Origin of the sequence: Allobosea sp. AAP35 (assembly GCF_001295925.1) — a bacterium.
In the GTDB taxonomy this organism is placed as follows: domain Bacteria; phylum Pseudomonadota; class Alphaproteobacteria; order Rhizobiales; family Beijerinckiaceae; genus Allobosea.
On record NZ_LJHQ01000020.1, the window covers coordinates 1 to 114,805 of the forward strand.

The window sequence follows — 114,805 nt, forward strand, 5'->3', positions numbered from 1 at the left end:
ACGGCGATATCAGCCACCATTCGACCATTGCTGCCACCTTTTCGCTCCGCCGCGCGTTACCGCGAAACGAGCTCCCCTGAAAACGTCGCTCTGTGGAAGAAGGACCGTCGCACCAGCGGCAGCGGGCTGGGTCTCTCGATCGTCGACGCCATCATGAAGCGTCTCGGCGTGTCACGTGACCGGGCGACCTCGACCATCAGCGGCACCAGGATACGCCGCTCCATCTCCGGCAGCCCTTCGCGCCAGGCCTCCATGAAGGCCTGGACGACGGGACAGGTGTCAGTCGCCGGATCTGTGAGCCTCACATCATCGATCTGACCGAACGCGGTATCCGCCTTCGCGGAGCTCGCGCCGCGGGCGGTCCGCGTCACGCCCGGCCGATGGCCGCGCAGATCGTTGGTGCTGGTTCCTGTCGGCATCGTCATCCATTCCCTTATGATGAGGCGGGACGATTGAACCCTCAGCTTGCACAAACCTGACAGCAGACGGGCGGAGAGAAAGTCGCCTGACCGCCTAACTCCGGCGCATCAGGATCATCTTCTCCTGCGTCATGTCGCGCATGGTGAACGGGATGCCGCCGGTGCCGTATCCTGACTCGCGCCGGCCGGCGAAGGGCATCCAGTCCGTCCGAAAGGTCGTCGGATCGTTGATCATCACGGCGGAGGCATCGAGCCGGTTGGCGGCGCGCATGGCGATGTCGATGTCCTGCGCGAAGACGCTGGCCTGGAAGGCGACCGGCAGCGCGTTCGCCTGCGTGATGGCGTCGTCGAGCTTCGCATAGGGGTAGACGCAGACCACGGGCCCGAAGATCTCGAGTTGCGACACCTTGGCCTCAGTGGGCGGCGCCAGGAGAACCGTCGGCTCCAGCGTCGTCTCCGACAGGCGCCCGCCGCCGGTCGCCAAGCCCGCGCCCGCCTGCACGGCCTCATCCACCCAGGCCGCAATGCGGTCGGCCTCCTTTGGCAGGATCAGCGGGCCAACCTCGGTGTCCTTCAAAACGGGATCGCCGACGCGCAGCGCCTGCACCTGCGTCACGAGACGCTGCGTGAACTCGTCGGCGATGTCCTGATGGACATAGATGCGCTGCGTCGACACGCAGACCTGGCCGGCATGATAATAGCCGCCCTTGACGATCGGGCCGATAATCGCGTCGAGATCGGCGCTGCGTTCGACGATCGCGGGCGCGGCTCCGCCATGTTCGAGCGCCGAGCGCGCGCCATGCGCCAGTTTTGAATGCAGCGACCAGCCGACCTTGGCCGAGCCGATGAAGCTCAGGAAGGCAATGCGCGCATCGGTGGCCAGCTTCTCGGCAAGTTCGGTCGTCTCGGGGATGAAGCTCTGGCACCAGGCTTCCGGCAGCCCAGCCTCATGGACGAGCGCGACGAAGTCGAGGCAGGAGAGCGGAGTCGTGCCGGCTGGCTTGACGATGACGGGACAGCCGACAGCGATCGCCGGCGCGACCTGATGCACGATCAGGTTCAGCGGATGATTGAAGGCCGAGATCGCCGCGACGATGCCGATCGGCTCCCGGGTGGTGAAGGCCCAGCGATCGATCGCGGCCGGCGACAGCCCCATCGGAATCTCGCGGCCGGAAAGGTTGCGCAATTCGTCTGCGGCGTTGTGGATGCCGTCGATCGCGCGCGTCACTTCGACGATGGCGTCGGGCAGCGGCTTGCCGCCCTCGCGTGCGATCTGCATGGCGAGATGGTCGCGCTTGCTCTCCACCAGGCCGGCGAGCCGGCGCAGGATCGCCATGCGCTCATGCGGCTTGAGCCAGCCATCGCGGTCGCGGAAGGCTCGCTGCGCGGCGGCGAGCTTGGCTTCGAGGGCGGCCGCGTCATCGGTCGCGATCTCGGTGATCGGGGCGCGGTCGAAGGCCTGGACGACCTGCAGCATCGGATATCTCCTGGTCAGGCGAGCTGGATGTCGGGGCTGCGGTTGGCCAGTTCCTCCACCAGCACGCGGGTGTTCTCCGAATAGTCGATCGGGATCTCGACAAGATGCACCCCGCCGCCGGTGAAGGCGGCTTCCAGGGTCGGGACGAGATCGCCGACCGAACTCACCCGCGAGCCCTTGGCGCCATAGGACTGCGCGTAGCGCACGAAATCCGGGTTGCCGAAGGTCATGCCGAAATCGGGAAACTTGTCGACCGACTGCTTCCAGCGGATCATGCCATAGGCGTTGTCATTGAGGATGACGACGACGAGATTGAGGCCGAGCCGCACCGCGGTCTCCATCTCCTGCGAGTTCATCATGAACCCGCCATCGCCGCAGACCGCCATGACCCGGCGCTCCGGGTAGAGCATCGCCGCCATCATCGCCGAGGGGAGGCCGGCGCCCATCGTCGCCAGCGCATTGTCGAGCAGCAGCGTATTGGCGACATGCGTGCGGTAGTTCCGGGCGAACCAGATCTTGTACATGCCGTTGTCGAGACAGACGATGCCGTCCTCCGGCATGACGGCACGCACATCGTGGACGATACGCTGCGGCGTGATCGGGAAGCGGTCCTCCTCCGCGCGCGCGTTGATCTTGGCAAGGATGGTCTGGCGCAGGTCCAGCATCGACGCGTCGGGCTCGAGCTTGCCCTCGAGCCTGTCGGCAAGCCCCGTCACGGTCGCGCCGATATCGCCGATCACCTCGGCATCGGGGTGATAGACCTGCTCGACGCTCGCCGACTGGTAGCCGATATGGATGACGTCGCAGCCGCCGGCATTAGTCATCAGGAAGGGCGGCTTCTCGATCGTGTCGTGGCCGATGGCGATGATCAGGTCGGCATGGGCGACGGCCTGATGGACATGGTCGCGCTCGGACAGGGCGGCGGTGCCCATATAAAGGTTCGAGCCGCCCGTGACGGCACCTTTGCCCATCTGGGTGTTGAAGAAAGGCAGCCGCGTGCGCCGCACGAAGGACGAGAGTTCCTCGACGAGGCGGGGCCGGTTCCCGGCAGCGCCGATCATCACCAGCGGGCGCTTGGCCGCGAGGATCATCTCGGCGGCCCGGTCGAGCGCCGAGGCCGGGGCGACCGGCCGCTCCAGCGCATGCACCGGGATCAGGAAGGCGTCGTCGACCTCTTCGGCTGCCACATCCTCGGGCAGTTCGAGATGGACCGGGCCGGGCCGCTCCTCCATCGCGACGCGGAAGGCGTCGCGCACCATGGAGGGGATGCTGGCGCCGCTGACGATCTGGCGCGTCATCTTGGTCAGTGGTTTCATCGATGCGACGACATCGACGATCTGGAAGCGCGCCTGCTTGGCGGTCATGATCGCCTTCTGGCCGGTGATCATGATCATCGGCATGGCGCCGAGATGCGCATAGGCAGCGCCTGTCGAGAAGTTGAGCGCTCCCGGCCCCAATGTCGCGATGCAGACGCCGGGCCTGCCCGTCAGCCGGCCATGGGTCGCCGCCATGAAGGCCGCCGCCTGCTCGTGACGCGTCAGGACGAGCTTGATGCTGGACGTGCGCAACGATTCCAGCACGTCGAGATTCTCCTCGCCGGGAACGCCGAAGATACGATCGACGCCTTCATTTTCCAGCGCCTTGACGAGGAGGTCTGAACCTTTGAGCATCGCAGCATCCTTTCGATCGAGCGACAGATAGTGACGCATCCGGGAGATGTCAGCGTCGGGAAACGCAGGTCGGTCCGGACGCTCTGGCGGTTGAACGGCTTTGCGTCTCGCCCAACTGAAATCGAGGCCGTCGTATTCACCATGGTGCCCCAGACGATCGATTCAACCAAATCTGTCTGATGGAACGCGGCGAGGGGGCCACGGCCGAGATCAGTCCCCAGCCGCGATCAGCCACCATTGCCCCGGCATAGCGCTACATCATGTGCTCGATCCGGATCGGCAGGTCGCGGACGCGCCGTCCGGTCGCGTGAAAGACGGCGTTGGAGATGGCGGCGGCGACACCGACGACGCCGATCTCTCCGACGCCTTTGACGCCCGCCCGGTTCACCAGCCTGTCCTCCTCGGGCACCATGATGGCCCTGACATCGACGACGTCCGCATTCACCGGCATCAGGTAATCCGCCAGGTTCGCGTTGATGTAGCCGGCGGTCCTTGCATCGATCTCGCTGTGTTCGTGGAGAGCGGAGCCAATGCCCCAGATCATCCCGCCGACGAGCTGGCTGTGGGCCGTTCGGGGATTGATGATGCGTCCGGCCGCGAAGGCGCCGACCGCGCGCGCAACCCGGATCTCGCGCGTCATGGCGTGGATGCGGATCTCGACGAACTGCGCTCCGAGGGTGAACTGAACCCGGTCGGCAAGGCCGACCCCGCCGGTCGGGAAGGCCATGCCGCGATAGAGGCCGCGCACGCTCTCCGGAGGCAGGCCATGCGCACGGGTTTCCGCAAACTCCTCGATGACCCCCATGCCCGACGCGGCCATCGCCGCCACGACGTTGGCAGACGACCCCGTCTCGCCGCCAAGCCGCCGGCAGATGGCCACGCAGGCCGCCATGATCGCGGGCGCGATGCTGGCGGTGCCGGCCGAGCCGCCCGCGACGACGGTGGGCGGCAGATCCGTGTCGCCGAGCGACACCGTGATATGCGCGACCGGCACACCCAGTTCCTCGGCGGCGACCTGGGCCATCATCGTGTACATGCCTTGGCCGAGTTCATGGCCGGCGCTGAAGACATGGGCCCGTCCATCAGCGGTCAGCCGGATCCGTGCGGCGGCATTGCCCGCCTGGGTCGGGTAGAAGGCCGTGGCGCAGCCATGGCCGATGAGCCACCCGGCGCGCGGCGATAGCGACCAGCGCGGTGCGCTGGGTCAGAAAACCTTCTGCCCCGAACGCGCCGCCGACATGGGCACTGACGACGCGGATGCGTTCGGGGTCGATGCCGAGCTGCTCGGCCAGCCCGAACTTGACGCTGTTTAGATATTGGCCCGGTTCGTGGACCGTCAGCCGGTCGCCGTCCCAGACGCATTGTGGCGAACAGCTCCAAGGCGCGCCCCTCACAGCGCGGGACCGCCTGTCCCATGGTGCCGTCAGGTTTGGGCAACAGGGTCTGGATCATGTCCGGGGCTCCGCGCCGCGCCACTCGACGCGGCGCGGGCAAAAGCCTGCTCCATGGGCCCGAACGGGCCGCCAGCAGCGGATGGGCCCGACCTCAATTCCGCTGGGTGATGGAGATCGCATAGGCGGGCGCTCGTTCCGCGAACAGCGGGTCGTCAATGGGCCCGCTCACACCCTCCGCCAATCGGGACGGATCGAAGATCTCGCGATCGCAAATGTCATTTTCGGCCAGTCCCGTCACGGTGAGTTCAGCCAGTTTGACGCTGCGCCGCGTCTCCTCGTCCGGCCAGGTCTGTGTCGCAGGGATAGCGGCATCTCCGGCTGAACCGAGGATCGCCAGGATGTCGAAACCGGCAGGCCTTTTGTCCGCCAACCGGGCCTTCAGTTCGTCGACCAGGAAATCGGCCGGCTTCCCCTTGGCTTCGTCGTCGCTCAACCCGACTTCGCCGCCCTTGGGCGACAGCTTGAACTTCACGATCTGCGTCGCGCCCTTCGCATTGGTCAGCGTGTAGGGGTGGATCGCCCAGTAGCTGACACCGACCCATGAGGCAGGGATGGGGCGGCCCGCCAGAAACCGGCCCTGGTTCGTGGTCTCTGGGTTCGCGTCGGTGAAGGCCTTTATCTTCGCCGCATCGGGCTTGCCATCGGCGCCTGGCAGTCTCGCCTGGAGGAACGCCAGCATCTGCTGCGGAGACTTCACGAAATTGACCGGCGCGTTGACCATCACGAACTCGCTCTGGCCGGGACCGTTCGGATCGATCCGCAGTGCCATGCCGCGATTCACGGTCTTGGTCGCATCCGGGACCTTGGCGTTGCCGCCCCCGACCGAGAATCGGACCACGGCGGCCCGCTCGCCTGCAAATGCGGGCGACTGCGTCAGCTCTTTGGCTTCGACGGTGGGCGTGAGGCGCGCCGCAAAGCACTGCCCCTTGGCGCCGCTGGGCCGCGTCGATTGCTTGCCTGACAAGGTGCGCATGGTATCGACGATGGCTTCCGTCGGAGAGCTCTGGGCGAGCGCCGGAGAGGTGTGAACGAACACGCAAATGGCAGCGATGCAGGTGGTGCGGAGCAACAAGGCAATGGTCATTTTGTCCTCATCAGAAGTTTGCGGGTTCGGAAGGGCAATCGAGAAGCAAATGCGCGATCGGATCGACCCTCGCCCTGGAGACGCGGCGCAACACGCCTGTCGATGAGACAGGTGCAGTCGGTCGACGTCGTCGTCTGACCCGACCTTGTCTGCCTGCACACGTCGACATCATGCGAAGCTCCTCGCAGGGTGCTGGAAGGGCACACCGCCATGGAGTTCGGCGCCTGACGATCAATCGATCTTCAACTTACTTCACGGCTGCGTGTTCGCGCCCGGGGGGAAGGCCGAACACGCATCGCTTCGCTTCGCCGCGGCTTCGTCGCCAAGACGCGGGCCCCAGCTCGATCTTGCCGACGACGGTTGTGGCCGCCGAGGAAGGGCGTGAGGTTCGTGCGAACCCTTCCCGCCAAAAGCGACGTGACCTTTCGCCAGGCGAACTGGTTGTCGCCACGGCGCCTGCTACCGCGTGTCAGGCTGCGTTTCGTCCGGCGGGGTCGGCGGCGCGGATCACATGCCTGGCGATATCGTCGGCCAGGAATTCCGCATCCCGCGCCACCCCGGAGAACCGTCCCGAGCCCCAGCTGTGCAGCCAGGGCAGCCCGAGGAAGTAGACACCATCGACCCCCGTGATGCCCCGCCGGTGGACAGGGTGGCCCGCGCCGTTGAAGACGGGCGCGTCGAGCCAGCGGAAATCGGGCTGGAAGCCGATGCACCAGACGATTGCACCGATCCCCTCGGCTTCGAGATCGAGCGCAGCGGGCTCCCCCGGGGGATCCCAGAGGGGCAGGTAGACCGAAGGCGGCGGCGCGCTCAGGCCCTTGTCGGCGATCCAGGTGTCGATCGCCGCATTGATGCTGTTGTAGACGCGGTCCGCCTCGTCGAGCGATGCCTTGAGTGTCGGGCGGAAGCGCAGGGTCGTGCCGTCGAGCCCGTCGAGCAGCCCGTAGAGCTTCATGCCCTCGCGGGCGAAGGCCCGCAGATCGATGTCGCGGCCGCCGTCGCGGCCCGTGACGTAATGGTTGGTGTTGTCGCGCACGCCTTCGCGCAGCGGATGCTTCTCGACCGGCATGTCGTAATAGCCCATGTCGCCGAGCCAGGCGACGACGTCGCGGCCGCGATAGAAGCGCGCGCAGCGTGGTGCATCGCCAACCGCCAGATGGACCTGCCGCCCGGCGAGATGAAGGTCCTCGGCGATTTGCGAGCCCGACTGGCCGGAACCGACGACCAGCACCGCGCCCGGCGGCAGCGAGGCCGGGTTGCGGTACTGCTCGGAGTGGAGTTGCAGGATCGTGCCGGGCAGCCGCTCGGCGAGGCGCGGGATGATCGGCTGGTGATAACCGCCCGAGGCCACCACGATCCGGTCCGCGCTGTAATCACCCTCAGACGTCGCGATCGCGAAGCCGGAATCCGAGCGGATCACGCGGTTCACCGAGACGCCTTCGCGCAAGGGCGGATGGACCTTGGCCTTGTACGCCTCCAGATAGGCGACGATCTCGTGCTTCAGCATGAAGCCGTCAGGGTCGTCTCCGGCATAGGGGTGACCCGGCAACTGGCATTGCCAGTTCGGCGTCACCAGGCAGAACGAATCCCAGCGCTGCGTCGACCAGGAATGCGCCGCCTTGTGTTTCTCGAAGACGAGATGCTCGATCCCGCGCTGCTTCAGGCACCAGCTCATCGACAGGCCGGCCTGTCCGCCGCCGATGATGGCGACGGGCACATGGACATGGCGGATGGTTGGTTCGGTCATATGGCGATCCTCCCGATCATTCTTCGAAGCGCTCGACATGCACGGCTGCGGCCGGCGCGGCGCGATAGCGCGCCGCTCTGGCCTCGATGCGGGCCAATTGGCCGAGAGCCAGCGAACAGGGATGGCCATAGCGCGCCCGCACGCGGTCGCTGGCGATGGTCAGCGCGAGGCGGCTGCGGCCGAGAAAGTCGGCGAGCTCATAGCTCTGCCCCGGCTCGAAATGCTCCTTGATGACGAGCGATGGCGAATAGCAGCGCTCGCTCTCGCCGTCGGGCCAGCGAATATGGAAATGCATCTCAGGCATGGGCCAGCTCCTGCGGCGCCGGCTCCGCCTCCGGCAGCGTCATCGTGGCGAGCGCGCGATAGGCCGGCAGATGGGCGCCGGCGGTCCTGTCCCAGCGATGGAGCGCCAGGGCCGCCTCGCGGTGCAGCTCCAGCCGGCCGCGAAGCGCGGGCATGAGAACGGCCGCCATGCCATTGGCGATCGATCCGGGATCGAGCGGGTCGCACCAGACCACGTCGTCCTGGCCGAAATGCTCGGTGAAGGGGGGGATATGCGAGGTCAGGACCGGAGTCCCGCAGGCCAAAGCTTCGAGGGCGACCAGGCCGAAGCCCTCCTTGACGGAGGCAAAGACCAGCGCATCCGCCAGCCGGTAGAGAGCGGGCATGTCGGCCTGAAGCTGCGGACCGGCGAGAATAACACAACGGGCGGTGGCGGGGTCGGCTTCGAGTTCGGCCCGGAAAGCGCGCTGATACCCGGCATGGTCGAGCAGTGAGGCGCCCCCGACGATGACGAGCTGCGCGTTGGGCCAGATCGCACGCAGCTGCGCGAAGGCCTGCAGCATGCGCAGCGTGTTCTTGCGCTCCTCGACGCCGCCCACGGCGAGCAGAACGGGGCCGGATCCGAAGCCAAGGCTCCGCCTCAGATCCTGCTCGCGGCCATCGCGACGCGGCGTGAAGAAGCGCCGGTCGACGCCGTTGCCGACGATATCGGCGTTCAGGCCGAACCCCTCGCGAAGCCCGGTCTGCCAGTGGCGGCTGACGACGAAATGCCGGTCCGCCTCCACGATCGAGCGGGCCTGCAGGGCCTCGATATGCGGATCGGCGAAGGCATCGACATGATGGACGGTGCGCGCAAAGCCGGTGATCGCGCCGCGCGCCTTCAGCGTGGCGAGCGCGTTGCCCGAGATGCCGTCATGAGCGTGGTAGACGTCGAAGCCGCGTGACGTGCCCTTTTCGAAATGGGCCACGTAGTCGCCGACCCGGATCTCGACGAGCGCCGCGAGACCCTCGCCGGAGGCCTCGGCCGGGACCAGCACGGTTTCGCAGGCGGGCTCGCGAAAGAAGCGCTGCCCCGGTCTCGCGGGAGCATGGACGACTGCCTCATGCCCGAGCGCGGTCAGCGCCTCGCCCAGAGCCAGGGCATGCACCACGCCGCCGCGTGGATTGATCGAATGAGCGAGGATGGCGATGCGCAGAGAACGGCTCACGCGGCAACCTCCCCGGGCGCGCATCGCAGCAGCGGGCGGGCCGCGACGTTCCAGATGGTTTCGCGGGCCGTGCCATCGGTGATGGCGATCTCGGAGCCCATCGTGACCGTGCCGATATCGGCCGCCGCAATGCCGCGCGCGGCGAAGCGGCCGGTGACGGCTGTGACATCGGCAGGCGCGACGGCCAGCAGGTAGCCATAGCTCGGGAAGGTCAGCAGCCAGCGGTCCAGCGGCACGCCGTCGGGGCTCGGGATCTCGCGGATGTCGATCTCGATGCCGACGCCGGAGCATTCGGCCAGCATGGCGGCCGTGCCGACGATGCCGCCCTGGCTGATATCCTTGGCGGCCCGGCTCAAGCCCGCCTCGGCGATGGCCGGAAGCAGCTCGAGATCGCCGCGCAGGCGGGATGCGGGCGCCTGCGTCGCGGCTTCCCAGTTCGAAAAGGGCTCGCGATAGCGCCCGCGCAGGTCGGTGGCCGCCACGAGCCTGTCGCCGGGCCTGGCGTCGAAGCTCGTCAGCAGCACTTTGGCACGACCGAGCACGGCGACCGAAAGCTGGCCGCGATCCGTGCGCAGGTTGCTGTGACCACCGACGATCGGCACGCCATAGGCCTGAGAGGCGGCCCGCAGACCCTCGAGGACCGGCTGGGCGTTCTGTGCGCCATCAGCCCAGAGCGCATCGACGATCGCGGTCGGGCGGCCGCCCATCGCAGCGATGTCGGAGAGGTTGACCATCACGCCGCACCAGCCGGCGAACCAAGGGTCGCCCGCGACGAACTCGTTCATGAAGCCCTCGATGGCGAAAAGCAGATGGCCCTCGCCATCGGGGATCGCCGCGCAATCGTCGCCGACCGGCACGGATGACGCGCCCGAGAGGCCGAGCCGGCCCGCGACGAGGCCGATATCCTCCTTGGCGCCGAAGCTGCGGCTGGCGCGCAAGCTGGCGGCGAGGCTGGCGAGGTCCGACCCGGCAGCCATCACGCGGCCTTCCGCGCCGGCAGCGCCTGGAAGCCGATCTCGGGTGTGAAGCAGGGCGGGTAATACGCCAGATCGGCCTGCATGCGCAGATGCGGGTGTCCGTGCAGATCGACCGGCTCCAGCAAATCCCAGTGCAGCTTCTGGAACAGCAGCGCGTTCTGGGTCTGGACATGGGCGAGGAAGGTCTGTGCCCCCAGCGCATGGGCGGACGACACGGCCAGCCGGATCAGCGTCGCCCCCAGCGCGCCGACGCGGCGGTGGCCGGCCTCGACAGCCAGCCGAGAACCCCACCACAGGCCCGGTTCGGCCTGATGGATGCGCACGGTACCGACCACGTCGTCGGCAGCAACGCCCCAGAGCGAGATGGCCACGAGCAGGATCGCATGGTCGTCGATCGCGTCGCGGTCGTCGCCCGAGAAGAGGCCCTGCTCGGTGCAGAAAACCCTGCGCCTGAGCCTGGCAGCGCCCTCGCGCTCCCAGGCTTCGGTGGCGAATTTGATCCGGTATTCGCTCGGCAGGAACGGGGCGAAGGGCTCGAACATCACGCGCAACCTCCATGCCGAAGGGCCTGGCCGCGCTCATAGGTCGAGAGCGCCGAGCAGGCGCCGCATTTGGCGCAGCCGGCCTTGACGTCGATCGCTTTCAGGCCGCTCGAAACCAGCATCCCGGCCAGCGGCCCCAGGATGGAGTGCATGAAGGCGGCCGGCGGCGTCGCATGGCTTTCGAGCGGCGTGCCGGAGATCGGGACGAACGGCACGACGAAGGGATAGACGCCGATCGCCACCAGCCGCTGCGCGATGCCGAGGATCGCCTCGCGCGTGTCGCCGAGCCCGGCCAGGATATAAGTCGAGACCTGGCCGCGCCCGAACACCGGCACGGCCGCCTCGAACGCCGTGAAATACCGCTCCAGGGGGACCTCGGCCTTGCCCGGCATCAGCCGCTTGCGCAGCGCCGGCGTGACGAGTTCGAGATGCATGCCCAGCGCATCGACCCCGGCCTCGCGCATGCGGCCAAACCAGGCGTCGTCGTCGGGCGGCTCGCATTGGGCCTGGATCGGCAGCGGCACGGCCGCCTTGATCGCCCGGGCGCTCTCGGTCAGAATTGCCGCGCCGCGATCCTTGGTGGACGGCGTTCCCGTCGTCATGACCATGTGCCTGACGCCGTCGAGCTCGACGGCGGCCTTGGCGACTTCGGCGAGTTGGGCCGGCGTCTTGCGCTTGACGGTGCGGCCCGCCGCGAGCGACTGGCCGATGGCGCAGAACTGGCAGGTCTTGGTCCGGCTCTGGTAGCGGATGCAGGTCTGGAGCACGGTGGTCGCCAGCACGTCGCGGCCATGCAGAACGGCGATCTTGGAATAGGGCACGCCGTCGGCAGTCGTCAGCCCGTAGAAGCGCGGCTGAAGCGGAAACGACACCTCGCCAAGAACGAGGCCTTCGCGGGTGATGCGGCTTTTGCCGAAAGCGTCGGGCTGCTCGACCAGATAGGGGCTGTCGAAGGAGGGCGCCGTATGGACCGGTACCATCACCGTCATGCCGTCGATGGTCATCGCCTTGTGGTCCGAGGGGCCAGCCCCCCCGCGCCGGCTGTCGGCACCGGCCTTGGGATCAACCAGCCGCACCCCGAAAGATTGCAACTCGTTGATCAGGTGCTCCGTCGGCATGGCTTGGGGCATCGACTGCTCCATCGGGGCTGCTCCTGTCGAAGGATGGGACGGGGAATGCGGCGCTTGTCCGCATCGGCTCGGCCGGGCGGTTGTCGAGCATCAGGCTGAGCAGTTCGGGCCTGGCGTAATGCCCGACGGAGTCCATCATCCGCTTGCGCTTGACGATCAGCCCCATGTCGAGATCGGCCGTGAGGATGCCCTCGCCTTCGGTTAGGGGCGGCACCAGATGGCGCCCTTCCGGCGAGACAATCGCGGTCATGCAGCCGCCGCGAAGACCCTTGCGCAGGCCCTCCTCGGGCGAGATGCGGGCGATCTGCTCCTCGGTCAGCCAGCCGGTGGCATTGACGACGAAGCAGCCGCTCTCCAGCGCGTGGTGGCGGATCGTGACCTCGATCTGCTCGGCGAAGATCGGCCCGACCAGCGAGCCGGGAAACTGGGCGACGTGGATCTCCTCATGCTGCGCCATCAGGGCGTAGCGTGCGAGCGGGTTGTAATGCTCCCAGCAGGCGAGGGCGCCGACGCGACCCACGGCCGTATCGACGACCTTGAGCCCGGCGCCGTCGCCCTGGCCCCAGATCATCCGCTCGTGGAATGTCGGGGTGATTTTGCGGCGCTTGAGCAGAAGCTCGCCGGTCGCGTCGAAGATGATCTGGGCATTGTAGAGCGAGCCGTGGTCGCGCTCGTTGACGCCGAGCACGACGACCATGCCGTGCCGGTGCGCCGCGGAGGCGACGGCCTCCGTCACCGGGCCGGGCACGGTGACGGCGTTGTCGTAGAGCCTGACATGCTCCCCGCCGGTCATGACCGGCGGGTGCACGAAGGAGAAGTAGGGGTACCAGGGCACGAATGTCTCGGGAAAGACCGCGAGCTTGGCTCCCTTGGCGGCGGCATCCGCGATGGCGTTGAGCACGCGCTCCAGCGTGCCCGACCAGCTGTCGAGATCGGGCGCGATCTGGATCGCGGCAACTCGGATCATGGGGCCCGGCACCATCGCGAGGCCCTCAAAGCGTCCAGGTGTTGATGATGAAGGCGTTGTCGCGCTTGTGCAGCAGGATGCAATCGAGCACGTCGAGCGGGCTGATCGGCTTGATGCCGGGGATCAGCGAGCCTTCGCCATGGCCATAGAGCATCTGCAGGGCGAAGCGGCAGCAATAGACCTTGCCGCCCTCGGCCATGAACTTCTCGATCTGGTTGCCGAAGTTCTGCGCGCCCGGAAAGGGCTCGTCGCCGAGCTTGGGGAAACCACGCAGGATGCCGAGCGTGACGCCCGGGCCATAGAGCAGGATCGAGGTCTCGAAGCCCTTCCGCTGCAGCCGCAGGGCCTGCAGCAGGTTGACGAGGCCGATCGAGCCTTCGAAGGCGACGGTGTGGAAGGTGATCAGCGCCTTCTCACCCGGTTGGGCTTTGACGTCCTCGAAGACCTTCTCTTCGTAGTCGACCAGGAAATCGCCCTTCTTGTTGGCTTCCTTCGTGACGGCTGGCATCGCTCACCTCATTTCTGACGACCGCCTGGGAGCGGCGGGCTGCAAACAATCAATTGCAACCCGCATGCCAAATTGAATGGATCAAGAATGGTCTCAAAATCGTCTTTGAATGCAGTCAAAAATCCGGTCATCAGATGCGATCGGTGAACAATAAGCTGCTTGATATATGATCTAGCGCAACAAAATGCGACAGATCGTCAAATTTTGCCGTCCTGTAGCCGTTTGCGAGGCCACATGCCTGGCAATGCAAATTGCGTGACAGGATAAAATGCTACAATGTACAGTCAATCTTGACTGTGTGACTCGCGAGACCCTGGAACGATGTTGGCCTGGACACCCGACCTCTCGCTGAGCGACCTGCCGCGCTATCTCGCCATCGCCGACGCCATCGCGCTCGACGTGCGGGCGGGACGGCTTGCCGTGGGTGACCGACTGCCGCCGCAGCGCAAGCTGGCCCAGCGTCTCGCCGTGGATTTCACGACCGTCGCCCGCGGTTATGTCGAAGCGCAGAAGCGCGGCCTCGTCGAATCGCGGGTGGGCCAGGGCACCTTCGTCAGCCTGCCGCGCCCGCGGTCGGCCCCGGGGCGGGGACAGGTGCCCTTGCCCGTCGATCTGTCGATGAATCTGCCGCCCGAGCCGGATGATCCCGATCTGCTGGGTCGGATGAGCGCGGGGCTGACGGAGGTCGGGCGCGATCTCGTGGGCCTGCTGCGCTATCAGGGCTTCGGCGGCGCGCAGGCTGACAAGGATGCGGCCTCGAACTGGCTGGGGCGGCGCGCGCTGGTTCCCAGCCATGACAGGCTGCTGGTGACGCCGGGCGCCCATCCCGCTCTGCTGGGCATCTTCGGGCTTCTCGCCAGGCCGGGCGACACCATCCTATGCGAGGCGGTGACCTATCCCGGCTGCCGTTCGATCGCGGCCCAGCTCGGGCTCACGCTCGTCGGCCTGGAGATGGACCACGACGGCGTGACGCCCGATGCACTCGCCGAGGCGTGCCGGCGCCATGCGCCCAAGGCTCTCTACCTCAACCCCACCCTGCACAACCCCACCACGCTGACGATTCCCGAACCCCGCCGGGAGGCGCTGGCCGCCATTGCACGCCGCCAGCGCCTGCCGATCGTCGAGGACGACGCCTATGGCTTCATTCCGGCGCACGGGCCGGCCCCCTTTGCGGCGATCGCCCCGGATCTGACCTGGCACATCGCAGGACTGGCAAAATGCATCGGGGCGGGCCTGCGCGCGGCCTATGTCGTCGCGCCGGAGGCGAAGCAGGCCTGGCCCTTCGCTGCGGCGATGCGCGCCGCCAATATCATGGCTTCGCCGCTGACGGTGGCGCTGGCGACGCGCTGGATCGAGGACGGCACGGCGGACGCGATCCTGCGCTTCATCCGCCGGGAAGCGATCGCGCGACAGCAGATGGCGGCCGAGATCCTGCCTCTAGACAGCTTCAAGGCCGATCCGCTGGCCTTCAATCTTTGGGTGCCGTTGCCCCCAGCCTGGACGCGCTCGTCCTTCATCGGCCACATGCGTGCGACGGGCCTCGGCATCGTCGCCAGCGATGCCTTCACCGTCGAAGGGGCACCGCCGGAGTCGGTGCGGATCTGCCTGGGAGGCCCGCTGCCGCGCGAGCGGCTACGCAGTGCGCTCGAATTCATGGCCCATACGCTGGACGGGACACCCGCCGCGACGTCGACCTTCCTCTAGCCAGGGCCCGGTCGAATGGCGCGGAGGGCTGCAGGCTCTAGGCGGCAACCGATGTCAGCTCCGATACGGCGACGTCGATTGGCACGGGCCGACCGAGCCAGTACCCTTGGCCGATGCTGACGCCCAACAACTTCAGAGTCTGCAATTCGGCATCGCGCTCGATCCCCTCGGCCAGGATCTGGCAGCCCGTCTCGCGAGCATAGAAGATCAGCGCGCTGGCGAGCGCCCGTCGGGCCGGATCGCTATCCACATTGCGTGTGAGCGACATATCGAGCTTGATGATGTCGGGCTTCAATCGCACGATGTGCTGGAGTCCCGAATAGCCGGCACCCGCATCATCGACCGCGAGGCGGACGCCCTGACGCCGAAAGCGATCGAGCTTGGCCAACAAGCCCTCGTAGTCATGCACGACGCCATGTTCCGTCACCTCGATCACGAGACGATGCGGGTCAAGCCGGCTGACGATGTCGCCGAATTCCGATGCCATTACCGCTTCGGCAGAGGCGTTGATCGTCAGGTAGATGTGCTTCGGCAAACGCCTGGCATGATCCAGAGCCGCTTCGATCGCCGCCAGTTCCAGGGGCACCCCAAGCCCGACCTCAGCGGCTTCGGCAAACCATTTGTCGGGCGATCTGCGGGGCTCCTGAGAGAAGCGCGCGAGGCACTCGAAGCCCACGGCGCGATCGCTGGCGAAATCCCAGATCGGCTGGACGTGAATGTCGAACGCGCGATTGTCGATGATCTGGGTGATCTGGGCGTGCCGGGCATCGCGATCACGGCTGCTGCGCCGATCCTCATCAATATGGTGGGCGGTGATGTCCGCGAACGCGCGCATGACCTGCAGGTCGCGACCGTTGAGCGAATGGTTGGCATGCGGGCTCAGACAACAGAACATGCCGAAGACGGAACCGTCGGACAGTGTCAGAGGCACGCTGACATGGGCGCCGATGGGGACAGCCTTTGTGATCGCCATGGCGGCGGCGAGGGGGATGGCCGAGGTATCGGGGATTAGCTGCGGCAAACGGCCCGCCAGGATATGGCGGCAATAGACATCGTCCAGCGAGCGCGAATCGCCCGGCTTGATCAGCGCTTCCAGGCCGGGAGCGTCGACCGCCCTGAAGACCGATTCATTGCGCACGAACTCCGACACATAGGCGACCTCCATGCCCAGGTGCTGGCGCACCGATTGAAGCACCCGGTCGATCATGAATCCGTCGGAAAGGCCCGCCGTTTCTGAGCCGTTTGCGAGACAGGCAAGGATCGACATCTTAACGTCCTTCATCGGCGAGCTTGTCTGCCTCGCCACTGTGAGGCGCGGTTACCTGAAGGGATGCAAAGGCTTGCGAATGGGCCGCCGGCGATTGAGCCACCGTGCCGCAGCGAGTGCTGCGTCGCGATAAGCGGCCATCAGCCCCGCCCCACCAGCCCGCATTACGCGGCGGAACGGAGACCTTCACGACCGTTAGTTCTTGCGAAGACCAACGCCGTCCGCAACGACTTTCAACGCCTCGGCTTCCGTCTTGATCAGGGCGGTAGTCTGGCTGCTGTTGCGGATCTTCAGCGTCGCGCCCTGCTTGGCCATGAGCAATTTGAAACGCTCGGTCGAGGCGGCCTTGATGAAGGCGGCTTCGAGATTGTCGACGATCGGACGCGGCGTGCCCGCCGGTGCGATCAGACCCCACCACAGGACGGTCTCGATGTTGCCGAGGCCGACGCTGTCCAGCCCGCCGGCCTGCGGCAGGGCGGCGTTGTCTGCAGCCGAGGTCAGCAGCAGGCATTTGGCCTTCTTGTCGCGGACATGGGGCAGGATCGTCGATAGCGAGCCGCCATAGATATCAACCTGACCGGCGAGGAAGTTGCGCGCGGTATCGGTCGAGCCGACATAGGGGATGGCCTGAACCTTGGCGCCGATCTGCTGGAAGATGCGCTCGGAAGCCAGATGCATGGTGCCGCCGACGCCGTCATTGCCGACCGTGTAGCCGTTGGGCTTGGCCTTGAGCTCGTTGATGAAATCCTGCGCGGTTTCACCCGGAAATCCGGGCTGGGCGCAGAGCACATAAGACGAGAAGCCGATCGACATCACTGCCTGATAGCTCTGCGGGGTGTAGGACACATGAGCCGCGAGCGGCTTGGCGGTCAGCGGGCTGTTCCAGACGAAGGCGAGCGTATAGCCGTCCGGGTCGGCCGACACCGCCTTGGAGACGCCATCGGTGCCGCCGCCGCGCGGCTTGTTGTCGATGATGACGGCCTGCTTGAGATCTTCTTCGACGATCTTGGCGAGTTCGCGTGCAAAGATGTCGGTGCCGCCGCCGCGCGGCGCGGGCACGACGATGATGACGGGCTTGACCGGATACTGCTTGGATGCGGCCATGGCCGGGAAAGCGGGGCCCAGTGCCGCGGACAAAGCCGCGATCTGGGAGAGGATTGCGATCGGCTTCAACATCTTCGCCCTACCCATGGCTTGCGCCTGACGGCCTGCCGATCCCTGAGGCGGGTCCGACAGTGTTTCATCAACGGGTCAAGGACTTGCACGGCATGAGTTAAGATTTACTGAGAGCGACGATGCGTCATGCTGGCTCGTCCGCGATGGTTTACAGATTGTAAAGGTTGCCGAATCCAGATGCTAGTAAATATTCGTCAACGATAACAAAAAGCATTGGTGTGAACGCTCCTCTATGACCTCAAGGCGACGAAACTTTTACCTCACGCTAAGGACCGCACCTCTAGTTCTGACTCATCGGTCGCAAAACCATTGCTTCTTAAATGGGGCGACGCCTTGGGGGGCGGTTCATGTCAGTCAATCTTTTCCGGCAGGAAGCACTCGATGCGCATAGCCGCATCGGGAAGCTCCAGAACACGATGCACGTCACCAACAGCCTGACGCGCGGTGCATTGCTGGTTCTCGCCCTGCTGTTGTGCGGCGCGGTCGTCTGGAGCCGGTTCGTCCAGGTTCCGGTACGGGTCAACGGCACGGGTGTTCTGGTCGATACCTCAGGCGAACTGCTAAAGCCGGTGCGTTCGGTGATGGACGGCATCGTCGAAACCATCCTCGTCAACGAGGGTGACCACGTCACCGCCGGCCAGATCGTCGCCCGTGTGCGGCTGCCCGACCGCATCAACGCACTGCAGAAGGCCGAGCGCGACATGGCCTCGCTCGAGCAGAAGGCGCGGGAAACCGAAACGCTTCAGATCTTCGAGCGTGATACGGAAGAAAAGACCCGGACCGAGCGTCGCAATGCGCTGATCGACCGGATCGCCAACATGGAAACCCGGTTGACCTGGCAGCGCGATCTCGAGCGCGACCAGGTGAAACTGATGGAGCTTGGCTCCACCACGCGCAACCGCGTCTTCGAGACCAAGGTGCAGACGCAGCAGATCGCCGATCAGCTTGCCAGCGCCAAGAGCGACCTGCTCGCGATGAAGATGGAGCCCTTCGGAACGGAGAGCAAGATCGAGCGCGAGCGCATGATGATCAAGTTCCAGATCCAGCAGCTGAACTCGGAGATGACGGCGCTGCGGTCAGAACTCGAGCGCGGCACGGTTCTCAAAAGCACGGTGAGCGGCACGGTCGCCGAACTGTCGGCCGAGCGCAACGGCCTCGTCACGGCCGGCCAGCCGGTGCTGAGCATCATTCCCGAAGACTTCAGCGGCAAGCTCGAAGCCCTTACCTATGTCTCGATGTCAGACGGCAAGCTCGTTCAGATCGGCGACGAGGTGCTGATCCGCCCGGCCTCGCTGCCGGTGCGCGAGCAGGGCCGCGTCCGCGGCACGGTGATGGAGATCTCGGAGGCGCCGATCACCGAACGCGCGCTGACGCGCATCCTGGGCAATTCCTCGCTGGTGCAGCAGGTGACCGGCACGGGCGCGCCCTTTGCGGTCCGGATCGCGCTGCATCGCGACCCCGATACGCCGTCGAGCTATGTCTGGACGTCCGGCGAAGGCCCGGAAATGCGGATGACGCCGGGCACGCCGGTGAGCTCGCGGATCACGGTCGAGCGCGAGACCCTGCTGTCGCTGGCGATGCCCGCGCTGCGGCGCCTGCTCGGCTCGACCGACTGAGCACCGACGCGGCCTGATCGCCGCGTCTCGACGCCCTAATTCCAGCTTCAGCCCAATTCGCCCAGCCTGGCTCCGCGCCCGGCCATAGGAGCCCGCTCATGTCGTCGGTGAAGAAGACGCCGCTCTTCCTCCAGATGGAAGCAACCGAATGCGGCGCGGCCTGCGTCGCCATGGTGCTGGCAGCCCATGGCCGCTGGATCACCCTGGAGGAATCCCGCGAGCGCTGCGGCACCTCCCGCGACGGCGTGGATGCCGACGGGCTGATCGAGGCCGCCGAAAGCTATGGTCTCACCGCCGTTGCCTTTCGCCGCGAGCCCGCCGATCTGGCGAAGCTGCCGATGCCGCAGATTCTGCACTGGTGCTTCAACCATTTCGTCGTGCTGGAGAAAGCCAGCACTGACAGCTTCACCATTCTCGACCCGGCGCAGGGCCGCCTGACCCTCAGCGCCCAGGAGTTCGGCGATTGCTTCACCGGGCTCACCATGGCCTTCGAACCCGATGAGGGCTTCGTCAAGAGCGGACGCCGGCCCTCGGTCGCGATGGCCCTGATCCGCGAAGCAGCTCACTCCAAGGATGCACTGGGCGTCGCCCTGGCGACCGGCATGCTGGCGGTGATCCCGGGCCTGGCACTGGCGGGCGCCACGAGCGCCCTGGTCAACCACGTGCTGGGCGCGCGCCAGTCCGACTGGCTGGCCCCGCTGCTGGCGATCCTGCTGGTGATCTCGCTCGCGCAGGCCGTTTTGTCCTATCTCTCGTCCTGGACGGTCGCGACCTGGAAGATCAAGATCGGCGCCGTCTCGGCCCTCAGCGGCTTCTATCGTGCGTTGACCCTGCCGCTGTCCTATTTCGCTCAGCGCAGCGCCGGCGAAGTGGTGTCGCGCATCCGCATCGGCTCCGAACTCGGCAGCACGATCGCGGGGCCGCTGGCCAATCTGCTGCCGCAGATCTTTCTCGTGATCGGCTATCTGTTCGTGCTGTCGCTGTATGACCCGATCATCATGGTCGCCGCGATCGTCACCGCGCTGCTGAATTTCCTGATCCTGCGCCTGATCACCGCGCGTCTCTCGGACCGCACCCGCGAGCACCAGCTGGCGGAGGGCCGTGCCGCGGCCGTCGCGACCTCGGGCATGGCCAATCTCGGCACCTATTCGCTGATGGGCCGCGAGAACCTGCTGCTCGCGCGCTGGACTGCGGCCGAGGACGCCGCGATCGCGGCCGAACAGCGTCTCGGCATCCTCAGGACGCTGGCGGGGCTCGGCCCGATCCTGGCCGGCCTGCTGCTCACCATGGTGGTGCTGGTCGTCTGCGCCGTGCGCGCGATCGAAGGCAGCCTGTCGCTGGGCGATCTCGTCGCCACGCAGATGCTGGCCGGCCTGCTCAACAAGCCGATCGCGGGGCTCGCGGCGGGCTTCTGCGCCATCCAGGAATCGGCCGGCGCGCTGATGCGGTTGTCGGATCTCGAGGGCCATCGCAGCGCGGCGGCTTTCGATGGCCGCGACCGCAGCGCCTCGCCGCAAACGCGCGACGGCCGCCTCGTGCTGCGCGACGTCGGCTTTTCGCATACGCCGGGCCGCCCCATCCTGTCGGGTGTCGATCTGGCTCTGGAGCCCGGCCGGATGATTGCCGTGATCGGCGCGTCGGGTGCTGGCAAATCGACGCTGGCACGGCTGATGGGCGGGCTGATGGAGCCGACCGAAGGCACCGTGACGCTCGACGGCATGCCTCTCGCCGACTGGCCGCAGAGCGAGCTGCGCAACCGGCTGTTTTATGTCGGACAGACGCCGGCGAGCTTTTCAGGCACGATCGCCGAGAACATCACGCTCTGGGATGGCGAGATCGAACAGGCAGCCGTGTCGGATGCCGTGCACCGCGCCGGGCTCACTCAGGCTGTGAGCCGCCGCCCGGCCGGCCTCTACACCAAGCTCGTTAGCGGCGAGACCGGCCTGTCAGGGGGCGAACTGCAGCGGCTTTCGCTGGCCCGTGCGCTCGCCCGCTCGCCGGCGGTCATCATCCTCGACGAGACGACGAGCGCGCTCGATCCCTCCTCGGAGGAGGAGATCATGGAAATGCTGCGCGCGTCGGGAGCGGCCGTCATCATCGTCACCCACCGGTCGGGCACCGCCTGCCGCTGCGACGAGGCGATCCTCGTGGGTGACGGCGGCATCGCCGGCCGCGGGCATCCGGCGCAATTCTTCTCCAACGGGCCGCTCGCGCGACCCGCGCGCAGCCTGCCATCGCCTGCCACCAACACCAATGTCGTCCACGCTGTCGGAGCCGCCTGATGTCGTTCGCAACAGCCCAGTTCAACCGCGACCGCAGCCTCGTCGAGGATGTCGTCGGGCGCGTCGAAACCATCCTCGATCCGGCCTCGGGTGGCAGTTTCGCCGCCTCGGAATCGCCCTTGAGCGCCGTGGTTCGCGCCGTCGCCAAGCATTACGGCAAGAAGCCGGAGGCCGGCCAGCAGCGCGGGCTTGGCGAAAGCACTGAGGACGCAGTCGATCGGATGGCCCGCTCGGCACAATTGATCTCGCGTGAAATCGCGGTCGAGCCAGGCTGGCAGCGCCGTTACGCTCTGCCCTTTATCGTCGAGCGGCGGTCAGACGCGACGCCGTTCGCGCTGATCCCGTCAGGCTCGACCTGGCTTTATGTCGATGGTTCGCGCCCGCGCAAACCCGTCAAGCTCGATCCGCAGACGGCCGCTTCGCTGGGGACCGAAGGCTACGCGCTGAGCCCGACGCTGCCCGACAAGGCACTGACGCTGAAGGAGTTGCTGCTGTTTGGCCTGGGGACAAAGCTTCCCGATCTCGCCGCCTTCGCGGCGCTGACCTTCCTCGCCGGCATGGTGCTGGCGCTGTTGCCGCTGGCCAATATCGCGGTGATGGACATCGTCATCCCCGGCGGCGACTTCGTCATGCTCCAGCATGTCGCGGCGATGCTGGTCGCGTTGATCCTGGCAACACTGGTCACGCGGTTCGCCGCCGCGCTGAGCCAGCTGCGCATCGACGGCCGGACCGGCCTGATGCTGCGCACCGCGGCAGCCGATCGCATGATCCGCGTGTCGCGCAGCATGGGGGTGGGCAAGGCGCCCGCACCGGCTGCCGCTGCCCTGATCACCCGGTCCGTGGAGGCCTGGCACAAGGGCGTCTGGAAGCTCGGTCTCTCGGTCGTCGCCGGCTTGCTCGTGGCGCTGCCCAGCCTGGCCGTGATCATGCACACCGCGCCGCTGGCCGGCACGTTGTGCCTGGTCGTCATGATCCTGGCGGTCGCGCTCTCGGCCTGGATCGCCAAGCGGCAGGTCGAATTGCTGTTCTCTGGCGCCTGCTCGCCGACCAGCTGGATCTCCCTGTCCTATGAGACGCTGTCGCAGATCGAGACGGTGCGGGCCGCGGGTGCGGAAAGCCGCTTCTTCAAGCTGTTCGCCGAGAGCTTCCTGGCGCTGAAAGAGCGCTTTCTCGTCACTGACCGCATGGGCAGCTACATCCACGCGCTGGAAGCCGCGCTGGAAGCACTGATCCTGACGCTCGGCATCGCGGCCGCGATCCTGCTGCAGAAGAATCTCCCGGCGCAAGACGGCGTCGCCTTCACCACCGCGCTGATGATCGTGACGGGCGCGGCGGTCGGCCTGGTCCATGCCTTCCTGCAAGCCAGCATGCTGGGCCTGCAGCGGCGCATGATCCAGCCGATCCTGGACGCCGTTCCAGCGGCTCATGGGGGCGGCAGCCGCCCCGACCGCATCACCGGCGAAATCGAGATCTGCGACATCGTCGTGCGTCGGTCACCCGGCGCCCGGGCGCTGCTGCAGAACGTCTCGCTGAAGATCATGCCAGGCGAGCATATCGGCATCGTCGGTGCCTCGGGTTCAGGCAAGAGCACGCTGCTGCGTTCGCTCCTGGGGCTGGAGAAGCTGGAATCGGGTTCGGTCAAGGTCGACGGCATCGATCTCGCCCTGCTCGACGCGGCGGCCATCCGCCGCCAGATCGGCGTCGTCGGCCAGGCCGGTCGGTTGTTCCCCGGGACGCTGTTTGAAAACATCAGCGCCGGCCTCAAGCTCTCCGACGCCGAAGTCTGGTCGGCAGTGCGGCTGGCGGCGCTCGAGGACGACATCCGCGCCCTGCCGCTGGGCCTCTCCACGCCGATCGGCGACGCTGAGCCGATTTTGTCGATGGGGCAGATCCAGCGCGTGCTTCTGGCGCGCGCCCTGGCTCACCGGCCGTCGCTGGTCGTGCTCGACGAGGCAACGAGCGCGCTCGATCCCGCTGCCGAAGTGCATGTCGCGGCATCTGTCGATGCGCTGAAGGCCACCGTCATCACCGTCGCGCACCGCCTCGACACCGTACGGCGCTGCGACCGGATCTATGTGCTGAAAGACGGCAGGATCGCTGAAACCGGCACCTTTGACGAGTTGGCGGCGTCGGAGGGCATTCTGGCGGAGTTCCTTTCGGCGGATGCACGTTCGCTCCGGCAGGAGATCGACCCCGTGGGGGACAGCATCCGCAGGATCAAACGCGAGTTCGCAGCCCGGGACGAGTGACAGCTCCCGGCGCCCCAAATAGCGAGAAGCCACCGGGCGATCCGGTGGCTTTTTGCATTGTCGGGCCCGTTATCAACGAAGGTGACAAAGTGGCGCCCCGAAGGCGCCACCAAGCAACGGAAGTATCCGAATATCATTCTTTCACTATATCGGCGTCCTCCCACAGATATTTCAACAAAAACCTGATTCAATCAATTTTAACCGCATGTCCTAAGCAAAAGACAACACACTTCCCGCTAATAAGACGTCATGACGTTTTGTCATTGGGGGAATACACATGGCACGCCAGTCGGCCCTGAAGTTGAAGCAGTACGAAGACGCCCTGCCCAAGCATGTCCTGAAGGCCGTTTCCGGCGGCAACGCCCAGACCAAGGTCGATGATGGCTCCGGTTCTGGCGTTGCCATGGCGGCCGTCGCCGACAGCACGGGCAATGCCCAAAACGGAGCTTCGGGCTACGCTTCGGCCTCTTCGGGAACCACGATCACGTCCAGCGGCGGGACTTACGGCTTCTCGTCGGGTTCGCAGGCCAGCGTCGGCGGCGAAGCGCATGGCACGGCAGGCCCGGCCAGCGGCTCGGTCTCCGCTGAAGCCGGCGTGAAGTCGGGCGTCTCGGTGGAAGTGCACCACACGTCCAACGAGACCGGCGCCAGCTTCGCGGCCGGTTCGGTGATGTATGCGACCGTCGCGGCGGAGGGCAAGGTCGGCGCCGGCGGCGTTTCGGTCAATGCCGGCGTCGAGGCGACGGCCAAGAGCGGCACCTATGCCGAAGGCAGCGCCAACGTTCAGCATGGTAACGGCGCCTATGGCGCGGCTGGCGAAGGCAGCGCCTTCACCGGTCATGGCGTCGAGGTCGGCTATACCTCGGGCGCCGGCGTCAAGAACGTCGGTTCGGGCCAGGCCGGCGCCGGTGTCGGCATCGGCGAGATGGCGGGTGTCGGTGGCGGCGGCAATGCCGGCTACGACAATGGCAAGATCAGCGTGGGCGTGAGCGGCGACGTCGCGCTGCTGGTCGGCGTCAAGCTCGATGTCGGCATGACCGTCGATACGAAATATGCGCAGGACGGCGTCAAGGCGCTGACCCCATATGCGCAGGATGGCGTCAAGGCGCTGACCCCGGGCGCGACGGATGCCGCCATGAAGGTCGGCGACGTCGGCAAGGATGTCGGCACCAAGGTCGGCGCCGAAGCGAAGGCGACCGCCGACAAGGCCGCCGCCGAATCCAAGGCCATGGCCGACAAGGCAGCGGCTGACGCGAAGGCCGTGGCCGACAAGGCCGCCGCCGATGCCAAGGCCGCCGCCACCAAGGCTGCCGCTGACGCCAAGGCCGCTGCTGACAAGGCTGCCGCCACCGCCAAGGCTGCCGCCGAAAAGGCCGCCGCCGATGCCAAGGCCGCGGCCGATAAGGCCGCCGCCCAGGCCAAGGCCGCTGCCGAATCGGCTGCCAAGGCTGCTGCCGACGCCGCCAAGAAGGTCGGCAACGCCTTCAAGAAGATCAAGAAGAAGTGGTGAGGGCCTGATCGGCTCGCGAGAGCCGATCGCCTTTCCCTCGCATCAGACAGGCGCGACCGGGTTAACCCCGGCCGCGCCTGGCCGTCACAGATCCGCGACCCTGCCGGCGGCCAGCACCCCTGCAGGGTCGAGCGCGTTGCGAAGACGCCGCACCACCGCTGCCCAATCGCCCTGCGAGGGCGCGGCGGCTGCCGTGGCTGGCAGAGTGGGCCGGTAAGGGTGGAAACCCTCGCTGGTGAAGGCCTCCATCAGCGCCGCATGGGCCGCCATGGCCTTTGCATCGGCGCCCGCTGTGTCACGATCCCAGGCGAAGGAGACATAGCCGTGGCAGGCGCGTTCCGTCGCTGCCTCCGCCCCGGCCATGATGAAGATCTCGAACTGCTTGGCGGTGGCCTGGGTCAATTCGGCCATGCGCGCCAGCGCCGCGCCTTCCAGCGGGATGACCGGGCACAGCCAGAGAAAGCCGCAGCGGTCCCGGTCGGGGTTGAGCGGGCCGTCCGGCAGGGACTGCTTGGCCCAATAGCAGCTGGTGACATTGCCGCCGTCGCTGAAGCCGCGCAGGCCGGAGTTGCGCGAGCCCGGCTCGCCATCCTCGTCGATCGTGAACGAATCGCAGAAGGGCAGCAGCGTCTGGATGACGATCGCCTTCTTGCAGTCGAGGATCATGGCGTGATTGGCGCTGATCGAGATCGTCGCCAGCCATTCCTCGAAGGCCTGGGGCGGCGGCGGCTCCGGCAGATCGGCGGCGATTCCGTCCGAGGCGATACGCTTGGCGCCGTCCCAGAAAAAGGCATCGTGGTAATCGACGACGCGGTCGCGGATCAGGTTTTTGAACGCCTCGACAAAGGCCGGAAGCTTGTCTGACAGGCCGATCTCGAAGGCGATGTAGCAGCCATGTAGCGCGGTGGGGGCGAGCCCGAGGCAGCCAGAAAGCACGCAGCCGAAGCTCGCCTGGCTGAACAGGCCCTCGATCAGCGGTCCCACCGGCCGGGCATGCACCGGCGCCAGCCGCGCATTCTCGAAGCGGCCATAACCGGTGCGCAGCCGCTCGCCGGTCGTCAGCCCGATATCGAGATCCCAAAGCTGTCCGAAACGATCGCCAAATGTTCCCGAGCCTTCGCCGCGATCGAGCGCATTGGCCAGCACGCTGGCCCCGGGAGGGCCGCCGAAGGACGGGACATGGAACGTCGAACCGCGCGCGGTCAGCTCATCCTGCAGCTGGGCGAAGGTGACGCCGGGCTCGACCCGCACGGTGCCGTAGACCGGGTCGATGTCGAGGATACGGTTCAGTCTCGACAGGTCGAGCATGACCGCATCGCGCGGCGGGCTGCGCGAGCCGAGCCCCCAGGACCGGCCGCGGCTGACCGGATGCAGCGGGCAGCCATGCAGGCCGGCCAGGCGCAGGCATTCCACCGTCTCCTCGGCACTGCCGGGGCTGAGCACAGCCAGCGGGCGTGCGTCCCACGGAAAGGTGCAGAGGCTCCAATCGGCGAGATCGGCTGGCGAGACCGAAACCTGCCCGTCTCCGATCGCGGCGGCGCAGGCGGCGAGAAACGGCGCGAGGGCGTCCGGCTGCCACCGCGCCGGCGACTGGGGAGGGGATACGCTTCCATCGGTCGCCACGAATCGCACCCCGCATGCCCGGATCGGCTGCGTGTCCCTATCTCGATGCCGGTCCGCGCGGTCAATGGCTCTCGGGCGCACTGGCGCGCCATCCCGCCGGGGCCCGCCGATACGCATTCTTAAAAGCTTGGCGGCATGGTCTGCCCGATGCGGACTCCGCCGGTCGCTTCTCCGGCGTGGGCTCGCCATGCGACGCATGCGGCCTGCCGCCAAGGGGTAACGGATCTTCAGGATGGCGACGGGATCGACGCGCGCTGATCTGCCGCTCAAGCGACGCGCCGTCGAGGCTGCGACTCTGGGGTTGGTTGCCGCCCTCTCGCTGCTGCTGCTGCTGTATGTCGCTTTCGAAGACGCACGGCGGACGATGGAGCGCTTCCATTCCGAGAAGATGGTCGCACAGGGCCAGGTCGTCCAAAACGCGCTTGAGGGCTTTACCCGCCCGGGGCTGCCGCTGCGCCATTTCGTCGGTTTCGCCGGGTTGGTCGAGCCGATCCTCGAAGGCGACAGGCTGGTCGAATCGGTTGCCGTGTATACGGCCTCCGGCGATCGCGTTTTCGCCGCGGGGCCGGCGGGCGCGCGGTTCGGGTCGCAGGCGCGACCCGGCGACGGCCGTATCGCCGACATTGCGATCACTGCCGAGCAGATCCGGGTCGTCTTGCCGCTTGACGATCGGTTCGAGCGGATCGGCCATGTGGTGCTCGTCACGCCAAGGGCCCTGATCGCGGCCCAGGTCGAGGCGGCGTTCAAGCCCCTGCTGGGCTGGGCGATGCTGGCGGCGGCAGTCTTTGCCCTGTCTGTGGTGCTGTTGTTTCCCCGCCAGGACGGGCCGGCGCGTCTGCGCTGGATCGGGATCGGCTTTATCGCGGCGTTCGCGGTGACGGCGACGCTGGTCGTGGGCACGCTGGTCGCGACCTATTCCGAAGCGATGCAGGGCCGGGCCAAATCGCTGGCCGACAGCCTGGGTCAACGGCTCGAGGACATCGTCGCCTTCAATCTCAGCTTTGCCGACATCACCGGCATTGGGCCGCTTCTCGACGAATACCGCCAAGCCAACCCCGATATCCGGGCAGCCGCCCTCATCGTCGATGGCCGCGTGCTGGTGCATACGGAAGCCGCGCGCGAGGGCGTGGCCTGGGACCACCGCTCGACCGATTACGAGTTCGCCGCCGATCTCTCGCCCGACGGCACCGCGCGGATCCAGATCCGCGTGGCGCTGCCGCGCGACGTGGTGTTCGCGCAGGTCCTGCGCAGCACGAAGAATTTCAGTGCGCTGCTCGTCGCGTCGGGGCTTTTCGCCGCGCTGTTCGTCGGCCTCGTCCATGCATTCCAGAAGCGCAGCCGGATCGGCCGCGAGGCATCGGATGACGAGGCCAAGGCCTTCGCCATCGACCTGCTCAAGCCGGCCTTCTTCCTGGCGGTGTTCTCCGAGCATCTGAGCTATGCGTTCCTGCCGCAGATGATCCAGGCGGCCACGCTAGCGGCGGGGCTGTCGAAAGCCTGGGCCTCGGCGCCGTTCACGATCTACTATCTGACCTTCGCCCTGGCGCTGGTTGCCGCCGGGCGCCTGGAACGACGCGCCTCGGCCCGCAGCCTGATGGTCGTCGGTCTCGCATTGTCGGCGATCGGCATGACACTGATGGCGGTTCATCTCGACTTCCAGTCGGCGGTGCTGGCGCGCGCGCTTTCGGGCATCGGCCAGGGCATCCTCTTCATCGGCACCCAGGCTTTCGTGCTGACCAACTCGTCTCAGGCGCGGCGAACGCGGGCGGGCAGCATCATCGTGTTCGGCTTCCAGGCCGGCATGATCGCGGGGATGGCGATCGGCTCGCTCCTGGTCTCGTCGATCGAGTCAGCCGGTGTGTTCCGGCTCGCGGCCATCGTCGCCGCGGCGACTGCGCTTTATGTCGCGCTGGCGCTGCCCGCGACGCGGTCGGCGGCAGCTGCGACATCGCGGGCTTCGTCGCTCTGGCGGGATATCGGGGCCCTGATGCGCGACGGGGCCTTCGCGCGAACCGCCCTCTTGATCGGCATTCCCGCAAAGGCGGTCCTGACCGGCATCGTGCTGCTGGGCCTGCCGCTGATGCTGGCGCAGCTGGGCTATGCCAAGGAGGATATCGGCCAGATCACGATGCTCTATGCCGGCGCGGTGATCCTCGCCTCGCAGCTGGCCTCGGCGCGGGCGGACAGGACCGCCGACACCCGCAGCCTGCTGTTCCAGGGCGCCTGCCTGACCGCTTTGGGCCTGTTCCTGATCGCGAGCCCCGGGCTTTCCGTCTTGATGGCCTGGGATGTCGCGGCGTCGCCGGTGACGGTGCTCGTCGTCGCCGGTGTCGTCACCATCGGCATCGCGCATGGCTTCATCAACGCGCCGATCGTGACCCATGTCGCCGATACGGCCGCGGCAGGCATCGTCGGCGCGACAAGCGCGGCGGCGACCTATCGTCTGCTGGAGCGCATCGGCCATGTCATGGGTCCGGTCGCGATGATGCAGATCTTCGCCGTGATGGGCGTGTCCTGGAGCGCGTTTGCGGCGATCGGCCTCGGCATCCTGATCATGGCCCTGCTGTTTTACACCGCGGGACGGACGGCGCCCGTGGCGCGAACCCACCCGTCGGCCGCGTGAGAGGACCTGCCATGGCAGCACCGAAACCGACCCACCGCGCCGCGATCGTCGGCGCCCTGACCTGCTGCCTCATTCTCGGCGCGCACATGGCGGGAGCGGGCCCCGCTCAGGCACAGACGGGCCCCGCGCCGGCTGCGACGCAGACCAGGCCCCTCGGCGAAGACGCTGCGGTGAGCCATCAGGCCTGGTTCAAGGTCACCGAAGCGACGCGCGAGCTCTGGCGCATCCTCCCCACCCCGGGTAACCCGCTGGAAGTGCGCATCAGTGCCCGGGACGCCACTGCCGAGACGCGACCAAAAAAGGTCATGGTGGTCTACCCGCGACCGTCCTCGGCCTACGATATCGCGATCTCGAAAATCCTGTCGGTCTTCGCCAACAAGCTGCTGTCCGTGGAATTGACCGTCGTCAATTTCCAGAACGACGATGCCCGCGGCCGATCAGTGCTGAAACAGGCCGAGGACGAGCAGGTCGACCTGATCCTGGCCATGGGGTCGGAAAGCACCGCCTGGCTCTGGGACCACTACAAGGGCGGCCGGCTGCCGGTCGTCACCGTGTGCTCGAAGGATCCTGTCCTGCTGGGGCAGGCGCCCGCCTATGACCGCGGCTCGGGCGTCAATTTCGCCTTCACCTCGCTGAATGTGCCGATCGACGTTCAGATGGCCTATGTCGCGGCATTGAAACCGCAGCTGAAATCGATCGCCGTCATTGCCGACGGCGCCAATGTCAGCGCGATGGAGACACAGGCCAAGCCCGTCGTCGATTATGCGAGGGCGCGCGGCATCTCGGTCCTCGAGCTGACCGTCAAGGACGCCGCCCAGGCGAAGGCCGAGCTCGCCCCGCTGGTGAAGGCGGCCACCGAGGCCATGGAAGCCCGCGATCCCGGGCTGGGATCGAGCGTCTTCTGGGTGACGGGCAGCACGGCGGTGTTTCGCGAGATCGCGACGATCAATGCCCATGCCGGCCGGGCCGCTGTTCTCAGCGTCGTCCCCGACATCGTGCGCGAAGGCGGCGAGAGCGCGATGCTGTCGATCGGCATCAGCTTCGAATCCAATGCCCAGCTCGCCGCGCTCTATGCCAGCGACGTCCTGACCGGCCGCAGCGAGGTCGGCCAGATGAAGGTCGGGGTCGTCACCCCGCCCGACATGTCGATCAATTTCCGCAAGGTCCGCGATGCGGGGGCTTCGATCCCGCTGTCGATCTTCGCGGCCGCCGGCACGATCTTCGACTATGAGGGCAGCCTGGTGCGCCTCGACGGCAAGGCCAGCGCCCGTCCGGGCCAGTAGACGCCGGGCCGACCCTGGTCGCCCGACGCGGCTTTCTGCCATGGCCGCCCAAGGGCTTAACATCAGGGTTGCGCACCAATGCCGACGGCCGAACCTTGCCAATGTCTGAGGGTGATCGCTCGCTTCGGAACGTTTGGATTCAGCTTTTCTTTTCCCTGTATGTTGTTGTTTTGCCGGGATTTTTTATTAACGATCCTCGTTAGGGCGCAGCATAATCCTCCCGCTCTATTGGTCGTCGCTGTCAGATGCATCGCGCGTCAGTTACGCCGGGGGGCCTACAATGCCGATTCATGCCAATGTGGTCAGCGCGACGGCGGTCGCCGCACGCTCTCTCGAGCCCATCGCCCTCAACCGACAGATCGAAATCCTGTTTCGCCGCCTGCGCCTGGCCGTCATCCATGGCGGCGACAAGACGGTCGATGGCGCGGTTCTCGGCGTCGCGGGCAATCAGCGCTCCTGGAAGAGCTACCGACCGGTTGCGCAGGATATCGCGGCCGCGATGGGGCGCCTCGGCTGCCGCGCACCGATCGAAGTGATGGCCGACGACATGACCCTGCTCGGGAGCTTACGCGCCAGCGTCACCCACATGGCTTGGCTGAATACAGCCGGGGTCCAGGGCGCATCGGCGATCACGCATACGCCGGCGATGTTCGAGATGCTGGGCCTGCCTTATGTCGGGCATGAGCCGCTGCTGGCCGGCATCCTCGACAACAAGCATCTGTTCAAGCAGCAGCTCGTCGCCGCCGGCATCCCAACCGCTCCGTCGCTCCTGGTGCGTCCGTCGCTCCGGCCCTTTTGCCCGACCCAGGATGCCGGATTCCAGAGGGTATTTGGTCCCTATCGCGGCCCCTTCATCGTCAAGCCGGTCTCGGGGCGCGCATCCTTGCACGTCACCTTCGTCGACAGCATCGTGCAGCTGCGTGACGCCATCGCAACCGTCACCGGCATCACCGGGGCGCCAGTGCTGGTCGAGCGCTATCTCGGGGGGGCCGAATACTGCGTCGCCATCTGCGGACCGGTGGTGGCGCGCGGCGGGGTTCTCTCGAAGGAGTCCGAGCCCCTCGTCTTCTCCGCGCTGGAGCGACGGCTGGCGCCGGGCGAGAAGATTTTCACCTCGATGGACGTCAAGCCGATCAGCGAGGACCGGGCGCGGCTGCTGGACCCCGCGCACGATCGCGCCGAATGGACGCAGCTTTCGCGGCTAGCCCGGTCTGTGTTTGCAGAGTTCGGGGTCGAGACCCTGATCCGGCTCGACATTCGCGCCGATGCCGATGGCAACATGTTCGTGCTGGAAGCCAATCCGAAGCCCGACCTGAAGGCGCCGGCACCGGGCCTGACCAGTCTGGTCAGCATAGGCCTCGACCAGCAGGGCATGAGCTATGATGACCTGATCCTGTCGATCTTCGCCAACCGGATCGACCGGCTTTTGACTGACCGGCACGAGGTTATCGGCCGTCTGGCGGGAGCTCAGTAGCGACGACAGCGCGCACGTCGCCATATCGGAGCTATCGTCCGCACCCATCTTCAGCGTCTCTTCGCCAAGACCGGCACGGCACGCCAGAGCGAGCGCGTCCGCTTCGTCGCAACCTTCATCGAGGAGGCGGCTTGAGCTCAAGGCATGGCCGCAGCGCGTCGATCCAGCCATCGACCAGCGTCAGCCCCAGCAGAAAGTCGGAGCTGAACGTCCTGCGGGTGAGCGGCTCGACCAGGATCGCGCCGGCAAGGAAAGCGCGTTCTTCCGCCAGCGCCTGCACGGCCTGCGCATGCGACACCGCTTGGAAGCGAATCTGCGTGGCGGGCCTTGCCTGGGCGAGCCGGCCGAGATCGACGCCGATGACGGTTGCGATCTTGGGATAGCCGCCGGTCGATTGCCGATCGGCCATCAGCACGATCGGCAGGCCTTCGCCCGGCACCTGGATGGCGCCCATGGCGACGCCGTCGGAGGGGATGTTGAAGCCCAGCCGGTGCGTGAGCTTCGGCCCTTCGAGAAAACAGGCCATGCGGTCGCCGCGTATGGAGATCGTCCAGGGGCCCGTCAGGAAGGCTTCGATTTGATCCGCCGCGAAATAGTCGTGCTGCGGACCCAGCAGCACGCGAATGGCCTCCGGTGGCCGCTCGAGCAGCGGGGCGAGGATGGCGCCCGTCGCGATGCCGGTGCCCGCTGGTGCAGCGGTGCGCAGCCGGTCGCCGGCCTGCAGCATGCGCCCTTCAAGGCCGCCCATGCGCGTGCGGCCATGGGTGGCCCGCGAGCCCAGAACCGGCGGCACGTCGATCCCGCCGCAGACGGCGAGATAGCACCAGACCCCGGCAGGCCCGGCGCGCAGCTTCAGCGTCGCGCCCGGCTCGAGCGATGCGACGCAAGCGCCCGGCAGGACCTGGCCGTCCAGCGTGATCTGGAAGGCGCCGCCGGCGACGGCGAAGGTCAGCGGCCGGTCTTCGGCAGTGATTTCGATCCCGCCGAGCGAGATTTCGATGGCCGCGGCATCGGGTTCGTTGCCGAGCGCGCGGTTGGCGAGCGCATGGGCCAGCGGGTCCATCGGGCCTGCAACGGTCACGCCATAGCGCAGAGAGCCGTGCCGGCCGCCATCCTGGATGGTGACGCCTGGCCCGGCCGCGAGCACCCGCAACCCCGTCATGACGCCGTCCGGCGGGCGACGATCTCGCCGCTTTCCGCCCGCGCCTCGAGCTGGGCGAAAGTGTCGGGGTCGATCGGCTCGAAGCGTAAGGAGTCGCCGGGCTCGAACAGGAAGGCATTGGCGCGCTCGGGGGCGTAGAGCCGCTCGGGCGTGCGGCCGACGACATACCACCCTGTCGGCATTGCAAAGCTCGCGATTGCGCTCAATCCCCCGCCGACCAGCACGGCCTTGGTGTCATGCGGCGGTCGCGGCGTCGTGCGGCGCGACACCGCGATCTCCTCGGGCAGGCCGCCGAGATAGGTGAAGCCCGGCGAGAACCCGTACATGTAGACGCGGTAGCGCCCCCTGGCATGGCTGCTCGCAGCCTGCGCCGGGCTCAGGCCCATCAGCGCGGCCAACTCGGCCAGATCCTCGCCATGGGGCAGGTCGTAGCAGCAGGGCACAGTCCATGACGCGGCGGCCCGCACCTGCTGTGCCGGGGCCGCCATTTGCTCTTCGACGCGCGCGACGAGTTGCGCCCGGTCGAGCACCAGCGGGTCGTAATGGATCATCAGCGAGCGATAGGTCGGCACCAGCTCGCGCAGGCCCTCGGGCGGGTCGGCGGCCAGAGCGGCGTCCAGCGCCAGCACCCGGTCGCTGATCGCGGGATCGACGCTGCGGCCGAACTCGACCACGAGCGCGGATTCGCCCGCATCGAGAAAGACGGGGCCGGCACCGGCATCGGCGCTCATGCGGAGGCGGCGGCTGCGCGGGGGACGGGGGCGAGCGTGGCCGGTGCGAAGGGCGCAAGCGCGATACCGGCTTCCTCCAGCGCAGCACGGACCCGCCTTGCCATCTCCACCGCATGGCTCGAATCGCTATGCACGCAGATCGAGCGGATCGGCGTCGGCAGTCGCCGTCCCGACAGCGTGATCAGCGCGCCCTCGCGCACCATCGCGACCACGCGGTCGGCGGCTTCCTGTGCGTCGCTGATCATCGCTCCCGGCAGGTGGCGCGCAACCAGCTGCCCCTCTTCGGTGTAGCCGCGATCGGCGAAGATCTCCTGATGAACGGTCAGCCCCGCCGCCTCGCCGGCCGCGACCTGCGCCGTCAGCGCTGTGGCCAGCAGGCACAGGGTGGGATCGACCGCCCTGATGGCGCGCACGATCGCATCGGCCACCGGGCGCTCCTCGCACGAAATGTTGCCGAGCGCGCCATGCGGCTTCACATAGGTGATCTTGTGGCCTGCATAGGCAGCAAGAGCTGCGGCCGCACCGATCTGGTAGGCGACGAGACGCTCGATCTCGCCGGTCGAAAACGGGATTCGCCGGCGGCCGAAGCCCCAGAGATCGGGAAAGCCCGGATGGGCCCCGACTGCCACACCGCGCTCGCGCGCGACCGCGAAGGCACGGGCCATGATCTCGGGATCGCCGGCATGCAGGCCGCAGGCGACATTGGCCGAGGTCACGATCGACAGCATCGCCTCGTCATCGCCGCAGCGATAGGCACCATATCCCTCGGCCAGATCCGAATTGAGATCGATCGTCGTCATGCGCTCACCCCAGCCCCGCCACGAGCCCGATACCCGGCCAGCCGTCAGTGACCATAAGACGATCAGCGGATGGGGAGATAGAGCCTGTCGGGCAAGAGAGCGCTGCGCCGGTGGAGGGCTGTAGGCGGGTGAGGCAGGCGCACGAGGATGCCTTGAGCCGGTCGCTCGGCCTGGGCAGATACCAAGTCCCGCACACTCGACTCGGCCGATAAGGCTCGGCTTTGTAACAGCGTTTGTAACGTCAGAATGGACAGAAGCCCTTTGCCGTCAAGACTCTCAGCCTCATCAAGGAGATGGGCTGGTGCTGCGAGAGAGGATTGAACTCTCGACCTCACCATTACCAATGGTGTGCTCTACCACTGAGCTACCGCAGCAGGATCGTCGGCCTTTGCATCTGGCGGTCGCCGAAGGCGAGGGACAGGCGGGCGTCGTTCCGAAGCGGCGTCCTGATGCCACAAGCCCCGGGCGGACGCAACCCATGTCGTCATCCGGCGCGACGATAATGCTGGGCAGGCCGTTGCCAGCTGCCAGCGAAGCGGTTTGCGCACCTGCGCAAGGCGGCAAGGGCAACCCAACACATGCCAGGCGACAAGGATAGAATGGCGATGCCGGACCGGTCAGCCTCAGTCGGGCAGCAGGAGGCGCGGATCGATGCGAAACAGCCTTGCATCGCCGAGCAGATGGGCACTGAACCCTTGGCCCAGCAGCGGTCCGAAGGCGGCGTCCCGCAAGTTGAGACCACCGGCATAGGCGCCCATCGCCGGCATGACGCAGCGCTGGGGCGACAGCGCGAAGCAGCGCCGCCTCAGCGCCCGCCCGCGCATCCGCACCTTTGCGGCAGGGTGGAGATGACCTGCGATCTCGAAACCCGTCTCGCCCTCATCGGGCTCATGGCGCAGCGTGACGCCGCAAAGATCCACTGTCGCTGCGGTGTCTCCCCCCATCGCCCCGCTGATATGCGGATCGTGATTGCCGGTCACCCAGATCCAGTCGCGGCCGGCCTGCAGCGCTTTCAGCGTCGCGCGATTATCCGCGCAGAGCCGGATTTCGGCGGCGCGGTCGTGAAAGCTGTCGCCGAGCGCGATGATGCGCGCCGGTTGGTGACGGTGAATCGCCGCCGCCAGGCGGGCCAGCGTCGCGGTCGAATCATAGGGCGGCAGGAAGATGCCGCGCGTGGCATAGGACGAGCCCTTCTCCAGATGCAGATCGGCGACGACGAGCGTGCGCTCGTCCGGCAGCCAGAGCGCCCCCGACAGATCCGGCACCACGGCAAGCCGCCCCAGCAGGAAGACCGGGCTGCCCGTGATATCGCCCGCCACTGCGTTCACGCCATCGCCTCTTCTGTCAGCATCGCCTCGGCCTCCGCCAGGATCTCGTCGGCCGCCTCGCCATAGACCGTCTCTCGCCCGATCTCGAGCATGACGGAGACGCCCAGCGGCGAAACATGGGTGAGCGGCTGATGCACGATATGGCCGCTGATTCGTGTCAGCATCTGGCCCAGTCGCTGGATGTCGAGCAAGCCCGTTGCCGCATCCGCACGTGCGGCCTTGAGCAGCACATGCTCGGGCTCGTGCCGCCGCAGCACGTCGTAAACCAGGTCGGTCGACATCGTGACCTGCCGGCCGTTCTTCTCCTGCCCGGGAAAGCGCCGCTCGATCAGCCCGGCGATCACCGCGCATTGCCGGAAGGTGCGCTTCATCAGCGCCGATTCCGCCAACCACTCCTCGAGGTCGTCTCCGAGCATGTCCTGCGCGAACAGGTCGTCGAGGCTCAGGCTCCCGCGCGCGATCGCCGCCGACATGTCGCCAAGAGACCAGCAGGCCATGCCGTAATCATTGCAGACGAAGCCGAGCGGCCGCATCTTCGCGCGCTCCAGGCGCCGCGTCAGCAGCATGCCGAGCGTCTGGTGGGCGAGGCGGCCCTCGAAGGGATAGGCGACGAGATAGAACCGCCCCCCGCGCGGAAACGTCTCGACCAGCAATTCGCCGGGCTGGGGCAGGCGCGATTTCAGGCGCTGGGCATGCAGCCAGGACGAGACCTCCTCGGGCAGGCTGTCCCATTCCTTCGGGTTGGCCAGCATGGCGCGCACCCGGGCGGCGAGAAAGGTCGAGAGCGGGAATTTGCCGCCGGCATAGGACGGAATCTTGGGGTCGGTGCCGGGTGGCGCGCGCGAGCAGACGGCCTCGTTTTCGGTGATGCCCTCGAATCGCAGGACCTCGCCGGCGAAGATGAAGGTGTCGCCGGGCGTCATCGTCTCCGCGAAATACTCCTCGACCTCGCCCAGCACCCGCCCGCCGCGGGTGACCTGGGAGGGCTGGCCGGGCTTGCCGGCCCGTCCCCGCCCGAGTCGGACCTTGAGCATGGTCGATTCGACGATCGTGCCGACATTCATCCGATATTGCTGGATGATCCGGGCATCGCTGGCGCGCCAATGTCCGGCCTTGTCCTGGCGCAGCTTGGCGAAACGCTCGTAGCTCTTCAGCGCATAGCCGCCGGTCGCGACGAAATGCACCACCGCATCGAAATCCGCCCGCGCCAGCCCGGCATAGGGCGAGGCGGTGCAGACCTCGGCATAGAGCGCATCCGCCTCGAAGCCGTCCGAGCAGGCGACGCCGAGCACATGCTGGGCCAGCACGTCGAGCGCGCCGATGCGAGCATCCGCCGTGTCCTGCGCAGCCTCGGCGACGGCATCGAGCGCGGCGCGGCACTCCAGCAGCTCGAAGCGGTTGGAGGGCACCAGCAGCGCCTGCGAGGGCTCGTCCATGCGGTGGTTGGAGCGGCCGATGCGCTGCATCAGCCGGCTCGCACCCTTGGGTGCGCCGATATTGACGACGAGATCGACATCGCCCCAGTCGATTCCGAGATCGAGCGTCGCGGTGCAGACCACGGCCTTCAGCCGACCCTCGGCCATCGCCGCCTCGACCTTGCGGCGCTGGGTGGCATCAAGCGAGCCGTGATGCAGCGCGATCGGCAGATTGTCGTCGTTGATGGTCCACAGCGCCTGGAAGGCGAACTCCGCCTGCATGCGCGTGTTGACGAAGACCAGCGTCAGCTTATGCGCCTTGATCGCCTCGTAGATCGCGCCCATCGCATGGCCGGTGGTGTGGCCGGCCATCGGCAGCCGTGTCTGCGTCTGCAGGATGCCGATGCGGGCCGCCGCCCCGCCTTTGACGGTGACGAGGCCGGCCGGCGTGTCGCTGCCGCCGAGGAAGCGTTGCAGGTCGGCCGGCTCGCGCACGGTTGCCGAGAGGCCGACCGCGCTGACTTGCGGCGCCAGCGCCCGCAGCCGGGCGAGACCGAGCGACAGCAGGTCGCCGCGCTTGGAGGTGACCAGCGCATGCAGTTCGTCCAGCACGATCCGGCGCAGGCTGGAGAAGAAGGGGGCCGCGTCGCGGTGCGACACCAGGAGTGCGAGCTGTTCAGGCGTCGTCAGCAGGATGTCGGGCGGGCGCTGCATCTGGCGCGTGCGCTTGGCAGCCGAGGTGTCGCCGGTGCGGGTCTCGACCGTGATCGGCAGACCCATCTCGCGGATCGGTGCCTCGAGGTTGCGCGCGATATCGACGGCGAGCGCCTTCAGCGGCGAGATGTAGAGCGTGTGCAGCCCCTCGCGTTTGGCTTCGGGCACGGCCTGGCGCTCGGTCAGTTCGACCAGCGAGGGCAGGAAGCCCGCCAGCGTTTTGCCGGCGCCTGTTGGGGCGACAAGCAAGGTCGAGCGCCCGGCCCGCGCCTCGTCGAGCAGCGCGAGCTGATGCGGGCGCGCGCTCCAGCCCCGACTGGCAAACCAGCCGGCAAAGACGGGCGGAAGGGCGGGGAGGGCAACCATGGGCTCCAGAGATAAGGCGCGATGGCTGAGAACGAAAGGGGAATGGCTGTGGAGCTCGTCATGGCCTGTGCGTTCCGGCGCTCGTCCTGTGGCGCGCGATGATCGCCCCGGCTTGCTCCGCGAGCGGAGCCGCGCCACGCACGCTCAGGCTGAATGGCTTCGCCCACCCGAAGCTCGGAACAAGCGGCTTCGTTATAACTTGACATGTTATATCATTACATTTCATGGAGGCTCCTCGCAGCCCGCTTGAAAGGATACGACGCATGCTGACGATCATCTCCAGACCCGCTCGCGCGATTGCCTTGGCTTGCACCGTGCTCCTGGCAGGCAGCCTCGTCGCCGCAGGGCCGGCCGGGGCCAAGTCGAAGGGACACGATCATGCCCACGACCACAGCCACAGCCACGCTCATGGCGCGAACAGCGAGATCTATAACGGCTACTTCAAGGACGATCAGGTCAAGCCGCGCACGCTCGAAGACTGGGAAGGCGAGTGGCAGTCCGTCTACCCCTATCTGCTCGACGGGACTCTGGATCCGGTCATTGCCGAGAAGGCGAAGCACGGTGGCAAGAGCGCCAGTGAATACCGGACCTACTACGAAGCGGGCTACAAGACCGATGTCGATAAGATCGTTATCGCAGGCAGCAGCGTGAGCTTTTCCCGCGGGAAGCAATCGGCCAAGGCCAATTATGTGACGGATGGCTACGAGGTCCTCACCTACCCGAAGGGCAATCGCGGTGTGCGCTTCGTCTTCAGGAAGGCGGATGGCGATGAGGCGGCGCCGCAATTCATCCAGTTCAGCGATCACATGATCGCACCGGAAATCGCGGATCATTACCATCTCTATTGGGGCAACGACCGTGCCGCGCTGCTGAAAGAACTCACCAACTGGCCGACTTATTACCCAGCGGATCTGACAGGAAAGCAAATCGTCAAGGAGATGCTGGCCCATTGAGCGAGGCAGCGGCCATGCACGCAAACGCTCGTCCGCGCATGGCCGGCCCTTCCGTTATGCCTCCATCGCGCGGTGCCGCTTCCACCTGAATCGAGATCGGGGCTGGCCCGGCTTTCTCCAAATCCGGAAGCCGGCCCTCCGCTCGATTGCGTTGAAGGCATCGTCGGCGCGGACGGATCTCCGTCGCACCGCCGCACTGATCGTCGCCGTCATCCAGCCCGACCGAGGGGCTTCGCGAGGCTCACCGCCGCTCCGTCACCACCAGCAGCCCAGGCACGGCGACGTCACGATCCTGCCGCGTGCTGGCGGGCTCCAGGAGCAGAGGTCGAAGCCCCGCTTCCTTCAGCCGCCCCCGCAACCAGCCCTCCGCATGCGCGAACCGCCGATCCGCCCCGACGACGACGCCCTCGCCATCATGGCTCTGGACGGTGAAGGCGAAGAGCCCGCCGCGCTTCAGCACACGGGCCGTTTGCGCGAAAGCCGGGCGCAATTCGCCGAGATAGACGAAGACATCGGCGGCGAGGATGAGATCGACGCTGGCATCCGGACGGCTCGACAGGAAGGCGGTCAGGCCCGCGACAGCGAGCTTGTCATAGAGCGGGCTGCTAGCGGCGGTGGTCTTCGCCCGCGCCCGCTCGATCATCCTGGGCGAGACATCGCAGCCGGCGAGGAAGCCGGCCTGTTCGCGAATGGCTTCGCCCATCAGGCCGGTGCCACAGCCGAGATCCAGCACCGTATCGAACCGGAAGGCCCTGTCGGCGTTGTCGCAGAATGTCGCCAGCGCGGCCTTCAACAGGGCGGGAGCGGTGTAGTGCAGGGCCTGCGTCAGATGGCTGTCGAAGCGCTCGGCATAGGCGTCGAACAGGGTTCCGGAGAAGTTCTCGGAGGTCGCGTCCTCGGCAGCCATCGCGCCGATGCGGGCGAGGTCGAGTCGCGCCCCGAAATGATCGTTGGGGTCGAGATCGAGGCATTGCCGCCAGGCGGTCGCAGCCTCTTCCTTGTGGCCGAGCGCCTCCTGCGCCAGCCCGTAGAGATGCCAGGCGGCGGTGAAGTGGTAGGCCTGGGCCAGCGTCTGGTCGAGGATCTCGACGCAGGCCTGAGCGTCGCCCTCCTTGAAGGCGGCTTCCGCCCAGGCGTAGCGCCGGTCGAGCGTCGGATCGCCCGAGCCGGCCAAATGTGCGGTGGAGGCCTTTTCGATCATGGTCGAGGGTTTATCTGAGGAGCATGATACTGGCCAGACCGCGCACCGCACGCAGCTTGCGACCGTCCGAACTGCTGATTCCGACGCCCGCCGGCCTGTGGTGTCCGCCGGCCGACATCTATATCGACCCCGTCCGGCCCGTGGATCGGGCGCTGATCACCCATGGCCATTCCGACCATGCCCGCGCCGGCCATGGCGCCGTGCTGGCGACGCGCGAGACGCTCGCGATCATGGCGCTGCGCTATGGCGAGGGCTTCACGGGCGAGCGGCAGGAGGCGGTGATCGGCGAGACGGTTCGGATCGGCGCGGTCGATTTCACCTTCGTCCCGGCCGGCCATGTGCTGGGCTCGGCCCAGATCGTCGTCGAATCCGGCGGCCTGCGGATCGTGGTCTCCGGCGATTACAAGCGCGAGCGCGATCCGACCTGCGCCGGCTTCGAGCCCGTGCGCTGCGACATCTTCATCACCGAGGCGACCTTCGGGCTGCCGGTCTTCCGGCATCCGCCGGCCCATGGCGAGGTCGCCAAGCTCCTGGAATCGGTGCGGGTCTTTCCCGAACGGACGCATATCGTCGGCGCCTACTCGCTGGGCAAGGCGCAGCGCGTCATGGCCCTGATCCGCGAGGCCGGCTATGAGCGGCCGATCCATGTCCATGGCGCGATGGAGAAACTGACGGACTTCTACCTGTCCGAAGGGGCCGTTCTCGGCGAGATCCGCAAGGTGGTCGCCGCCGAGCGCAAGAGCCTGGGCGGCGAGATCGTCATCTGCCCGCCGAGCGCGATCCAGGACCTCTGGGCCCGAAAATTCCCCGATCCCGTGACGAGCTTCGCCTCCGGCTGGATGCGCATCCGCGCCCGCGCGCGGCAGAAGGGTGTCGAACTGCCCCTGATCGTCTCCGATCATGCCGATTGGGACGATCTCCAGGCCACGATCCGGGAGACGCAGGCCCGGGAGATCTGGGTCACCCATGGCGAAGCCGAGGCGCTTGTCCATTGGTGCGGCACGGTCGGCCTAAAGGCCAAGCCGCTGCACCTCGTCGGCTATGGCGATGAGGGCGAAACGGAATCGTCTGGAGCAGATGCGTCGCTGGAGGCCGCCGATGCGACCGCGGTCTGATGCCGGGTTATCGGCCCTGCGCCACGACGGGGCGGCCCGTCGCGGTCAGCGACACCAGCCCCGCGGCCATGTCGCGGGCGAGGCAGTCATAGCCGGCATCGCTCATATGGAAGCTGTCGGGCGCGAGCGCGGCGGCGAAGCCGCGTTCATCGGCGGCATGCCATTCGCGCATCGTCTCGTAGCGCGTGAACACCGGAACGTTCTGGCCCTTGGCGATGTCGCCGATCGCCTGGACATAGTCGCGGTAGCGGGCAGGTTCGCGGATGCCGGGAAAGAACTGCGGGTCGAGCAGGGCCAGGCTCACGCCCGCCTGTCGCACGGTGGCGATGCCGTCGCTCACCATCGCCTTGAAGGCGGCCATGTCGCCGCCCCGGACCGCGTCGTTGGTGCCGACCTGCCAGATCACCAGGTCATAGCGCCGCTCGGTCAATGTCTGCTTCAGGCGAACCAGCGTCTGCGGAGCGATTTCACCACCGATTCCGGCATTGGCGATCGTGACCTGAACGCGCGGCCAGGCCGACGTCAGCAGGGCCTGCAGCCGCGAGGGATAGCTCTTGTCGCGCGTCGAGGCCCCGACGCCCTCGGTCGAGGACGAGCCGATGGCAAGGATCTCAAGTTTTCCGCCCGCCGCGAGCTTGGGGGCGAGCCCGCTCAGCCGCTCTGTTGCGTCCACGATCGGCGTTTCGCGGCAGACAAACGAGGCCGCTTGCGCTGCGCCCGCCAGCGTCGCCGCTGCGAAGACATTCAAGGCCAGCATTCGCAACGCAAAGCGCATCAGCAGTCAGTCCCCCGACAAGGGGATGAGCCTGCCGGCCCTTTCATGAACGGAAACTGAATGATGCGGCGCAACCATCCGATCGCTCGCTGCGCGATGCTGTTCCTTTGGGGTGACAAGCCGTGAACCGGTTCGCCTGGCTGCTCGATCGTCTCGCCTATGAACCGCGCCGCAACGCCAAGCTGGCGCTGATCGCGGACTACCTGCGCACCACGCCAGATCCCGATCGCGGGCTGGCGCTGGCGGCGATGACGGGCGGTCTGGTCTTCCCCAACGCCAAGGCGGGCCTGATCCGGGCGCTGATCGCCGAGCGCAGCGATCCGGTGCTGTTTGCGCTGTCCTATGACTATGTCGGCGATCTCTCGGAGACGGTCGCCCTGATGTGGCCCGCGATGCATGGCGCCAACGCCGTGCCGCATCTCCCTGATGTCGTCGAGGGGCTGCGCAGTGTCGGCAAGTCCGAACTGCCCCGACTCGTCGCCTCATGGCTCGATGCGCTCGACGAGAACGGGCGCTGGGCGCTGCTCAAGTTGATCACCGGTAGCTTGCGCATCGGCGTCTCGGCGCGGCTTGCCAAGACGGCCGCCGCCAGCCTCGGCGGCATTGCGCCTGACGAGGTCGAGCAGGTCTGGCACGGGCTGGAGCCGCCCTACGCCACGCTCTTTGCCTGGCTCGAAGGGCGCGGCCCGCGACCCGAGGCGACCGACCCGGCGCCGTTCCGGCCGGTTATGCTGTCGCACCCGATCGAGGACGGCGATTTCGAGAAGATGGACCCGGCACAGTTCCAGGCCGAGTGGAAATGGGACGGCATCCGCGTGCAGGCCGTCAGCGGCACACGGCCCGACGGCACGCGCGTCACCCGCCTGTTCTCGCGCACCGGCGAGAACATCGCCCCGGCATTTCCCGATGTCGTCGAAGCGATGACACAGGATGGCGCGATCGACGGCGAACTGCTGGTGCGTCGAGGGGACACGGTGCAGAGCTTCAACACGCTGCAGCAGCGGCTCAACCGCAAGAGCGTCACCGCCAAGATGCTGGTCGAACATCCGGCTCACATCCGCGCCTATGATCTGCTGGTCGATGGTGCGGAGGATCTGCGCAGCTTGCCTCTCTCGCAGCGCCGTGAACGCCTGGAGGGCTTTGTCGCGAGACTGGGCAGCCCCATCGTCGATCTTTCGCCGCCGATCGTCTTCTCAAATTGGGAGGACCTTGCTGCCGCCAGGGCCGATCCGGCGGCGGCCGGCGCGGGAGCGGATGCAGAAGCCGTCGAGGGCTGCATGATCAAGCGGCTCGAATCGCCCTATCTGCCGGGGCGCCCCAAGGGCCATTGGTGGAAATGGAAGCGCGAGGCCAGACTCATCGACTGCGTGCTGATGTATGCCCAGCGCGGCCACGGCAAGCGCTCGTCCTTCTATTCGGACTTCACCTTCGGCGTCTGGCGCGTCGGTGAGGCCGGAGCGGACGAACTGGTCCCGGTGGGAAAAGCCTATTTCGGCTTCACCGACGAGGAACTGGTCGAACTTGACCGCTATGTCCGCAAGCACACGCTCAACCGTTTCGGGCCCGTGCGCGAGGTCACGCACACGGTCGAGAGCGGGCTCGTTTTCGAAGTCGCTTTTGAGGGTCTGCAGCGCTCGACGCGGCACAAATCGGGTGTCGCCATGCGCTTCCCCCGCATCAGCCGCATTCGCTGGGACAAGCCGCCGCGCGAGGCCGATCGCATCGAGGCGCTGGAGTCCCTCTTGCCGGCAAGTGGTTGAAGCCAACTCAGGCGCGCAGCGGCAGCCCCACCACGAAACTGCCCGCAAGAAGCAGCACGGCCGCAACCGCGTGATAGGCGGCAAATCGCAGGAACACCGCCCGCCGGACGCCTGAAAGGAGCCGCTGCGCCAGGGGTTCGGGTGGGCGCTCGGTTTCGTCGAGCATCAACCAGACCTCGGTCCGCCGGAACGGCTTGTTGGGCGCACGCTGGGCCATCAGCAGCAGCACGCTCATGACCAGCAGCGCGCTATAGCCCCCGGCCTTCAGCGTCGCGGCCAGATTGGCCGAGAGCCCGATCATCATGCACAGCGTCGCCAGCCCCGCGAAGCCGCAGCCGCGTGCCGTCGAGATTTCGGCGAGAAGTCGCAGGCGGTGATGAGGGTCGTGGGTCATGCAGGACTGAGGCTCGGCAGAACTCCACAGTGTCTGACGCTGCGGCAAGCCTGAAATCACCGTCTCGTGAGGTGCTTTCGGCAGCGCGACCGGCTCAGCCGCCCATCCCGACAAAGACCGGCACGGCCAGCACAAGCAGCCCCGCCAGCCAGACGCCCAGCGACACCGCGTCGCTTTGCGTGCGGCCCGTCACGCGCTCGAAGATCGCCGCACCGGCTCCCGCAACGATCAGGCAGGAGATCGAGACCAGCAGCGAGGTGAAGTAGAACAGCAGGATCGGCGACGAGATGTAGAAGGTCGGGGCGATCAGGAACTTCACGACGATGAAGGCGGGATCGAAGAAGGGCGAGAAATGCATGCCCGAGAGCAGCGAGGCACCGGCGATGCCGATGAGCAGGCCATCCTGACGGATGAGGGTTTCGCGCTCGTCGCTCATGTGGCGGCTCCGGGAACGATCGGCAGCAGGCCGAGGGAACGGATCAGGAAATAGAAGGCGACACGCAGCAGCAGCAGCCAGATGATCGCAAACAGGTTCAGGAGCGGCGGCGGCACGATGGCCGGCGTCACCACGCGCACCGCGTTCAGGATCGGGTCGGTGATCTGCTTGAACACCCGCCAGACGACCTTTTCGCTCTCCGGCGGGAACAGCAGCGAGAGAATATAGCGTCCCAGCAGCGTGTAGATCGCCGCCGCCAGCATGATGTTGGGGATGTGAAACAGCCAGAATCCGGCTTCCTGAGCCACGCGCGAATACTCCGAAGGCGGATGGTGGATGCGGGGAACGATCGCCCCGCGGGTGTGAATGACGAAGGGGCGGGACGCAAGTCCCGCCCCTTCGCATGATGGATTGAGATCAGGCCGCGATCAGGCGGTCTTCTCTTCCATGATCGTGCCGCCACGCGGACGACGGCAGGAATCGACGAAGTCCTGCAGTTCCTTCGAGGGGGCCGTGGTCATGCGCGACACCACGAACATCACGATGAACCCGACCGGCAGGCCGAAGATCGCCGAGGAGATGTTGTTGATGTTGAACCACCCGACCTTGGATGCGAGCGGATGGGCGCCGGTGACCCAGCCCTCCATCGCGTTCGGCAGCGCCATCACCTTGGCCAGATCGACCACCGGCGCGCTGGTGACCGGGTTGAGCAGCGAGGTCATCCCGGCATAGGACACGCCGAAGCCCGGGAAGTAGCGGGTCACGACGAGGTAGAACAGCGTCACGCCGAAGCCGGCGATGATGCCCGCGACCGCGCCAGCCTTGTTGGTCCGCTTGTCCCAGATGCCCAGCACCAGCGCCGGGAAGAGACCCGCGGCCGCCAGCGAGAAGGCCCAGGAGACCATCGCCAGGATGTCCGCCGGCCGCTTGGACGCCGTCCACGCCGCAGCGAGCGCCACCACCACGAGCAGGATGCGCGAGATGATGAGCCGCCGTGCCGCTGGCGCCTTCGGATCGATCACCTTGTAGTAGATGTCGTGCGAGAGCGCGTTGGCGATGGCAAGCAGCAGGCCGTCGGCGGTCGAGAGCGCCGCCGCCAGGCCACCGGCGGCGACGAGGCCGGCGATGACATAGGGCAGGCCCGCGATTTCCGGCGTGGAGAGCACGACCACGTCGGTGTTGATGCCGAAATCCTGCAGGCGCAGCACGCCGGTGTTGCCGGCCATGGCCTGGCAGGCGGCGGTGATGGTCGCGACGCTGTCGGCGGCCTTGCCGCAGATCGTGACCAGGCCGAGCTTGCCATAGGTGAACACCCAGGCCGGCATCTCGGCGATCGGCTTGCCGATCAGCGTCGAGTAGACCTCGAGCTTGGAGAAGGCGGCATAGGCCGGGGCGGTGAAGTAGAGCAGGAAGATGAACAGCAGCGACCAGGCGACCGACATGCGCGCGTCACGCACCGAAGGGGTGGTGAAATAGCGCATCAGGACGTGCGGCAGCGAGGCGGTGCCGACCATCAGGCACAGGATCAGCGCGAAATAGTTCGCCGGGCTGTACGAGGTGAAGGGCTGCACATGCGACTTGGCGGCCATGATCGATTCTGTGGCGAGACCGCGGGCGACGAAGCTCTGCTCCAGCGCCGTGATCTCCGCGATCGCCGCGCCATAGGTCAACTGCGGGATCGGCAGGCCGAACTTCTGCGCCGAGAGGATGACCACCGGGATCAGATAGGCGACGATCAGCACGATGTACTGGGCGACCTGCGTCCAGGTGACGGCGCGCATGCCGCCGAGCATGGAGCAGACCAGGATGCCGAGCAGGCCGACATAGACCGCCACGACGAAGTCCATGCCCAGGAAGCGCTGGGCGATCAGGCCGGTCGCAAAGATCTGCGCCACCACATAGGTGAAGGAGCATGCCAGCAGCACCATGACGCCGAGCATGCGCGCCGCATTGCCGCCGTAACGCGCCGCCAGGAAGTCCGGCACGGTGTAGGCGCCGAATTTGCGCAGGAACGGCGCGACCAGCACGGCCACCAGCACATAGCCGCCAGTCCAGCCGAGCACGAAGGCGAGACCGTCATAGCCGAGCAGGAAGAGCGAACCCGCCATGCCGACGAAGGACGCGCCCGACATCCAGTCCGCGCCCGTCGCCATGCCGTTGTAGAACGCCGGAACTTTGCGGCCAGCGACATAGTATTCGGACACCTGCACGGTGCGCGAGACGATGCCGATGAAGGCGTAGACCAGGATGGTGAAGCCGACGAACATATAGCCGAGGATCTGGTTGGGGACGCCGACCCGCTCCAGAATGGCGATGAGGATGACGAAAGCGGCGAAACCGCCGGTATAGATGCCGTAGATCCGGCCGAGGTTGGAGGTGAAGTCACCGCCGCCCGATTGTGCTTGCGTTGCCATGATCAGATGCTCCCCCCGCTCACTCGTCTTCGCCGAAGCCGGCTTCGCTGTCGATCTTGTCCTGGGCCTTGGCGAACCAGAACAGCATCGCAACGAAAACGATCAGGGAACCCTGGGCCGCCATGTAGAATCCCAGCGGGAATCCGAAGATCTTGATCCCGTTGAGCGGGGTGACGAAGGCGTGGATCACGTAGCCGAAGAAGAACCACAGCGACATCATGATGATCATCAGCCGCTTGGTTTTTTGCCAGTGTTCGTCGTCCGGAGTTGCATTCATGGTTTTTCGCTCCCTCAGCGCGCTTTAATTGATTTTGGACTGTTGGCGTCTGCCGCTTCTCCGTGGCGATCCAGCTTGGACTCGCCATTACGGCGCTACGTTAAGGCAATGGCGCGCCTGAAAGAATGTGGACTTAAGGCGTACGAGCGAGCATGAGTCTTGCGTTTATACTGCATTGCAGCAATTCCATTGCGCGACGGCGCCTCCGCTTGCAGCCGTAAGGCTTGAGGTTGCGGGCGCAACTGGGGCACACTGGCGGCTTGGACAAGGATTGGCTCCCATGAAACGGCAACCGTCGACGCGGATCGTCATCGCGGACGATCATCCGCTCTTTCGGGGGGCGCTGCGGCAAGCCGTCTCGACAGCGCTCGAAGGCGCAGATGTCAGCGAGGTCGGCTCGCTCGAGGCATTGACCGAGGTCCTGAATGCGGGTGGCGATGCCGATCTCGTCCTGCTTGATCTGACCATGCCGGGGGTGCAGGGCTTCTCGGGCCTGCTGTTCTTGCGGGCTGATCATCCCGAGGTGCCGGTCATCGTCGTCTCGGCCCATGACGACCCAGCCGTCATCCGTCGCTGCATCGAGTTTGGCGCGCTCGGTTTCCTGCCGAAGACCGCCGATGTCGAGCAGATGGGCGAGGCGATCCGCGCGGTCCTCGAAGGCGGAGTCTGGACCCCGCCGGGGATCGATCTCAATGCGCCGGTCGATGCCGAGACCGCGACCATGGTCCGCAACCTCTCAAGCCTGACGCCGCAGCAGGTGCGGGTGCTGATGATGCTGTCGGAAGGTTTGCTCAACAAGCAGATCGCCTACGAACTCGGCGTCTCGGAAGCCACGGTCAAGGCGCATGTCTCGGCGATCCTGACCAAGCTCAACGTCGACAGCCGCACCCAGGCGGTGATCGCCGCCGCCAAGATCGCCGGCACCGCCTGGGCGACGACCGGGGCCTCCGCCACCTTGTGAACGGGCGCGCCGGCGCGGTTGACAGCGCGTTCAGTCCCGGTTCAACCGTCGGGTTGTTGATGAAAGCGCAATCGAGGATAGACCCGCCATGGCCAACGGCAATATCGAACGCTTTCTCGGCGGCTCGCCGCTCGGCGTGCTGGTGCGCCTGCTCTTCATCTCGCTCCTGGTCGGCGCGGCGATGGCGTTTCTGGGCCTGTCGCCGCGCGCGCTCTACGAAGGCGCGGCCCGCTTCGTCCGGTCGCTGGGCGATCTCGGCTTCGGCGCCGTGCGCGAGGTCGGCCAATGGGTCCTTGCCGGCGCGCTTCTGGTGGTGCCGCTCTGGCTCCTGTCGAGGCTGTTTGCGGCGCGGCGCTGAGCCTAGACTAGAGCATCTCGCCGCGCGCGATCGCCTCTGCATCGCGCCCCACCAGCGCATTCAGCCTGGACAGACCTGCCTTGCGTGCTTCCGTCGCGAGCCCGGCCTTGATCGTCTTCACCAGACCCGGCCCCTGGAACACCATGGCCGAATAGAACTGCACCAGATCGGCACCGGCGCGGATCTTGGCGTAGGCTGTTGCGCCTGAATCGATGCCACCCACGCCGATCAGCGGGAACTGACGCTCGACCCGCAGGAAGGTCTGGGCCAGCAGCACGGTCGAGGATTCGAAGAGCGGCTTTCCCGAAAGCCCGCCCGTCTCGGTCTTCCCCGCGCTGCGCAGGCTCTGGGGCCGCGCGATCGTGGTGTTGGAGACGATCATGCCGTCGATGCCGCGCCGGCGCGCCACCGAGATCATCCCGTCGAGTTCGGGCAGCGTCAGGTCTGGCGCGATCTTGAGCAGCATCGGCGTCGGCCTACCTCCGGCCGCAGCCACGTCGCGCGCCTCGATGGAGCGAGCGATGAGTTCGTCGAGCGCAGCTTCGGCCTGCAGATCGCGCAGGCCCGGCGTATTGGGCGAGGACACGTTGACCGTCAGGAAATCTGCGAGTGGGGCAAGCCTCCGCGTCAGCACGGCATAGTCGTCGGCGCGGTCGGCGGAGTCCTTGTTGGCGCCGAGATTGACGCCGACGAGACCGCCGCGCGACCGCCGCGCCGTCAGCCGCTGCGCGACGACCTCCATGCCGTCGCTGTTGAGGCCGTAGCGGTTGATCACCGCCGCGTCCTCGATCAGGCGGAACACGCGAGGCTTCGGATTGCCGGGCTGGGGCAGGGGGGTGACGCCGCCGATTTCCACGAAGCCGAAGCCAAGCCCGAGAGCCCCGTCGATGGCCTCGGCGTGCTTGTCAAAGCCCGCCGCGAGTCCGACCGGGTTGGAGAAGGACAGCCCGAAGGCCTCGGTGGCAAGGACCGGGTCGTCGGGCGCCGGCCTCAGCGACGGTGCGGCGGCGAGCGCGGCGACTGTCAGGCGGTGCGCGGTCTCGGCATCCATCTTGTGGATCAGCGGCCGGGCGAGATTGAACAGGGAGCCGATCACGCGATGTCCTCCGGGATGACGTGCCGGCCGTCCCCGTCCACTGACAGCGGCGCCACCCAGCGCACGGCCTTCGGGTCGAGCGCGGCATACAGATGCGGGAACAGCGCGCCGCCCCGCGAAGGCTCGTAGCGCAGCGCTTCACCCAGAGTCGCGTCGTCCACCGCGATCAGCAACAAATCTCGCTGCCCGGCGAAGTGCCTGGCCGCCGTTTCGCGGACCTGCGCCCCGGTCGAGAAATGAATGTAGCCATCGGTCAGGTCGATCGCGGCGCCGGCAAAGCGCCCGGCGGCCTCGGCCTCGCGCCAGAGTGTCTGAGGACAGATCTTGTAGATGAGCGGCACGGAAAACCTCGGCGGATAGGGGCCATCGATGGCATAGCGACTGTCAGGAGCCTTGGGCAATTTTTATCGGCATCGCGTTCGAAATCAGATTGAAATCTCATCGTGTAGGGGATATTTCCTATTTTAATCCCCGCCAATCGGCAACATCCCAGCGAGGTCTCCGCGGTGCTGTCCCACGACCAGATCTGGAGTGCGATCGACTCGCTCGCCCAGCGCTATGGCTTCACCGCTTCGGGGCTGGCGCGCAAGGCCGGGCTCGACGCGACCACCTTCAACCGGTCCAAACGCATCGGGCCCGACGGGCGCGAGCGCTGGCCCTCGACCGAATCGATCGCGAAGGTTCTCCAGGCGACAGGCGCGTCGCTGGACGAATTCATGAGCGTGGTGATGCGGCGTGGCGCGGCGCCGTCGCGCACGATTCCGCTGATAGGGTTCGCTCAGGCGGGCTCGGGCGGCTTCTTCGACGATGGTGGCTTCCCGGTCGGCACCGGTTGGGAGGAGGTCGCCTTTCCCGGCGTCGCCGACGAGAAGGCCTATGCGCTCGAAATTTCGGGTGATTCGATGCTGCCGCTCTATCGCGACGGCGACACCATCATCGTTTCGCCAACCGCCACCGTGCGCCGTGGCGACCGTGTCGTGGTCAAGACGGTGGACGGCGAGGTTTTGGCCAAGCAGCTCAAGCGCCAGACCGCCAAGACGGTTGAGCTCGCCTCGCTCAATCCCGATCACAGCGACCGGGTGCTGGGTCTGTCCGACATCACCTTCATGGCCCGCGTGATCTGGGCGAGCCAGTAACCGGCACCATTCTCAGGCAATAGCCGCCCGGCGCCCCGGCAGAGTGACCTTGAACACCGCCCCGATTTCCGAGGGTTCGAGCGCAATCGTGCCGCCATGCAGCCGCACGAGTTCGGACGCGATGGCGAGCCCGAGCCCCGTTCCCCCTGGCGTGACCGAGCCGCGAAAAGCCTGGAACAGGTTGGCGCGTGCCCGCTCGGGCACGCCGGGGCCGTTGTCCGCCACGCGCAGGATGACCGAGCCATTGTCGCGCTCTGCCTTCACGGCGAGCGTCGCGCGGCCACCGGGCTCGGCGCCGGCCTGGGTCAGGGCCTGAACCGAATTGCGCATCAGGTTGAGCAGCACGCGGGCGATCTGGTCGGGATCGCAGGGCGCGATCAGCTCGGCGGGAACATCGTTGCGGAAGGACACCGGCATCGCCTCCGACAGGCCGAGCAGTTCCGCCTGTTCGGCGACGAGTTGGCGCAAGACCACGTCCTTAAGGACGGGCGTCGCCTCCGCCGCCCGTCCATAAGCCAGTGTCGCCTGGCAGAAGTCGATCGCGCGGCCAAGCGTCGCGATCAGCCGAGGTGCGAAGCGCTTGATCTTGGCGTCGCGGGTTTCGACAAGCTGGTCCGACATCAGCTGCGCCGCTGCCAGCATGTTGCGCAGATCATGGTTGATCTTGCTGACCGCGAGGCCCAGTTCGGCGAGGTGCTTCTTGGTCCGCAACTCGTCCGCGAGCGTGAACTGCATGCGGGCCAGTGCGCGCTGGGCTTCACCGATTTCGTCGGCGCGCTGCGTCGGCTCGATGATCCGGTGCGGGTTCTCGGGCTCGGCCTCGAACTCCATGACATTGGCGGCGAGCTGGCGGATCGGCCCGACGATCATCCAGTTGAGCGCGACATAGACGGCCACCGCCGTCAGCCCCGAGATCACCAGCGAGATCAGCAGCAGATTGCCCGAAAACTTCAGCATGGCCTGCCGCAGCGGCGCCTCGTCGATCACGAGCTCGACGAAATCGGCGCCGCCGACCGCCTCGCCGATGACTCGGATCGGCATCGCGGCCGGCGGCATCGCCAGCGTTTCGAGCGCCTCGCCGATCGCGCTGATCCAGCCCAGGCTGCGCAGATCGACGGTGCGGGAGACTGCCGCCGGCGGCATCGAATCGAGGCTGAGCAGGCGTCGCGCGCCGCCGACGCGAGCCGCGATGGCGCGCGCGCCGACGCCCATCAGCAATCGGTTCTCGCTGCCTTCGGGCAGGCCGTCCTGTGGCGCGCCTTCGAGGACGAGAACGGCGATCTGCGCTGCGGCCAGCCTGTCGTTGAGCCAGTTGCGCCGGAAATTGGCGACCGACGGCAGGTAGATCAGCACTTCGGCCAGCATCACGAACAGCACGGTGAGAACGAGCAGCTTCGCCGACAATCCGAGGCGCGTCAGGCCGCGCGGCAGGCTGACAGACAGCTGGTCCCTGTCGGGCGCGTGAGGTTGCATCGATCGATCCTACCCGAAACGGCGCAGGAAGCCGATGATGCGCCGCAGGCCCGGCTTTGTCGCCAGCGGCGTGAGATAGGAGCTGGCGGCACGCTTCGAGATGTCTGACAGAGCCGGATAGGGCATGACGAGTTCCGCCATGTCCTGCGCACGCAGGCCCGTCTTCAGCGCCAGCGCCCAGGTCGCGATCAATTCTCCGGCCTGCGCGCCGACGATCGAGACGCCAAGTAGCTTGCCGCGGGCGTCGGTCACCAGTTTCACGAAGCCCTCGGTCGTGCGATCCGCCTGGGCTTGCTCGTTCTCGGCGTAGGGCCAACGCAGCACGCGGATGGTGCCGGCTTTGGCGCGCGCCTCGTCCTCTGTCAGGCCGACGCTGGCGAGCGCCGGCTGTGTCTGCGTCATCCTGGGCACGGCGCGCGCAGCGAACCGGCCGGGCTGCCGGAACAGCGCGTTGCGCAGCACGAGCCGGGCCTGTTCCTCCGCGGCCTGGCCGCCACCGAAACCACCCGCAGCCCCACTTGCGCAATCGCCGATCGCGTAGACGCGCCTGTTCGTGCTGCGCAGCCCGCGGTCGACCCGGATCCCGCCCGAGTCGCTGGCGATGCCCGCAAGTTCGAGGTCGAGCGCATCGATGGCGGGCACAGGCGCCTCGGCGAGCAGCAGATGCGTGCTTTCGATGGGGTGCTCGGTTTCGGTCATGCCGGCGACTACGAGCCGCACGCCGCCCCGGATCGCTTGCGCCTGCAGCACCTGTGCCTGCTCGTGGAGAACCACGCCGTCGCGCAACAGTCTCCGGCGCAGGATCGCCACCGCCTCGGGGTCCTCGCCAGCGAGCAGGCCGGCCGGCGCGACGAGGGTGACCGCGCTACCGAGCCGCTTCATCGCCTGTGCCAGCGCGGCCGCCGAGGCGCCGCCGCCGAGCACGATCAGTCGCTCGGGTCGGCGCGTCATGGTCGCAAGGGTCGCAGCCGTCAGCCAGGATATGTCGCTCAGGCCCGGGATTGCCGGCGCGACCTGAAATGCACCCGTCGCGACCACGAAACGCCGCGCCTTGATCAACTTCTCGCCGACGGCGACCGTGCTGCGGCTGACGAAACGGGCTTCCCCCGACATCACGGTGGCCCCCAATGCCGTCAGGCGCTCGGCTGAGGCATTGGGCGCGAGCGCGGACACCGTGCGCTGGACATGGTCGTGAAGCTGCGAGGCATTGATCTCGGGCTCGACGGCCGCGATGCCGAACAGGCGTGCCTCCCGCAAGGCCTGGGCGCGTGCACCGGCGGCGGCAAGGGCTGCGATCGCACTGCTGCCCGTCTCGCCGCCCATCCTGTCGCGCTCGATCAGCACGATGGAGACACCGAAGGCGGCCGCAGCCGTTGCCACCGCCAGTCCGGCCGTACCCGCACCGATCACGCAGAGATCCGGCGTCAACGTCATAGGCTTGGCCAGCGAGGCCGCGCTCTCGCTCACGTCACAACCCCCGCAAGAGGTGTTCGAGACGACAAGGCGGATCGGTCGGCTGCTGTCGAGAGCCGGCTGACGGGCGGGACCATGCTGCCTCCCAGGTTGCTCATGCGGTTAGACGCTGATGCGTTGCAAAATCGACGGAATCAAGCCGTATCCGCGCTGACAATGATTGCAAGCGCCGGGTTGCCTGGAAAGTTCGGCGGCAGTTGGCGGAGGCGGGGGGCGTCGCGGCAGTCGTTCAAGCTCACGCGACGTTGCGGTCTTTCGTCGGCATGAAATTCGCCAATGGTTCCGGCCTGCCGAAGAGATAGCCCTGCGCCCGCTGGGCACCGAGAAGCTGGACGGCGATGCGCTGCTGCTCGGTTTCAATGCCTTCGACCACGACATTCATCGCAAGCCGACGGGCGAGTTGGCAGACAGCTTCGATGATCGCCTTCGACGCTTCGCTTGAATGAACGGTGCGGGTAAAACTTTGGTCGATCTTCACCTGGGCGAAGGGGTAGGTCGAGAGATAGGCCAGCGACGAATACCCGGTGCCGAAATCGTCGAGCGCGAAGGTCACCCCCAGCGCCCGCAATTCGTCGATCACGGCGAGCGTCGTCTTGTTGTCCTCGATCAGCAAGGACTCGGTCACTTCGAGCGTCAGACGACGCGAATCGAGATTGGAGGTGATGAGGGCGTCCTTGACCGTCTCGACGATACGGCGCGGCTCGCGGAACTGGCGCGGCGAGACATTGACCGAAACGCCGATCTCGCTGTCCCATATGGCGGCGTCCCGGCAGGCCTGCTGGATCGCCCAGTCGCCGATCATCGCGATCAGCCCCGACTGCTCCGCCACGGGGATGAAAAGCCCGGCCGACACCATTCCGCGTGTCGGATGTTGCCAGCGCATCAGGGCTTCCCGGGACAGGATCTTTCCGGTCTTCAGGTCGATGATCGGCTGATAATAGAGTTCCAGCGAGCCGTCCTCGCAGGCGCGGCGCAGATCGACTTCGAGCTCGTGGCGCTCGAGCATTTCCTCGGCCATCGCCGGATTGAAGAACATCAGCGTGTTGCGGCCGGCAGCTTTGGCTTTGTAGAGCGCGGTATCGGCATGTCGCAGCAGATCGGCCGGGGTTGCGCCATCGAATGGCGCCATCGCGATGCCGATGCTGGCCGTCACATAGACCGTCTTGTTGTCGAGAGTGAAGACCTTGGACATCGCATCGATCATGCGCTGGGCGATCATGGTGACGACGGCGTGGTTGGCGGCGGGCAGGATCAGCAGGAATTCGTCGCCGCCGAATCGAGCCAGCAGATCGCTGTCGCGGATGGTGCCGCGAAGCCGGTTGGCGGTCTCGCTCAGCACGCGATCGCCGATATCATGGCCGAGGCTGTCATTGACCTGCTTGAAGCCGTCGAGATCGACATAAAGCAAGGCGAAGGGCTCGCCAGTGCGGTCCATCCGACTGAAGGTCTCGGCGATGTTGTTGTTGTATTCGAACCGGTTGGCGAGGCCGGTCAGTTCGTCGAAGCGCGCCATCTGCTCGATGCGCGCCTCCGTCGCCTTCCGCTCGGTGGCGTCCTCGGTCGACATCAACACGCCGCCTTCAGCCGCTGGCGCGAAAGTTACGATCAGGACCCGGCCGCTGCGCGTTTGGATCTCGCGGCTCGTCGTCTGCTGCGCCAGCTGGTTTTCGGCAAGTGCCTCTCTCAGATCGCGCAGCTGGTCCGCCCCTATGACCTGCCGCTCGACCAGGAAGCGCCCGATCGCGGTGATCGGCGTGCCCGGCAAGGCAAGTGTCTCGGGCAGCCCGTACAGCGCCAGGTGCGGCGCGTTGCTCACGGCGAGCTTCAGATCGCGGTCGAACATCGCCAGCCCGTGGATCATGGTGTTGAGCGCGGCGTCAAGCGTGAGGTTTTGCGAATGCAGGGCCGAAGCCAGCGCTTTCGATTGCTTGGTCGCGTCGCTCAGCGCCAGCAGGTTGCGATGCAGCGAATTGGTGATGGCGATATTGGCTGCCACATACAGAAAAGCGAAATAGCCGATATACTGATAGTAGACATTGTGGGCCTGGATCAGCCCGAATGCCATCGGAATGCAGAAGATCAGCAACTGAACCGCGACGAATTTCGGCCGGCCGGCATTGCGCGAGACATAGCCCGATGCGATCGCGATGGTTGACGCGACCGAGGTGATATGGGCTGCGGGATCGTCCGTATGCGTCAGCGCGGCATAGCAGCTATAGCCGAGGACGGCGCTGAAGGCAGTCGCGCCCAGGAAATAGTCACGGTCCCAGCGACGCGTTTCTTCGTAGCCTTCGTTTGAATGGTCGCTCCTGCGATACGAGACGAAGGTCAGCAGCCGTAGCGCGACGACGATCGTGGTGAGTACGGTGAGATCGAGAAAAAGCTCAAGCCCCGTCGAGATCCAGCATAGAAATGGCGTCAGGATGCCGGCGACGCCGCCTGGAATGATCGAGGCGGGCGACGAGAACAACGAACTGACCAGCAGCGCATAGCCGGGCAGGTCGAAACCCTCGCCCCGATTGTGCGCCTTGGCGGTCCATAGTCGCTTGAGCCCGGCCGCCATTCCACTCCACCCTTGCGGCCGGAAGCGATTGCCCCGTGCATCCGCAATTCCTGACACGTCAGGAACTTAATGTGAGAGAGGTAAATGTTTGGTGTTGTTGGGGCCTTAAGACTCGTCAGCTCAACCTTATTGTTTCAGACGCTCAAAGCGAGAGCCGCCGCGGCAGGCCGCTGATACATCCGCGCCAGCATGCGATCCTGGGTCTGCGCGATCCGCTGCAGTTTGGATATCGCGCTGGGGGTCAGCCTCAGCATGCAGTCTGTCCAGATCTGGCCGAGATGGCCGAGCTCGTCTTGGAGGTCGCCGGCACGGCGGTTGAAGGCCGAAAACAGCGCGGTCTTGGCGGAATGCACCGGTAGCGAATCATGGGCATATTTGCGGATCCAGGCCTCGCCTGTGCCCGTCGGGACGACCGCCTCCAGGCCGCCGGCCGCCATGAATTCGTGCGCGCTCATTTCCTCGCCCGAAAGCAGCATCTGCTCGGCGGCGCGTGCGCCCATCCGCCGCGAGAGGATCGCGACCGCCGTGATCGGGAAGTGATTGAACTTGATTTCGGGGTAGACGAAGGAGGCCTGCTCCTCGGCGATCATGATGTTGCATGAGCGAGGCGCATCGATTCCTCCGCCGATTGCCTTGGCATGGATCGTCGAAAGCGTCACGACCAGCCCGTTGAGCCCGCTGGCGTTCATCACCGCCCCGGCGCTCGACAGCCGGGCATATTCGGCCAGCGCCGCGCGATCGTTCCTGGCAAGGCAGTCGAGATAGAAATCCAGATCGCCGCCGAGCGTGAAGAACGGGCCGACCCCACGGAACGCCAGGAAACGCACCGGTGCGCGATGGTACTGGTCCGGGGCACCCCATAAGGCGACGATCGCGGTCTGGATTTTGACGAGGCTGTCGAGCAACTGCAGCGTGAAGACCGGCTTCAATTCGGGACGAATCGTCACCCAGAGCGTCTTGATTTCGGGCTCATAGGCCAGCTGCGTCTCCGGCAGGAACCCGGCTCTGTGACGGATCGTGTCGATGACTTCGCAGCTGTCGAGCACGGCTGCGGGACTGGCGTTGGTAACCGAAGCGAATGACTGAAACATGCCGCTGATCCCGTGTTGCCGCGCATCGAGAGCGATGGGAACAGGGTAGGCGAAGTTAACAAACTGTAAACGAGAACTCCTTGAAATGGTTAATATCGTTAATCTTTATTCCCTAACGTCACGCTACGGTCTTGAGCGGTGATCCGCCATGGGGCGCCGTCGGAGACCAGGCATCGGCCCTGCAAACGACGCGCCGCCTGCCCCGCGCTTGTCGAAATCTGCGCATGCGGCTAACCATGCGCCGCGATTTCGCCGCGATGAAAGCGTTGAACCCCCGGTACCGAGTTGATGCCGTGAACCGTCAGACCATCATCGACGACGAGAAGAGGGCCCGCCTTGCCGCGGCCCTTCGGGAGAACCTGAAGCGCCGCAAGGCGCAGGCCCGGGCTCGTCGCGTGGAGGAGGGGCCTGCGCAGGACGAGGCACCGCTAGCCCAGGCCGGGCCCGACCGGTCCTGACCGAAATTTTCCAAGCGCCGCCAGCATCCAGCCGGCAGGCTTAGCAGGACCTGACGATGGACAAGATCCGCATCACCGGCGGCCAGCGCCTCAATGGCGCCATTCCGATCTCGGGCGCGAAGAACGCCGCCTTGCCGCTGATGATCGCAAGCCTGCTTACCGACGAGACGTTGACGCTGGCGAATGTGCCGCGCCTGTCCGATGTCAGCGCGCTGTCTCGCATCCTGTCCAACCAGGGCGTCGACAGAACCGTCGCAGGCAAGCGTGTCGGCCAGTCAGCCGAGACCGGCCAGACCATCTCCCTGACGGCCCGCCAGATCGTCGATACCTGCGCGCCCTACGAACTCGTCTCGACGATGCGCGCCAGCTTCTGGGTGATCGCGCCGATCCTCGCCCGCATGGGCGAGGCCAAGGTCTCGCTGCCAGGTGGCTGTGCGATCGGGACCCGTCCGGTCGATCTGCTACTGATGGCGCTGGAGAAGCTTGGCGCCGAGATCGAGATCGAGAACGGTTATGCGCTGGCGCGTGCGCCGAAAGGGCTCAAGGGCGCCGAGATTGTGTTCCCAAAAGTCACGGTCGGCGGCACCCATACCGCCCTGATGGCGGCCGTCCTGGCGCAGGGCACGACCGTGATCGAGAACGCGGCGCGCGAACCCGAGGTGGTCGATTTGGCCGCCTGCCTGATCAAGATGGGTGCGAAGATCGAGGGCGCCGGCACCCGCCGGATCGTCGTCACCGGCGTGGCGCGCCTCAGCGGCGCCCATCATGCCGTGCTGCCGGACCGGATCGAGACCGGGACCTACGCCATGGCGGTGGCGATGACGGGCGGCGACGTCTTGCTGGAAGGCGCGCGCGCCGACCTGCTGCAGTCGGCGCTCGACGTGCTGGTCAAGGCCGGAGTCGAGGTCAGCAGCACCAATGAGGGCATCCGTGTGCGCCGCAACGGCCAGGCGCTTGAATCGGTCGATGTCGATACCGACCCCTTCCCCGGATTTCCAACCGATCTCCAGGCTCAGTTCATGGCCCTCATGACCAGGGCCAAGGGCACGTCCCGGATTCGCGAGACCATTTTCGAAAACCGCTTCATGCATGTGCAGGAGCTGGCGCGTCTCGGCGCGAAGATCCGGCTCGAAGGCGATGCGGCCCATGTCGAGGGGGTTGCCAAGCTGACCGGTGCCCCGGTGATGGCCACCGATCTGCGCGCCTCGGTCTCGCTCGTCATCGCCGGGCTTGCCGCCGAAGGCGAAACCACGATCAACCGCGTCTATCATCTGGATCGCGGTTTCGAGGCGTTGGAGGCGAAGCTCACGCGGTGCGGTGCGCAGGTCGAGCGCATCACCGGTTGACGTTCGGGGGCGGCACGGCCAGAACACCCCCATGTCGGATGATGCCGCAGACCCACTCAAGCTCGTCGCGCTCGACGCCGACGATCTTGCGATCGTTTCAGCCCATCTCCAGGACGCGGTCCTGAAAGTGGCCGATATCGTCTGGCTGCAGGCGGAGAAGCGGTTTGCCCTCGCCTCCCGCCGCTTTGATTGGGAAGGCGTGGCGCTGGGCCAGCGCCGTCGCCGCCTGACCGCGCTGCATTTCGACCGGGTTCTCGGCGTGCGCAGCACCGGCATCGACAAGGCGACGCCGGACCAGGTTTTGAGCCTGCTGGCAATCGGTTTCACCGAGCGCGACTGCCCCGCCGGAGACGTGACCCTGCATTTTTCCGACGGCGCCGCGATCCAGCTCTCGGTCGAATGCATCGAGGCTCAGATGAAGGATCTCGGTCCGGTCTGGGAGGCGATTGCCACGCCCGGGCACCCTGACGCCCCCTGAGCCGAATCTCACGACATCAAGCGGAAAACCAAGGAACAGCGATGCCGATCTGGCTCGACGACAGCAGTGCCGATTTCGAACGGGCGTTCCGCGATCTGCTGTCGGCCAAACGCGAGGTCTCGGAAGAGGTGGATCGCGTCGTCGCCGAGATCATCGCCGCCGTGCGCGAGCATGGCGATGCCGCGGTAATCGACTACACCCGGCGCTTCGATCATCTCGACCTGACGGCCGACGCATTGCGCGTGTCGTCGGCGGAGATCGATGCGGCGGTCGCAGCCTGCCCGCCCGCCCAGCTGGAAGCGCTGCAGACGGCGCGGGATCGCATCGAGGCCTATCATCTGCGGCAGAAGCCGGAGGATGCCTGGTTCACCGACGCGGCCGGTGTCCAGAGCGGCTGGCGCTGGAGCGCCATCGAAGCCGTCGGGCTCTATGTGCCGGGCGGTACCGCGAGTTACCCCTCTTCGGTCCTGATGAATGCCGTGCCCGCCAAGGTCGCCGGCGTCGATCGTGTCGTGATGGTGGCCCCGACCCCGCGTGGCGAGACCAATCCACTCGTGCTGGCGGCGGCAAGGCTGGCCGGCGTCGACGAGATCTATCGGATCGGCGGCGCGCAGGCCGTGGCGGCTCTGGCCTATGGCACGGCGACCATCGACCCGGTTGCCAAGATCGTCGGCCCCGGCAACGCCTATGTTGCCGCCGCCAAGCGTAGGGTCTTCGGCCAGGTCGGCATCGACATGATCGCCGGCCCCTCCGAGGTTCTGATCATTGCCGACGGCACGGCCAATCCCGCCTGGATTGCCGCCGACCTGCTGGCCCAGGCCGAGCACGATGTCTCGGCCCAGTCCATCCTGATGACCGATGACGCGCAGCTGGCGGCCGAGGTCGAGAAAGCCGTCCTGGCCCAGTTGCAGACCCTGCCGCGCGCCGAGATCGCCGCCCGGAGCTGGGCCGATTATGGCGCGATCCTTCTGGTGGCCGATCTGGAAGCGGCCGTGCCGCTGGTCGACCGCCTGGCGCCGGAGCATCTCGAGATCATGACGGCCGATCCCGAGCGTCTCTCGGGCATGATCCGCAATGCTGGCGCGATCTTCCTCGGCAGCCATACGCCCGAGGCGATCGGCGACTATGTCGGCGGGCCCAACCATGTGCTGCCGACGGCGCGCTCGGCCCGCTTTTCCTCAGGATTGGGCGTTCTCGATTTCATGAAGCGCACATCGCTGCTGAGATGCGATGCCGAGGCACTGCGGACGCTTGCGCCTGCGGCGACCCGGCTGGCGGAAGCCGAGGGCTTGCAGGCGCATGCCCGTTCCGTGACGATCAGGCTCAATCTCTGAAGGCGAAACCCTTCGGAGCGGCAACTCGCCGCGACCAGAGACCGGAGGAGCGATGCCCCAGGCCGAACCATCCGCGAAGCAGTGCCTCGTCGGCGTCACGCTCGACCCGTCCTCGCTGGGCGGGGGCTCCGCCGATCAGGAGCATGAACGCGCGATCGCGATCTACGATCTGATCGAGCGCAACCGCTTCGTCCTGCCGGGCCATGATGGCGGGCCCTATCTCGCTCGCCTCGCCATGGTCGAGCGCCGGCTGGTCTTCGAGATCAAGCAGGCGGATGGGTCGCCGGTCATTACCCACCATCTTTCGCTCACGCCGTTTCGCCGCATCGTCAAGGATTACGCGATGGTCTGCGAGAGCTACTATGCCGCCATCCGCACCGCGACACCCTCGCAGATCGAGGCGATCGACATGGGCCGGCGCGGGCTGCACGACGAGGCAGCGACCATCCTGGTCGAACGTCTCGCCAGCAAGGTCGAGATCGATTTCGAGACGGCCCGGCGGCTGTTCACCCTGATCTATGCGCTGCACTGGAAAGGCTGAGTTCTTGGAGCAGCCTGCCTCGCGCAAGGTCCAGAGCGTGCTCTTCATGTGCGCGCAGAACGCCGTGCGTTCGCCGATGGCCGAGGCGATGGCAAAGCATTTCTTCGGCAGATCGGTCTATGTCCAATCCGCCGGGGCCCGGCGCGGCGAGGTCGATGCCTTCGCGCTCGCGGTCCTCGACGAGATCGGCATCGACGCCCACAAGCACAAGCCGAAATCGATCGAGGATCTCGAGGAGTGGGAGGGCCTGAATTTCGACCTGATCGTCTCGCTGTCGCCGGAAGCCCATCACAAGGCGCTCGACCTGACCCGCACGGTGGCAGCCGAGGTCGAATACTGGCCGACAGTCGACCCCACCGCCGTGCAGGGTTCGCGCGACCGGGTGCTGGATGCCTACCGCGAGGTGCGCGACGGGCTGATGCGACGGATCAAGGCACGGCTGACTGTCTAAGCGGGCTGCGTGGTCATGCGCGACAAGATGTCGCGATCGTCGGTCCCGGGAAATGCCGTGAATCCGAGCTCAATCATGGGTTGCCGACGCGGGCATGCGCCTGCACAGACAAAATTCGAGCGTTCTCGGCCCTTGCGGGTGCGCAGGCGGTGCGTCGGTCGTCAGCACAAGAGGACACGGCCTCGCCTCCCAACGGCCGCAGCCGGCGCATTGCAATTCAGCGTTGCCGCGCGATCTGCCGTGCCCGAAGTCTGACCTATCGTCGCACCGACAGCGAAGGCGACGTCGCAAGCAAACATTTAACCGCAGTCCGCTTGATTGGTCAGCGTCTGCAGGGGGGCTTGTGGGCATTCGTCTAGCTTCAGGCCATTCATGTCATCGACAACGCTAAGCAGCCCCTTGCATCGTAGACCTGTGTCGAAACGCGCCTGCGTGGGGCTTGCCCTGATCGGTATCGGCAGCACGGCCTTTGCCCTCGCGGCCCTGCCAGGCAGCCGCGCGCAGGCCGCCGGCGCGCCCGTGGCGATCGTCTTTCCGCCTTGGATCGCGGCCGAGGAAGCGGTGGCGCGCACACTGTCCGCCGGCCATCTCGTCCTGCGTTCCGGCCGCCTGGCGTCCATCGTCATCGCCGCGCCGACACCGTCGGAAGAGCGACCCGCCGGCAGGCCCGCAGGCGCGCTGATGCTGGTGGCGCTCGTCGGGCTGGCGGGCTGCCTGGATGCCCTCGCGATCGACAGGGCCGCCTCATGATCTGGACCCTCGATGTCGTTCGCCAGCGCGTCGCCTGCGTCCTGCTGGGCCTGGCCTTCCTGCATGTGCCGCTCATCGCCCTGATCGGCTGGCTGCGCGGCGAAGATATACTGGTCCCTGCCGCGCTCGCCTTCTTCATGGCGGCGGGTGCGCTGCTTCTGTTCGTCGGCCGCGGCGCTGCGTCCATCACCCAACTCGTGATGGCAATGGTTCTCATCGGCCAGGTCTCGATCATGGTCTTCAGCCTGGCCGGCCATCCCTGGCAGCCGGACATGCACATGTACTACTTCGCGGTGCTGGCGCTGCTCGCCGGCTTCTGTGACTGGCGCCCGATCGTGATGGGGGCCGCCCTGACGGCAGCCCATCACCTCGTCTTGCAATATCTGCTGCCTTCGGCCGTCTTCTATCAGGGCGGCAGTCTCCTGCGCGTGCTGCTGCATGCGGTCATCGTCGTCATCGAGACGTCTTTCCTGGCCACCATCGCGATCATCATGGAGCGCATGTTCCTGGTGAACACGGAAAACCTCGCGCTGGCGCACGCTGTCGCCGAGCGCGAGCGCGCGGCGGGAGAGCGCGAGAAGGCCCTGGCCGACGAACTGGGCCGCCGCGCCCAGACGCTGCGCGAGATTGTCAGCCGCTTTCAGGAGAAGATGGAACAGGAGATGGCGGTGCTCGACCGTTCGTCCGACGTCATGCAGGGTGAGGCCGTCACCCTGATCGAAACATCGGATAAGGCCAGGCGTCAGACCGTGCGCGTCGCCGAAGCCACGTCCGAAACCATGCTGGGCATCGACCATCTGTCCGCCGCGAGCAACCAGCTGGCCATGTCGATCGGCGAGATCGGCCGCAGCGTCACGCACTCCGCTGACGGCTCGACCACGGCGGCCGCGCTCGCGCGCAAGGCCAGCAGCGAGATCGAGATCCTCGCCCGAAACAGCGAAAAGGTCGGAGCGGTGGTCGAGCTGATCCGCAGCATCGCGGCACAGACGAGCCTGCTCGCGCTCAACGCGACGATCGAGGCCGCACGCGCCGGCGAGATGGGTCGCGGCTTCGCCGTCGTCGCCGCCGAGGTCAAGACTCTGTCGGCCCAGACGGCCAAGGCGACCGACGAGGTGTCGGACCAGATCGGCGCGATGCAGACCGCATCCCAGCGATCGCTGACCGCCATTCGTGACATCGTCACCGCCATCGGCGATGTCGAGCGGGTCGCCGAGGCGATCTCCGTATCGGTCCAGCAGCAGGGCCAGGCCACTTCCGAGATCGCGCACCAGGTCAGCATATCCTTCGATGGCGCCAGGCGCAGCGCCGACACCGTCGGCAGCTTCGAAGCCATGACGGCAAGCGCCCATCACGCCGCCCAGCAGGTGCAGGATTCAGCAGATGCGCTGGCGGCGCAGGCTCGCAACATCCGCGAAGAGGTCGCGGATTTCTGCGGGCGTGTCGCCACGGCCTGATCCCGCTACCAGGCCTTGCCGGGACCGACAGCGCCGAGGCCGAGCCAGTGGCCAAGCTTGGCGGCGATGTCGGCGAAGCTCTCGCGCCGTCCGATCGGTGCGGGCGCGATCCCCGGCCCGAAGGCCAGGATCGGCACATGCTCGCGGGTGTGGTCCGTGCCGGGCCAGGTCGGGTCGTTGCCATGGTCGGCCGTGATGATGGCGAGATCGCCCGGCTTCAGTGCCGCTTCCAGCCGGGGCAGCATCGCGTCGAACGCCTCCAGCGCCGCCGCATAGCCAGGCACGTCGCGGCGGTGACCAAACTCGGTATCGAAATCGACGAGGTTGACGAAGCAGAAGCCCCCGTCGGGCAGTCGCTCCCACGCCGCCAGCGCCGCATCGAACATCGCCGCATTTCCGAAGGGCTTGATCTCCTCGCCCGTGGCGCGATGCGCGAAGATGTCACCGATCTTGCCGACGGTGATCACTGTGCGTCCGCGCGCCGCCAGACGGTCGAGGATCGTCTCGTCCGGCGGCGGGATGGCGAAATCCTTGCGGTTGCCTGTGCGGGTGTACCCGCTATCCGCAGTTCCGGTGAAGGGCCGCGCGATCACGCGCCCGATCCGCAAGGGATCGACCAGCAGCCGCACCGTGCGGCACAGCGCATAGAGCCGCTCAAGCCCGAAATGCTCCTCATGTGCGGCGATCTGCAGCACGGAATCGACGGAGGTGTAGCAGATCGGCTTGCCGGTCTCGATGTGCTCGGCCGCGAGTTCGTCAATGATCGCCGTGCCCGAGGCATGCCGGTTGCCGAGAATTCCGGGCAGATCGCCCTCCCGGATGATGGCGGCGACGAGGGCGGACGGAAACGAGTTCTCCAGCGCGGTGAAATAGCCCCAGGCGAAGGACACCGGGCAGCCGGCGATCTCCCAGTGCCCCGAGGGCGTGTCCTTGCCCTGGCTCTTTTCGACGCCATAGCCATGCCGGCCTTCGGGGATGGCGGGCTTCGCACCGCCGGCCAGTGGCTTGCCCGTGGACGCCTCACAGGCGTGGGCGAGGCCGAGCCGCACGAGGTTCGGCAAGGCAAGCGGCCCGCTGCGCAGGCCCTCGCGATCGCCACGACCCTCAGTGCAGGCCAGTGCGATATGCCCCAGGGTGTCGGCGCCGGTGTCGCCATAGAGATGCGCGTCCTGCGCTCCGCCGCAGCCGACGGAATCGAGCACGATCAGGATGGCCCGCGTCATGCTCAGTCCCGCGCCGCGATGGCAGCCGTCGGTTCGAGATTGAGCGCCGCCGCCAGCAGCGCCTGCGTATAGGGCTCGCGCGGCGTGGAGAAGATCGCCTCGGCGGGCCCTTCCTCCACGACCTTGCCGTTCTGCATCACCAGGACGCGATGGGCCATCGCGCGCACGACCTTGAGATCATGGCTGATGAAGAGATAGCCCAGCCCGCGCCGCGCCTGCAGATCGCGCAGCAATTCGACAATCTGGACCTGGACGGACATATCGAGCGCCGAGGTCGGCTCGTCCAGCACGACGAATTTCGGATCGAGAACCATGGCGCGCGCGATCGCGATGCGCTGGCGCTGCCCACCGGAGAACTCGTGCGGGTAGCGGTCCATGGCGGAGGGATCGAGCCCGACATCGCTCAACGCCTGCGCCACGACCTCGCGGCGTTGGCCGTAGCTCTGCTGGCTGGCCTGGACGGTCAGCCCCTCGGCGACGATCTCGGCCACCGACATGCGTGGCGACAGCGAGCCGTAAGGGTCCTGGAACACGACCTGCAAATCCTTGCGCTTCGGGCGCACCTGCGCGCTCGACAGCCCGTCGATGCGGTCGCCCAGAAAGACGATCGGCCCCTCTGACGAAATCAGCCGCAGGATGGCAAGCCCCAGAGTCGTCTTGCCCGAGCCGGATTCGCCGACGACGCCCAGCGTCTCGCCGGCGCGAACGCTCACGGAAATGCCATCGACCGCCTTCACATGGCCGGTCGTCTTGCGCAGGAAGCCGGTCTTGATCGGGAACCAGACCTTGATCGGCCCGGCCTCGACCAGCGTCGCGGCGTTGGCCGGCACGGGGGCCGGGCGGCCCTTGGGCTCGGCGGCGAGCAGGCGCTGCGTATAGGCATGCTGCGGGTTGCCGAAGATCTCGGCAACCGGCCCCTGTTCGACGATCTGGCCCTTCAGCATCACGCAGACCCGGTCCGCGATGCGCCGCACGATGCCGAGATCATGGGTGATGAACAGCATCGCCATGCCGAGCCGGCCCTGAAGCTCCTTCAGCAGCTTCAGGATCTGTGCCTGCACGGTCACGTCGAGCGCCGTCGTCGGCTCGTCGGCGATGAGCAGATGCGGCTCATTGGCGAGCGCCATCGCGATCATCACGCGCTGGCGCTGCCCGCCCGAAAGCTGGTGCGGATAGGCGTCGAGCCGGCTTTCCGCATCGCGGATGCCGACCAGCGCCAGAAGTTCGAGAGTGCGGGCTCGCGCCTTGTCGCCACGCAGGCCCTTGTGCAGCTCGAGGATCTCTCCGATCTGCCGCGCGATCGTGTGCAGCGGGTTGAGCGAGGTCATCGGCTCCTGGAACACCATGGTGATGTCATTGCCGCGCACCTTGCGCAGCGCATCCTCGTCAGCCGCGATCAGATCCTGACCGTTGAACAGGACTTGTCCGGAGGGGTGATAGGCGGAAGGGTAGTTCAGCAGCTTGAGGATCGAGAGCGCCGAGACCGATTTGCCCGAGCCGGATTCGCCGACGATCGCCAGCGTCTCACCCTTGGCGAGGTCGAAGGAGACGCGGTCGACGGCCAGCGTCTCGCGGCCGCCCTGGCGAAAGGCGACGGAGAGGTCGCGGACGGAAAGGAGGGGCAGGGGAGTCAAATTCGTGCCTTTGATGCCAACTTGGCCATCAGGTTAGCTAGAGCTTGATCGGGCGTTGCACCCGACGCGATCCAGTGCGGTGGATCACGCCAGAATTCCTGCGCGTCGCAGTCATCGCCATGAGGCCCTTGTTCGAGAGTGCGTATAACGCGATAGCAGCCGTTCTCAAGCGTGTCCGCTCCATTGACAGCAAGCCAGGCGCCTTTGGAATAACAGCCGCCATAGCGGTCTTCTACGATTGCAACCGGATGGATCGCGGATTCTTCGGTCATTGCGGCCTCCCAATACAATTTTTGATTGTATTGGTTTGGTGCTGCCTCACGCAAACGTCTTCCGCGGGTCAAACGCATCTCGCACCGCCTCGCCGATGAAGATCAGCAGCGACAGCATCAGCGCGATCACGACGAAGCCCGAGAGGCCGAGCCAGGGCGCCTGCAAGTTGGATTTACCCTGCGCCAGAAGCTCTCCCAGCGAGGGCGAGCCGGGTGGCAGCCCGAAGCCGAGAAAGTCGAGCGAGGTGAGCGTCGTGATCGAGCCGTTCAGGATGAAGGGCAGGAAGGTCAGCGTCGCCACCATCGCATTGGGCAGGAGATGCTTGACCATGATCGAGGCATCAGACAGCCCCAGCGCCCGCGCCGCCCGGACATATTCGAAATTGCGCGCCCGCAGGAATTCCGCCCGCACCACGCCCACCAGCGCGACCCAGGAGAACAGCAGGAGGATGCCGAGCAGCACGAAGAAGCTCGGGGTGATGATCGCCGCGACGATGATCAGCAGATACAGCGCCGGGATCGAGGTCCAGATCTCGATGACGCGCTGGAAAATGAGGTCGGTCCAGCCACCGAAATAACCCTGAATGGCGCCGGCCGCGATGCCGATGACCGAGGAGATGCCGCACAGGATCAGCCCGAACAGGATCGAGATGCGGAAGCCGTAGATCAGCCGCGCCACCACGTCGCGGCCCTGGTCGTCGGTGCCGAGCCAGTTCCATTCGAGGTCGCGGCAGCCCGTGCCGCCGCTTCGCTGCGCGATCGCGAGGCACTGCTCGTCCTTGAGCATCCAGGTCGGCGGGGCCGGTGCCGGCACCGGTAGATCGAGATTATGCGTGCGGTAGCTGTAGCGGATCGGCGGCCAGACGGCGAAGCCGTTCTCGTTGATTTCCGTGGCGATGACCGGGTCGCGATAGTCGGTCGTGGCGAGGAAGCCGCCGAATTTCTCCTCCGGATAGTTCACCACGATCGGGAACAGCCACTCGCCCTTGTAGCGCACGATCAACGGACGGTCGTTGGCCAGGAACTCGGCGAAGAGCGACAGTACGAACAGGATCAGGAAGATCCAAAGCGACCACCAGCCTCGCTTGTTGGCCTTGAAGTTGTCGAGCCTGCGCCGGTTGATCGGCGAGAGCTTGAGCCAGCCCTGGTTGGCTTGAGCCGGTGCGAGCGGGGCCTCGCCGCGCAGGGCGGCTGGCGGGGGAGCGGTCAGCGTATCGGACATCTTATGTCTCCCGCGTCTCGAAATCGATGCGGGGGTCGACCCAGGTATAGGTCAGGTCGGTGAGGAGGTGCACGACGAGGCCGATCAGCGAGAAGATGTAGAGATTGGCGAAGACCACCGGATAGTCCCGGTTGACGATCGCTTCGAAGGACAACAGGCCCAGCCCGTCGAGCGAGAAGATCGTCTCGATCAGAAGCGAACCGGCAAACAGTGCGCCGACGAAGGCACCCGGAAAGCCCGCGATGACGATCAGCATGGCGTTGCGGAAGACGTGGCCGTAAAGCACGCCGCGCTCGGACAGGCCCTTCATCCGCGCGGTCAGCACGTACTGCTTGCGGATCTCATCGAGAAACGAGTTCTTCGTCAGAAGCGTCGATGTCGCGAACGCGCCCAATGCCATCGCGGTGACGGGCAGGGCGATGTGCCAGAGATAATCGGCGATCTTTCCGAAGACGCTCAGCTCCGAGAAATTGTCGGAGTAGAGCCCCCGCAGCGGGAAGATCTGCCAGAACGAGCCGCCGGCAAACAGCACGATCAGCAGGATCGCGAAGAGGAAGCCCGGGATGGCATAACCGACGATCACGACGGCGCTGGTCCAGGTGTCGAAGCGCGAGCCGTCCTTGACCGCCTTGCGGATGCCGAGCGGGATCGAGATCGCGTAGGAGAGCAGCGTCATCCACAGGCCGAGCGAGATCGAGACCGGCAGCTTCTCCTTGATCAACTGCAGGACGGGTGCATCGCGGAAATAGCTGCGGCCGAAATCGAAGCGGATATAATCCCAGAGCATTTTGCCGAAGCGCTCATGCGCCGGCTTGTCGAAGCCGAACTGCTTTTCCAGTTCCTTGATGAAGGCCGGGTCGAGCCCCTGGGCGCCGCGATAGGAGGAGGCGTCTCCGCCCGATTGCGCGCCGGAATCGCCGGCCGAGCTTCCGCCGACGCGATCGGCCGCGCCGCCGCTATTGGGGTTCTGGAGCTGCGAGATCACCCGTTCGACCGGCCCGCCGGGTGCGAACTGCACGATCACGAAGGAGATCAGCAGGATGCCGAACAGCGTCGGCACCATCAGGGCGATGCGGCGCGCGATATAGCTCAGCATGCCACTTTACGCTTTCCCGATCCGCTTCGCCTTCTCGGCATCATACCACCAGATCGATGGCGCGCCGGAACCGAATTTCGGCTTGGTCTGCGGCCGGTCGAACATGTCCCAATAGGCCAGCCATTCGGTCGGGTTCCACCACATCGGAATCCAGTAGCGTCCGGCCCGCAGCACGCGGTCGAGGCATTTCGCCGCGATGACGACCTCCGCATAGCTATCGGCCTGGCCAATCCGCTCGATCATGGCGTCGATGGCGGGGCTTGAGACGCCGCCGACATTGCGCGAGCCGCGCGTCTTGGCAGCTTCAGAACCATAGACGATCCGCAAGCTGTCGCTGGGGATCGCGCTGCCGCCCAGCGCCCGGCTGATGATATCGAAATCGAACTCGTCGAGCCGGCGCTGATACTGCGCGCCGTCGACGATGCGCGAGGTCGCGGTGATGCCGAGCCGTTTGAGATTGGCCTGGAAGGGCTGCGTATGCGGCTGCAACGCGCCTTGCGAATCGAGGAACTCGATCTCGAAGGGCTGGCCGTTGGGCAGTTTGAGAACAGCGCCGTCGCGCTTGCAGCCGGCCGCGCGGAACATCTCGTCGGCCCGGCGCAGAAGCGTCCGATCGCTGCCCGATCCGTCGGAGACCGGCGGCAGGAAGGGCTCGCCGAAGACCTCGTCGGGCACCTGGCCGCGGAACGGCTCGAGCAGCTTGAGTTCCTCGGGCGAGGGCAGGCCGATGGCCTTGGAGTCCGAATTCTCGAAATAGGAGGTCATGCGCGAGAAGGACGAGAACATGATGTTCCGGTTCGTCCATTCGAAATCGAAGCACAGGCCCAGCGCCTCACGGATAAGCGGATCGCCGAATTTCTCGCGGCGCAGGTTGAAGATCCAGCCCTGAGAGCCTGTCGGGTCCGTCTTCGGCAGGCCCTCCTTCTTGACCTTGCCCTCGTGGATCGCCGGAAAATCATAGCCGGTCGCCCAGATGCGCGAGGTGAACTCCTCCTGGAAGGTGATGACGCCGCTCTTGAACGCCTCGAACGCCACCTGCCGGTCGCGGAAATACTCCCAGCGCACCCGGTCGAAATTGTTGGTGCCGATGTTGACGGGCAGATCCTTGCCCCAGTAGTCGACGACGCGTTCGAACTCAATGAAGCGTCCCTGCTCGAAACGACCGACCTTGTAGGCGCCCGAGCCGAGCGGCGGCTCCAGTGTGGACGCCTCGAAACTCCGGGTCGACCAGAATTTCTCGGAGAACACCGGCAGGCCGGCGACGATCAGATGCAGGTCGCGGCTGCGCCGGGGCGAAAGCTGCGCGACGAAGATATCGTCGCTCTCGGCGATAGCCGAGACCAACTCGTTCAGCATCAGCCGGTAGGAGGGGTGCCCCTTGGTCTTGAGCAGGTTCATGCTGAAGGCGACGTCGGAGGCGGTCACCCGGCTGCCATCATGGAAACGCGCTTCCGGCCTCAGCCGGAAGCGAAAGGTCAGCTTGTCCGCCGAGACCGCGACACTTTTCGCCAGGAGCCCGTAAAGCGTGCCGGGCTCGTCTCCCGAACCCGCCATCAGGCTGTCGAAGCAGGAATCCATGCCCGCCGCGCCGTCACCCTGCAGGACGAAGATGTTGAGCGTGTTGAAGGTGTCGAAGCTCTGGTTGCCGCTGCTGCGCTTGATCTGGATCGTCAGTGTCCCGCCCTTGGGGGCTTTGGGATTCACATAAGGGAAATGCGGGAAGTCTGCCGGCAGCCCCAGTTCGCCGAAGGTCGAGAGGCCGTGGACCTCCGCTCCTTGCGCCAAAGCGCGCCCGTCCAACCCCGGCAGCATCGCTCCGGACGCCGCAAGCGCGCCGGCCTCCAGGATCCGGCGGCGGGTGATGCGAATCGTCATCGTGTCGCGTCTCCTCGTCGATCGGGCCTCTCGCGATTCGCCCGGTTCATCTCGCCCGCCCTGTGAGGGCGCGCAACCCTGACACTCGACGCCATCGTGGCGGCAACACCATGGCGGGCGCAAGCGCAACCCAAGAAGCGAAAGCGCGACCCCGAAAAAGTGAAAGCCGGGCGCAGGGCCCGGCCTCATACGGTACCAGCGTTGCCGCGGGAGCCCGGCTCAGGGTGCCGGCAGCGGCTTGGGAGCGTCGGCGAGCTTGTTGAGATAGGCGACGACGTCGGCGCGCGTGTCGGGGCGGCCGATGCCTGCATAAGCCATGCTCGTGCCGGGCATGTAGGCCTTGGGGTTCTTCAGGAAACCATCGAGTTGCGCGGCTTCCCAGGCTTCTCCCGATTTGGCCTTCATCGCAGCCGAATAGGCGAAGCCCTCAACAGCGCCCTTTGGGCGGGCATAGACGTCGTAGAGGTGCGGGCCGATCTTGTTGGCGCCGCCCTTTTCAAACGCATGGCATGCCTTGCAGGCGCCGACGGCCTTTTCGCCACGGGCAGCATCGGCGGCGGCGAGACGCACCGCGATAGGCTCCTCGGCGGCAGGAGCAGCGGCCGCGGCTGCGACCGGCTCGTCGCTTGGCAGGTCGAAGCCGGGAACGGCAGGCTTTTGCGGTGCGAACACGATGCCGGCCATCATGTTCAGCCCCATCACCACCAGAAGCGTCGAGAGAGCCGCACCGGCGATCTTGTTGGTTTCGATATTCATCGTATCCGAACCCTCGGCCGCCCACACGGATCGTGCAGGAAGCAAGACAGCGTGAGGCGACCTCGCGAGCCCGCCATGCGAGCGTTGCTTAACCGCTTTGCGCGCTGCATTGCAACTCGTATAAGCACGCGCCGCTTTGAGACTTTTTGACGCTTGCAAGCACGCTCTGCGCCTGGCGCAACGCCTGCAGACCCCCACCATGAGTTCGCCCCCACCGATGTCAGACCCGCTGATCCTGATACCCGCCCGCATGAAGGCGACGCGCCTGCCGGGTAAGCCGCTGGCCGACATCCATGGCGAACCGATGATCGTTCGTGTCTGGCGGCGCGCGGTCGCTGCCGGCATCGGCCCCGTGGCGGTGGCAACCGATTCCGCCGAGATCTGTGAGGTTGTCGAAGCCGCAGGAGGCATCGCCGTGCTCACACGAGAGGACCACCCCTCCGGCTCCGATCGCATCAAGGAGGCCGCCGATCTGCTCGATCCGGACGGGAACCATAACGTCATCGTCAACGTCCAAGGCGATTTCCCGACGCTGGAGCCCGTGGCGATCGCGGCGGCCATTACGCCGCTTGCCGATCGCGCGGTCGATATTGCGACGCTGGTCGGGGTGATTGACGACGAGGAAGAAAAGACGGCCTCCAGCGTGGTCAAGATGGTCGGCAGCCATGTCTCCCCGGGCCGCCTTCGGGCGCTGTATTTCACGCGCGCGACCGCGCCATACGGTGAGGGCCCGCTCTATCATCATGTCGGCATCTACGCCTATCGCCGTGCCGCGCTGGACCGTTTCGTCAGCCTGCCGCAGTCGCTTCTCGAAAAACGCGAGAGCCTGGAGCAACTGCGAGCGTTGGAGGCCGGCATGCGCATCGATGCGATGATCATCGATCACGTGCCCCGTGGCGTCGACACGCCCCCCGATCTCGATCGCGCCCGCGCGATCCTCAAAGACAAAGCCGGAGCCTGAACTCATGTCCGTCATCGTCTCCTACCAGGGCGAACCCGGCGCCTTCTCGTCTCAGGCTGCCCTGCAGGTCTTCCCGGATTGCGAACTGCTGCCCTGCTCAACCTTCGAGGATGCACTCGCGGCCGTCTCGGACGGCACGGCCCGCTATGGCATGATCCCGATCGACAACTCGATCGCCGGGCGCGTCGCCGATATCCACCATCTGCTGCCGCGCTCGGGCTTGCACATCATCGGCGAGCATTTCCTGCCGATCCGCTTCCATTTGATGGCGGTGAGGGGCGCGACGCTGGCGACGCTGACGCGGGTGCAAAGCCATATCCATGCGCTCGGCCAGTGCCGCAAGATCATCCGCAAGCTTGGCCTCAAGGCCGAGGTCGCCGCCGACACGGCCGGCTCCGCCCGCCAGGTTTCGGAAGCAGCCGACCTCACCCGCGCAGCCATTGCTCCGCGCATCGCGGCCGAAGTCTACGGCCTTGATATCCTGATGGAGGACATCGAGGATGAGAAGCACAACACAACGCGCTTCGTCATTCTGTCGAAATATCCGGAGTTCGTGCGCCAGGGCGCGGCCTCGACCGTGACGACGCTGATCTTCCAGGTCCGCAACCTGCCCGCCGCGCTCTACAAGGCGATGGGGGGCTTTGCCACCAACGGCGTCAACATGACCAAGCTCGAGAGCTACATGGTCGACGGCCACTTCTCGGCGACGATGTTTTATGCCGATGTCGAGGGGCACCCCGACGATCCTGCGCTGCGACGCGCGCTTGACGAACTCGCCTTCTTTTCCAAGGAGGTGAAGATCCTTGGCGTTTATCCGGCGCACGCGTTTCGTTCGACGCTGGCCGACATCGCCGAATAGCGGCTGCCAACGTTTGGCATTCGCAGGTCGTAGCCGGGGCGGTCTCTGTCCGCTGTTGCATCCGTGCCGCCATTTGCGATCGGCATCGCCGCAACCAAAGTGCCACAGTGGCGTTCACTGCCAATCATGTCATTGCTGCGATGCAGCGATCGGGAGTGGATGATTTGTCGTATTCGAAAGTGCCGTTGGGCGTCTGGGCCGGCTTGCTTGTCATGACGGGTGGTGCCGCGGCTGCCGACGCAGTGGTCCCTGTCTTCGCCGAGAAGCCGGCCTCGGGCTGGACCGTGACGATCGGTGCCAACGGCAAGTTCGGCCCCCGCTATATCGGCTCGGACAAGATGGGTTTTTCCGGTGCGCCGTCATTGAGCTGGCGACGCGCGGGCGACCCGCCATCGTTCAGCGCGCCCGATGACGGCTTCGGTCTTGCACTCTACAAGACCAGCGTGTTCAGCGTCGGCCCTGTCGGCGCGTTCAAGAGCGGCCGCTATTTCGGCGACGACAGGCGTCTCTTCGGCCTGCGGGATGTGCCCTGGACGATCGAGGGCGGTGCCTTCGTCGAGTTCTGGCCGATCCTGGATCGGTTGCGCACGCGCCTTGAGGTTCGTCAGGGCTTCCATGGCCATCGCGGTGTGGTCGCCGATGCATCGATAGACTGGGTCGAGCGCTTCGGCGCCTTCACGCTGTCGGGCGGACCGCGCCTGTCAGTAGCCAATGGCTCCTACATGGACCGGAACTTCGGCGTCTCGCCTGGCGAGGCGGCCCTCAACGGGACGCTGACGCCGTATCGCGCCAAGGGCGGATTGCGGTCCGTCGGCGCCGCGGCTGCGCTCGCCTATCGCTGGTCGCCGGCTTGGACGACGCGGACCTTCGTCAAATATGACCGCCTGATCGGCTCCGCCGACGATTCGCCGATCGTTCGTCTCGGTGACCGCAACCAGTTCACGGTCGGCGTCGGGGCAAGCTACACCTTCGCCTGGGGTCAGTAAGCGCCCCGATAAGTGAGCATTTGATCGGGCCCGGGAGCTGACCGAAAGTCGCTCCCGGGCCGATTTTTGTTTTATCGCGACCGGGCCATCGACCGCCCACCCGCTATCGTCTCGAACGTCGGTCTGCGCGGTACCGGGCAAACATCGAGGCAGCGTCGGGGATCAGGGGGGCGACGTCATCGCTTTGCCTTCGGCGCGCTCGCCCTCCACCGCCCAGGCCCTCAGCAGCGTGTGCGCAATCGCCAGGTGCTGCGGGCTGGTCAGGCTCTCGGGGTGGGTCCCCTCCAGCATCGCGAGCGCCTCGTCGCGGGTGAACCAGCGCCCGGCTTCGAGTTCGGTCATGTCGAGCACGATCTCGTCATTGAGCGCTTCCGCGATACAGCCGATCATCAGCGAGGACGGGAACGGCCAGGGCTGCGAGGCCATGTAGCGCACGGTGCCGATCCGCAGGCCGGCCTCTTCCCAGCTTTCGCGGCGCACCGCATTCTCGAAGGTCTCGCCCGGCTCGATGAAACCGGCGATGCAGGAATACATGCCGGGAGCAAATCGCGCCTGCCGCGCCAGTAGGCAGGTCTCGCCACGCGTGACCAGCATGATCACCACCGGGTCGGTGCGCGGGAAATGCTGCGCGCCACAGGCGCTGCATTCGCGTTTCATGCCCGCCGCACCGGCTATTGTCGGCCCGCCGCACTGGGCGCAGAAGCGATGGCGCGCATGCCAGTCGAGCAGCGCCTTGCCCTGGCCAAGCGGCCCGAGTTCGTCTTCGGGTACGAGCCGCTTCAGCGCCACTGACCGCAGATCGGTGACGAACAGCTCCGGTCGTTCCCGCAGCGGCTCGATCAGCGCGCGGTCGATCAGCCGAGCGAAGCGCGGGGCGCCGTCGGGAGCAAGGCCGAGAAAGACCTCTTCCAGCCCTTCGCCGAGAAGCTGCGTCTCGCCATGGCTGAACCAGACCGACAGAGCCTCGCCATCGAGCCGCTTCAGGACCGGTGTTTCGCCAGCGACGACGGCGATCCGCGTATCCGAGCGATGGCGCAGTGCGGCAATGGCATCGGCCTTGTCGCGCAGGTCCTCGCGGCGGTCGAGCTTGTTGATGGCAAAGCCCGTCAGGGCCGAGCGTTCGCGAGGTCGGGAGGCGTCGTTCATACCGACCGTCCTACCCCCCGGCGGCGCCGTCTTGCAAGCACGCTTCGCATCGCTGGCCGCTTCCGCACACCCAACGCTCAGCCGGCATTTCGGCCGCGCAACAAATGCACGATCGCGGAAAAATCCGCGCCGCCTTCGCCCCAGGCATTGTGAAGCCCGTAGAGTTGCGTCGCGGCGGCTCCCAGCGGTGTCGAGGCGCCGTTCGCCTGGGCCGCTTCCTGCGAGAGCTTGAGATCCTTCAGCATCAGTGCCGAGGCGAAGCCGGGCTTGTAGTCGTTGTTGGCCGGCGAGGTCGGCACCGGGCCCGGCACCGGGCAATAGGTCGTCAGCGACCAGCACTGGCCCGACGAGGTCGAGGCCACGTCGAACAGGGCCTGGTGCGACAGGCCGAGCTTCTCGGCCAGCACGAAGGCCTCCGACACGCCGATCATCGAGATGCCGAGGATCATGTTGTTGCAGATCTTGGCCGCCTGGCCGTTGCCGGCTGCGCCGCAATGCACGATGCGCCGCCCCATCGCCTTCAGCACCGGCTCGCCCAAGGCAAACGCCTCGTCCGAGCCGCCAACCATGAAGGTCAGCGTACGGCCCCTTGCGCCGCCGGTGCCGCCCGAGACCGGCGCGTCGAGCGACAGGCAGCCATGGTCCGCCGCCATGACATGCGCCTTGCGGGCTCTCTCGACATCGATGGTCGAGCAGTCGATCAGCAGCGCACCCTTTTTCACCTGCGGCAGGATGTCGGTCCAGACCGACATCACATGCTTGCCGGCCGGCAGCATGGTGACGACGATATCGGCCTCCGCCACGGCCTCCTTCGCCGAGCCCGCGATGCCGACGCCAAGCGCGGCCGCCGCATCCGTCGAGGCCTGGACGAGATCGAAGGCGCGGACCCCATGCCCGGCCTTGACGAGATTGCCGGCCATGGGGGCGCCCATATTGCCGAGTCCGATAAAGGCGATGCTGGTCATGGTGGTGTCCTTCCGTTGGTTGCTACGTCATGGTCGGCCTTGAGCCGACCATCTCCTGCCAGAGATTCTCGGGTCTGCGCTTCGCGTCGCCCGAGAGTGACGCCGAATCTCAATTCCCCTTCGCCCGGCCGACCAGCCCGCGCGCCACGATCATCCGCATCACCTCGTTGGTGCCCTCGAGAATCTGGTGGACGCGGAGATCGCGGACGATCTTCTCGATGCCGTATTCGGCCAGATAGCCATAGCCACCATGAATCTGCAGCGCCTGGTTGGCGACCTCGAATCCGGTGTCTGTCGCGACACGCTTGGCCATGGCGCAGAGCTTTGTCGCATCGGGCGCCTTGGCGTCGAGCGAAGCCGCCGCCCGCCACAACAGGCTGCGGGCCGCCTCCAGTCCGGTTGCCATGTCGGCCAGCGTGAACTGCAGTGCCTGGAAATCCGCGATGCGCGAGCCAAACGCCTTGCGCTCCTGCGCATAGGCGATCGCCTTGTCGAGCGCGCCTTGCGCGCCGCCCAGCGAGCAGGCGCCGATATTCAGCCGCCCGCCATCGAGCCCCGCCATGGCGATCTTGAAGCCGATGCCCTCGGGCCCGAGCCTGTTGGCGACCGGCACGCGGCAGTTCTCGAAGATCACGGCGGCCGTCGGCTGGGCGTTCCAGCCCATCTTCTTCTCATTGGCGCCGAAGGAGAGGCCTGGCGTGCCCTTCTCGACCACCAGCGTCGAGATGCCGGAAGGCCCGGCCTCGCCGGTGCGCACCATCACGACATAGATGTCGGAAACGCCGGCGCCGGAAATGAACTGCTTCTGGCCGTCGAGCACGTAATGGTCGCCGTCCAGCACCGCCTTCGTCTTCAGCGCGGCGGCGTCCGAGCCCGCGCCGGGCTCAGTCAGGCAATAGCTTGCCAGATGCTCCATCGTGCAGAGCTTCGGCAGGAAGGCCTGGCGCTGCGCCTCGTCACCATAGCGGTCGATCATCCAGGCGCACATGTTGTGGATCGAGATATAGGCGGCCACCGTCGGGCAGCCGGTCGAGAGCGCCTCGAAGATCAGCGCGGCGTCCAGCCGCGAGAGCCCCGAGCCGCCGACATCCTCGGCGATGTAGATGCCGCCCATGCCCAGCGCGGCCGCCTGACGCATCTCCTCGACCGGGAAATGCTTCTCCTCGTCCCAGCGCATGGCGTTGGGCGCTAGCGTGTCCGTGGCAAAGCCCAGCGCCATGTCCTGGATCGCAAGCTGGTCTTCGGAGAGGGAGAAGGCGGTCATGGGGACCTCAGGGCTCGATCAGATGGATCAGGCGGGCGTAGCCGGTGCCAGCGAGCTTATGTGCAAAGCGCGCGTCACTCGTTGCCAACAGGGTGTCCCGGCTTTCGGCGAGGGCAAGGAAAACGCAGTCGGAGCATGGATGCGAAAGCTCCAGAGAAAGCTGGAAGGCCCTGGGCATCAAGGGGGCACTGTTCTCGATTTTCGGCAGCGACCGCTCGGCCAGTTCGTAGGCCGCGCGTGCATATGTCTCGGACAAATCCCGTCGTCGAACGGCCTTCGTCAGCGCGCCGGCCATCTCGACGCGAATGATGTCGGGCGAACTGATATGCTCCGTCGCGAACAACAACGAGCGTGACGCGCTGCTGCGTGTTCCATCGACCACCGCATCGAAGAGGACACTGGTATCGATGATCACGAGTGTTCGCCACCGACGGATGCCATCTCGTCCCGGACGTCACGGACGATATCGGCGCCCGACGCCGCAACCTTCGCGAAGCCATGCTCCCGCTCGAATTTTTCGAACAGGGCCTTTCGTTCGGCACCTGTCAGCGGAACGCCGCGGCTGAGCGCCAAGCTGGCTTCATGCTGCAGCGAGGTTCCGTTGATTTCGGCCTTGGTCCTCAGGCGCTGAAGGACCGCATCCTCGACATCGCGGATCAGAAGGTTGCTCATCGGAAAATCCTCTTGATATCAATTATGATAGCATTGCTGTGGGCTGGCCTCAATAGAGCAGGTTTGGGTCGAAAATCCTTCGGCGAATGCAATGAAGTTAGGGCTGCCGCTCCCGACGGCCGGGCGTGATCGGTGCCGCTGGCGCCTTCCGGCGTTCCGGGAAGGCTCCGTCGAACTGGGTGGCGCGCGCCCTGTGCGGCGAGCGCGGCGAATCGATTGCGACGAAATCCTCCGGTGTCGCGGCCTCGAAGGGCTTTCCAACGAAGACCAGCGGACCGCGATCGGTCACGACGACATCGCCATAGGACAGGCCGCCGGCATTGGTGAAGGTCTCGACGGTCACCGGCGGCGGCGGTGGCGGCGGCAGGCTCGCTTCGAGCGCCCGCCGCTGCCGGTTTTCCTCGATCACCTGCCGAACGCGCTCGCGATTGAGACGGCGCGTCTCCTCGATCCGGCTTTGCCGAAACACCCGGCAATGGGCCTGCTGATCTTCATCGAGCACCAGCTCTTCGTCGGGCTCGGCGTCGCAGATCGCGTCGCTGGCCGACGTGGAGAGTTGCGGCGACCCGGGCTCCATCACGATCCGGTCCGGCGACACGGTCACCTGTGCCCCGGCAGTCATCGCGGCACAGAAAAGGCCGAGCGAGGAGGCGATGATGCGCAGCGCCCGCTTCATGCCATCCCCGCCGCCCTTGGCCTCAGCTCATCGTCGGGATGACGAAGCTCGCTCCGTCCTTGATACCGCTCGGCCAGCGCGCCGTCACCGTCTTGGTCTTGGTATAGAACCGGATCGAGTCGGGGCCATGCTGGTTGAGATCGCCGAAGGAGGAGCGCTTCCAGCCGCCGAAGGTGTAATAGGCCAGCGGCACGGGGATCGGCACATTGATGCCGACCATGCCGACCTGAACCTTCGAGGCGAAGTCGCGCGCCGCATCGCCGTCGCGGGTGAAGATCGCGGTGCCGTTGCCGTATTCATGGTCGTTGGTGAGTTTAAGCGCCTCGTCATAGGTCTCTGCGCGAACGACGGAGAGGACCGGCCCGAAGATCTCCTCCTTGTAGATGCGCATGTCCTTGGTGACGTTGTCGAACAGGCAGCCGCCGACATAAAAGCCGTTCTCGTAGCCCTGCATCTTGAAGTCGCGCCCGTCGACGACGAGCGAGGCGCCTTCCTGGACGCCGACCTCGATATAGGAGCGGATTTTCTCTTCAGCCTGCTTGGTGACGACCGGGCCGTAATCGGCGCTGGCGTCGGTCGAGGGGCCGATCTTCAGGGCCTCGACGCGGGGAATCAGGCGCTTGACCAACTCGTCGGCGGTGGCCTTGCCGACGGGGACCGCGACCGAGATCGCCATGCAGCGCTCGCCCGCCGAGCCGTAGCCGGCACCGATCAGCGCATCGACCGCCTGGTCCATGTCGGCGTCGGGCATGATCACCATGTGGTTCTTGGCGCCGCCGAAGCACTGCACGCGCTTCCCATTGGCGCAGCCCCGGGCGTAGATGTACTCGGCGATCGGGGTCGAGCCGACGAAGCCGATCGCCTTGATGTCGGGATCGTCCAGAATGGCGTCGACGGCTTCCTTGTCGCCATTGACGACGTTGAGGATGCCGGGAGGCCCGCCCGCCTCGATGAAGAGCTCGGCCAGCCGCATCGGCACGCCCGGGTCGCGCTCGGAGGGCTTCAGGATGAAGGCGTTGCCGCAGGCGATCGCGGGGCCGAGCTTCCAGAGCGGGATCATCGCCGGAAAGTTGAACGGCGTGATGCCGGCGACGACGCCGAGTGCCTGGCGCAGCGAATAGATGTCGATGCCCGGGCCGGCGCCGTCGGTGAACTCGCCCTTCATCAGGTTCGGCACGCCGAGCGAGAATTCGACCACCTCGACCCCGCGCTGGATGTCGCCCTTGGCGTCGGGAATGGTCTTGCCGTGCTCGCGGGCGAGGAGTTCGGCGAGTTCGTCATTGTTCTGCGCGATCAGGTCGAGGAATTTCATCAGCACGCGCGCGCGGCGTTGCGGGTTGACGGCGGCCCATTTCGGCTGCGCCTCGGCGGCGTTCTCGACGGCGGCGCGCATCTCGGCCGGAGAGGCGAGCGCGACCTTGCCGATGATCGTGCCATCCATCGGCTGGTAGATGTCAGCGGTGCGACCAGACGTGCCGGCGACGTGCTTGCCGCCGATGAAATGCCCAACCTGACGCATCGCGCTCTCCTACGAATGGTGATGTCTCGAAACCTGCCTCTCCCCTACCATTCTCGTTTGCGCACGGCTATAGCGACCTTGGGTTGGGCGCCGTGCGAAAAAGCAAATATCGTTCGACGCAAGCAGCGGCGAACGAAAGCAGGAGGGGCGGTGGCGGTGGAGCGGTTCGACTGGGACGATCTCCGGTTCTTCCTGGCGGTCGCACGCTCGGGCCGGCTGACGGCTGCCGCGCGACGTCTAGGTGCCGATCATGCCACCGTCTCTCGGCGCATCACCTCGCTGGAAGAATCGCTCAAGGCCAAGCTGTTCGAACGCCGGCCGCAGGGCTACACGCTGACCGCCCATGGCGAGCGGCTGCTGGCCCGGGCCGAGAGCATGGAAACCGACGCACTCGCCATCCAGAGTGACATTGGCGGCGCCGACATGGCGCTGGCCGGCACGGTCAGGATCGGCGCGCCCGACGGCTTCGGTACCGTTTTCCTCGCGCCGCGATTGGCCAGTCTCGGCAGCGCCTATCCCGGCCTCGAGATCCAGCTTATTGCCATGCCGCGCCTGCTCTCGCTGTCGAAGCGCGAGGCCGATGTCGCGATCACGCTCGCCCCGCCCAAGGAGGGCAAGGTCGTTGCCCGGAAGCTCTCGGACTATCGGCTCGGTCTCTACGCGACGCAGGCCTATCTCGACGCGATGCCGAAGGTCGAAAAGCCGGAGGATCTCTTCGCCCACCGCATCGTCGGCTATATCGACGACCTGATCTTCACGCCTGAGCTCGACTATCTCGACGAGGTCGCCAAGGGCCTGCGCGCCCAGGTGCAGAGTTCGAGCGTCCTGGCGCAGATGAACGCAGTCGTCGGCGGCGCTGGCATCGGCGTGATCCACCATTTCATGGCGCAAGGCGAGCCACGCCTTGTCCCGGTCCTGCCCGAGAGCGTCTCGATCACGCGCTCGTTCTGGTTGCTGGTCCATGCCGATCTGAAGGACGTCGCCCGCGTCCGCGCCATCGTCGATTTCGTCGTGCGCGAAGCGAAAGCCAGCCGTGCCCTGCTGATGGGTGAAAGCCGGGTAGGGGCCAGCGAGGCCAACTAGCCCGTCCGCGAGACGCTCAGATTCGCCAGGGCAGGACGTTGGGCGGCAGCCGCCGTGCCAGCCTGTCTAGCGCCAGCATGGCGATCAGAATCACAGCTGACGCGCTGATGGCGACCGCCGCTGCCTCGCCCGCAAGCCCGGCTTCCTTCAGCGAGAACAGCACGACGCCGAGCGTCTCGGTGCCCGACGACCAGAGCAGCGCCGAGACGGTCAACTCGTTGAACGCGACAAGGAAGACCATCAGCGCGCTCACCGTCGCGGCCGGCGCCAGAATCGGCGCCACGATGAAACGCAGCATCTGCCAGAGCGTCACGCCGTCGAGCTTCGCCGCCTCCTCGTGATGCGCCTCGATCTGCGCCATCGCGGCGACGGGCGCCTTCAACGCCAGCGGCAGGAACCGCGCGAGATAGGCGAACAGGATGATGAAGGGCGTGGCGTAGATGCTGATGCCCAGCAGCGGCAGCGGTTTCAGGAACATGAGGATGCAGGCGATCGCCAGCACGACGCCCGGCAAGGCATAGGGCAGTTCGATGACCACCTCGACGACGCGTCGCAACCGCCCCATCCGCCGTTCCAGCGCATAGGCGAAGGCGATCGAGAGCAGAGCCAGGATCAGCGCGGCGCTGCCGGCGAACAGGAAGGAGTTGCGGAAGGCCCGGATCGTCACATCCTGGCGCAGCAGAACCTCGGCGAATTTGTCGAAGGTCAGGCTTTGCCAGTTCAGTGCGACGCCGAGCGCCGGAGTCAGCGCCTCGCCGAGCAAGGCGAGGAAGGGCAGGCCGAGCTTGATCAGCAACAGAAGAACAAGACCGCCCGTGACCAAGGGCCGCGCCCGTCCGAGCTCCCAGAACGGCTGAAGCGGCCGCTCAATCTCGACCTTGCCGCCCGCTCGCCGCGTCGCCAGCATCCCGGCTGCGATGCCAAGTCCCGCCACGAGCGCCACGAGGATCGACAGTGCCGCGGCATCGGGGAGTCCGGCTGGTCCGAAGCTCGACAGCCGGCGGTAGATCAGCGTCGGCAGGGTCAGATAGTTCACCGGCAGGCCGAGCAGCGCCGGAATCCCGAAATTTCCGACGCCCGCGACGAAGGCGAGCAGCGAGGCTGCGATGATCTGCGGCCGCAGCACGGGCAGCAGGATGCGGGCAACGATGCTGCGCGGCCCCGCGCCCTCCATCTGCGCGGCTTCGATCAGCGAATGCGGCACGCTGCGCAGGCCGGTCCAGAGCGTGATTGCCACCAGCGGCGCGTGATGCAGCGCCATCACCAGCGCGATGCCCCCGCGCCCCAGCAGCGGATTGGGCGTTCCGGGCGCCGGCGACAGGCCGAGCAGCGAGAGGATCGGCGAATGGGGCGCAAACAGGCTCAAAAACGCCAGCGCCGCGACCTGCGGCGCGATCATCATGGAGAAGACGAGCGCGAATGCGATCGGCCGCTTGCCGCGCACATCGGTGACGCCGAGCAGGATCGCGGCCGTGCCGCCGATCAGCAGTGCGCCCAGTGCTGACAGCGCGGCGGTCTCGAGCGTGTGCAGCGTCGCGGTGACAGCCGCCCGGCTGCCGATCTCGGCCAGCGCCGCGTCGGGTGCAAACTGCCAGCCCGGCGCGAAGGCGGCCGCAGCCAGGCGCAGAAACGGCAGGCCGCCGAACAGGATCGCGCAGATCGTCACCAGCACCGGCAGGCCGAGGCCCGCCGGCAGGTTCAGGCCGCGCCAAAGGCGCGGCCTGGGTTCTTGCCAACCCGTCCGGGCCGCCAGTGTCACTCGAAGATCGTGGTGAAGCGCTTGCGCGATGCGGCCTCGTCCGCCAGCGCCTTGGCGGCGTCGAACGGCATCAGCTTGATCGCGGTGCGGGCGGGGTAGCCGGCGGGCAGGGCGACCTCGGGATGGGCTGCGACATAGCCCTGCTTGAGCGCCAGCTCCTGGCCGTCCTTGGAGAGCAGGAAGTCGACGAAGGCCTTGGCGGCTTCCGGGTTCTTGCTGGTCTTCAGGATCGCGACCGGCTCGCTGACGGCCGAGACGCCCTCGCTCGGGAAGACGAACTCGACAGGCGCGCCCTTGGCCTTTTCGCGGATCGGCATGAAATCGACGATCATGCCGTAGAGCTTCTCGCCGGTGGCGACCTGGCGCAGGATGTCGCCATTGGAGCCGGCGGCGAGCGCGCCATTGGCCTTCAGCGCCTCGTAGAAGGCCCAGCCGGTCGGCAGGTTGCTGCTCAGCGTGATGGTGTGGATCATCGCGGCGCCGGAGTTCAGCGGGCTCGGCATCGCCAGCAGGTTCTTGACCTCGGGCTTGGTCAGATCGAGCCAGCTCGTCGGCTTCATCGCGGCCTTGGTGTTGTAGACGATGCCGGTGGTGATCAGCTTGGTCGCGAACCAGAACTTGGCCGGGTCGTGGATGCCGGCCGGATAGGCTGAGACCGGGGCCTTGTCATGCGCCAGCAGCCGGTCCTCCTTCTTCAGCCCTTCCATCGTCACGGCATCGGCGATCAGCAGCAGATCGGGCTGCGGCGCGCCGGCTTCGAATTCGGCGCGCAGCTTGGCCATCACGCGCGGCGTTCCGTCGCGCACGAAGCTGATCTCGACCTTGGGGTACTTTGCCTTGAACGCATCGATCGTCTGCTGTGCGTCGGTGTTGGGTTGGCTCGTATAGAGGACGAGTTTGCCCTCCGCGGCCTGCGCCAGGCCGGCCGGCAGCAGTCCGGCGACGAGGCCGAGGGCGATGGCTGAAAACGACGCCTTGAAACGCATGGTGCTCTCCTGTGCGGACGTCCCGGTCCGGGTCTGCGCTGGCGGTAGCCCCCGCATATGACATATCCATGAAGCCGGCGTCATGGTCGATCAGGCCGTCGATGTCATGACGACGACAGCATCCGGGCCGATGGTGATCGCGACCGCAAGGCCGATCTGCCTCACGGCGGCTTGACCCTGTCGGCCGGGCGCACCACGTTTCCTTCTCATCGCCTACCCGCTCGCGACAGGACTGCCATGACCGCCTCCAAGCTCGACCAGCTCCGCACGATGACCACGGTGGTCGCCGACACCGGCGACATCGAAGCGGTCCGGCGTCTCAAGCCTGTCGATTGCACGACCAACCCGACGCTGATTCTCAAGGCCGTGGAGAACCCGGCCTATGCCAGCCTGGTCGATGAGGCGATCGCCTGGGGCAAGAAGGCCGGCGCTGGCGATCATGACACCGTCCATGCGGTCTGCGACCGTCTCGCCGTCACCTTCGGCGCCGAACTCACCAAAATCGTGCCCGGCCGGGTTTCGACCGAGGTCGATGCCGATCTGTCCTTCGACACGCAGGCCACGATCGGCAAGGCACGCACCCTCATCGCCGCCTACAAGGAGCGCGGCATCGAGAAGGACCGCATCCTCGTGAAGATCGCCTCGACCTGGGAGGGCATCCAGGCCGCCAAGGTGCTCCAGGCCGAGGGCATCGACTGCAACCTGACGCTCTTGTTTTCGCTGCCGCAGGCCGTCGCCTGCGCCGAGGCGAATGCGTTTCTGATTTCGCCCTTCGTCGGCCGCATCCTCGATTGGCATGTCAAGGCCGGTGGCGGTCCCTACACCCCCGAGACCGATCCCGGCGTCGTCTCGGTGCGCACGATCTACGCCTATTACAAGACACATGGCATCAAGACGGTGGTGATGGGCGCTTCCTTCCGCAACACCGGCGAGATCGAGGCGCTGGCCGGCTGTGACCGTCTCACCATCGGGCCGAGCCTCCTCGACGAGCTTGCGGGCTCCACGGGTGATCTGCCCCGCAAGCTGAAGCCTGAATCAGCCGGCGAGGCGCCCGCGAAACTGACGCTGGACGAAAAAGCCTTCCGCTTCGCCATGAACGAAGACGCGATGGGCACGGAAAAACTCGCCGAGGGCATCCGCGGCTTCGTCAAGGACCTCAACGCCCTGCGCAAGCTGGTCGCCGCCCGGTTCGTCTGACCGGTTCAGGCGCGGCTTGACCGGACGATCCGGTATCAGCGCTTGGGCGCTGCTTCCGCCTGGACCGTGATGGTGCGCTTAGGGAGCGCGGAGGCCTGATCGAAGAAGCTGCGGCCGCCGGCTGCGGCCATCTCCAGCTGGTGCTTCCAACCCTTGGCATCCTTGCCGCCGCCCAGGGCGCTGAATTCGGCCCGCCGGTTCTCCTCCCGCCCGCGACCGCCCTGGAAGACCATGACGCCTGAGGCCGTGACGACGATGTCGCCGCGCCGCAGCGTCGGATCCTTCAGATACCAGTCGGCATCGGTCGCAGGGTCGAGCTGGACCACCGGCGGCTTGGGCTTCGAGGACACCTCGGGCATGCGCTGGCGTGTGATCGGTGCCTGCACGGGGGCAGGCACGTCATATTCATAGATCGGCGTCGCTCGCAGGCGCTGGCCGCCGCCAAACAACGTGCGCGCCAGATCGTCGAACAAATTCGCCGCCTGTGCGCCGGGCGCACCCGCAAGCGCGAGCGCCGCCACCAGCCCCACCATCGTCATCTGCCGCATCGCCATCGCCGTCATCCTCTGCCAACCGGCGGATCAACGAGGAATGGTCGCAAAAGGTTCAGTGCGGGTTCACCGACGCGGTTAAAATTTTTCGACGGCGCGAAAAAAGTGCTCAGCCCTTCGCCGCCAGTGCCTCCGCCCGGATCGTCGAGAGCGACTTTGCCGGCGTGATCGCCTCGGGATCGAGCAGGCAATGGATGATCGCAGGCTTGCCGGAAGCCACGGCCCGCTCGAAGGCCGGGCCGAACTCCTCGGTCTTTTCGACGCGCTCGCCATGGCCGCCGAAGGCCTTGGCATAAGCCGCGAAGTCCGGGTTCTTCAGCATCGTCGCCGAGACGCGGCCGGGATAATGCTTCTCCTGATGCATGCGGATCGTGCCGTACATGCCGTTGTCGATGACGATCACCACGACCGGCAGATCATATTGCACGGCGGTGGCAAAATCCTGTCCGTTCATGAGGAAGCAGCCGTCACCCGCGAAGGCGATGACCGTCCGCTCGGGGAACAAGCGCTTGGCGCCGATCGCCGCCGGCACGCCATAACCCATCGAGCCCGAGGTCGGCGCGAGCTGCGTCGCGAATTTGGTGAAGCGGTGGAAGCGATGCACCCAGGTCGCGTAATTGCCGGCGCCGTTGCACAGAATCGCGTCGTCCGGCAGGTGGTTGCGCAGCCAGCGCACCATCTCGCCGGGATGGAATGTGCCCGCCACCGGCGCGGGCTGCTCGCTCCAGCCGAGATAGGCTTCGTGCGCCTCTGCGGCCGCGCCGGCCCACGGAATCTCCTGCGGCGGGTGCACGGTCTCCAGCGCCGCGCAGAACGCGGTCGGCGAGGCGTTGATCGCCAGCGAAGGCCGATAGACGCGGCCCAGTTCCTCGGCATCGGGGTGGACATGCACCAGCGGCCGGCCCGGATTGGGGATGCCGAACAGCGTGTAGGACTGGCTCGGCATTTCCGACAGCCTGCCGCCGACGAGGAGCACGAGATCGCTGTCCTGAATGCGCTTCAGCAGCTTCGGATTGGGGCCGATGCCGAGATCGCCGGCGAAATTGGGATGATCGGCGGGAAACAGCATCTGCCGGCGGAAGGAGACCGCGACTGGCAGGTCGAAACGCTCGGCGAAGCGCTGGAAGCGCGCGATCGCCTGCGGATCCCAGCGCGAGCCGCCCAGGATCGCGACCGGGGCCTTCGCCGCCCAGAGCCGCTTCTGCAGATCGATGGTCTGGAGCAGGGACGGGTGCGTCTCGGTGACCTGATAGGGCTCGGCGTCGGCGACATCCGCAAGATCGGTCAGGACATCCTCTGGCAGCGCGATCACGACCGGGCCGGGCCGGCCCGACGTCGCGACATGGAAGGCGCGGCTGATGATCTCGGGGATGCGCGCGGCATCGTCGATCTCGGTGGCCCATTTCGTCATCGTGCCGAAGACGGCGCGGTAGTCGAGTTCCTGGAAGGCCTCGCGCTCGCGCATGCCGCGCTCGATCTGGCCGACGAACAGGATCAGCGGCGTCGAATCTTGATGGGCGATATGCACGCCGGGCGAGGCGTTGGTGGCGCCCGGCCCGCGTGTGACGAAGCAGATGCCGGGCTTGCCGGTGAGCTTGCCCGCGGCCTCCGCCATCATGCAGGCGCCGCCCTCGGCCCGGCAGATCGTGACCTTCATCTTGGCGTCGTGCAGCGCGTCGAGCACGGCGAGATAGCTTTCGCCGGGCACGCAGAACGCGTCGGTCGCGCCATGGATCAGGAGTTGATCGACGAGGATCTGCCCGCCGGTGCGCTTGGTCGTCGTCATTGCGGCGTTTCCGTTACTTGACTAAGTTGGTCATGTTGAATGAGGAGGCGGCCATGACGCGCGTCACCGTCCATGAAGCCAAGACCCATCTCTCCCGCCTGCTCGAGGAGGTCGAGAAGGGCGGGGAAGTCGTGATTTCGCGGCGCGACAAGCCTATTGCGCGGCTGGTGCCGATCGAGCCGAAGCGGGTTGAGCGGATTCCGGGGCGGATGCAGGGCATGATCGATGTCGGAGATGAAATCTTCGATCCGCTGCCCGAGGATGAATTGCGGCTGTGGGAAGGGCGTGACGATTGGGACTTCTTCTCGACACCGCGACGCTGATCTGGTGGATCTATGATGCTCGCCGGCTGCCTGTCGGGGCAATCCAGGCGATCAAGGACGATCAGCGCGTTTTCGTCAGTTCCGTAACGGCAATGGAACTGGCGACGAAACTTCGCATTGGCAAACTGCCTCAGGTCCACGCTCTCGTTGCCGGCTTCGCGAAGCACTGTGCGATCGACGGCTTTGAGATACTGCCTCTTCTTCACGAGCATGTGCTGCGTGGCGGTTCTGTGCCCGGTGAGCCGCGCGATCCCTTCGACCGCATGCTGGCCGGGCAGGCCATCGTCGAGAACCTTTCGATTGTCTCGCCCGACGTCGCCTTCGACGCGCTCGGCGCCCGGCGCCTCTGGTAGGGGCACCATTCAGCCGCCTCCCCAGGCCGGATCGTTCAGGATTTCGTCCGCATGCGCGCCGAGCCGCGGGCTCGGACGCGACGAGACCTGCCGCACGCCATCCATGACGATCGGCGAGGCGACGGTCGGGATCGAGCCGTCCTTGGCGGCTGCGCTGGCGAGATCGACGCGAACGCCGCGCGCGACCACCTGGGGGTCGGCGAAGACCTCGTCCACCGCATTGATCGGCCCGGCCGGCACACCGACCTTTTCCAGCGCCGCCAGCAGATCCGCCTTGAGATAACGCTGGCAGAGCAGATTCAGCCGCGCCGTCAGCGCGACGCGGTTGGCGATCCGCGCCCGGTTGTCGCGATATTCCAGCGCGTCTGCCAACCTGGCCTCGCCCAGAACCTGGCAGAGCTTGCGCCATTGCCCGTCATTGCCGGTGGCGATGATGATGTGCCCGTCCGCGACCGGGAACACGTCATAGGGCACGATATTGGGGTGAGCGTTGCCCAACCGCGGCGGCAACTGGCCCGAGACGAGGTAATTCAGCGCCTGGTTGCCGAGCACGGCGATCTGGCTGTCGAGCAGCGCCATGTCGAGCGTCGCGCCTTCGCCCGTGGCGTCGCGCCGGCGCAGTGCCGAGAGGATGCCGATCGTGGCGTAGAGGCCGGTATAGATATCGGCCGTCGCATAGGCCGCCTTCATCGGTGCGCCCTCGGGCTCCCCGGTGAGCGCCATCACGCCGCCCATGCCCTGGACCAGGAAATCGTAGCCCGCGCGTGGCGCATAGGGGCCGGTCTGCCCGAAGCCGGTGACCGAGCAATAGATCAGGCGAGGATAGGTGGCGCGCAGCGAAGCCGCATCGAGTCCGTATTTCTCGAGCCCGCCGACCTTGAAGTTCTCGACCACGACATCGGCATGGGCCGCGAGCCGGCGCACCAGCGCCTGCCCCTCGGGCGTGCGGAAATCGGCCGTGATCGAGCGCTTGCCGCGATTGGCCGAGTGGAAATAGGCGGCCGAGAGATGCTCGTCGCCCGTGCCCTCGACGAAGGGCGGCCCCCATTTGCGGGTGTCGTCCCCCTCGGGCGCCTCGACCTTGACGACGTCGGCGCCGAGATCGGCCAGCACCTGGCCGATCCAGGGACCGGCGAGGATGCGCGCCAGTTCGAGGACGCGCAGGCCGGAAAGGGGAGGGGTGACGGTCATGGCGCCTTCGGATCGACGTCATGGTCGGGCTTGACCCGACCATCTCCTGGGAAGTTCACGCGGAACGAGATGCCCGGGTCAAGCCCGGGCATGACGGCTGCACGATACGATCAGAAGAACGCCTGCAGCCCGGTGACAGCCCGGCCGAGGATCAGCGCGTGGACGTCATGCGTGCCCTCATAAGTGTTCACAGTCTCGAGGTTCGCCGCATGGCGCATGACATGATACTCGATCGAGATGCCGTTGCCGCCATGCATGTCGCGGGCCTGGCGGGCGATGTCGAGCGCCTTGCCGCAATTGTTGCGCTTGACCAGGCTGATCATCTCGGGGGCCATCTTGCCCTCATCCATCAGCCGGCCGACGCGCAAGCTCCCCTGCAGGCCGAGCGAGATCTCGGTCAGCATGTCGGCGAGCTTCTTCTGGAAGAGCTGCGTCTGGGCCAGCGGCTTGTTGAACTGCTTGCGGTCGAGCCCATACTGGCGGGCACGGTGGAAGCAGTCTTCGGCCGCGCCCATGACGCCCCAGGAGATGCCGTAGCGCGCCCGGTTGAGGCAACCGAACGGCCCCTTCAGACCGGAGACGTTGGGCAGCAGATTCTCTTCCGGCACGATCACGCCATCCATGACGATCTCGCCGGTGATCGAGGCGCGAAGCGAGAGCTTGCCGCCGATCTTCGGCGCCGAAAGCCCCTTCATGCCCTTTTCCAGGATGAAGCCGCGGATCTGGTTGTCATGCGCGGCCGACTTCGCCCAGACGACGAAGACGTCGGCGATCGGTGAATTCGAGATCCACATCTTCGAGCCGGTCAGGCGATAGCCGTCGGCGACCTTCTCGGCGCGGGTCTTCATGCCCGCCGGGTCGGAGCCGGCATCGGGCTCGGTCAGGCCGAAGCAGCCGACCCACTCGCCCGAACCGAGCTTGGGCAGGTACTTCTTGCGCTGGGTCTCGTCGCCATAGGCATAGATCGGATACATCACGAGCGAGGACTGGACCGACATCATCGAGCGATAGCCTGAATCGACACGCTCGACCTCGCGGGCCACCAGCCCGTAGGAGACGTAATTGGCGCCGGCACAGCCATACTCCTCAGGCACGGTGACGCCGAGCAGGCCGAGTTCGCCCATCTCGTTGAAGATCGAGCGATCGGTCTTCTCGTCGAGATAAGCCTCCGAGATCCGGGGCTGCAGCTTCTCCTGCGCGAAGTCGCGCGCCGAGTCGCGGATCAGGCGCTCGTCCTCGGTCAGCTGCTCGTCGAGCAGAAAGGCGTCGTCCCAGGTGAATTCGGCCAGCTTGTGGCTCGTGCTGTGGCTGCGGGCGGCTTCGGCCATGGTGTTTTCCTTCCCTGTTGTCCCAGCCGCGTCATTCCGGACAAGCCGCGAAGCGGCGCCGATCCGGAATCCATCCCTAGAGTGCTGTCGTTGCCCTATGATGGATTCCGGGTCTGCGCTTCGTTTGCCCGGAATGACGGCGGCCGTTCCTCGTTTCTAATCTCTCGTCACGCATCCACATCGAAGCTGACGCCCTGCGCCAGCGGCAATGTCATGCCGTAATTGAGCGTATTCGTGGCGCGGCGCATATAGGCCTTCCACGCATCGGAGCCAGCCTCGCGGCCGCCGCCGGTTTCCTTCTCGCCGCCAAAGGCTCCGCCGATCTCGGCGCCGGACGGGCCGATATTGACATTGGCGATGCCGCAATCGGAGCCTTCGCCCGAGATGAAGATCTCGGCCTCGCGCATGTCGAGCGTGAAGATCGAGGATGACAACCCCGCCCCGACAGCGTTCTGGATGGCGATGGCGTCATCCAGCGTCTTGTACTTCATGACGTAGAGGATCGGCGCGAAGGTCTCGCGGGCGACCGGGCCGGTCTGCGCGGGCATCTCGACGATCGCCGGGCGGACATAGAAGCCACCCGTCCCGATCTCGACGCGCTCGCCGCCATGGACGGTGCCGCCAGTGGCCTTCGCCTCCGACAGCGCCGCCTGCATGCCCTGGAATGCGGCTTCGTCGACCAGCGGGCCGACAAGAACGCCGGCTTCGCGCGGATCGCCGATCTTCACGCTAGCATAGACCTTGATCAACTTGGGGATCAGCGCGTCGTAGACGCTCTCATGCACGATCAGGCGACGCAGCGTCGTGCAGCGCTGCCCGGCCGTGCCCATCGCCGCGAAGGCGATGCCGCGCAAGGCGATGTCGAGATCGGCGGAGGGCGCGACGATCGCGGCATTGTTGCCGCCGAGTTCGAGGATGGCGCGGGCGAAGCGTGCGGCGAGCTTCTGGCCGACCTCTTTGCCCATCTTGGTCGAGCCAGTTGCAGACACCACCGGCACGCGATGGTCGCTGACCAGGATATCGCCGATCTCTCGGCCGCCGATCAGCACCTCGGAGAGGCCGGCCGGCGCCTCGGGGCCGAAGCGCTTCATCGTCTTCTCGACGATGGCCTGTACGGCGAGGCCCGTCAGCGGGGTCTTCTCCGACGGCTTCCAGACCACGCTGTCGCCGCAGACGAAGGCGAGCGCCGCATTCCAGGACCAGACCGCGACGGGGAAGTTGAAGGCCGAGATCACGCCGCAGACGCCGAGCGGATGCCAGGTTTCCATCATGCGGTGGTTGGGGCGCTCGGTGGCGATCGTCAGGCCGTAGAGCTGGCGCGACAGGCCGACTGCGAAATCGCAGATGTCGATCATCTCCTGGACTTCGCCGAGGCCCTCCGACGTCACCTTGCCGGCTTCCATCGTCACCAGCAGGCCGAGATCGTCCTTGGCGGCGCGCAGTTCCTCGCCGAGCAGCCGCACGAACTCGCCACGGCGGGGGGCGGGCACCTTGCGCCACGCCAGGAAGGCGGCGTGCGCCCGTCCAATCGCGGCCTCCGCTTCAGCCGGAGTGGTCTCCTTAAGCGTGGCGACGGCCTCGCCCGTGATCGGCGAATGGGCGGAAAGGCCCTTGGCGGCGAAGACGGCATCGGTGACGCCAAGGCGCTTGAGCAGCGCGAGAGCATCCTGGGGAAGGGGAGAGGTCATGTGGCTAGGCCCTTAACGTGATGTTCTGTGAGGTTTCCCTCGCGCGCCGTCATCCCGGACAAGCGGCGAAGCCGCGCCGATCCCGGATCCATCATAGGGCGCCGTCCTGCTCTTAGGATGGATCCCGGATCTCCGCTTCGCTGCGTCCGGGATGACGGCGCAGCTGAAGGGCCACCAAATTACGCCCAGACAATGCCCCCTTCCGCCCTGTCGCGGCAACCGATATGTTCTCACGAGTTGATGAGAATAAATCATGGACTTCGAGATCGTCCCCGGCCGTCTTTCGGTCCCGTCCCTGTCGGCGCTGGCTGCCTTCGAGGCGGCTGCGCGCCATGGCAGCTTCACGCGGGCGGCCGAGGAACTCAACCTGACACAGGGCGCGGTCAGCCGGCAGGTCGCGCATCTCGAGAAGGTGCTGGGTGTCGCCCTGTTCCAGCGCGCCCGGCAGCGTGTCAGCCTGACGCCGGCGGGTGCCGCCTATGCCGCCGACATCCGCGACGGCCTCTCGCGGCTCGCGGCTGCGACCGTCTCGACCATGGCCTTTCGCGGCGCCGGCGGCGTCCTCAACCTCGCCATCCTGCCGACGTTCGGCACGCGCTGGCTGATCCCGCGCCTGCCGCGCTTCACCGAGGCGCATCCCGGCATCACCATCAATTTCACCACGAAACTGGTGCCCTTCGATTTCGGCCGGGAGCAACTCGATGCCGCCATCCATTTCGGCGATCCGGTCTGGGCCGGGGCGCGGCTTCACAGGTTGATGGGCGAGGAGATCGTGCCCGTCGCGGCGCCATCGCTCGTCGCCCGCCTCGGCATGAGGGATCCGGCGGACATGCTGCGAGCGCCGCTCCTGCAGCAATCGACAAGGCCGCGTGCCTGGGCCGACTGGCTGGAACAGCAGGGTCTGCCGCCGCAACGGGCACTGATGGGGCCACGTTTCGAACAGTTCGCGATGGTCTCGCAGGCCGCCGTTGCTGGGCTTGGCCTCGCCATCGTGCCGCGCTTCCTGATCGAGGAGGAGTTGCGCTCAGGCTCTTTGGTCATCCCGTTCGATCGGCCGGTCACAGGGGCCGAGGGCTATTACCTGGTGTATCCCGAAACCCGCGCGCAGCTTCCCGCCGTGGTCGCCTTCCGCGACTGGCTGCTGGGCGAATGCATCGGCGCGACCTGACTGGACAAGGTCGGTCACGCGCGCCAATCATGCGCGCAGTTCACTAACCGGGTTCGCGGTCAAGCGCGCCCGCCTCTGCCTTGGGGCCGCCATGCCGTCTTCTTCCGAAAACGCCGATATCGTCATCTGCGGAGGCGGCGCCATCGGCTCCTCCGTCGCCTATCATCTCGCCGCCGATCCCGGATTCCACGGCAAGGTGGTCGTGATCGAGAAGGACCCGACCTATCGCTACGCCGCCTCGGCGCTGTCGGCGGCCTCGATCCGCCAGCAATATTCCAGCGCGGTGAACATCCGCATTTCGCTGCATGGCATCGACTTCATGCGCAACATCGGCAGCCATCTCGCGGTCAATGGCGAGGTTCCCGTCATCGATCTGCACGAGGGCGGATATCTCTATCTCGCCGGCGACGAAAGCGCTCCGGTGCTCGCGGCGAACCAGGCTTTGCAGACGGCCGAGGGCGCCGATATTGCGCTTTATGCTGCAGACATGCTGCGCAGCAAATTTCCCTGGATGAACACCGACGATATCGCTTGCGGGACCTTCGGCGTCACCGGCGAGGGCTGGTTCGACGGCTGGGCCGTGTTGCAAGCCTTTCGCAAGAAGGCGCGTTCGCTCGGCGTCGAATATCGCCAGGGCGAAGTCGCGCGCTATGTCGTCGAGGCCGGCCGCGTCACCGCCGTCGAACTGACCGATGGCAGCCGCATCGCCTCCGGCGCCGCGGTCAATGCCTCGGGCACCCATGGCGCTAGGCTCGCCGCGACCGCCGGCATCGAAATCCCCGTGCGGTCGATGAAGCGCTATGTCTTCTCGTTCCTTTGCAAGGCGGATGTCGAGAACTGCCCGCTGCTGATCGACCGCACCGGCGTCTGGTGCAGGCCCGAGGGCAAGCGCGGCAGCGACGGCCAGCTCTTCATCGGCAGTTGCTCGCCGCTGACGCCCGAGCAGGACCGGGAGTGGACTGAGACCGACCCCGCCGTCGAGGATGTCGACTGGGGCTTCTTCGAGGAGGTCGTCTGGCCGGCGCTCGCCCACCGCATCCCGGCCTTCGAGCAGATCAAGCCCGGCCGGGCCTGGGCCGGTCCCTACGACATGAACGAGATCGACCATAACGCCATCATCGGCCCGGTGGTCGGCGTGACGGGGCTCTATCTTGCCAACGGCTTTTCGGGGCACGGTTTGCAGCAGGCGCCGGCGGTCGGGCGCGGGCTCGCCGAGCACATCCTGCATGGTAGCTACCGCACGCTCGATCTGGCCGATCTCGGCCATGAGCGTGTTGTAGAAGGTCGGCCGCTGCTGGAAACCAACATCATCTGACGAGACGCCGCGATGATCGACACGGCCTATGTCCGCACCATGGCGCGTTACAACGCCTGGCAGAACGACAGCCTCTACGCGGCTGCCGCGACGCTCGACGACGCCGCGCGACGGCTGGATCGCGGCGCCTTCTTCCGCTCGATCCACGGCACGTTCTGCCATCTGCTCTGGGCCGACCGGATGTGGCTGTCGCGCTTCGCCGGCACACCGAAGCCGGCCGTCCGCATCCATGAATCCGGCGCGTTGGTGGCGGGCTGGGACGATCTCGTCGGCGAGCGGCAGGCCTTCGACGCGACGATCACGGACTGGGCCGACACCCTCTCCAACGACTGGCTGTCGGGTGATCTGACCTGGTTCTCGGGCGCGACCCAGCGCAAGATGCGCAAGCCCGTCGGTCTGCTGGTGGCCCATATGTTCAACCACCAGACCCATCACCGGGGTCAGATCCACGCCATGCTGACATCAGCCGGCGCAAAGCCCGAGGACACGGATCTGATGTTGCTCGATCCGCAGGCGTGATCGGCTCGGGCGGCGGCCCTGAGGCCGATCGCCCATGGCGATCCCGGTGGCGCGCGCCGCCTCCCCCGCAGCGCCCTTCCTGTCGCAGGCCACCTTGTCTAAGGTCGCCATTAGTCCCGTCCGGAACCATGAGAACGAGCGATGAGCGCGATGACGCCCGATGAAACCAAGGTGACCGCCTGGCTTGCCGACCGCAAGGACGCGATGATCGCGCTGCTGCGCGAGATGGTCGACACCGATTCCGGCTCTTACGACAAGGATGGCGTCGATCGCGCCGGCCAGGTCGTCGCCCGCTTCCATGCCCAGAACGGGCTCGAGGTCGAGGTCATTCCCGACGCCCGCTATGGCGATGCGGTCAAGGCGAGGCTGCCCAACCCGACCGCCAACGACCAGCGCCCGGTTCTGCTGCTCGGCCATCGCGACACCGTCTTCCCGAAAGGCGAGCCGACGCGCCGCCCCTTCGCGATCCGGGAGGGCCGTGCCTATGGGCCGGGCGTCGCCGACATGAAGGCCGGCATCGTCATCGAGGCCTTCGTCGCGGCCGCCTTCGCGCAGTGCGGCGGCCTGTCTGCACCGCTGACGATGCTGACGACGAGTGATGAGGAAATCGGCTCGCCATCCTCCCGCCCGGTCATCGAGGCTGCGGCCCGCGAGGCGCGCTGCGTCTTCAACGCCGAGCCGAGCCGCCTGCCGGCCGGAACCGATTTCGCCCGCGACCAGCGCCAGTCCGTCACCAGCGGCCGCAAGGGCGGCGTGTTCATGCGCGCCGAATTCACCGGCAAGCCCGCTCATTCCGGAGCGAATTACGAGAAGGGCGCCTCGGCCATCGTCGATCTCGGCCACAAGATCCCAAGGCTCCAGGGCCTGACCGATCTGGCCAAGGGCATCACCGTCAATGTTGGGTTGATCGGCGGCGGCCAGACCGTCAACACGGTCGCGCCCAGCGCCTGGTGCGAGATCGATCTGCGCTATGTCACCGCTGCGCAGCGCTCGGAACTGGTCGAGGCCATCCGCGCCATCGTCGAGACACCGGTCGTGCCCGACACCAGCGCCGTTTTGTCGATCAAGGGCGAGTTTCTGCCGCTCGAAGGCACACCCGGATCGCAGCAGCTGTTCGAGACCTATCGCGACGCGGCTGCCGGCTTCGGCATCACGACCATCGCCGAATTCACCGGCGGTTGCGCCGATTCAGGCTTCACCGCAGCGCAGGGCTGCCCGACTTTGTGCAGCGTCGGTCCCATCGGCGGCATGGCCCATACGCCGGACGAGTTCCTGGAGGTGGAGAGCATCGTGCCAGCCGCGCAGGTCCTGGCGCTGGCCGTGATGCGCGCCGCCAAGCTGATGGAGTGAGGCGGACGGCCAGCACGCAAGCCATCCGGCATTTCCAGGGAAGCGTTTCGTCATCCCGGACAAGCCGCAAAGCGGCGCCGATCCGGGATCCATCGTAAGGCGCGACGGCGCTCTATGATGGAACCCGGATCGGCGCTTCGCTTGCCGGGATGACGAAGGTTTCACGGTCTCCTTCGGGCGCTCAAAACGCCTCTTCCCAGTTGCGGCTGATCCGCATCGCCGAGTTGATCATCCCGACATGGGAATAGGTCTGCGGGAAATTGCCCCAGAGTTCGCCGGTGTGCAGATCCGCGTCCTCGGAGAGCAGTCCGAAGCTGTTGCGCCGCTGCAGGATGCGCCCGAACAGCGCCTTGGCCTCCTCCCGGCGGCCGATCGCATGCAGCGCATCGACATACCAGAAGGCGCAGATCAGGAAGCCGGTGTGCATGTATCCGAAGTCGTCCTGCGTCGCGTAGCGCAGCAGCAGGTCGCCACGCGTCAGGTCGCGGCCGATCGCCTCGACCGTGGCGATGAAGCGGGGATCATCGGCCTTCAGGAAACCGAGTTCCGAGACCAGCAGCAGCGTCGCGTCGAGATCGCTCCCCCCGAAGGTCGAGACCAGATGGCCCTTCTCCGCGTTCCAGATCCGGTCGAGAATGGCGGCCTTGAGCCGTTTGGCAGCCGCCTTCCAATAGTCCTTGCGCTCGGCGCGACCGAGCGTCCCGGCGATGCGCGCCAGCCGGTCGCAGGCTGCCCAGCACATCACGGCTGAGAAGGAATGCACGGCCTCCTTTTCGCGCAGCTCCCAGGGGCCGGCGTCCGGCTTGTCGAAAAAGGTGATCGCGAGTTCGCCCATGCGCTCGAGCTGGGCAAACAGCGCCTCCTTGCCGGGACGGATCAGGCGCTGGTCGAAGAAGGCCTGGGTGGCTGCCAGCACTACGGCACCGTAGCCGTCGTTCTGGATCTGGGTGGCCGCGCCATTGCCGAAGCGCACCGGCTGATGGCCCCGATAGCCCGAGAGATGGGGAGCCTCGAACTCGTCGAGAGCACCGCCGCGCGTGATCGGGTAGAGCGGCGGCAGGTGCTCGGCCCCGCTCTCGGTGAAGCTGTCGACGATATTGGTGATGAAGCCGAGATAATCCTCCATCGTCCGCGTCGTGCCCAGCCGGTTGAGGGCGTGAACCACGAAATAGGCGTCGCGCAGCCAGCAGAAGCGGTAATCCCAGTTGCGCTGGGTGCCGGGCGCCTCGGGGATCGAGGTCGTCAGCGCGGCGACGATCGCGCCTGTCTCTTCAAAAGCGCACATCTTGAGCGTGATCGCGGCGCGGATGACTTCGCGCTGATACTCGAAGGGCAGCGACAGCGAACGCACCCAGTCGCGCCAGTAATCCGTCGTCTTGTCGAGGAATTCGCGGCTCGTTTCCTCAATCTCGGCGCGCAGCGCTTCGTCGGAGCCGACGAAGAAAGAGAATGGCCGATCGACCGCAAACGGCACGCCATCGACGACATAGGAAATCGGCGCATCCGTGGTCAGCCGGATGGTCTGGTCGTCTCCAACGAAACGGACATGGTTCGAACCGCGCGTGATCTCCGCCGGCTCTTCGCCAAGGCCTATGCAGGGCTTGAAGATCGTGCGGATGCGCGGCCGGCCCGAGATCGGCCGCACGCGGCGCACGAGCTGCGGCGGGCGAAAAAAGCGTTCATAGCGCACAAAGCGCGGCGCGAAATCGAGGATTTCGATGGCGTTTCCGAAATCGTCGGAGAGCACCGAGGAGAGGATCGCGGTGTTGTCGAGGTAAGATTGCTCGCAGCGCGTCATGCCGACGAGTTCGATGGCGAACACGCCCTTGCGCGGCATCGCATCACCATCATCCGCCTGATTGTCGATCAGCGCGCAGAAGACCGGATCGCGGTCGAAGCGCGGAAAGCAGCCCCAGACGATGCGCGCGCGCCGGTCGATCAGCGCGGCGATCGAGCAGTTGCCGATTACGCCAAGGTCGAGCGAGGCCGAATGCGGCCCCGCCTGCATTGCCGAAACTGTCATGGTCACCTTCAGGAAAAATCGGAGGTCGTCAGCCCGCCGCGCTCGGCAGCATCGAGCAGGATGGTGCGCAGCGCGGTTGGGGAGGCGATGCGCAAGGCCGCGATCGTATCACCGTCGCCGATGCGGATCGACAGCCCACCCAGCCGGTTGACGGCCTCGAAGCCGTGTTCGTCGGTAACGTCGTCCCCGATGAACACGGGCAGACGCCCGGCATAGGGCGCCATCTGCATCAACTGCGTGATCGCCAGGCCCTTGCTGGCGCTGGCCGGCACCAGTTCCGCGACCGACTTGCCTTCCTGAAGCCGGATCGCCGGGCCCATCCGGACCGCAATCATCCGCATCAGCTCGAGCGCTTCGTCCTTAAGCTGCGGCGCCAGACGCCAGTGCAGCGCCAGCGAGATGGTCTTGTCCTCGACGATGATGCCGACATGGCTGTTGGCGAAGCGGACGAGGTCGCGCAGCGCGCCATGCATCTCGGCATGCACCTCAGCCTGCGCATGCATCACCCCTCCAAGCCTGATCTCCGCTCCATGGAGTCCGGCCGCATCGAAACGATGGGGCTCGAGCAGCGAATCGAGGAACGATACCGGGCGCCCGGAAACCAACGCCAGCGCCCCGCCGAGATGCCCGCGCAGCACATCGAGCGCCCCAGGCACGCGCCGATCCAGCTTGACGTCGGCGGGGGAGGGCGCGATTTCCACCAGCGTTCCGTCAAAATCGAGAAACAGCGCGATCGCTCTGTCAGATCCAGCCAAGGTTTTGGTTTCGCTGGAAGTTCTCGATATGCTGGTTGTCATCACAATAGCCTGTCAGGATACTAAAGCCGGCTCAACGGTACGGCCATCGGTCGGATCAGTCTTGCGCAATTTGGCTCAGAAGGCGAGCATGGTGCATGAATGCTCGCCCCGGACCGCGAATTGCCTCCAACGCATGCCGGATTGCCTCGCTTTGGGCACATCATCGACACGGCATCGCCAACAGCAACGGCGCGCGCATGCAACATTACGTCCGGCCACAGCGTTCTGTTCCTGCCCGCATGCAGGAATTGGGGTCCTCGTGGGAACCGAGCCACTGAAAGATAAGGAAGCCGTGCAGCCATGCGTCTTGTCATCGTCTCCAATCGCGTCACGATCCCCGATCGCCATGAAAAGGCGGCTGCCGGCGGGTTGGCGGTCGCGCTGCGAGAGGCGTTGGAAACGCAAGGAGGGCTCTGGTTCGGCTGGAGTGGCAAGCTGAGCGAGACCGCGGCGGCCCCCAATGTGGTCCAGCGCGGAAACGTAACCTATGCCGTCACCGATCTGACGGAGGCCGAGCGGCAGTCCTATTACCTCGGCTTCTCCAACCGCGCGCTCTGGCCCTTGATGCATTACCGGCTAGGCCTGACGGAGTTTTCGCGGACCGACTACGCCGGCTATCTAGCGGTCAACCGACGTTTCGCCAAGGCGTTGATCGGCCTGCTGCAGCCCGACGACGTCGTCTGGATCCATGACTATCATCTGATACCGCTGGCGGCCGAATTGCGGCGTCGCGGCGTTACGAATCGCATCGGCTATTTTCACCACATTCCCTGGCCGCCCGCCGAGGTGTTCGGAGCGCTCCCCTTTGCCGCGACGCTCGCCAGCACGGTTGCTGCCTACGACCTTGTGGGGATGCAGACCCCGGTCGATGTCGCCAATCTGGTGGGGGGGCTCGTGGCCCTGTGCGGCGGAAGGGTCGCAGGACGCAAAGTCCGCATCGGGCGCCGCGAAACCATCGTTCAGGCTTTCCCGATCGGCATCGACGTCGAATCCTTTCGAAAACTCGCGGCCGCCTCGGTGCGCTCGGCCATCACGCCGCTCAAGACGACGCGGCAGTCGCTCGGGGAACGCCAGCTCGTCATCGGCGTCGACAGGCTGGATTATTCGAAGGGGATCGTTCAGCGGCTGGAGGCCTTCGGGCAGTTCCTGCGCAGCCATCCCGAGCAGCGCGGTCGCGTCGGCATGCTCCAGATCGCGCCGCCCTCGCGCTCGGACGTTCCCGAATATGCCGAGCTCGACCGGCAGTCCGACGAAGTCGCCGGCCGCCTGAATGCGGCATTGGGCGAGTTCGACTGGACGCCGATCCGCGTCGTGAAGAAGGCCTATTCGCGCAATGCCCTGGCGGGTTTCTATCGCCGGGCCCAGGTCGGGCTGGTGACGCCGATGCGCGACGGCATGAACCTTGTCGCCAAGGAATACATCGCCGCGCAGGACCCGGACGATCCGGGAGTCCTCGTACTTTCGCGCTTCGCCGGCGCGGCCCAGCAGATGGGCGAGGCGCTGATCGTCAACCCTTTCGACAGTCATGAGGTCGCCGAAGCGATCCGCACCGCGCTCGCGATGCCGAAATCGGAGCGCATCCGCCGGTTCGAGCGTCTCTATGCCACGATCGACGCGACCGATATCAGCTGGTGGACAAAGCGCTATCTCGAAGCGCTGTCGGGGGTTGACGCTACGCCGCCCGAGATCGCACCGGTTGGCAAGCGCAAACCGGCCGCTGCAGGTCAGCGCGGCAAACGTGCGGGGGAGGTCTCGGTCGCATCTCGCGCGAAGACGACCGCGAAGACGACGTTGCGTGGGAAGGCCGCCGCCAAGGTGCCAAAGCGCGCCGGTTCCTCCCGGGCGCCTGCCGGTCCATCGACATCGTCCTGAGACAGGCGAACCGCAGGGCGCATTCGGGCCGAATGATCCACTCCTGGCTGGATGGAAGCACGAGCCAGCGCCTTCCCTAGGGTCGGCTGGGGTCTTGCCGAGTATGGCCTCGGGTCGCTAGAAGGCGCCAACGGCCAGGGTTCGCTTGCGACTCGGCTGCGACAGGTGTCAGGTCTGCCAGGGATGTCGGCCGTGATGGCCGAGAGGGCGGGCGGAGGATCAAGGATCGATGCGAGGCGCTCACGGAGGATCGGGCGTTCTGCTGCGCCGCCTCCGGGAGGTGATGGCAGCGTCGATCAGTCCGCAGGAACGGCTGGACCGGCTCGTTGTCCTGATCGCCGGCAATCTCGTCGCTGAAGTCTGCTCGGTCTATGTGCTGCGCGAGGACGGCTCGCTCGAACTGTACGCGACCGAAGGCCTCAACCGCGAGGCGGTGCATCTGACGACCATGCGGGCAGGCGAGGGCCTCGTCGGCCTGATCGCCCGTGAGGCGGAAGCCCTGGCGCTGTCGGACGCGCAGAATCACCCTGCCTTCTCCTATCGGCCCGAGACGGGCGAGGAGATCTACCGCTCCTTCCTTGGCGTGCCGATCCTGCGCGGTGGCGCCGTGATGGGCGTGCTCGTCATCCAGAACCGCGCCTCGCGCCTCTACAGCGACGAGGAGATCGAGTCGCTGCAGACCACCGCCATGATCATGGCGGAGATGATCGCGGCTGGCGGCCTGAAATCGCTGGCGCCGCCAGGTGCCTCGATCGGGCTTGACCGCCCGATCCATGGCATCGGCGTCGCGCTCGCCGATGGCGTCGGGCTCGGCCACGCCGTGCTGCACGAGCCGCGCGTCGCCATCACCAATCTGATCGCGGAAAACCCCGCCGCCGAGGTCCAGCGGCTCGAGGCCGCGATCGCCGAGATGCGCGCGTCGATCGACGAGTTGATCGAGCGCGGCGACGTCGCCCATATCGGCGAGCACCGCGACGTGCTGGAGACCTTCCGCATGTTCGCCCATGATCAGGGCTGGCTGCGCCGCATGCGCGAAGTCGTTCTGACCGGCCTCACGGCGGAAGCCGCCGTCGAGCGCGTCCAGTCCGACACCCGCGCCAAGATGCTGCGCCAGACCGATCCTTATCTGCGCGAGCGCCTGCATGATCTCGATGACCTCGCCAACCGCTTGCTGCGCACCCTGGTCGGCAAGGCCAATGGCGTCGCCCGCGAGGAACTGCCGGAAAACGCCATCCTGATCGCGCGCTCGATGGGGCCGGCCGCGCTGCTGGATTACTCCCGCTCTCATTTGCGGGGTCTCGTTCTAGAGGAGGGCGGCCCGACCAGCCATATCGCCATCGTGGCGCGGGCGCTGGGCATCCCGGCTGTCGGCGAGATCGTCAACGCCACCGCGCTGATCCAGTCGGGCGATGCGGTCATCGTCGACGGGCAGGCCGGCGAGGTCCAGATCCGGCCGCAACCCGATGTCGAGAACGCCTACAAGGACAAGGCCCGGCTGCGCGCCCGCAAGCAGGAGCAGTACCGCAAGCTCAAGACCCAGCCTGCCGTCACGCGCGATGGCTTGCCGATCGTCCTTCAGATCAATGCCGGCCTGCTCGTCGACATGCCCAATCTTGAGGCGACGGCCGCCGCCGGCATCGGCCTGTTCCGCACCGAGCTGCAGTTCATGGTCGCCGAGCACATGCCGACGACCAGCGAGCAGCAGGCGCTCTACGCCACGGTGCTCGATCAGGCGCAGGGGAGGCCGGTCACCTTTCGCACGCTCGACATCGGCGGCGACAAGGTGCTGCCCTATATGGAGCGCGTCGAGGAGGAAAACCCCGCGCTCGGCTGGCGCGCCATCCGCATCGGGCTCGACCGGCCGCGCTTGTTGCGGGCTCAGCTGCGGGCGCTCCTGCGCGCCGGCTCTGGCCGCGACATGAAGATCATGTTGCCGATGATCGCCACCGTCGACGAGTTCCAGCGGGCGCGAACCATCGTCGCGCGCGAGCAGGCGATGCTCGAAAAGCAGGGTCACGTCCCGCCGCTCAGCCTCCAGCTCGGCGTGATGGTCGAGGTGCCTTCGCTGCTGTTCGAACTGCCCGAAATCGTGCGCGAGGCCGATTTCCTTTCGATTGGCACCAACGACCTGATGCAGTTCCTGTTCGCGGCCGACCGGGAGAACAAGCGCGTCGCCGACCGATTCGATCCGTTGGGCGTCGGCGCATTGCGGGCGCTGCGCAGCATCGTCGAGGCGGCGGCCGAGACCAACTGCCCGGTCACGGTTTGCGGCGAGATGGGTGGCAAGCCGCTCGAGACCATGGCCCTGATCGGCCTGGGTTACCGTGCCTTTTCGATGTCGGCTGCCTCCATCGGCCCGGTCAAGGCGATGCTGCGCGCGCTGGATGCGGGCAAGCTCGCCGAGCGGCTGGAATGGATGCTGGCCTCCAGCGAAGGCGCCGCCAGCCTGCGGCCGCAACTGGCGGCCTTTGCCGCCGAATTCAAGGTTCCGGTCTAGCGACGCTGCTTGCTGCCGAAGATCCTCCCTGTTCCGATTTTTATGTTTCCGAGTTCCCGATGTCCCTTCAACTTCCGCAGGATCGTCTCGACGCCATCGTGGCCCGTCACGCCGCCGCCTCCGCCGAGATCAACACCGCGACGGAGGCCGCGCGCACCGTCGAACTCGCCAAGGAAATCTCCGAGCTCGACCCGGTGGTTGCAGCCATCGCGACCTGGCGCCAGGCGCGGGCAAGCCTCGTCGAGGCCGAGGCGCTGATCGAGGATCCGGCGACCGACGCCGATTTCCGCGAACTGGCCTATGAGGAGCGCGACGCCGCCCGGCTCGAAATCGACGATCGCGCCCGCGAGATCCTGATCGCGCTGCTCCCGCGCGATGCAGCCGACGAGCGCGGCGTCATCCTCGAAATCCGGGCCGGCACCGGGGGCGACGAGGCGTCGCTCTTCGCCGGCGATCTGCTGCGGATGTATCAGCGCTACGCCGCCCAGAAGGGCTGGAGCGTTGATTTTCTGTCCGAGAGCGAAGGCACGGTCGGTGGCTTCAAGGAGGTCATCGCCGAGATCGCCGGCAAGGGCGTCTATGCTCGGCTCAAATATGAATCCGGTGTGCATCGCGTCCAGCGCGTGCCCGATACCGAGACCAGCGGCCGCATCCACACTTCCGCCGCGACCGTCGCCATGCTGCCGCTTGCCGGCGAGGTCGATATCACCCTCAACGATTCCGAAATCCGCATCGACACGATGCGCGCCGGCGGCGCGGGCGGCCAGCACGTCAACAAGACCGAATCGGCGGTGCGTCTGACCCATCTGCCGACCGGGATCGCGGTCGTGGTCCAGGACGAGCGCTCGCAGCACAAGAACAAGGCGCGCGCCTATGATCTGTTGCGCGCGAAACTCTACGATATCGAGCGCAGCCGGGTCGATGCCGAGCGCTCGGCGGACAGGCGCTCGCAGGTGGGTTCGGGCGATCGCTCCGAGCGCATCCGGACCTATAATTTCCCTCAAGGTCGCGTGACCGATCACCGCATCAACCTGACGCTCTACAAGCTTGACGAGATGATGCAGGGGCTTGTGCTCGATGACATCATTGATGCCCTCACCGCGGAACATCAGGCAAAGCTCCTGGCGAGCGAGGGGGTCATATGACGGATGATCCCGCGCGTCGGATGCAACCTCTTTCGACGTCCCGCGTTGCTACGTCATCGAGACAGCAACTGGGGGAACCCTCCGATGATCAAACTTCTTTCGAGCTTTGCCATGGCCGGCCTGGTGGCCGCGGCGATGACCGCGCCGGTTCAGGCGCAAGGAACGGCGGAGCGCGTCGAGCGCTCGATGGAGCGCGGCCTGAAGCGCGCGACGGCTGGCGAGCCGGCACGGATTGGCAAGGCGATGACCCAGTCGCAGGCCAGGCGCTCCTGCCAGTCGGAGATGCGGGGCTCGCGCGAGAGCCGCTCCTCGATCCGCACCAAAATGCGCAACTGCATCATTCAGAAGACGCAGGGCAACTGAGCGGTTCGCCGCTTAACCTAAGTACCGGCGACGCCCCGCTCTCCCCGTCTGAGGCGCGGCGTCGTCTGTGCGCGTTTTTCGCTGCGGCCGATATTGATAACGCCTATCTCGAGGCGCGCTGGCTGGTCGACCATGCGGTTGGGCAGTCTGACGATCCAGCGGATGTTGTCGACGAGATCGCGGTGGAGCGGATCGCGCAATATGCCAGGCGTCGGCTCACCGGAGAGCCTCTTTGGCGCATCGTCGGCGAACGCGAATTCTGGGGGCTGCCTTTCACCCTCTCCGCAGGAACGCTCGAGCCACGCCCTGATAGCGAGACGGTTGTCGAGGCCGCCTTTGAGCATATCGGCACGCGTCGCGACCGGACGCTGTCGATCCTCGACCTCGGAACGGGGACAGGTTGCCTGCTCGTCGCGTTGCTGAGCGAATGTGGCGCCGCGACAGGGCTCGGCATCGATCTTTCGGCACAAGCATGCGAGACGGCGCGCGCCAACGCGGCACGCAACGGGGTCGCGGAGCGGGTCCATATCCGGCAAGGCTCCTGGACCGCCGGTCTGGATCGGACCTTCGACCTGATCATGTCCAATCCGCCCTACATCCCGACCGCGACGGTAGCGATCCTCGATGCATCGGTGCGCGAGCACGATCCTGCACTGGCGCTTGACGGCGGGAGCGACGGCCTCGATCCCTATCGGGTATTTGCCGGGAGCTTGCCGGCCTTGCTCGCGGAGGGCGGGGCGATCGTCCTGGAGATCGGCGCCGGACAGGAAGATGACGTAAAAGCGATCATGCAGGGCGGTGGCCTCGTCTGGCGCGGGTCGCGGCGTGATTTAGGCGGTCATCCACGGGCGTTGATCTTTGCTCTCCCGTAAAATCGTGGCTCTCCACTGAAATGGCGCGGGCATTCGTGCGATTTTGCTTGGAGCGGCCGGTGAAAGCCGCTATGCAGCAATCTAGCCGAAGCTGGTGATGTCGGAAGCGGGCTGCGGGCATTGCTCTCGGCAAAACGTTGTATCCTCTGGATATGTCCATGGATCGACGTTTCTGACGCAGCAGATTGGATACCGACGGCGTCGAGGCGCCAATCGGCTCGTGGGACTGAAGATCCCTTTTTGGAAAGAGCGCGTGAAGACCAGGAACGGCGTAACGCCACTTCAGGTCACTCTTTACCCGGTCCAGCGCCGCAACCCGCTGTGCATCGGAACGCGCCTGCTGACTTCACGGTTGCCTTGAGCATAGAGCGCGAGATTCACGCGAATGAGACCAGGTCAGAACCGGCGTATGCGCGGCCGTAACAACAACAATAATAACAATAACAACAACAACAACAACAATAGTGGTAACCGGAAGGCGCCGAACCCGCTGCAGCGGAGCTACGAGTCGAACGGGCCGGATGTAAAAGTCCGCGGCACCGCTCAGCACGTTGCCGAAAAATACCTGCAGCTGGCGCGCGATGCCCAGTCGTCGGGGGATCCGGTCGCGGCCGAGAACTATTTCCAGCACGCCGAGCATTATTATCGCATCCTGCTCGCTGCGCAGGAGCAGATGGCTCAGCAGTTTGGCCACAGCTTCCCGCCCAATCGCGCCTTCAACGAGGATGCAGATGACGGCGAGGAGGACGGCGATGATGACGGCCAGTCCTTCCAGCAGGGCGGTCCGCAACCCGATCTGCGCAATGGCCAGCCCGCCGGTGGCAACAACGGCAACGGCAACGGCAATGGCTATCACCAGGGCGCTCCGCGCCAGGACGTAGAGGGCGGCGAAGGCCAGCGTTTCGATCGTCCGCCGCGCAACAACGACCGGCCTAACAACGACCGCCCGAACAATGATCGCAACGGCAATCGCCGCTTCGATCGCGACCAGCGTCCTGAGCGCAATGGTGAACGGCGCTTCGATCGTTTCGAGGGGGGGCCAAACAGCCAGAACGGCCAGGGTGGCTATGCTCCGCGTCCCGATGCGCCGCGCTCTGACATTCCGGTGACGAGCGAGCAGCCCGAGATCGCACCGCAGCCTGTCCAGGGCGAGCGTCGCTTCGACCGGCCCGAACGCACGGAGCGGCCCGAACGCACGGAACGTCCCGAGCGTGGGCCGCGCCCCGAGCGTCGCCCCCGCCGTGATCGCGATGTCGAGGCCGATGCCGATACGGATATGTCCGGCGATCCTGTCGCCGCGCTGCCATCCTTTTTGACCACGCCTGTGCGTGTGCCCGTGGCGGAGCCGGCACCGGCTGCCGTCGAAGCGGAGCCGCAGCAGCAGGACAGCGGAGAGGCCGCTTCAGGCGAGGGCGCTCCCAAGCGTCTACGTCGGCGCCGGTCGCCGCGCGAAGTGATGGATGCGCTTGGCTCCGAGAGCGACAGCACCACCGAGTGAGCGACGAACCATTCCGGCCGCAAGATCTTTGAACAGAAAAGGGCCCGCGAGGGCCCTTTTTCGTCAGCTAAGCGATGCTAAGCGCCATCGGCGCCGCCGAAACCGTTGCCAGTCGCTCGCCTTCGGCCAGGCGACCGCCGCTGACGACCTCGCAGTAGATGCCGCAATCGACATGGCCGAAAGCGGTCATCAGGGCCTTGGGCAGTTGCAGATCGCGAAGGCCGGTGGTGGGGTCGACATTCGTGGCAGCGCAGCGCTCGATCCGCTTGAGGACCCGCAGACGTACCCCCGCGACGGTCTCGATGTCGCGGCCGACCAAGTCCAGTTCCGCCCAGGGCTCCAGGCCTTCGACCATGATGTTGCCCCGGAAACGGAGCGGGTCGATCGCTGCGCCGATGCGTTGTTCCAGATCGGCGACACTGGCGAGGTTGATGATCGAGACGAAGCCGGAGCGAGAATCGGTGAAGCGGTAGCCGTCGGGCGCCCGCAACAGCTTCGGCGCGCCGCGCAGCGCTTGCGGCATGAAGGCCACAAAGAACGCGGTAATGGCGTCTTGTCCCATGGAACTCGCCGTATTGGCCCGCAGCACCTCCTTGCCGTCCTGGGCGATGACGAGATCGCCGCTGGCGTCGTCATAGCGGCAGTGCAGCGTGGCCAGCGCCTCATGGCGCATCAGCATGAGGTATTTGATCTTGGGCTGGTGGACAGGCGCGGCAGGATCGAAACCCGAAGGTCCGTTCTCGATCGCAAACAGCCTGTCGCCGGGAAAATAGGCACCGGCCTCGATCAGGGCTGAGGTGATACGCTCGGGTGACAGGCCCTTGACGGGGTAGCGGTACAATGAGGCGATGCGCATCCGAGGGGCCCTGGTGCAAGACAGGTCGCGAGACTAGCGCCACAGCGGCTCGGGGAGCGATGAATTCTTTGCATGGCAGCAATCAGCCGCGCGAAATGCGGGTCCGGATCGCTTGCTCTTCCACTTCGGGCAGATCGGCCACGGAGCGCTGGCAGCCCCAGCCGGCGAGCACGGCGTCAGTGTCGTCCACCACGAAGAAGCGTGCCGCTTCCCGGTCGTAGCCGTCGGCCAGCAGGTGCTCGTAATCGGTATGGACATGGCGGACATGGCTGCCGAGCGCGAGCCAGAGCGCGGTGGCGGGTGGCAGGTCCTTCATGTGGCGCCGCTCGGCGAGCGCCACCACGGCCTGCGCATCGGCAAGCGGAATGCCCGGCGCCAGCGCCCGGAGCGCCTTTCGGATCGATTGCTGGCGTTGGGTTCCGGCCATGGCGAGAAAGTGGTCCTACGATTTGACGCGCGTCAATGCTTTGCGCGTCGCCACCTCTTACGTTGCGCAGATGCCACACCTATCTCTGTGAGCGAAGGGCGTCCCATGGGGAGCCCTATCCTGACGAAAGGCAACCGGACCACGCTGCTACGGGGCGTTCCGGTGGGCGGAGTGACGAGATGAACATCGAAAAATACACCGACAGGTCCAAGGGCTTCCTCCAGGCGGCGCAGACGATCGCGCTGCGCGACGGGCACCAGCAGTTCACGCCGGAGCATCTGCTCAAGGCGCTGCTCGACGACAGTGAGGGCATGGCGGCGGGCCTGATCGACCGCTCGGGCGGCAATGCCAAGCTTGCGCTCCAACTCACCGATATGGCGCTTTCCAAGCTGCCCAAGGTCAGTGGCGGCGGCGCGGGCGGACTTAACCTGACGCCCGGCCTCGCGCGCGTCTTCGACACCGCCGAGAAGGCGGCCGACAAAGCCGGCGATAGCTTCGTTACGGTCGAGCGGCTGCTGCTTGCGCTCGCGATCGAGAAGGATACAGAGGCCGGCAAGGCGCTGAACAAGGCCGGCGTCACGCCGCAGGCGCTGAACACCGCCGTCGAGGCAATCCGCAAGGGCCGCACCGCCGATTCGGCATCAGCCGAGCAGAGCTACGACGCGCTCAAGAAATACGCTCGCGACCTCACGGCGGCAGCGCGTGAAGGCAAGCTCGATCCGGTGATCGGCCGCGACGAGGAGATCCGCCGCACCATCCAGGTGCTGTCGCGCCGGACCAAGAACAATCCCGTGCTGATCGGCGAGCCCGGCGTCGGCAAGACCGCGATCGCCGAGGGTCTGGCGCTGCGCATCGTCAATGGCGATGTGCCCGAAAGTCTCAAGGACAAGGAACTGCTCGCGCTCGACATGGGCTCGCTGATCGCTGGCGCGAAATATCGCGGCGAGTTCGAGGAGCGGTTGAAGGCGGTGCTGAACGAGGTCTCGGCGGCCGAGGGCGGGGTCATCCTGTTCATCGACGAAATGCACACCCTCGTTGGCGCCGGCAAGAGCGATGGCGCGATGGACGCCTCGAACCTGCTCAAGCCCGCTTTGGCGCGCGGCGACCTGCATTGCGTCGGCGCGACCACGCTCGATGAATACCGCAAATATGTCGAGAAGGACGCAGCTCTTGCCCGGCGCTTCCAGCCGGTCTTCGTCAATGAGCCCTCCGTCGAGGATACGATCTCGATCCTGCGCGGGCTGAAGGAGAAATACGAGCAGCACCACCGTGTCCGCATCACGGATTCGGCGCTGGTCTCGGCCGCGACGCTGTCGAACCGCTACATCACCGACCGCTTCCTGCCCGACAAGGCCATCGACCTGATGGACGAGGCCTCGGCGCGGCTGCGCATGCAGGTCGACTCAAAGCCCGAGGAGCTCGACTCGATCGACCGCGAGATCGTGCGCCTGCGCATCGAGCAGGAGGCGCTCAAGAAGGAGAGCGACACCGGCTCGAAGGAGCGGCTGAAGCGGCTCGAATCCGAGCTGGCCGATCTCGATACCCGCTCCGCCACGATCACCGCCAAGTGGAAGGCCGAGAAGGACAAGCTCGGCGCCGCCGCCGAACTGAAAACCAAGCTCGACAACGCCCGCAATGAACTGGCGCAGGCGCAGCGCAAGGGCGAGTATCAGCGCGCTGGCGAGCTAGCCTATGGCGAGATCCCCCAGCTCGAGAAGACGCTGGCCGAGATCGAGGCCATCGGCGACTCGTCTGGCATGGTCGAGGAGGCCGTCACTTCCGACCATGTCGCGCAGATCGTCAGCCGCTGGACTGGCGTGCCGGTCGATCGGATGCTCCAGGGCGAGAAGGAGAAGCTGCTTCGCATGGAGGAGGTTCTCGCTGCTCGCGTCGTCGGCCAGCGCGAGGCGGTCGAGGCCGTCTCGACGGCGGTGCGACGCGCCCGCGCCGGGCTGCAGGATCCCAATCGTCCAATCGGCTCCTTCATGTTCCTCGGCCCCACCGGCGTCGGCAAGACCGAGCTGACCAAGGCGCTGGCCTCGTTCCTGTTCGATGACGACACCGCGATGGTGCGCCTCGACATGTCCGAATACATGGAGAAGCACTCGGTCGCCCGGCTGATCGGCGCGCCTCCCGGCTATGTCGGCTATGAGGAGGGTGGGGCGCTGACGGAGGCCGTGCGCCGCCGGCCCTATCAGGTCGTGCTCTTCGACGAGGTCGAGAAGGCCCATCCGGACGTCTTCAACGTGCTGCTGCAGGTGCTCGACGACGGTCGCCTGACCGATGGCCAGGGCCGCACGGTCGATTTCCGCAATGTGCTGATCATCATGACCTCAAATCTGGGCTCCGACTATCTGGTGAACCAGCCCGAGGGGCAGGATTCCGAAGAGGTTCGCGACGAGGTGATGGGCGTGGTCAGGCAGGCCTTCCGGCCCGAATTCCTGAACCGCATCGACGACATCATCCTGTTCCACCGGCTGCGCCGGGCGGATATGGGCGCGATCGTCGACATCCAGATGGCCCGCCTTGCCAAGCTCCTGACCGACCGCAAGATCGTGCTGGAGCTGTCCAGCGAGGCCCGCCAGTGGCTCGCCGACAAGGGCTATGACCCCGCCTATGGCGCGCGCCCCCTCAAGCGCGCGATCCAGAAGTCGGTTCAGGACCCGCTGGCCGAGCTGATCCTCGCGGGCAAGATCGCCGATGGCGAGACCGTGCCGGTCACGGTCGGTCCCGCCAGCCTGATGCTCGGCGACATCGCGGCGGTGCGGGAAAAGCGCCCGGCGGGCGTGCCGCTGAACTGACAGGGTGCGAGGGCCCTTCTCCCCTCGGGGGAGAAGGTGTCTGCGCAGCAGACGGATGAGGGAAGGGTCGCGACAGCGGCCCTTTCTTGTTTTCGGTCGAGGCTCTTCCCTCATCCGTCACGGCTTCGCCGCACCACCTTCTCCCCCGAGGGGAGAAGGACGAACTTACCCCCGCTTCAGCAGAAACACCGCCTGCGCGCCGAACAGGTTCCAGAACCACCACGGCGCACTGACGCCGACGCGGCCGCCGGCCGCGTCGAGCGCCACGGCGCGCTCCTTAACCGCGCCGACCGCGTCGCAGAGCGAAACGAAATCGCGGATTGTGCAGAAATGGATGTTGGGCGTGTCCCACCAGGCATAGGGCAGCGAATCCGTCACCGGCATGCGGCCGAGGAAGAAGACCTGGCCGCGCATGCGCCAATGCCCGAAATTCGGGAAGGAGATGATGGCGCGGCGACCGATGCGCAGCATCTGCTCCAGCACGAGACGTGGGTTGCGCGTCGCCTGGATCGTCTGGGAGAGGATGACGTAGTCAAAGGCGTCGTCGGGATACTCCGTCAGGTCGGTGTCGGCATCGCCCTGGATCACCGAGAGCCCGCGCGCCACGCAGCCCGCCACGCCCTCGCGCGACAACTCGATGCCGCGCGCATCGACATTGCGGGTCTCGGCCAGCAGCGCCAGCAGCGCCCCGTCGCCGCAGCCGACATCGAGCACGCGCGAGCCCGGCGTCACCATCTCGGCGACGAGTTGCAGGTCGATGCGGTTGGTGTGGGTGTCGGGAAGCGTCATGGCGTGGCCTTTCGGGCTCGACGCGATTCCCTCCCCCCGCTTGCGGTGGGGAGGGTTAGGGTGGGG

General features: G+C 66.3%; 101 protein-coding genes and 1 tRNA gene. 42 read left to right on the forward strand and 60 right to left on the reverse strand.

Features of this window, described 5'->3' with window-relative positions; translation table 11 throughout:
• The coding region (locus IP69_RS22195) for an ATP-binding protein (protein ID WP_210165941.1) at positions 1-318 on the forward strand (318 nt) is incomplete at its 5' end.
• Between the two features lie 195 nt (positions 319-513).
• Here the strand turns inward: IP69_RS22195 and IP69_RS08165 are convergent.
• From IP69_RS08165 to IP69_RS08175, 3 genes are all read right to left on the reverse strand, one after another.
• On the reverse strand, positions 514-1,896 hold the full coding sequence (locus IP69_RS08165) for an aldehyde dehydrogenase family protein (RefSeq protein ID WP_054142328.1): 1,383 nt from the start codon (positions 1,894-1,896) through the stop codon (positions 514-516).
• Positions 1,897-1,910: 14 nt separating this feature from the next.
• A complete protein-coding gene (locus IP69_RS08170; protein ID WP_054142413.1) occupies positions 1,911-3,566 on the reverse strand; it encodes an acetolactate synthase large subunit in 1,656 nt (551 codons plus the stop codon).
• Between the two features lie 253 nt (positions 3,567-3,819).
• Positions 3,820-4,725 carry a molybdopterin cofactor-binding domain-containing protein gene (locus tag IP69_RS08175; RefSeq protein WP_082359146.1) on the reverse strand — a complete coding sequence of 302 codons (906 nt, stop codon included), beginning with the start codon at positions 4,723-4,725 and terminating at the stop codon, positions 3,820-3,822.
• Here IP69_RS08175 and IP69_RS22330 point away from each other — a divergent pair.
• Complete coding sequence (locus tag IP69_RS22330) at positions 4,724-4,879, forward strand: hypothetical protein (protein WP_248306758.1); 156 nt, start codon at positions 4,724-4,726, stop codon at positions 4,877-4,879. The genes IP69_RS08175 and IP69_RS22330 overlap by 2 nt on opposite strands.
• A 232-nt stretch (positions 4,880-5,111) precedes the next feature.
• Here the strand turns inward: IP69_RS22330 and IP69_RS08180 are convergent, their stop codons facing one another.
• From IP69_RS08180 to IP69_RS08220, 9 genes are all read right to left on the reverse strand, one after another.
• Complete coding sequence (locus IP69_RS08180; protein WP_054142330.1) at positions 5,112-6,104, reverse strand: catalase; 993 nt, start codon at positions 6,102-6,104, stop codon at positions 5,112-5,114.
• Between the two features lie 469 nt (positions 6,105-6,573).
• On the reverse strand, positions 6,574-7,851 hold the full coding sequence (locus IP69_RS08185; protein ID WP_054142331.1) for an MSMEG_0569 family flavin-dependent oxidoreductase: 1,278 nt from the start codon (positions 7,849-7,851) through the stop codon (positions 6,574-6,576).
• A gap of 16 nt (positions 7,852-7,867) precedes the next feature.
• Positions 7,868-8,155, reverse strand: a complete 288-nt coding sequence (locus IP69_RS08190) for an MSMEG_0570 family nitrogen starvation response protein (RefSeq protein WP_054142332.1) — start codon at positions 8,153-8,155, stop codon at positions 7,868-7,870.
• Positions 8,148-9,341 carry an MSMEG_0565 family glycosyltransferase gene (locus IP69_RS08195; RefSeq protein ID WP_248306759.1) on the reverse strand — a complete coding sequence of 398 codons (1,194 nt, stop codon included), beginning with the start codon at positions 9,339-9,341 and terminating at the stop codon, positions 8,148-8,150. Before IP69_RS08195 ends, IP69_RS08190 begins: the two co-directional genes overlap by 8 nt.
• Positions 9,338-10,318: a sll0787 family AIR synthase-like protein gene (locus tag IP69_RS08200; protein WP_054142334.1), complete on the reverse strand. Its 981-nt coding sequence runs from the start codon at positions 10,316-10,318 to the stop codon at positions 9,338-9,340. The genes IP69_RS08195 and IP69_RS08200 overlap by 4 nt, the downstream gene beginning before the upstream one ends.
• Positions 10,318-10,863, reverse strand: coding sequence for an MSMEG_0567/Sll0786 family nitrogen starvation N-acetyltransferase (locus IP69_RS08205; RefSeq protein WP_054142414.1), 546 nt, complete (start codon positions 10,861-10,863; stop codon positions 10,318-10,320). The genes IP69_RS08200 and IP69_RS08205 overlap by 1 nt, the downstream gene beginning before the upstream one ends.
• Positions 10,860-11,990 carry an MSMEG_0568 family radical SAM protein gene (locus tag IP69_RS08210; protein ID WP_248306760.1) on the reverse strand — a complete coding sequence of 377 codons (1,131 nt, stop codon included), beginning with the start codon at positions 11,988-11,990 and terminating at the stop codon, positions 10,860-10,862. The genes IP69_RS08205 and IP69_RS08210 overlap by 4 nt, the downstream gene beginning before the upstream one ends.
• Positions 11,923-12,972 (reverse strand): Nit6803 family nitrilase, encoded by a 1,050-nt coding sequence (locus IP69_RS08215; protein WP_054142336.1) that lies wholly within the window; start codon positions 12,970-12,972, stop codon positions 11,923-11,925. The genes IP69_RS08210 and IP69_RS08215 overlap by 68 nt, the downstream gene beginning before the upstream one ends.
• A 10-nt stretch (positions 12,973-12,982) precedes the next feature.
• Positions 12,983-13,465: an MSMEG_0572/Sll0783 family nitrogen starvation response protein gene (locus IP69_RS08220; RefSeq protein WP_054142337.1), complete on the reverse strand. Its 483-nt coding sequence runs from the start codon at positions 13,463-13,465 to the stop codon at positions 12,983-12,985.
• Positions 13,466-13,786: 321 nt separating this feature from the next.
• Here IP69_RS08220 and IP69_RS08225 point away from each other — a divergent pair, with 321 nt between their 5' ends.
• Positions 13,787-15,169, forward strand: a complete 1,383-nt coding sequence (locus IP69_RS08225; RefSeq protein ID WP_054142338.1) for a PLP-dependent aminotransferase family protein — start codon at positions 13,787-13,789, stop codon at positions 15,167-15,169.
• 37 nt (positions 15,170-15,206) lie between these two features.
• Here IP69_RS08225 and IP69_RS08230 read toward each other — a convergent pair whose 3' ends face one another.
• Entirely contained in the window at positions 15,207-16,436 is a 1,230-nt protein-coding gene (locus tag IP69_RS08230; RefSeq protein WP_248306761.1) for an EAL domain-containing protein, read from the reverse strand.
• Between the two features lie 195 nt (positions 16,437-16,631).
• Positions 16,632-17,612, reverse strand: coding sequence for a tripartite tricarboxylate transporter substrate binding protein (locus IP69_RS08235; RefSeq protein ID WP_197279751.1), 981 nt, complete (start codon positions 17,610-17,612; stop codon positions 16,632-16,634).
• Between the two features lie 347 nt (positions 17,613-17,959).
• On the opposite strand from IP69_RS08235, the gene IP69_RS08240 reads away from it, so the two are divergent.
• The 4 genes from IP69_RS08240 (at position 17,960) to IP69_RS22490 (ending at position 25,269) form a co-directional block, all read left to right on the forward strand.
• Positions 17,960-19,228: an NHLP bacteriocin system secretion protein gene (locus IP69_RS08240; RefSeq protein WP_054142341.1), complete on the forward strand. Its 1,269-nt coding sequence runs from the start codon at positions 17,960-17,962 to the stop codon at positions 19,226-19,228.
• Between the two features lie 98 nt (positions 19,229-19,326).
• Entirely contained in the window at positions 19,327-21,510 is a 2,184-nt protein-coding gene (locus IP69_RS08245; RefSeq protein ID WP_054142342.1) for a cysteine peptidase family C39 domain-containing protein, read from the forward strand.
• On the forward strand, positions 21,510-23,759 hold the full coding sequence (locus IP69_RS08250; protein ID WP_054142343.1) for an ATP-binding cassette domain-containing protein: 2,250 nt from the start codon (positions 21,510-21,512) through the stop codon (positions 23,757-23,759). Before IP69_RS08245 ends, IP69_RS08250 begins: the two co-directional genes overlap by 1 nt.
• Before the next feature lie 277 nt (positions 23,760-24,036).
• Complete coding sequence (locus tag IP69_RS22490) at positions 24,037-25,269, forward strand: hypothetical protein (RefSeq protein ID WP_054142344.1); 1,233 nt, start codon at positions 24,037-24,039, stop codon at positions 25,267-25,269.
• Between the two features lie 84 nt (positions 25,270-25,353).
• Here IP69_RS22490 and IP69_RS08260 read toward each other — a convergent pair whose 3' ends face one another.
• Positions 25,354-26,892 (reverse strand): FAD-dependent oxidoreductase, encoded by a 1,539-nt coding sequence (locus tag IP69_RS08260; RefSeq protein ID WP_197279753.1) that lies wholly within the window; start codon positions 26,890-26,892, stop codon positions 25,354-25,356.
• A 232-nt stretch (positions 26,893-27,124) separates the two neighbouring features.
• Here IP69_RS08260 and IP69_RS08265 point away from each other — a divergent pair, with 232 nt between their 5' ends.
• From IP69_RS08265 to IP69_RS08275, 3 genes are all read left to right on the forward strand, one after another.
• Positions 27,125-29,515 carry an MFS transporter gene (locus IP69_RS08265; RefSeq protein ID WP_054142346.1) on the forward strand — a complete coding sequence of 797 codons (2,391 nt, stop codon included), beginning with the start codon at positions 27,125-27,127 and terminating at the stop codon, positions 29,513-29,515.
• A gap of 11 nt (positions 29,516-29,526) precedes the next feature.
• Positions 29,527-30,798, forward strand: coding sequence for an ABC transporter substrate binding protein (locus tag IP69_RS08270; protein ID WP_054142347.1), 1,272 nt, complete (start codon positions 29,527-29,529; stop codon positions 30,796-30,798).
• 280 nt (positions 30,799-31,078) lie between these two features.
• On the forward strand, positions 31,079-32,272 hold the full coding sequence (locus IP69_RS08275; protein ID WP_082359149.1) for a hypothetical protein: 1,194 nt from the start codon (positions 31,079-31,081) through the stop codon (positions 32,270-32,272).
• A 115-nt stretch (positions 32,273-32,387) separates the two neighbouring features.
• On the opposite strand, the gene IP69_RS08280 is transcribed toward IP69_RS08275, so the two are convergent.
• From IP69_RS08280 to IP69_RS08305, 6 genes are all read right to left on the reverse strand, one after another.
• Positions 32,388-33,434, reverse strand: a complete 1,047-nt coding sequence (locus IP69_RS08280) for a biotin-dependent carboxyltransferase family protein (RefSeq protein WP_054142348.1) — start codon at positions 33,432-33,434, stop codon at positions 32,388-32,390.
• Positions 33,431-34,165, reverse strand: coding sequence for an allophanate hydrolase subunit 1 (locus tag IP69_RS08285; protein ID WP_054142349.1), 735 nt, complete (start codon positions 34,163-34,165; stop codon positions 33,431-33,433). The genes IP69_RS08280 and IP69_RS08285 overlap by 4 nt, the downstream gene beginning before the upstream one ends.
• Positions 34,162-34,965 (reverse strand): 5-oxoprolinase subunit PxpA, encoded by an 804-nt coding sequence (locus IP69_RS08290; RefSeq protein WP_054142350.1) that lies wholly within the window; start codon positions 34,963-34,965, stop codon positions 34,162-34,164. Before IP69_RS08290 ends, IP69_RS08285 begins: the two co-directional genes overlap by 4 nt.
• A gap of 299 nt (positions 34,966-35,264) precedes the next feature.
• Positions 35,265-35,339 (reverse strand) — tRNA-Thr (locus IP69_RS08295).
• Positions 35,340-35,588: 249 nt separating this feature from the next.
• On the reverse strand, positions 35,589-36,284 hold the full coding sequence (gene pdeM / locus IP69_RS08300; RefSeq protein ID WP_248306765.1) for a ligase-associated DNA damage response endonuclease PdeM: 696 nt from the start codon (positions 36,282-36,284) through the stop codon (positions 35,589-35,591).
• A 5-nt stretch (positions 36,285-36,289) separates the two neighbouring features.
• The gene (locus IP69_RS08305; RefSeq protein WP_054142352.1) at positions 36,290-38,788 is read right to left on the reverse strand and encodes a ligase-associated DNA damage response DEXH box helicase; all 2,499 of its coding nucleotides are present in this window, start codon (positions 38,786-38,788) and stop codon (positions 36,290-36,292) included.
• A 263-nt stretch (positions 38,789-39,051) separates the two neighbouring features.
• On the opposite strand from IP69_RS08305, the gene IP69_RS08310 reads away from it, so the two are divergent.
• Positions 39,052-39,741, forward strand: coding sequence for a metal-binding protein ZinT (locus tag IP69_RS08310; RefSeq protein ID WP_054142353.1), 690 nt, complete (start codon positions 39,052-39,054; stop codon positions 39,739-39,741).
• Between the two features lie 241 nt (positions 39,742-39,982).
• Here the strand turns inward: IP69_RS08310 and IP69_RS08315 are convergent, their stop codons facing one another.
• Positions 39,983-40,942, reverse strand: a complete 960-nt coding sequence (locus IP69_RS08315; protein WP_054142354.1) for a methyltransferase — start codon at positions 40,940-40,942, stop codon at positions 39,983-39,985.
• Positions 40,943-40,965: 23 nt separating this feature from the next.
• Here IP69_RS08315 and IP69_RS08320 point away from each other — a divergent pair, with 23 nt between their 5' ends.
• On the forward strand, positions 40,966-42,057 hold the full coding sequence (locus tag IP69_RS08320) for a ligase-associated DNA damage response exonuclease (protein ID WP_054142355.1): 1,092 nt from the start codon (positions 40,966-40,968) through the stop codon (positions 42,055-42,057).
• Between the two features lie 7 nt (positions 42,058-42,064).
• On the opposite strand, the gene IP69_RS08325 is transcribed toward IP69_RS08320, so the two are convergent.
• A complete protein-coding gene (locus tag IP69_RS08325; RefSeq protein ID WP_210165942.1) occupies positions 42,065-42,805 on the reverse strand; it encodes an SGNH/GDSL hydrolase family protein in 741 nt (246 codons plus the stop codon).
• A 149-nt stretch (positions 42,806-42,954) separates the two neighbouring features.
• Here IP69_RS08325 and IP69_RS08330 point away from each other — a divergent pair, with 149 nt between their 5' ends.
• Positions 42,955-44,592 carry a cisplatin damage response ATP-dependent DNA ligase gene (locus IP69_RS08330; protein WP_054142357.1) on the forward strand — a complete coding sequence of 546 codons (1,638 nt, stop codon included), beginning with the start codon at positions 42,955-42,957 and terminating at the stop codon, positions 44,590-44,592.
• Positions 44,593-44,599: 7 nt separating this feature from the next.
• Here the strand turns inward: IP69_RS08330 and IP69_RS08335 are convergent, their stop codons facing one another.
• From IP69_RS08335 to IP69_RS08355, 5 genes are all read right to left on the reverse strand, one after another.
• Positions 44,600-44,986, reverse strand: a complete 387-nt coding sequence (locus tag IP69_RS08335) for a hypothetical protein (RefSeq protein ID WP_054142358.1) — start codon at positions 44,984-44,986, stop codon at positions 44,600-44,602.
• Positions 44,987-45,080: 94 nt separating this feature from the next.
• Entirely contained in the window at positions 45,081-45,422 is a 342-nt protein-coding gene (locus IP69_RS08340) for a hypothetical protein (RefSeq protein WP_054142359.1), read from the reverse strand.
• Complete coding sequence (locus IP69_RS08345; RefSeq protein WP_054142360.1) at positions 45,419-45,730, reverse strand: YggT family protein; 312 nt, start codon at positions 45,728-45,730, stop codon at positions 45,419-45,421. Before IP69_RS08345 ends, IP69_RS08340 begins: the two co-directional genes overlap by 4 nt.
• Positions 45,731-45,850: 120 nt before the next feature.
• The gene (locus IP69_RS08350; RefSeq protein ID WP_054142361.1) at positions 45,851-47,836 is read right to left on the reverse strand and encodes a sodium:solute symporter family protein; all 1,986 of its coding nucleotides are present in this window, start codon (positions 47,834-47,836) and stop codon (positions 45,851-45,853) included.
• A gap of 19 nt (positions 47,837-47,855) precedes the next feature.
• Entirely contained in the window at positions 47,856-48,113 is a 258-nt protein-coding gene (locus IP69_RS08355; RefSeq protein WP_082359151.1) for a DUF4212 domain-containing protein, read from the reverse strand.
• Between the two features lie 280 nt (positions 48,114-48,393).
• Here IP69_RS08355 and IP69_RS08360 point away from each other — a divergent pair, with 280 nt between their 5' ends.
• Both IP69_RS08360 and IP69_RS08365 read left to right on the forward strand, forming a co-directional pair.
• The gene (locus IP69_RS08360; RefSeq protein WP_054142362.1) at positions 48,394-49,074 is read left to right on the forward strand and encodes a response regulator transcription factor; all 681 of its coding nucleotides are present in this window, start codon (positions 48,394-48,396) and stop codon (positions 49,072-49,074) included.
• An 88-nt stretch (positions 49,075-49,162) separates the two neighbouring features.
• Positions 49,163-49,432, forward strand: coding sequence for a DUF6460 domain-containing protein (locus tag IP69_RS08365; RefSeq protein WP_054142363.1), 270 nt, complete (start codon positions 49,163-49,165; stop codon positions 49,430-49,432).
• Between the two features lie 7 nt (positions 49,433-49,439).
• Here the strand turns inward: IP69_RS08365 and IP69_RS08370 are convergent, their stop codons facing one another.
• Both IP69_RS08370 and IP69_RS08375 read right to left on the reverse strand, forming a co-directional pair.
• Positions 49,440-50,528 (reverse strand): quinone-dependent dihydroorotate dehydrogenase, encoded by a 1,089-nt coding sequence (locus IP69_RS08370; protein ID WP_054142364.1) that lies wholly within the window; start codon positions 50,526-50,528, stop codon positions 49,440-49,442.
• Positions 50,525-50,869: a DUF952 domain-containing protein gene (locus tag IP69_RS08375; RefSeq protein WP_054142417.1), complete on the reverse strand. Its 345-nt coding sequence runs from the start codon at positions 50,867-50,869 to the stop codon at positions 50,525-50,527. The genes IP69_RS08370 and IP69_RS08375 overlap by 4 nt, the downstream gene beginning before the upstream one ends.
• Before the next feature lie 165 nt (positions 50,870-51,034).
• Between IP69_RS08375 and IP69_RS08380 the strand changes: the two genes are divergently transcribed.
• Positions 51,035-51,664, forward strand: coding sequence for a helix-turn-helix transcriptional regulator (locus tag IP69_RS08380; protein ID WP_054142365.1), 630 nt, complete (start codon positions 51,035-51,037; stop codon positions 51,662-51,664).
• Between the two features lie 12 nt (positions 51,665-51,676).
• Here the strand turns inward: IP69_RS08380 and IP69_RS08385 are convergent, their stop codons facing one another.
• The 4 genes from IP69_RS08385 to IP69_RS08400 form a co-directional block, all read right to left on the reverse strand.
• Positions 51,677-53,137: a HAMP domain-containing sensor histidine kinase gene (locus IP69_RS08385; protein WP_054142366.1), complete on the reverse strand. Its 1,461-nt coding sequence runs from the start codon at positions 53,135-53,137 to the stop codon at positions 51,677-51,679.
• A 9-nt stretch (positions 53,138-53,146) separates the two neighbouring features.
• Positions 53,147-54,604 (reverse strand): FAD-dependent oxidoreductase, encoded by a 1,458-nt coding sequence (locus tag IP69_RS08390; RefSeq protein WP_054142367.1) that lies wholly within the window; start codon positions 54,602-54,604, stop codon positions 53,147-53,149.
• A gap of 241 nt (positions 54,605-54,845) precedes the next feature.
• Entirely contained in the window at positions 54,846-57,173 is a 2,328-nt protein-coding gene (locus tag IP69_RS08395; protein ID WP_054142368.1) for an EAL domain-containing protein, read from the reverse strand.
• A 134-nt stretch (positions 57,174-57,307) separates the two neighbouring features.
• A complete protein-coding gene (locus IP69_RS08400) occupies positions 57,308-58,264 on the reverse strand; it encodes an enoyl-CoA hydratase-related protein (protein WP_054142369.1) in 957 nt (318 codons plus the stop codon).
• Between the two features lie 236 nt (positions 58,265-58,500).
• Between IP69_RS08400 and IP69_RS08405 the strand changes: the two genes are divergently transcribed.
• From IP69_RS08405 to IP69_RS22495, 8 genes are all read left to right on the forward strand, one after another.
• Positions 58,501-58,722 carry a hypothetical protein gene (locus IP69_RS08405; RefSeq protein ID WP_248306762.1) on the forward strand — a complete coding sequence of 74 codons (222 nt, stop codon included), beginning with the start codon at positions 58,501-58,503 and terminating at the stop codon, positions 58,720-58,722.
• A 56-nt stretch (positions 58,723-58,778) separates the two neighbouring features.
• A complete protein-coding gene (gene murA, locus IP69_RS08410) occupies positions 58,779-60,068 on the forward strand; it encodes a UDP-N-acetylglucosamine 1-carboxyvinyltransferase (protein WP_054142371.1) in 1,290 nt (429 codons plus the stop codon).
• Positions 60,069-60,099: 31 nt separating this feature from the next.
• Positions 60,100-60,546 carry a DUF2948 family protein gene (locus IP69_RS08415; protein ID WP_054142372.1) on the forward strand — a complete coding sequence of 149 codons (447 nt, stop codon included), beginning with the start codon at positions 60,100-60,102 and terminating at the stop codon, positions 60,544-60,546.
• A gap of 41 nt (positions 60,547-60,587) precedes the next feature.
• On the forward strand, positions 60,588-61,880 hold the full coding sequence (gene hisD, locus IP69_RS08420) for a histidinol dehydrogenase (protein ID WP_054142373.1): 1,293 nt from the start codon (positions 60,588-60,590) through the stop codon (positions 61,878-61,880).
• Between the two features lie 52 nt (positions 61,881-61,932).
• Entirely contained in the window at positions 61,933-62,421 is a 489-nt protein-coding gene (locus IP69_RS08425) for a UPF0262 family protein (protein ID WP_054142374.1), read from the forward strand.
• 46 nt (positions 62,422-62,467) lie between these two features.
• Positions 62,468-62,872, forward strand: coding sequence for a low molecular weight phosphatase family protein (locus IP69_RS08430; RefSeq protein WP_248306766.1), 405 nt, complete (start codon positions 62,468-62,470; stop codon positions 62,870-62,872).
• Positions 62,873-63,286: 414 nt separating this feature from the next.
• Complete coding sequence (locus IP69_RS08435) at positions 63,287-63,622, forward strand: hypothetical protein (protein ID WP_054142376.1); 336 nt, start codon at positions 63,287-63,289, stop codon at positions 63,620-63,622.
• Positions 63,619-65,076, forward strand: coding sequence for a methyl-accepting chemotaxis protein (locus IP69_RS22495; protein WP_054142377.1), 1,458 nt, complete (start codon positions 63,619-63,621; stop codon positions 65,074-65,076). Before IP69_RS08435 ends, IP69_RS22495 begins: the two co-directional genes overlap by 4 nt.
• A gap of 5 nt (positions 65,077-65,081) precedes the next feature.
• On the opposite strand, the gene IP69_RS08445 is transcribed toward IP69_RS22495, so the two are convergent.
• The 7 genes from IP69_RS08445 to IP69_RS08470 form a co-directional block, all read right to left on the reverse strand.
• The gene (locus tag IP69_RS08445; protein ID WP_054142378.1) at positions 65,082-66,299 is read right to left on the reverse strand and encodes a phosphopentomutase; all 1,218 of its coding nucleotides are present in this window, start codon (positions 66,297-66,299) and stop codon (positions 65,082-65,084) included.
• 2 nt (positions 66,300-66,301) lie between these two features.
• On the reverse strand, positions 66,302-67,933 hold the full coding sequence (locus IP69_RS08450) for an ABC transporter ATP-binding protein (RefSeq protein ID WP_054142379.1): 1,632 nt from the start codon (positions 67,931-67,933) through the stop codon (positions 66,302-66,304).
• A complete protein-coding gene (locus IP69_RS21795) occupies positions 67,930-68,205 on the reverse strand; it encodes a hypothetical protein (RefSeq protein WP_156323350.1) in 276 nt (91 codons plus the stop codon). The genes IP69_RS08450 and IP69_RS21795 overlap by 4 nt, the downstream gene beginning before the upstream one ends.
• Positions 68,206-68,251: 46 nt before the next feature.
• Complete coding sequence (locus IP69_RS08455) at positions 68,252-69,427, reverse strand: ABC transporter permease (protein ID WP_054142380.1); 1,176 nt, start codon at positions 69,425-69,427, stop codon at positions 68,252-68,254.
• A gap of 1 nt (position 69,428) precedes the next feature.
• Positions 69,429-70,523 carry a microcin C ABC transporter permease YejB gene (locus tag IP69_RS08460; RefSeq protein ID WP_054142381.1) on the reverse strand — a complete coding sequence of 365 codons (1,095 nt, stop codon included), beginning with the start codon at positions 70,521-70,523 and terminating at the stop codon, positions 69,429-69,431.
• A 6-nt stretch (positions 70,524-70,529) separates the two neighbouring features.
• Positions 70,530-72,398 carry an extracellular solute-binding protein gene (locus IP69_RS08465; RefSeq protein ID WP_054142382.1) on the reverse strand — a complete coding sequence of 623 codons (1,869 nt, stop codon included), beginning with the start codon at positions 72,396-72,398 and terminating at the stop codon, positions 70,530-70,532.
• Positions 72,399-72,617: 219 nt separating this feature from the next.
• On the reverse strand, positions 72,618-73,154 hold the full coding sequence (locus tag IP69_RS08470; RefSeq protein WP_054142418.1) for a c-type cytochrome: 537 nt from the start codon (positions 73,152-73,154) through the stop codon (positions 72,618-72,620).
• A gap of 217 nt (positions 73,155-73,371) precedes the next feature.
• On the opposite strand from IP69_RS08470, the gene IP69_RS08475 reads away from it, so the two are divergent.
• The 3 genes from IP69_RS08475 to IP69_RS08485 all read left to right on the forward strand — a co-directional run bounded on the left by IP69_RS08475 (position 73,372) and on the right by IP69_RS08485 (position 75,960).
• Complete coding sequence (locus tag IP69_RS08475) at positions 73,372-74,115, forward strand: 3-deoxy-manno-octulosonate cytidylyltransferase (protein WP_054142383.1); 744 nt, start codon at positions 73,372-73,374, stop codon at positions 74,113-74,115.
• Positions 74,116-74,119: 4 nt separating this feature from the next.
• Positions 74,120-74,974: a prephenate dehydratase gene (locus IP69_RS08480; protein ID WP_054142384.1), complete on the forward strand. Its 855-nt coding sequence runs from the start codon at positions 74,120-74,122 to the stop codon at positions 74,972-74,974.
• 164 nt (positions 74,975-75,138) lie between these two features.
• Positions 75,139-75,960, forward strand: coding sequence for a MipA/OmpV family protein (locus tag IP69_RS08485; protein WP_197279758.1), 822 nt, complete (start codon positions 75,139-75,141; stop codon positions 75,958-75,960).
• A gap of 162 nt (positions 75,961-76,122) precedes the next feature.
• Here the strand turns inward: IP69_RS08485 and nudC are convergent, their stop codons facing one another.
• From nudC to IP69_RS08520, 7 genes are all read right to left on the reverse strand, one after another.
• On the reverse strand, positions 76,123-77,106 hold the full coding sequence (nudC, locus tag IP69_RS08490; protein ID WP_054142386.1) for an NAD(+) diphosphatase: 984 nt from the start codon (positions 77,104-77,106) through the stop codon (positions 76,123-76,125).
• Positions 77,107-77,183: 77 nt separating this feature from the next.
• Positions 77,184-78,071: a 3-hydroxyisobutyrate dehydrogenase gene (gene mmsB, locus IP69_RS08495; protein ID WP_054142387.1), complete on the reverse strand. Its 888-nt coding sequence runs from the start codon at positions 78,069-78,071 to the stop codon at positions 77,184-77,186.
• 109 nt (positions 78,072-78,180) lie between these two features.
• A complete protein-coding gene (locus tag IP69_RS08500) occupies positions 78,181-79,335 on the reverse strand; it encodes an isobutyryl-CoA dehydrogenase (RefSeq protein ID WP_054142388.1) in 1,155 nt (384 codons plus the stop codon).
• Positions 79,336-79,342: 7 nt separating this feature from the next.
• On the reverse strand, positions 79,343-79,750 hold the full coding sequence (locus IP69_RS08505; RefSeq protein ID WP_054142389.1) for a type II toxin-antitoxin system VapC family toxin: 408 nt from the start codon (positions 79,748-79,750) through the stop codon (positions 79,343-79,345).
• Entirely contained in the window at positions 79,747-80,007 is a 261-nt protein-coding gene (locus IP69_RS08510) for a hypothetical protein (protein ID WP_054142390.1), read from the reverse strand. Before IP69_RS08510 ends, IP69_RS08505 begins: the two co-directional genes overlap by 4 nt.
• A gap of 97 nt (positions 80,008-80,104) precedes the next feature.
• The gene (locus tag IP69_RS08515; protein ID WP_054142391.1) at positions 80,105-80,683 is read right to left on the reverse strand and encodes a hypothetical protein; all 579 of its coding nucleotides are present in this window, start codon (positions 80,681-80,683) and stop codon (positions 80,105-80,107) included.
• A 22-nt stretch (positions 80,684-80,705) separates the two neighbouring features.
• The gene (locus IP69_RS08520; RefSeq protein WP_054142392.1) at positions 80,706-82,202 is read right to left on the reverse strand and encodes a CoA-acylating methylmalonate-semialdehyde dehydrogenase; all 1,497 of its coding nucleotides are present in this window, start codon (positions 82,200-82,202) and stop codon (positions 80,706-80,708) included.
• A gap of 156 nt (positions 82,203-82,358) precedes the next feature.
• Here IP69_RS08520 and IP69_RS08525 point away from each other — a divergent pair, with 156 nt between their 5' ends.
• Positions 82,359-83,285 carry a LysR family transcriptional regulator gene (locus IP69_RS08525; RefSeq protein ID WP_054142419.1) on the forward strand — a complete coding sequence of 309 codons (927 nt, stop codon included), beginning with the start codon at positions 82,359-82,361 and terminating at the stop codon, positions 83,283-83,285.
• A gap of 16 nt (positions 83,286-83,301) precedes the next feature.
• Here IP69_RS08525 and IP69_RS08530 read toward each other — a convergent pair whose 3' ends face one another.
• Both IP69_RS08530 and IP69_RS08535 read right to left on the reverse strand, forming a co-directional pair.
• Positions 83,302-85,044 carry an iron ABC transporter permease gene (locus IP69_RS08530; protein ID WP_156323351.1) on the reverse strand — a complete coding sequence of 581 codons (1,743 nt, stop codon included), beginning with the start codon at positions 85,042-85,044 and terminating at the stop codon, positions 83,302-83,304.
• The gene (locus IP69_RS08535) at positions 85,041-86,030 is read right to left on the reverse strand and encodes an ABC transporter substrate-binding protein (protein ID WP_054142393.1); all 990 of its coding nucleotides are present in this window, start codon (positions 86,028-86,030) and stop codon (positions 85,041-85,043) included. The genes IP69_RS08530 and IP69_RS08535 overlap by 4 nt, the downstream gene beginning before the upstream one ends.
• A 237-nt stretch (positions 86,031-86,267) precedes the next feature.
• On the opposite strand from IP69_RS08535, the gene tal reads away from it, so the two are divergent.
• Positions 86,268-87,227, forward strand: coding sequence for a transaldolase (gene tal / locus IP69_RS08540; protein ID WP_054142394.1), 960 nt, complete (start codon positions 86,268-86,270; stop codon positions 87,225-87,227).
• Between the two features lie 35 nt (positions 87,228-87,262).
• Here the strand turns inward: tal and IP69_RS08545 are convergent, their stop codons facing one another.
• Both IP69_RS08545 and IP69_RS08550 read right to left on the reverse strand, forming a co-directional pair.
• On the reverse strand, positions 87,263-87,781 hold the full coding sequence (locus IP69_RS08545) for a hypothetical protein (protein WP_156323352.1): 519 nt from the start codon (positions 87,779-87,781) through the stop codon (positions 87,263-87,265).
• Positions 87,782-87,887: 106 nt separating this feature from the next.
• Entirely contained in the window at positions 87,888-89,564 is a 1,677-nt protein-coding gene (locus IP69_RS08550) for a thiamine pyrophosphate-binding protein (protein WP_054142396.1), read from the reverse strand.
• Between the two features lie 53 nt (positions 89,565-89,617).
• On the opposite strand from IP69_RS08550, the gene IP69_RS08555 reads away from it, so the two are divergent.
• Both IP69_RS08555 and IP69_RS08560 read left to right on the forward strand, forming a co-directional pair.
• Positions 89,618-89,887, forward strand: coding sequence for a type II toxin-antitoxin system Phd/YefM family antitoxin (locus IP69_RS08555; protein WP_054142421.1), 270 nt, complete (start codon positions 89,618-89,620; stop codon positions 89,885-89,887).
• The gene (locus IP69_RS08560) at positions 89,857-90,240 is read left to right on the forward strand and encodes a type II toxin-antitoxin system VapC family toxin (protein ID WP_054142397.1); all 384 of its coding nucleotides are present in this window, start codon (positions 89,857-89,859) and stop codon (positions 90,238-90,240) included. Before IP69_RS08555 ends, IP69_RS08560 begins: the two co-directional genes overlap by 31 nt.
• A 9-nt stretch (positions 90,241-90,249) precedes the next feature.
• Here the strand turns inward: IP69_RS08560 and IP69_RS08565 are convergent, their stop codons facing one another.
• The 3 genes from IP69_RS08565 to IP69_RS08575 form a co-directional block, all read right to left on the reverse strand.
• Complete coding sequence (locus IP69_RS08565) at positions 90,250-91,431, reverse strand: CaiB/BaiF CoA-transferase family protein (protein WP_054142398.1); 1,182 nt, start codon at positions 91,429-91,431, stop codon at positions 90,250-90,252.
• A gap of 110 nt (positions 91,432-91,541) precedes the next feature.
• Complete coding sequence (locus IP69_RS08570) at positions 91,542-92,759, reverse strand: acyl-CoA dehydrogenase (protein ID WP_054142399.1); 1,218 nt, start codon at positions 92,757-92,759, stop codon at positions 91,542-91,544.
• A 167-nt stretch (positions 92,760-92,926) separates the two neighbouring features.
• A complete protein-coding gene (locus tag IP69_RS08575) occupies positions 92,927-94,447 on the reverse strand; it encodes an aldehyde dehydrogenase family protein (protein WP_054142400.1) in 1,521 nt (506 codons plus the stop codon).
• Between the two features lie 253 nt (positions 94,448-94,700).
• On the opposite strand from IP69_RS08575, the gene gcvA reads away from it, so the two are divergent.
• From gcvA to IP69_RS08595, 4 genes are all read left to right on the forward strand, one after another.
• Positions 94,701-95,615: a transcriptional regulator GcvA gene (gene gcvA / locus IP69_RS08580; protein ID WP_054142401.1), complete on the forward strand. Its 915-nt coding sequence runs from the start codon at positions 94,701-94,703 to the stop codon at positions 95,613-95,615.
• A gap of 91 nt (positions 95,616-95,706) precedes the next feature.
• Positions 95,707-96,930, forward strand: coding sequence for an FAD-binding oxidoreductase (locus IP69_RS08585; RefSeq protein ID WP_054142402.1), 1,224 nt, complete (start codon positions 95,707-95,709; stop codon positions 96,928-96,930).
• A gap of 12 nt (positions 96,931-96,942) precedes the next feature.
• Positions 96,943-97,449, forward strand: coding sequence for a DinB family protein (locus tag IP69_RS08590; protein ID WP_054142403.1), 507 nt, complete (start codon positions 96,943-96,945; stop codon positions 97,447-97,449).
• 150 nt (positions 97,450-97,599) lie between these two features.
• A complete protein-coding gene (locus tag IP69_RS08595) occupies positions 97,600-98,799 on the forward strand; it encodes a M20 family metallopeptidase (RefSeq protein WP_054142422.1) in 1,200 nt (399 codons plus the stop codon).
• A gap of 181 nt (positions 98,800-98,980) precedes the next feature.
• Here IP69_RS08595 and IP69_RS08600 read toward each other — a convergent pair whose 3' ends face one another.
• Together IP69_RS08600 and otsB are read right to left on the reverse strand one after the other, a co-directional pair.
• Positions 98,981-100,822 (reverse strand): glycoside hydrolase family 15 protein, encoded by a 1,842-nt coding sequence (locus IP69_RS08600; RefSeq protein WP_248306763.1) that lies wholly within the window; start codon positions 100,820-100,822, stop codon positions 98,981-98,983.
• An 8-nt stretch (positions 100,823-100,830) separates the two neighbouring features.
• Positions 100,831-101,577 carry a trehalose-phosphatase gene (gene otsB / locus IP69_RS08605; protein ID WP_054142405.1) on the reverse strand — a complete coding sequence of 249 codons (747 nt, stop codon included), beginning with the start codon at positions 101,575-101,577 and terminating at the stop codon, positions 100,831-100,833.
• A 342-nt stretch (positions 101,578-101,919) separates the two neighbouring features.
• Between otsB and IP69_RS08610 the strand changes: the two genes are divergently transcribed.
• The 6 genes from IP69_RS08610 (at position 101,920) to IP69_RS08630 (ending at position 109,866) form a co-directional block, all read left to right on the forward strand.
• Positions 101,920-103,491, forward strand: coding sequence for a trehalose-6-phosphate synthase (locus IP69_RS08610; RefSeq protein ID WP_082359155.1), 1,572 nt, complete (start codon positions 101,920-101,922; stop codon positions 103,489-103,491).
• 229 nt (positions 103,492-103,720) lie between these two features.
• Positions 103,721-105,988 (forward strand): phosphoenolpyruvate--protein phosphotransferase, encoded by a 2,268-nt coding sequence (gene ptsP, locus IP69_RS08615; RefSeq protein WP_054142406.1) that lies wholly within the window; start codon positions 103,721-103,723, stop codon positions 105,986-105,988.
• A gap of 59 nt (positions 105,989-106,047) precedes the next feature.
• Positions 106,048-107,133, forward strand: a complete 1,086-nt coding sequence (prfA, locus tag IP69_RS08620; RefSeq protein ID WP_054142407.1) for a peptide chain release factor 1 — start codon at positions 106,048-106,050, stop codon at positions 107,131-107,133.
• Between the two features lie 84 nt (positions 107,134-107,217).
• On the forward strand, positions 107,218-107,496 hold the full coding sequence (locus IP69_RS22345) for a hypothetical protein (RefSeq protein WP_248306769.1): 279 nt from the start codon (positions 107,218-107,220) through the stop codon (positions 107,494-107,496).
• A complete protein-coding gene (gene prmC, locus IP69_RS22350; protein WP_282568233.1) occupies positions 107,493-108,368 on the forward strand; it encodes a peptide chain release factor N(5)-glutamine methyltransferase in 876 nt (291 codons plus the stop codon). Before IP69_RS22345 ends, prmC begins: the two co-directional genes overlap by 4 nt.
• A 409-nt stretch (positions 108,369-108,777) precedes the next feature.
• Positions 108,778-109,866 carry a DUF4167 domain-containing protein gene (locus IP69_RS08630; protein ID WP_054142408.1) on the forward strand — a complete coding sequence of 363 codons (1,089 nt, stop codon included), beginning with the start codon at positions 108,778-108,780 and terminating at the stop codon, positions 109,864-109,866.
• A 67-nt stretch (positions 109,867-109,933) separates the two neighbouring features.
• Here the strand turns inward: IP69_RS08630 and IP69_RS08635 are convergent, their stop codons facing one another.
• Positions 109,934-110,722 (reverse strand): MOSC domain-containing protein, encoded by a 789-nt coding sequence (locus IP69_RS08635; protein WP_054142409.1) that lies wholly within the window; start codon positions 110,720-110,722, stop codon positions 109,934-109,936.
• Positions 110,723-110,804: 82 nt separating this feature from the next.
• Positions 110,805-111,149, reverse strand: coding sequence for a DUF2293 domain-containing protein (locus tag IP69_RS08640; protein ID WP_054142410.1), 345 nt, complete (start codon positions 111,147-111,149; stop codon positions 110,805-110,807).
• 179 nt (positions 111,150-111,328) lie between these two features.
• On the opposite strand from IP69_RS08640, the gene clpB reads away from it, so the two are divergent.
• Entirely contained in the window at positions 111,329-113,950 is a 2,622-nt protein-coding gene (gene clpB / locus IP69_RS08645) for an ATP-dependent chaperone ClpB (RefSeq protein WP_054142411.1), read from the forward strand.
• Positions 113,951-114,115: 165 nt separating this feature from the next.
• On the opposite strand, the gene metW is transcribed toward clpB, so the two are convergent.
• Positions 114,116-114,739, reverse strand: coding sequence for a methionine biosynthesis protein MetW (gene metW / locus IP69_RS08650; protein ID WP_054142412.1), 624 nt, complete (start codon positions 114,737-114,739; stop codon positions 114,116-114,118).
• Positions 114,740-114,805 lie beyond the last annotated feature (66 nt).

Coding starts and splice junctions, on each gene's coding strand:
- IP69_RS08165 (WP_054142328.1), bottom strand. CDS start 1,896: ATGCTGCAGGTCGTCCAGGCCTTCGACCGCGCCCCGATCACCGAGATC.
- IP69_RS08170 (WP_054142413.1), bottom strand. CDS start 3,566: ATGCTCAAAGGTTCAGACCTCCTCGTCAAGGCGCTGGAAAATGAAGGC.
- IP69_RS22330 (WP_248306758.1), top strand. CDS start 4,724: ATGAGCCACCCGGCGCGCGGCGATAGCGACCAGCGCGGTGCGCTGGGT.
- IP69_RS08180 (WP_054142330.1), bottom strand. CDS start 6,104: ATGACCATTGCCTTGTTGCTCCGCACCACCTGCATCGCTGCCATTTGC.
- IP69_RS08185 (WP_054142331.1), bottom strand. CDS start 7,851: ATGACCGAACCAACCATCCGCCATGTCCATGTGCCCGTCGCCATCATC.
- IP69_RS08190 (WP_054142332.1), bottom strand. CDS start 8,155: ATGCCTGAGATGCATTTCCATATTCGCTGGCCCGACGGCGAGAGCGAG.
- IP69_RS08200 (WP_054142334.1), bottom strand. CDS start 10,318: ATGGCTGCCGGGTCGGACCTCGCCAGCCTCGCCGCCAGCTTGCGCGCC.
- IP69_RS08210 (WP_248306760.1), bottom strand. CDS start 11,990: ATGCCCCAAGCCATGCCGACGGAGCACCTGATCAACGAGTTGCAATCT.
- IP69_RS08215 (WP_054142336.1), bottom strand. CDS start 12,972: ATGGTGCCGGGCCCCATGATCCGAGTTGCCGCGATCCAGATCGCGCCC.
- IP69_RS08220 (WP_054142337.1), bottom strand. CDS start 13,465: ATGCCAGCCGTCACGAAGGAAGCCAACAAGAAGGGCGATTTCCTGGTC.
- IP69_RS08225 (WP_054142338.1), top strand. CDS start 13,787: ATGTTGGCCTGGACACCCGACCTCTCGCTGAGCGACCTGCCGCGCTAT.
- IP69_RS08230 (WP_248306761.1), bottom strand. CDS start 16,436: ATGTCGATCCTTGCCTGTCTCGCAAACGGCTCAGAAACGGCGGGCCTT.
- IP69_RS08235 (WP_197279751.1), bottom strand. CDS start 17,612: ATGTTGAAGCCGATCGCAATCCTCTCCCAGATCGCGGCTTTGTCCGCG.
- IP69_RS08240 (WP_054142341.1), top strand. CDS start 17,960: ATGTCAGTCAATCTTTTCCGGCAGGAAGCACTCGATGCGCATAGCCGC.
- IP69_RS08245 (WP_054142342.1), top strand. CDS start 19,327: ATGTCGTCGGTGAAGAAGACGCCGCTCTTCCTCCAGATGGAAGCAACC.
- IP69_RS08250 (WP_054142343.1), top strand. CDS start 21,510: ATGTCGTTCGCAACAGCCCAGTTCAACCGCGACCGCAGCCTCGTCGAG.
- IP69_RS22490 (WP_054142344.1), top strand. CDS start 24,037: ATGGCACGCCAGTCGGCCCTGAAGTTGAAGCAGTACGAAGACGCCCTG.
- IP69_RS08265 (WP_054142346.1), top strand. CDS start 27,125: ATGGCGACGGGATCGACGCGCGCTGATCTGCCGCTCAAGCGACGCGCC.
- IP69_RS08270 (WP_054142347.1), top strand. CDS start 29,527: ATGGCAGCACCGAAACCGACCCACCGCGCCGCGATCGTCGGCGCCCTG.
- IP69_RS08275 (WP_082359149.1), top strand. CDS start 31,079: ATGCCGATTCATGCCAATGTGGTCAGCGCGACGGCGGTCGCCGCACGC.
- IP69_RS08280 (WP_054142348.1), bottom strand. CDS start 33,434: ATGACGGGGTTGCGGGTGCTCGCGGCCGGGCCAGGCGTCACCATCCAG.
- IP69_RS08285 (WP_054142349.1), bottom strand. CDS start 34,165: ATGAGCGCCGATGCCGGTGCCGGCCCCGTCTTTCTCGATGCGGGCGAA.
- IP69_RS08290 (WP_054142350.1), bottom strand. CDS start 34,965: ATGACGACGATCGATCTCAATTCGGATCTGGCCGAGGGATATGGTGCC.
- IP69_RS08305 (WP_054142352.1), bottom strand. CDS start 38,788: ATGGTTGCCCTCCCCGCCCTTCCGCCCGTCTTTGCCGGCTGGTTTGCC.
- IP69_RS08310 (WP_054142353.1), top strand. CDS start 39,052: ATGCTGACGATCATCTCCAGACCCGCTCGCGCGATTGCCTTGGCTTGC.
- IP69_RS08315 (WP_054142354.1), bottom strand. CDS start 40,942: ATGATCGAAAAGGCCTCCACCGCACATTTGGCCGGCTCGGGCGATCCG.
- IP69_RS08320 (WP_054142355.1), top strand. CDS start 40,966: ATGATACTGGCCAGACCGCGCACCGCACGCAGCTTGCGACCGTCCGAA.
- IP69_RS08335 (WP_054142358.1), bottom strand. CDS start 44,986: ATGACCCACGACCCTCATCACCGCCTGCGACTTCTCGCCGAAATCTCG.
- IP69_RS08340 (WP_054142359.1), bottom strand. CDS start 45,422: ATGAGCGACGAGCGCGAAACCCTCATCCGTCAGGATGGCCTGCTCATC.
- IP69_RS08350 (WP_054142361.1), bottom strand. CDS start 47,836: ATGGCAACGCAAGCACAATCGGGCGGCGGTGACTTCACCTCCAACCTC.
- IP69_RS08355 (WP_082359151.1), bottom strand. CDS start 48,113: ATGAATGCAACTCCGGACGACGAACACTGGCAAAAAACCAAGCGGCTG.
- IP69_RS08360 (WP_054142362.1), top strand. CDS start 48,394: ATGAAACGGCAACCGTCGACGCGGATCGTCATCGCGGACGATCATCCG.
- IP69_RS08365 (WP_054142363.1), top strand. CDS start 49,163: ATGGCCAACGGCAATATCGAACGCTTTCTCGGCGGCTCGCCGCTCGGC.
- IP69_RS08385 (WP_054142366.1), bottom strand. CDS start 53,137: ATGCAACCTCACGCGCCCGACAGGGACCAGCTGTCTGTCAGCCTGCCG.
- IP69_RS08395 (WP_054142368.1), bottom strand. CDS start 57,173: ATGGCGGCCGGGCTCAAGCGACTATGGACCGCCAAGGCGCACAATCGG.
- IP69_RS08400 (WP_054142369.1), bottom strand. CDS start 58,264: ATGTTTCAGTCATTCGCTTCGGTTACCAACGCCAGTCCCGCAGCCGTG.
- IP69_RS08405 (WP_248306762.1), top strand. CDS start 58,501: ATGCGCCGCGATTTCGCCGCGATGAAAGCGTTGAACCCCCGGTACCGA.
- murA (WP_054142371.1), top strand. CDS start 58,779: ATGGACAAGATCCGCATCACCGGCGGCCAGCGCCTCAATGGCGCCATT.
- IP69_RS08415 (WP_054142372.1), top strand. CDS start 60,100: ATGTCGGATGATGCCGCAGACCCACTCAAGCTCGTCGCGCTCGACGCC.
- hisD (WP_054142373.1), top strand. CDS start 60,588: ATGCCGATCTGGCTCGACGACAGCAGTGCCGATTTCGAACGGGCGTTC.
- IP69_RS08425 (WP_054142374.1), top strand. CDS start 61,933: ATGCCCCAGGCCGAACCATCCGCGAAGCAGTGCCTCGTCGGCGTCACG.
- IP69_RS08430 (WP_248306766.1), top strand. CDS start 62,468: ATGTGCGCGCAGAACGCCGTGCGTTCGCCGATGGCCGAGGCGATGGCA.
- IP69_RS22495 (WP_054142377.1), top strand. CDS start 63,619: ATGATCTGGACCCTCGATGTCGTTCGCCAGCGCGTCGCCTGCGTCCTG.
- IP69_RS08445 (WP_054142378.1), bottom strand. CDS start 66,299: ATGACGCGGGCCATCCTGATCGTGCTCGATTCCGTCGGCTGCGGCGGA.
- IP69_RS21795 (WP_156323350.1), bottom strand. CDS start 68,205: ATGACCGAAGAATCCGCGATCCATCCGGTTGCAATCGTAGAAGACCGC.
- IP69_RS08455 (WP_054142380.1), bottom strand. CDS start 69,427: ATGTCCGATACGCTGACCGCTCCCCCGCCAGCCGCCCTGCGCGGCGAG.
- IP69_RS08460 (WP_054142381.1), bottom strand. CDS start 70,523: ATGCTGAGCTATATCGCGCGCCGCATCGCCCTGATGGTGCCGACGCTG.
- IP69_RS08465 (WP_054142382.1), bottom strand. CDS start 72,398: ATGACGATTCGCATCACCCGCCGCCGGATCCTGGAGGCCGGCGCGCTT.
- IP69_RS08470 (WP_054142418.1), bottom strand. CDS start 73,154: ATGAATATCGAAACCAACAAGATCGCCGGTGCGGCTCTCTCGACGCTT.
- IP69_RS08475 (WP_054142383.1), top strand. CDS start 73,372: ATGTCAGACCCGCTGATCCTGATACCCGCCCGCATGAAGGCGACGCGC.
- IP69_RS08480 (WP_054142384.1), top strand. CDS start 74,120: ATGTCCGTCATCGTCTCCTACCAGGGCGAACCCGGCGCCTTCTCGTCT.
- nudC (WP_054142386.1), bottom strand. CDS start 77,106: ATGAACGACGCCTCCCGACCTCGCGAACGCTCGGCCCTGACGGGCTTT.
- mmsB (WP_054142387.1), bottom strand. CDS start 78,071: ATGACCAGCATCGCCTTTATCGGACTCGGCAATATGGGCGCCCCCATG.
- IP69_RS08500 (WP_054142388.1), bottom strand. CDS start 79,335: ATGACCGCCTTCTCCCTCTCCGAAGACCAGCTTGCGATCCAGGACATG.
- IP69_RS08510 (WP_054142390.1), bottom strand. CDS start 80,007: ATGAGCAACCTTCTGATCCGCGATGTCGAGGATGCGGTCCTTCAGCGC.
- IP69_RS08515 (WP_054142391.1), bottom strand. CDS start 80,683: ATGAAGCGGGCGCTGCGCATCATCGCCTCCTCGCTCGGCCTTTTCTGT.
- IP69_RS08520 (WP_054142392.1), bottom strand. CDS start 82,202: ATGCGTCAGGTTGGGCATTTCATCGGCGGCAAGCACGTCGCCGGCACG.
- IP69_RS08535 (WP_054142393.1), bottom strand. CDS start 86,030: ATGCGTTTCAAGGCGTCGTTTTCAGCCATCGCCCTCGGCCTCGTCGCC.
- tal (WP_054142394.1), top strand. CDS start 86,268: ATGACCGCCTCCAAGCTCGACCAGCTCCGCACGATGACCACGGTGGTC.
- IP69_RS08545 (WP_156323352.1), bottom strand. CDS start 87,781: ATGGCGATGCGGCAGATGACGATGGTGGGGCTGGTGGCGGCGCTCGCG.
- IP69_RS08550 (WP_054142396.1), bottom strand. CDS start 89,564: ATGACGACGACCAAGCGCACCGGCGGGCAGATCCTCGTCGATCAACTC.
- IP69_RS08555 (WP_054142421.1), top strand. CDS start 89,618: ATGACGCGCGTCACCGTCCATGAAGCCAAGACCCATCTCTCCCGCCTG.
- IP69_RS08565 (WP_054142398.1), bottom strand. CDS start 91,431: ATGACCGTCACCCCTCCCCTTTCCGGCCTGCGCGTCCTCGAACTGGCG.
- IP69_RS08570 (WP_054142399.1), bottom strand. CDS start 92,759: ATGGCCGAAGCCGCCCGCAGCCACAGCACGAGCCACAAGCTGGCCGAA.
- IP69_RS08575 (WP_054142400.1), bottom strand. CDS start 94,447: ATGACCTCTCCCCTTCCCCAGGATGCTCTCGCGCTGCTCAAGCGCCTT.
- gcvA (WP_054142401.1), top strand. CDS start 94,701: ATGGACTTCGAGATCGTCCCCGGCCGTCTTTCGGTCCCGTCCCTGTCG.
- IP69_RS08585 (WP_054142402.1), top strand. CDS start 95,707: ATGCCGTCTTCTTCCGAAAACGCCGATATCGTCATCTGCGGAGGCGGC.
- IP69_RS08590 (WP_054142403.1), top strand. CDS start 96,943: ATGATCGACACGGCCTATGTCCGCACCATGGCGCGTTACAACGCCTGG.
- IP69_RS08595 (WP_054142422.1), top strand. CDS start 97,600: ATGACGCCCGATGAAACCAAGGTGACCGCCTGGCTTGCCGACCGCAAG.
- IP69_RS08600 (WP_248306763.1), bottom strand. CDS start 100,822: ATGACAGTTTCGGCAATGCAGGCGGGGCCGCATTCGGCCTCGCTCGAC.
- IP69_RS08610 (WP_082359155.1), top strand. CDS start 101,920: ATGCGTCTTGTCATCGTCTCCAATCGCGTCACGATCCCCGATCGCCAT.
- ptsP (WP_054142406.1), top strand. CDS start 103,721: ATGCGAGGCGCTCACGGAGGATCGGGCGTTCTGCTGCGCCGCCTCCGG.
- prfA (WP_054142407.1), top strand. CDS start 106,048: ATGTCCCTTCAACTTCCGCAGGATCGTCTCGACGCCATCGTGGCCCGT.
- IP69_RS22345 (WP_248306769.1), top strand. CDS start 107,218: ATGATCAAACTTCTTTCGAGCTTTGCCATGGCCGGCCTGGTGGCCGCG.
- IP69_RS08630 (WP_054142408.1), top strand. CDS start 108,778: ATGCGCGGCCGTAACAACAACAATAATAACAATAACAACAACAACAAC.
- IP69_RS08635 (WP_054142409.1), bottom strand. CDS start 110,722: ATGCGCATCGCCTCATTGTACCGCTACCCCGTCAAGGGCCTGTCACCC.
- IP69_RS08640 (WP_054142410.1), bottom strand. CDS start 111,149: ATGGCCGGAACCCAACGCCAGCAATCGATCCGAAAGGCGCTCCGGGCG.
- clpB (WP_054142411.1), top strand. CDS start 111,329: ATGAACATCGAAAAATACACCGACAGGTCCAAGGGCTTCCTCCAGGCG.
- metW (WP_054142412.1), bottom strand. CDS start 114,739: ATGACGCTTCCCGACACCCACACCAACCGCATCGACCTGCAACTCGTC.